95 protein-coding genes (1 of these 95 cut by a window edge) are annotated in these 115,343 nt (G+C 70.9%); 61 read left to right on the top strand and 34 right to left on the bottom strand.

Annotation, left to right across the window (positions count from 1 at the left end):
• From msrP to NR792_RS19595, 3 genes are all read right to left on the bottom strand, one after another.
• Positions 1-600: the 5' portion of a protein-methionine-sulfoxide reductase catalytic subunit MsrP gene (msrP, locus tag NR792_RS19585; protein WP_375761530.1), read on the bottom strand. The gene continues 390 nt to the left of window position 1, outside the view; only the first 600 of its 990 coding nucleotides appear in the window; its start codon is at positions 598-600; its stop codon lies beyond the left edge, outside the window.
• A gap of 34 nt (positions 601-634) precedes the next feature.
• Positions 635-1,360 (bottom strand): fatty acid desaturase, encoded by a 726-nt coding sequence (locus tag NR792_RS19590; protein ID WP_375761531.1) that lies wholly within the window; start codon positions 1,358-1,360, stop codon positions 635-637.
• Between the two features lie 76 nt (positions 1,361-1,436).
• A complete protein-coding gene (locus tag NR792_RS19595; protein WP_375761532.1) occupies positions 1,437-3,155 on the bottom strand; it encodes a hypothetical protein in 1,719 nt (572 codons plus the stop codon).
• A gap of 132 nt (positions 3,156-3,287) precedes the next feature.
• On the opposite strand from NR792_RS19595, the gene htpG reads away from it, so the two are divergent.
• On the top strand, positions 3,288-5,285 hold the full coding sequence (htpG, locus tag NR792_RS19600; RefSeq protein ID WP_375761533.1) for a molecular chaperone HtpG: 1,998 nt from the start codon (positions 3,288-3,290) through the stop codon (positions 5,283-5,285).
• Positions 5,286-5,642: 357 nt separating this feature from the next.
• Here htpG and NR792_RS19605 read toward each other — a convergent pair whose 3' ends face one another.
• From NR792_RS19605 to NR792_RS19620, 4 genes are all read right to left on the bottom strand, one after another.
• Positions 5,643-6,665 (bottom strand): 2-dehydropantoate 2-reductase, encoded by a 1,023-nt coding sequence (locus NR792_RS19605; RefSeq protein WP_375761534.1) that lies wholly within the window; start codon positions 6,663-6,665, stop codon positions 5,643-5,645.
• Positions 6,666-6,689: 24 nt separating this feature from the next.
• Entirely contained in the window at positions 6,690-7,343 is a 654-nt protein-coding gene (locus NR792_RS19610; protein ID WP_375761535.1) for a lysostaphin resistance A-like protein, read from the bottom strand.
• 87 nt (positions 7,344-7,430) lie between these two features.
• The gene (locus NR792_RS19615; RefSeq protein WP_375761536.1) at positions 7,431-9,902 is read right to left on the bottom strand and encodes a S8 family serine peptidase; all 2,472 of its coding nucleotides are present in this window, start codon (positions 9,900-9,902) and stop codon (positions 7,431-7,433) included.
• 126 nt (positions 9,903-10,028) lie between these two features.
• A complete protein-coding gene (locus tag NR792_RS19620; protein ID WP_375761537.1) occupies positions 10,029-11,279 on the bottom strand; it encodes an NAD(P)/FAD-dependent oxidoreductase in 1,251 nt (416 codons plus the stop codon).
• 190 nt (positions 11,280-11,469) lie between these two features.
• Between NR792_RS19620 and aroF the strand changes: the two genes are divergently transcribed.
• The 8 genes from aroF to NR792_RS19660 are packed head-to-tail and all read left to right on the top strand — an operon-like array spanning position 11,470 to position 18,212.
• A complete protein-coding gene (aroF, locus tag NR792_RS19625) occupies positions 11,470-12,495 on the top strand; it encodes a 3-deoxy-7-phosphoheptulonate synthase (protein WP_375761538.1) in 1,026 nt (341 codons plus the stop codon).
• A gap of 3 nt (positions 12,496-12,498) precedes the next feature.
• Positions 12,499-13,515, top strand: coding sequence for an anthranilate phosphoribosyltransferase (gene trpD / locus NR792_RS19630; RefSeq protein ID WP_375761539.1), 1,017 nt, complete (start codon positions 12,499-12,501; stop codon positions 13,513-13,515).
• Positions 13,512-14,333 carry an indole-3-glycerol phosphate synthase TrpC gene (locus NR792_RS19635; RefSeq protein ID WP_375761540.1) on the top strand — a complete coding sequence of 274 codons (822 nt, stop codon included), beginning with the start codon at positions 13,512-13,514 and terminating at the stop codon, positions 14,331-14,333. The genes trpD and NR792_RS19635 overlap by 4 nt, the downstream gene beginning before the upstream one ends.
• Entirely contained in the window at positions 14,330-14,962 is a 633-nt protein-coding gene (locus NR792_RS19640) for a phosphoribosylanthranilate isomerase (RefSeq protein ID WP_375761541.1), read from the top strand. The genes NR792_RS19635 and NR792_RS19640 overlap by 4 nt, the downstream gene beginning before the upstream one ends.
• A gap of 11 nt (positions 14,963-14,973) precedes the next feature.
• A complete protein-coding gene (gene trpB, locus NR792_RS19645; RefSeq protein ID WP_375761542.1) occupies positions 14,974-16,179 on the top strand; it encodes a tryptophan synthase subunit beta in 1,206 nt (401 codons plus the stop codon).
• Positions 16,176-16,967, top strand: a complete 792-nt coding sequence (trpA, locus tag NR792_RS19650; protein WP_120528274.1) for a tryptophan synthase subunit alpha — start codon at positions 16,176-16,178, stop codon at positions 16,965-16,967. The genes trpB and trpA overlap by 4 nt, the downstream gene beginning before the upstream one ends.
• A gap of 45 nt (positions 16,968-17,012) precedes the next feature.
• Complete coding sequence (locus NR792_RS19655) at positions 17,013-17,564, top strand: GNAT family N-acetyltransferase (protein WP_375761543.1); 552 nt, start codon at positions 17,013-17,015, stop codon at positions 17,562-17,564.
• Positions 17,565-17,615: 51 nt separating this feature from the next.
• A complete protein-coding gene (locus NR792_RS19660; protein WP_375761544.1) occupies positions 17,616-18,212 on the top strand; it encodes a histidine phosphatase family protein in 597 nt (198 codons plus the stop codon).
• Positions 18,213-18,217: 5 nt separating this feature from the next.
• Here the strand turns inward: NR792_RS19660 and NR792_RS19665 are convergent, their stop codons facing one another.
• The 3 genes from NR792_RS19665 to NR792_RS19675 form a co-directional block, all read right to left on the bottom strand.
• Entirely contained in the window at positions 18,218-18,781 is a 564-nt protein-coding gene (locus tag NR792_RS19665) for an anthranilate synthase component II (protein ID WP_375761545.1), read from the bottom strand.
• Positions 18,778-20,274: an anthranilate synthase component I family protein gene (locus tag NR792_RS19670; RefSeq protein ID WP_375761546.1), complete on the bottom strand. Its 1,497-nt coding sequence runs from the start codon at positions 20,272-20,274 to the stop codon at positions 18,778-18,780. Before NR792_RS19670 ends, NR792_RS19665 begins: the two co-directional genes overlap by 4 nt.
• A gap of 71 nt (positions 20,275-20,345) precedes the next feature.
• The gene (locus NR792_RS19675; protein WP_375761650.1) at positions 20,346-21,257 is read right to left on the bottom strand and encodes an SH3 domain-containing protein; all 912 of its coding nucleotides are present in this window, start codon (positions 21,255-21,257) and stop codon (positions 20,346-20,348) included.
• 202 nt (positions 21,258-21,459) lie between these two features.
• Here NR792_RS19675 and NR792_RS19680 point away from each other — a divergent pair, with 202 nt between their 5' ends.
• From NR792_RS19680 to NR792_RS19760, 17 genes are all read left to right on the top strand, one after another.
• Entirely contained in the window at positions 21,460-22,485 is a 1,026-nt protein-coding gene (locus NR792_RS19680; RefSeq protein ID WP_375761547.1) for a ligase-associated DNA damage response exonuclease, read from the top strand.
• Positions 22,486-22,488: 3 nt separating this feature from the next.
• Positions 22,489-24,087 (top strand): ATP-dependent DNA ligase, encoded by a 1,599-nt coding sequence (locus tag NR792_RS19685; protein ID WP_375761548.1) that lies wholly within the window; start codon positions 22,489-22,491, stop codon positions 24,085-24,087.
• Positions 24,088-24,106: 19 nt separating this feature from the next.
• A complete protein-coding gene (locus NR792_RS19690; protein ID WP_375761651.1) occupies positions 24,107-26,632 on the top strand; it encodes a ligase-associated DNA damage response DEXH box helicase in 2,526 nt (841 codons plus the stop codon).
• Entirely contained in the window at positions 26,602-27,255 is a 654-nt protein-coding gene (gene pdeM, locus NR792_RS19695) for a ligase-associated DNA damage response endonuclease PdeM (protein WP_375761549.1), read from the top strand. The genes NR792_RS19690 and pdeM overlap by 31 nt, the downstream gene beginning before the upstream one ends.
• 6 nt (positions 27,256-27,261) lie before the next feature.
• Positions 27,262-27,627 carry an HNH endonuclease gene (locus NR792_RS19700; RefSeq protein ID WP_375761550.1) on the top strand — a complete coding sequence of 122 codons (366 nt, stop codon included), beginning with the start codon at positions 27,262-27,264 and terminating at the stop codon, positions 27,625-27,627.
• 448 nt (positions 27,628-28,075) lie between these two features.
• Positions 28,076-28,738, top strand: a complete 663-nt coding sequence (locus tag NR792_RS19705) for a cytochrome c3 family protein (protein WP_375761551.1) — start codon at positions 28,076-28,078, stop codon at positions 28,736-28,738.
• Positions 28,735-31,953, top strand: a complete 3,219-nt coding sequence (locus tag NR792_RS19710; RefSeq protein WP_375761652.1) for a TAT-variant-translocated molybdopterin oxidoreductase — start codon at positions 28,735-28,737, stop codon at positions 31,951-31,953. Before NR792_RS19705 ends, NR792_RS19710 begins: the two co-directional genes overlap by 4 nt.
• A 5-nt stretch (positions 31,954-31,958) precedes the next feature.
• Positions 31,959-33,398 carry an NrfD/PsrC family molybdoenzyme membrane anchor subunit gene (gene nrfD, locus NR792_RS19715; protein WP_223739104.1) on the top strand — a complete coding sequence of 480 codons (1,440 nt, stop codon included), beginning with the start codon at positions 31,959-31,961 and terminating at the stop codon, positions 33,396-33,398.
• A gap of 4 nt (positions 33,399-33,402) precedes the next feature.
• Positions 33,403-33,948, top strand: a complete 546-nt coding sequence (locus tag NR792_RS19720) for a DUF3341 domain-containing protein (RefSeq protein WP_375761552.1) — start codon at positions 33,403-33,405, stop codon at positions 33,946-33,948.
• Complete coding sequence (locus NR792_RS19725; RefSeq protein WP_120530384.1) at positions 33,945-34,505, top strand: cytochrome c; 561 nt, start codon at positions 33,945-33,947, stop codon at positions 34,503-34,505. The genes NR792_RS19720 and NR792_RS19725 overlap by 4 nt, the downstream gene beginning before the upstream one ends.
• Positions 34,502-35,701, top strand: coding sequence for a hypothetical protein (locus NR792_RS19730; RefSeq protein WP_375761553.1), 1,200 nt, complete (start codon positions 34,502-34,504; stop codon positions 35,699-35,701). The genes NR792_RS19725 and NR792_RS19730 overlap by 4 nt, the downstream gene beginning before the upstream one ends.
• On the top strand, positions 35,698-36,183 hold the full coding sequence (locus tag NR792_RS19735; RefSeq protein ID WP_375761554.1) for a hypothetical protein: 486 nt from the start codon (positions 35,698-35,700) through the stop codon (positions 36,181-36,183). The genes NR792_RS19730 and NR792_RS19735 overlap by 4 nt, the downstream gene beginning before the upstream one ends.
• A 40-nt stretch (positions 36,184-36,223) precedes the next feature.
• Positions 36,224-37,099 (top strand): SCO family protein, encoded by an 876-nt coding sequence (locus tag NR792_RS19740; RefSeq protein WP_375754206.1) that lies wholly within the window; start codon positions 36,224-36,226, stop codon positions 37,097-37,099.
• The gene (gene coxB / locus NR792_RS19745) at positions 37,096-38,142 is read left to right on the top strand and encodes a cytochrome c oxidase subunit II (protein ID WP_375754207.1); all 1,047 of its coding nucleotides are present in this window, start codon (positions 37,096-37,098) and stop codon (positions 38,140-38,142) included. Before NR792_RS19740 ends, coxB begins: the two co-directional genes overlap by 4 nt.
• Entirely contained in the window at positions 38,126-39,802 is a 1,677-nt protein-coding gene (locus NR792_RS19750; RefSeq protein ID WP_375754208.1) for a cytochrome c oxidase subunit I, read from the top strand. The genes coxB and NR792_RS19750 overlap by 17 nt, the downstream gene beginning before the upstream one ends.
• A complete protein-coding gene (locus tag NR792_RS19755) occupies positions 39,795-40,457 on the top strand; it encodes a cytochrome c oxidase subunit 3 family protein (RefSeq protein ID WP_375754209.1) in 663 nt (220 codons plus the stop codon). Before NR792_RS19750 ends, NR792_RS19755 begins: the two co-directional genes overlap by 8 nt.
• A 10-nt stretch (positions 40,458-40,467) precedes the next feature.
• Complete coding sequence (locus tag NR792_RS19760) at positions 40,468-40,908, top strand: cytochrome C oxidase subunit IV family protein (protein ID WP_375754210.1); 441 nt, start codon at positions 40,468-40,470, stop codon at positions 40,906-40,908.
• A 101-nt stretch (positions 40,909-41,009) separates the two neighbouring features.
• On the opposite strand, the gene NR792_RS19765 is transcribed toward NR792_RS19760, so the two are convergent.
• A complete protein-coding gene (locus NR792_RS19765) occupies positions 41,010-42,071 on the bottom strand; it encodes a DUF481 domain-containing protein (protein ID WP_375754211.1) in 1,062 nt (353 codons plus the stop codon).
• A gap of 168 nt (positions 42,072-42,239) precedes the next feature.
• Here NR792_RS19765 and NR792_RS19770 point away from each other — a divergent pair, with 168 nt between their 5' ends.
• From NR792_RS19770 to NR792_RS19790, 5 genes are all read left to right on the top strand, one after another.
• Entirely contained in the window at positions 42,240-42,911 is a 672-nt protein-coding gene (locus tag NR792_RS19770) for a hypothetical protein (protein ID WP_375754212.1), read from the top strand.
• Positions 42,912-42,954: 43 nt separating this feature from the next.
• The gene (locus tag NR792_RS19775) at positions 42,955-43,911 is read left to right on the top strand and encodes a GNAT family N-acetyltransferase (RefSeq protein WP_375754213.1); all 957 of its coding nucleotides are present in this window, start codon (positions 42,955-42,957) and stop codon (positions 43,909-43,911) included.
• A 155-nt stretch (positions 43,912-44,066) separates the two neighbouring features.
• Complete coding sequence (locus tag NR792_RS19780) at positions 44,067-45,206, top strand: hypothetical protein (RefSeq protein ID WP_375754214.1); 1,140 nt, start codon at positions 44,067-44,069, stop codon at positions 45,204-45,206.
• A gap of 21 nt (positions 45,207-45,227) precedes the next feature.
• The gene (locus NR792_RS19785; RefSeq protein WP_375754215.1) at positions 45,228-45,530 is read left to right on the top strand and encodes a YkgJ family cysteine cluster protein; all 303 of its coding nucleotides are present in this window, start codon (positions 45,228-45,230) and stop codon (positions 45,528-45,530) included.
• Positions 45,527-46,501, top strand: coding sequence for a hydrolase (locus NR792_RS19790; RefSeq protein ID WP_375754216.1), 975 nt, complete (start codon positions 45,527-45,529; stop codon positions 46,499-46,501). The genes NR792_RS19785 and NR792_RS19790 overlap by 4 nt, the downstream gene beginning before the upstream one ends.
• Here NR792_RS19790 and NR792_RS19795 read toward each other — a convergent pair whose 3' ends face one another.
• Positions 46,502-47,149 (bottom strand): hypothetical protein, encoded by a 648-nt coding sequence (locus NR792_RS19795; RefSeq protein ID WP_375754217.1) that lies wholly within the window; start codon positions 47,147-47,149, stop codon positions 46,502-46,504.
• 1,327 nt (positions 47,150-48,476) lie between these two features.
• On the opposite strand from NR792_RS19795, the gene NR792_RS19800 reads away from it, so the two are divergent.
• The gene (locus NR792_RS19800) at positions 48,477-49,553 is read left to right on the top strand and encodes a hypothetical protein (RefSeq protein WP_375754218.1); all 1,077 of its coding nucleotides are present in this window, start codon (positions 48,477-48,479) and stop codon (positions 49,551-49,553) included.
• Complete coding sequence (locus NR792_RS19805; protein WP_375754219.1) at positions 49,550-50,155, top strand: outer membrane beta-barrel protein; 606 nt, start codon at positions 49,550-49,552, stop codon at positions 50,153-50,155. Before NR792_RS19800 ends, NR792_RS19805 begins: the two co-directional genes overlap by 4 nt.
• Before the next feature lie 21 nt (positions 50,156-50,176).
• Here NR792_RS19805 and NR792_RS19810 read toward each other — a convergent pair whose 3' ends face one another.
• Positions 50,177-50,587, bottom strand: a complete 411-nt coding sequence (locus NR792_RS19810) for a response regulator (RefSeq protein WP_120552676.1) — start codon at positions 50,585-50,587, stop codon at positions 50,177-50,179.
• 292 nt (positions 50,588-50,879) lie between these two features.
• On the opposite strand from NR792_RS19810, the gene NR792_RS19815 reads away from it, so the two are divergent.
• On the top strand, positions 50,880-52,283 hold the full coding sequence (locus NR792_RS19815; protein WP_375761653.1) for a DEAD/DEAH box helicase family protein: 1,404 nt from the start codon (positions 50,880-50,882) through the stop codon (positions 52,281-52,283).
• A 24-nt stretch (positions 52,284-52,307) separates the two neighbouring features.
• Positions 52,308-53,522: a DUF790 family protein gene (locus NR792_RS19820; protein WP_375754220.1), complete on the top strand. Its 1,215-nt coding sequence runs from the start codon at positions 52,308-52,310 to the stop codon at positions 53,520-53,522.
• A gap of 14 nt (positions 53,523-53,536) precedes the next feature.
• Here the strand turns inward: NR792_RS19820 and NR792_RS19825 are convergent, their stop codons facing one another.
• Positions 53,537-53,902 (bottom strand): helix-turn-helix transcriptional regulator, encoded by a 366-nt coding sequence (locus NR792_RS19825; RefSeq protein ID WP_120528580.1) that lies wholly within the window; start codon positions 53,900-53,902, stop codon positions 53,537-53,539.
• A 129-nt stretch (positions 53,903-54,031) separates the two neighbouring features.
• Here NR792_RS19825 and NR792_RS19830 point away from each other — a divergent pair, with 129 nt between their 5' ends.
• The 4 genes from NR792_RS19830 to NR792_RS19845 all read left to right on the top strand — a co-directional run bounded on the left by NR792_RS19830 (position 54,032) and on the right by NR792_RS19845 (position 58,055).
• A complete protein-coding gene (locus NR792_RS19830) occupies positions 54,032-54,391 on the top strand; it encodes a response regulator (RefSeq protein WP_375754221.1) in 360 nt (119 codons plus the stop codon).
• Between the two features lie 78 nt (positions 54,392-54,469).
• Positions 54,470-55,309, top strand: a complete 840-nt coding sequence (locus tag NR792_RS19835) for a metallophosphoesterase (RefSeq protein WP_171415425.1) — start codon at positions 54,470-54,472, stop codon at positions 55,307-55,309.
• An 85-nt stretch (positions 55,310-55,394) separates the two neighbouring features.
• Positions 55,395-56,699: a DUF418 domain-containing protein gene (locus NR792_RS19840; RefSeq protein WP_375754222.1), complete on the top strand. Its 1,305-nt coding sequence runs from the start codon at positions 55,395-55,397 to the stop codon at positions 56,697-56,699.
• A gap of 66 nt (positions 56,700-56,765) precedes the next feature.
• Complete coding sequence (locus NR792_RS19845) at positions 56,766-58,055, top strand: DUF418 domain-containing protein (protein ID WP_375754223.1); 1,290 nt, start codon at positions 56,766-56,768, stop codon at positions 58,053-58,055.
• 136 nt (positions 58,056-58,191) lie between these two features.
• Here NR792_RS19845 and NR792_RS19850 read toward each other — a convergent pair whose 3' ends face one another.
• A complete protein-coding gene (locus NR792_RS19850; RefSeq protein WP_375754224.1) occupies positions 58,192-60,447 on the bottom strand; it encodes a M4 family metallopeptidase in 2,256 nt (751 codons plus the stop codon).
• Between the two features lie 364 nt (positions 60,448-60,811).
• Between NR792_RS19850 and NR792_RS19855 the strand changes: the two genes are divergently transcribed.
• Positions 60,812-61,786: an NADPH:quinone oxidoreductase family protein gene (locus tag NR792_RS19855; protein WP_375754225.1), complete on the top strand. Its 975-nt coding sequence runs from the start codon at positions 60,812-60,814 to the stop codon at positions 61,784-61,786.
• A 15-nt stretch (positions 61,787-61,801) separates the two neighbouring features.
• Here the strand turns inward: NR792_RS19855 and NR792_RS19860 are convergent, their stop codons facing one another.
• Positions 61,802-62,218 carry a hypothetical protein gene (locus NR792_RS19860; RefSeq protein WP_375754226.1) on the bottom strand — a complete coding sequence of 139 codons (417 nt, stop codon included), beginning with the start codon at positions 62,216-62,218 and terminating at the stop codon, positions 61,802-61,804.
• 392 nt (positions 62,219-62,610) lie between these two features.
• On the opposite strand from NR792_RS19860, the gene NR792_RS19865 reads away from it, so the two are divergent.
• Positions 62,611-65,628, top strand: coding sequence for an amino acid adenylation domain-containing protein (locus NR792_RS19865; RefSeq protein ID WP_375754227.1), 3,018 nt, complete (start codon positions 62,611-62,613; stop codon positions 65,626-65,628).
• 18 nt (positions 65,629-65,646) lie between these two features.
• Here the strand turns inward: NR792_RS19865 and NR792_RS19870 are convergent, their stop codons facing one another.
• The gene (locus NR792_RS19870) at positions 65,647-66,918 is read right to left on the bottom strand and encodes an endonuclease/exonuclease/phosphatase family protein (protein ID WP_375754228.1); all 1,272 of its coding nucleotides are present in this window, start codon (positions 66,916-66,918) and stop codon (positions 65,647-65,649) included.
• Positions 66,919-67,207: 289 nt separating this feature from the next.
• Here NR792_RS19870 and NR792_RS19875 point away from each other — a divergent pair, with 289 nt between their 5' ends.
• Together NR792_RS19875 and NR792_RS19880 are read left to right on the top strand one after the other, a co-directional pair.
• Entirely contained in the window at positions 67,208-68,320 is a 1,113-nt protein-coding gene (locus tag NR792_RS19875; protein ID WP_375754229.1) for an XdhC family protein, read from the top strand.
• A 46-nt stretch (positions 68,321-68,366) separates the two neighbouring features.
• Positions 68,367-68,954, top strand: coding sequence for an NTP transferase domain-containing protein (locus NR792_RS19880; RefSeq protein WP_375754230.1), 588 nt, complete (start codon positions 68,367-68,369; stop codon positions 68,952-68,954).
• Here NR792_RS19880 and rpiA read toward each other — a convergent pair.
• From rpiA to NR792_RS19900, 4 genes are all read right to left on the bottom strand, one after another.
• Entirely contained in the window at positions 68,929-69,636 is a 708-nt protein-coding gene (gene rpiA / locus NR792_RS19885) for a ribose-5-phosphate isomerase RpiA (RefSeq protein WP_375754231.1), read from the bottom strand. The genes NR792_RS19880 and rpiA overlap by 26 nt on opposite strands.
• 31 nt (positions 69,637-69,667) lie before the next feature.
• Entirely contained in the window at positions 69,668-70,855 is a 1,188-nt protein-coding gene (locus NR792_RS19890) for an AI-2E family transporter (RefSeq protein ID WP_375754232.1), read from the bottom strand.
• Positions 70,856-70,974: 119 nt separating this feature from the next.
• The gene (locus NR792_RS19895) at positions 70,975-72,111 is read right to left on the bottom strand and encodes a TPM domain-containing protein (protein WP_375754233.1); all 1,137 of its coding nucleotides are present in this window, start codon (positions 72,109-72,111) and stop codon (positions 70,975-70,977) included.
• Positions 72,105-72,731 (bottom strand): hypothetical protein, encoded by a 627-nt coding sequence (locus tag NR792_RS19900; protein ID WP_375754234.1) that lies wholly within the window; start codon positions 72,729-72,731, stop codon positions 72,105-72,107. The genes NR792_RS19895 and NR792_RS19900 overlap by 7 nt, the downstream gene beginning before the upstream one ends.
• Before the next feature lie 153 nt (positions 72,732-72,884).
• Between NR792_RS19900 and NR792_RS19905 the strand changes: the two genes are divergently transcribed.
• From NR792_RS19905 to NR792_RS19930, 6 genes are all read left to right on the top strand, one after another.
• A complete protein-coding gene (locus NR792_RS19905; protein ID WP_375754235.1) occupies positions 72,885-73,238 on the top strand; it encodes a VOC family protein in 354 nt (117 codons plus the stop codon).
• Between the two features lie 124 nt (positions 73,239-73,362).
• Complete coding sequence (locus NR792_RS19910) at positions 73,363-74,718, top strand: hypothetical protein (RefSeq protein ID WP_375754236.1); 1,356 nt, start codon at positions 73,363-73,365, stop codon at positions 74,716-74,718.
• A gap of 65 nt (positions 74,719-74,783) precedes the next feature.
• Positions 74,784-75,725, top strand: a complete 942-nt coding sequence (locus NR792_RS19915; protein ID WP_375754237.1) for a vWA domain-containing protein — start codon at positions 74,784-74,786, stop codon at positions 75,723-75,725.
• Positions 75,725-76,705, top strand: coding sequence for a VWA domain-containing protein (locus NR792_RS19920; RefSeq protein WP_375754238.1), 981 nt, complete (start codon positions 75,725-75,727; stop codon positions 76,703-76,705). The genes NR792_RS19915 and NR792_RS19920 overlap by 1 nt, the downstream gene beginning before the upstream one ends.
• Positions 76,706-76,724: 19 nt before the next feature.
• Positions 76,725-79,433, top strand: coding sequence for a heavy metal translocating P-type ATPase (locus tag NR792_RS19925; RefSeq protein WP_375754239.1), 2,709 nt, complete (start codon positions 76,725-76,727; stop codon positions 79,431-79,433).
• Between the two features lie 165 nt (positions 79,434-79,598).
• Entirely contained in the window at positions 79,599-81,011 is a 1,413-nt protein-coding gene (locus NR792_RS19930) for an L-serine ammonia-lyase (protein ID WP_375754240.1), read from the top strand.
• Between the two features lie 25 nt (positions 81,012-81,036).
• Here NR792_RS19930 and NR792_RS19935 read toward each other — a convergent pair whose 3' ends face one another.
• Positions 81,037-83,853 (bottom strand): tetratricopeptide repeat protein, encoded by a 2,817-nt coding sequence (locus NR792_RS19935; protein WP_375754241.1) that lies wholly within the window; start codon positions 83,851-83,853, stop codon positions 81,037-81,039.
• Between the two features lie 170 nt (positions 83,854-84,023).
• Here NR792_RS19935 and NR792_RS19940 point away from each other — a divergent pair, with 170 nt between their 5' ends.
• Positions 84,024-85,028 (top strand): hypothetical protein, encoded by a 1,005-nt coding sequence (locus tag NR792_RS19940; RefSeq protein WP_375754242.1) that lies wholly within the window; start codon positions 84,024-84,026, stop codon positions 85,026-85,028.
• A 382-nt stretch (positions 85,029-85,410) separates the two neighbouring features.
• Positions 85,411-86,580 (top strand): FadR/GntR family transcriptional regulator, encoded by a 1,170-nt coding sequence (locus tag NR792_RS19945; protein ID WP_375761654.1) that lies wholly within the window; start codon positions 85,411-85,413, stop codon positions 86,578-86,580.
• Between the two features lie 128 nt (positions 86,581-86,708).
• On the opposite strand, the gene NR792_RS19950 is transcribed toward NR792_RS19945, so the two are convergent.
• The 3 genes from NR792_RS19950 to NR792_RS19960 form a co-directional block, all read right to left on the bottom strand.
• Positions 86,709-88,070 carry an alginate lyase family protein gene (locus NR792_RS19950; protein WP_375754243.1) on the bottom strand — a complete coding sequence of 454 codons (1,362 nt, stop codon included), beginning with the start codon at positions 88,068-88,070 and terminating at the stop codon, positions 86,709-86,711.
• Positions 88,071-88,107: 37 nt separating this feature from the next.
• Positions 88,108-89,556 (bottom strand): glycoside hydrolase family 6 protein, encoded by a 1,449-nt coding sequence (locus NR792_RS19955; RefSeq protein ID WP_375754244.1) that lies wholly within the window; start codon positions 89,554-89,556, stop codon positions 88,108-88,110.
• 157 nt (positions 89,557-89,713) lie between these two features.
• The gene (locus NR792_RS19960) at positions 89,714-90,685 is read right to left on the bottom strand and encodes a YybH family protein (protein ID WP_375754245.1); all 972 of its coding nucleotides are present in this window, start codon (positions 90,683-90,685) and stop codon (positions 89,714-89,716) included.
• A gap of 180 nt (positions 90,686-90,865) precedes the next feature.
• Here NR792_RS19960 and NR792_RS19965 point away from each other — a divergent pair, with 180 nt between their 5' ends.
• Positions 90,866-93,316 carry an acylase gene (locus NR792_RS19965; protein WP_375754246.1) on the top strand — a complete coding sequence of 817 codons (2,451 nt, stop codon included), beginning with the start codon at positions 90,866-90,868 and terminating at the stop codon, positions 93,314-93,316.
• A 78-nt stretch (positions 93,317-93,394) separates the two neighbouring features.
• Here NR792_RS19965 and NR792_RS19970 read toward each other — a convergent pair whose 3' ends face one another.
• Together NR792_RS19970 and NR792_RS19975 are read right to left on the bottom strand one after the other, a co-directional pair.
• A complete protein-coding gene (locus NR792_RS19970; RefSeq protein ID WP_375754247.1) occupies positions 93,395-93,982 on the bottom strand; it encodes a regulatory protein RecX in 588 nt (195 codons plus the stop codon).
• 110 nt (positions 93,983-94,092) lie between these two features.
• Positions 94,093-94,998 (bottom strand): cupin domain-containing protein, encoded by a 906-nt coding sequence (locus NR792_RS19975; protein WP_375754248.1) that lies wholly within the window; start codon positions 94,996-94,998, stop codon positions 94,093-94,095.
• A 97-nt stretch (positions 94,999-95,095) separates the two neighbouring features.
• On the opposite strand from NR792_RS19975, the gene NR792_RS19980 reads away from it, so the two are divergent.
• From NR792_RS19980 to NR792_RS20000, 5 genes are all read left to right on the top strand, one after another.
• Positions 95,096-95,854, top strand: coding sequence for an SDR family oxidoreductase (locus NR792_RS19980; RefSeq protein ID WP_375754249.1), 759 nt, complete (start codon positions 95,096-95,098; stop codon positions 95,852-95,854).
• Between the two features lie 43 nt (positions 95,855-95,897).
• A complete protein-coding gene (locus tag NR792_RS19985) occupies positions 95,898-96,818 on the top strand; it encodes an SMI1/KNR4 family protein (RefSeq protein ID WP_375754251.1) in 921 nt (306 codons plus the stop codon).
• Positions 96,819-96,897: 79 nt separating this feature from the next.
• Positions 96,898-97,326: a YciI family protein gene (locus NR792_RS19990; RefSeq protein WP_375754252.1), complete on the top strand. Its 429-nt coding sequence runs from the start codon at positions 96,898-96,900 to the stop codon at positions 97,324-97,326.
• 103 nt (positions 97,327-97,429) lie between these two features.
• Positions 97,430-98,608 (top strand): hypothetical protein, encoded by a 1,179-nt coding sequence (locus NR792_RS19995; RefSeq protein ID WP_375754253.1) that lies wholly within the window; start codon positions 97,430-97,432, stop codon positions 98,606-98,608.
• Between the two features lie 81 nt (positions 98,609-98,689).
• Positions 98,690-100,276, top strand: a complete 1,587-nt coding sequence (locus NR792_RS20000; RefSeq protein ID WP_375754254.1) for an SDR family NAD(P)-dependent oxidoreductase — start codon at positions 98,690-98,692, stop codon at positions 100,274-100,276.
• A gap of 10 nt (positions 100,277-100,286) precedes the next feature.
• Here the strand turns inward: NR792_RS20000 and NR792_RS20005 are convergent, their stop codons facing one another.
• The gene (locus tag NR792_RS20005; RefSeq protein WP_375754255.1) at positions 100,287-101,459 is read right to left on the bottom strand and encodes a glycoside hydrolase family 26 protein; all 1,173 of its coding nucleotides are present in this window, start codon (positions 101,457-101,459) and stop codon (positions 100,287-100,289) included.
• Positions 101,460-101,626: 167 nt separating this feature from the next.
• On the opposite strand from NR792_RS20005, the gene ileS reads away from it, so the two are divergent.
• On the top strand, positions 101,627-105,370 hold the full coding sequence (gene ileS / locus NR792_RS20010; protein WP_375754256.1) for an isoleucine--tRNA ligase: 3,744 nt from the start codon (positions 101,627-101,629) through the stop codon (positions 105,368-105,370).
• Positions 105,371-105,564: 194 nt separating this feature from the next.
• The gene (locus tag NR792_RS20015; RefSeq protein ID WP_375754257.1) at positions 105,565-107,787 is read left to right on the top strand and encodes a TonB-dependent siderophore receptor; all 2,223 of its coding nucleotides are present in this window, start codon (positions 105,565-105,567) and stop codon (positions 107,785-107,787) included.
• Between the two features lie 740 nt (positions 107,788-108,527).
• Here NR792_RS20015 and NR792_RS20020 read toward each other — a convergent pair.
• The 3 genes from NR792_RS20020 to NR792_RS20030 are packed head-to-tail and all read right to left on the bottom strand — an operon-like array spanning position 108,528 to position 110,664.
• Positions 108,528-110,084, bottom strand: coding sequence for a PepSY-associated TM helix domain-containing protein (locus NR792_RS20020; RefSeq protein ID WP_375754258.1), 1,557 nt, complete (start codon positions 110,082-110,084; stop codon positions 108,528-108,530).
• Positions 110,081-110,368, bottom strand: coding sequence for a hypothetical protein (locus NR792_RS20025; RefSeq protein WP_375754259.1), 288 nt, complete (start codon positions 110,366-110,368; stop codon positions 110,081-110,083). The genes NR792_RS20020 and NR792_RS20025 overlap by 4 nt, the downstream gene beginning before the upstream one ends.
• A complete protein-coding gene (locus NR792_RS20030; protein ID WP_375754260.1) occupies positions 110,365-110,664 on the bottom strand; it encodes a hypothetical protein in 300 nt (99 codons plus the stop codon). The genes NR792_RS20025 and NR792_RS20030 overlap by 4 nt, the downstream gene beginning before the upstream one ends.
• A gap of 170 nt (positions 110,665-110,834) precedes the next feature.
• Between NR792_RS20030 and NR792_RS20035 the strand changes: the two genes are divergently transcribed.
• Positions 110,835-111,209 (top strand): GFA family protein, encoded by a 375-nt coding sequence (locus NR792_RS20035; RefSeq protein WP_375754261.1) that lies wholly within the window; start codon positions 110,835-110,837, stop codon positions 111,207-111,209.
• A 3-nt stretch (positions 111,210-111,212) separates the two neighbouring features.
• Here the strand turns inward: NR792_RS20035 and NR792_RS20040 are convergent, their stop codons facing one another.
• On the bottom strand, positions 111,213-112,085 hold the full coding sequence (locus NR792_RS20040) for an oxidoreductase (RefSeq protein ID WP_375754262.1): 873 nt from the start codon (positions 112,083-112,085) through the stop codon (positions 111,213-111,215).
• Between the two features lie 96 nt (positions 112,086-112,181).
• On the opposite strand from NR792_RS20040, the gene NR792_RS20045 reads away from it, so the two are divergent.
• Positions 112,182-112,775: a TetR family transcriptional regulator gene (locus NR792_RS20045; protein ID WP_375754263.1), complete on the top strand. Its 594-nt coding sequence runs from the start codon at positions 112,182-112,184 to the stop codon at positions 112,773-112,775.
• Between the two features lie 101 nt (positions 112,776-112,876).
• On the opposite strand, the gene NR792_RS20050 is transcribed toward NR792_RS20045, so the two are convergent.
• Together NR792_RS20050 and NR792_RS20055 are read right to left on the bottom strand one after the other, a co-directional pair.
• Complete coding sequence (locus NR792_RS20050) at positions 112,877-114,244, bottom strand: glycoside hydrolase family 26 protein (RefSeq protein ID WP_375754264.1); 1,368 nt, start codon at positions 114,242-114,244, stop codon at positions 112,877-112,879.
• A gap of 57 nt (positions 114,245-114,301) precedes the next feature.
• On the bottom strand, positions 114,302-115,267 hold the full coding sequence (locus NR792_RS20055; protein WP_375754265.1) for a cupin domain-containing protein: 966 nt from the start codon (positions 115,265-115,267) through the stop codon (positions 114,302-114,304).
• Positions 115,268-115,343 lie beyond the last annotated feature (76 nt).

The following is a 115,343-nucleotide window of genomic DNA, read 5'->3' on the forward strand; positions in this document are numbered from 1 at the left end:
CAGCACCGGGCTCTTCTGGCCGGGCATCTGCTCCGGGTCCTCCAGCGTGGTGAAGGCCACGTAGCGGGCGAAGGACGTGGGCTGCACGCGGTCCAGCAGCTTGCCCAGGGGCAGGCCCAGCCACGGAATCACCATGGACCAGGCCTCCACGCAGCGCATCCGGTAGACGCGCTCCTCCAGCGGGAAGGCGGAGATGAGCTGATCCACGTCCACCGTCCACGGCTTGTGCACCTCCCCGTCGATGACGACGGTCCACGGCCGCGTCTTCAGCGTGTGGGCGCGGCGGGCCGGGTCGTTCTTGTCCAGGCCGAACTCGTAGAAGTTGTTGTAGGTGGTGATGTCCTCGTAGGGCGTGCGCGGCTCGTCCGTGACGAAGACGCCCTGGGCGGGGGCCACCGGCTGCTCCACCGTGCCCGCGTCCGGCACGAAGCCGTCCATGGGCCGGGTGCGCTTCATGCCCAGCAGGTACAGCCCGCCGCCCACCACGGCGGCGGTGCCCGCGAACAGGCCCGCGTTCTTGATGAACTCGCGGCGGCGCAGGTAGAGCTTCTCGGGCGTCACTTCGGAGCCGGGGGGCTCGGGAGGGAGCTTGTCGCGCATGACTCCCTCTATAACGCCCCAGGGCTTTTTCCGGTTACCGCCGGGCGTCCTTCACCCGCCACAGCCGCCACCAGGGCGTCCCGGGGGACTGATGGTGCTCCCAGTGGTAGCCGAAGAAGAAGCACGACAGCAGGGCCCACAGGTGGTTGCGCGGCAGGGTGCGCGCGTGGTGCGGCGCCATGGCTTCCGTGTCCGGACGCCGGTGCGGCAGGTACGTGCCGAAGTAGAACAGCTGCACGGTGGCCAGCACCGACGGCAGCACCCAGAAGGCCAGGATGCGCGCCTGGGACACGCCCAGCCAGAGCAGCAGGTTGAACTTCAGCGCCATCACGGCGATCTGGGGCCACGTCGTGTAGCGCGCCATGAAGGCCCCGAACCACGGCCAGAAGGACAGGCCCCGGGCCGCGAAGTCCGGGTCGTGCTCGCCGGTGGGGTCCGCGTGGTGCGCGCGGTGGTTCACCACCAGCCGGCGGTAGGACAGCCCCGCGAAGAGGAAGCAGGCCAGCGTGCCCACCGCCCCGTTCACCCGGCGGTGCAGGGACACGGTGCCGTGCATGGCGTCATGGCCGGTGATGAAGAGGCCGGTGGACAGCCACATCTGCAAGAGGACGTGCAGCCAGGGGAGCGGTGAGGCCCACGGCAGGTCCGGGCCCGCAAGCATCCACGCCAGGTGCCCGCCCCACGCGCCCACCACCGCGAGCGCGAGCACGACGCCCCACGGGTCGGGGGGCACGGGACGGGCTGGGGACTCGGACGCCATGGCTCCCTTACTGGCCATGCCCCGTCCCCCGCGCACGAAGAAAAGCGCGCGGGCGGGACGGGGCGTGGCCGGGACGCTACTTCGTCGCGGGCGCGGCGGCCGGGGCGCCGAAGTCCTTCACCAGCGAGTCGGCGGTGACGTAGCGCGGCTCGATGTCCACCGGCACGTTCTTCAGCCGCTCCAGCACCTTCTGCACGGGAGGGCGCACCACGCCCTGCTTCGCGAGCAGCGCCTCCGCGGCGGTGCGGTCGCCCTTGGCCTGGAGGGTCATGAGCTGGTTCGTCAGCGACGTGATGGACGCCTGCATCTTGTCCGGCACCACTTCGAAGGTGCCGTCCGAGTTCACCTTCACCGCGCCGGTGTCCAGGAAGTGGTTGAGCTGCAGCGCGATGCCCTTGCCGTGCGCCTCGTCGATGCCGAAGCGGATGGAGCGGAACGCGGACGCGAGGAACGTCGTGTACATGGTCCGCTGCAGGTCCTTGTCCAGCGTGCCCTTGTCCACCAGCCGCTGGAGCGCCCACAGGCCGGAGATGTCCGCCTTGGCCTCCTCAATGGCGCTGGAGGACGCCTGCAGCGCCTGCCGCACCGTCGTCTGCTTCCCGGCCACGGTGACGTTGTGGGGCCCCAGGCCGTGCATCAGCTCGTGCATGAGGATGTGCGTGAAGAAGGCGTCGAAGGACACGTCCTTGCGGTCCTTCGCGGGCAGCGCCACCTTCGCGATGGGCAGGAGCACGCGCTGGAACTTCGCCTCCTGGATGTTCTTCAGCATCACGCGCTTGGTGCCCTTCTCCGCCGCCACGCGCTCGTCGTTGGGCAGGTTGAAGGCCGCCGTCTGCACGCCCCGGTTGCCGTCACCGGACGAGTACAGGCTGTTGATGACGCGGATGGGAGCGAGCGCGCCCAGCTTCGGGTTGCGTAGGCCGGGCTCGATGGGGAGGTTGTTCTCCAGTTCCTGGAGCTCCGCGCTGAACTTCGCCAGCTTCTGCGTCTCCGCGTCGTCGCGCACGCCGATGAAGGCCTCGAAGGCGGCCTTGTAGTTGAACCAGCCGTCCTCGTAGACCTCGTAGGGCCCGATGGTGGGCTCCACGCTCGCGTCCAGCTCCATCCACGCGACCTCGCTGGCGTAGTAGTCATTGGACAGGAACGCCGCCGCGCGCGTCTCCAGGAAGCGCTTCAGCGTGGGCTGCTGGGTGAGCGCCGCCGCCTCACGCAAGAGCTGCGCGGCCTGGCCCAGCTCGCCCTGGTACTCCACGCTGTAGGGCACGCTCACGAACTTGCCGTCCGGGCCCTTGCGCAGCGTGGTGAAGAAGCCCGTGGCCGCGTGCTGCTGCGCCTCCGGCAGGCCCTTCACCCACGTCTCCACCTCCGCCTTGGTGGCGCCGGCGGGATAGAAGTTGCCCTCGTCCGGCTTGGCCGGCACGCCGGGGAGGAACGGCTTCGCCTCGTCCAGGCGGGACCAGGGGCCCTTGTTGAGGAGGAACGCGTGCAGCCGCTCCTTGCCCAGGGGCGAGGTGTCCTTCACCAGGTCCAGGAGCAGGGTCTCGTTGCCCGCCCAGGCCTGGCGCAGGAAGAGGGGGTCCATGATTTTCGCGGCCTGGAGCACCTTGGCCAGGGCGCGCTTCTCCGCGTCCGGCAGCTTGGACACGTCCACCTTGACGTCCACGGGGGCGAAGCGCGCGGTCATCCGCTTCAGCTCCGGGGCGTCGGGCAGGCGGGCGGGGGCCTCCTGGGCGGGCGCGGCGCCCGACAGGAGCAGCGCCCCGAGCAGGGGCAGGAGGGTTCTGGACTTGGGCATGCCCCCTTCCCTACCCCAACCCGCCCCGGCCTCCCAGCAACGGGTGGGGGTGGATTCTCTCTTCTCGACAAGCCGGCGGGCATGGTTATGGGGAAGGGCATTGGCGCGCTCCGTCAGCGCCCGGAGGCCTTCATGTCCACAGAGACCCACCCCCAGCGGGAAACCCATTCATTCCAGGCGGAGATCCAGCAGCTGCTGAGCCTGGTCATCAACTCGCTCTACAGCCACCAGGAGATCTTCCTCCGCGAGCTGGTGTCCAACGCCTCTGACGCGCTGGACAAGCTGCGCTTCCGGTCCATCACGGAGCCGGAGCTGCTCAAGGACGAGCCCGCGCTGGAGCTGCGCATCGTCCCCGACGCCGACAAGGGCACCCTCACCATCGAGGACACCGGCATCGGCATGACGCACGACGAGCTGGTGAAGAACCTGGGCACCATCGCGCACTCGGGTTCGCGCGAGTTCCTCCAGGCGCTGGCGCAGAAGGGCCAGAAGGACATGCAGCTCATCGGCCAGTTCGGCGTGGGCTTCTACAGCGCGTACCTGGTGGCGGACCGGGTGGAGGTGGTGAGCCGCGCCGCGGGTGAGACGTCCGCGTGGAAGTGGGCGTCGGAGGCGCACGGCACCTTCACGGTGGAGCCGGCGGAGAGAGCCGCGCGCGGCACCGCCATCACGCTGCACCTGAAGGCGGACCAGAAGGAGTTCCTGGACGAGTGGAAGCTGAAGCAGCTCATCACCCAGTACTCGGACTACGTGGGCCACCCCATCAAGCTCCAGGTGACGAAGCACGTGGGCAGCGGGGACACGCAGGCCACGGAGACCGCGCTGGAGGTGGTGAACAAGGCGAGCGCCCTCTGGCAGCGCGCGAAGAGCGAAATCACGGACGAGCAGTACCAGGAGTTCTACAAGCACCTGACGCACGACTTCGACAAGCCGCTGGCGTGGACGCACTTCAAGGCGGACGGCACGCAGCAGTTCACCGGCCTGCTCTTCGTGCCCAAGCACCCGCCGTTCGACTTGAACTCGCAGCAGCAGCGCGGCGTGCGGCTGTTCGTCAAGCGCGTGTTCATCATGGACCGCTGCGAGGACCTGGTGCCGCAGTGGCTGCGCTTCGTGCGCGGCGTCATCGACTCGGACGACCTGCCGCTCAACGTGTCGCGTGAGATGTTGCAGGACTCGGCGGTGGTGCGCGCCATCCGCAAGCACGTGGTGAAGAAGTCGCTGGACCTGCTGGAGAAGCTGGCCAAGGACAAGCCGGACGACTACCGCACGTTCTGGGAGTCCTTCGGCACGGTGGTGAAGGAAGGCCTGACGCTGGAGACGGAGTACCGCGAGAAGCTGGGCGCGCTGGTGCGCTACGAGTCCTCGCGTGAAGAGGGGCTCACGTCCCTGGCGGACTACGTGGGCCGGATGAAGGAGGGCCAGGAGGCCATCTATTACGTCTACGGCGAGAGCCGGAAGGCGGTGGCGGACAGCCCGCACCTGGAGGCGCTGAAGCAGCGCGGCTACGAGGTGCTCTTCATGACGGACCCGGTGGACGAGTGGGCCGCGCAGGGCCTGCGCGAGTTCCAGGGCAAGCCGCTGGTCTCCGCGCTCAACGCGGACCTGAAGCTCCAGTCCACGGAGGAGGAGAAGAAGGCGAAGGAGCAGCAGTCCGAAGGGCTCAAGGGCCTGACGGACAAGATGAAGGACGTGCTGAAGGAGGACGTGCGCGAGGTGCGCGTGTCGGACCGGCTCACGGACTCGCCGGTGTGCCTGGTGGTGTCGGAGGGCGGCACGCCGGCCTACCTGGAGCGCCTGCTCAAGGAGCGCGGCAAGGGGATGCCGCGCATCAAGCGCATCCTGGAGGTCAACCCCAAGCACCCCGTCATCGAGCACCTGCGCGGCCTCATCGCGCGCGACCCGGCCGCGCCGCAGGTGGGCGAGTGGATCGAGCTGCTCCACGACCAGGCCCTGCTCACGGAAGGCAGCCCGCTGAGCGACCCGAACCGCTTCGCCCGCCGCATGACGGCGCTGCTCACGCAGGTGGCCGCGAACGCGGGGACGTCCACGGGCAATGGCGCTCCGGTCGCCGCCCAGGTGCCGCCGGCCGCTGCCAGCACGACGGCGCAGACGCAGACGCAGTCCAGCTGAGTGAAGGACCCCTGCGTGGCGGGAGCAAGGAACCCGCCACGCCAGGCCATCGGGCCTGAACTTCGTCCACGGGATTCAAACGAGCGCGCCCCCGGGGGCTCCTCCCGTCCGGGGCCCGCCTCACGAACCTGTCCGACTGTCGGACAGGTTGGGAGCGCCGCGGCGGCCCGGTGCGCTGACGCCCCGCGTCGGACGTTCCCAATCGGACCGGCCTCGTCACCCGCCGTGGATGAAGGGCTCCCGCGCCATTCGAGCCGTGGAAACCTGTCCGACAGTCGGACAGGTTGGGACTCCCTCGGGCGGGAGGTGGACCGCATGGGCGCCATGGGCCTCGAGCCCCCACCCCGTACGCGCTTGCTACCCCTTCGCGTTTTCCAGGTCCGCGAGCAACGCCTCGCCGGTCCACGCGCGGCGGTTCCCCTCTTCCGCCTCGCGGATGAGCTCCACGAGCCGTGAGTTCACCGGCGTGGACACGCCGTGTTGCTGTCCCAGACGGATGACCTCGCCGTTGAGGTAGTCCACCTCCGTCTTGCGGCCCGCACGCAGGTCGTCCCACATGGACGAACGCGCCTTGGGGTCGATGGCCAGCATCTTCTTCGCCAGCACGCCGAACACCGCGTCCGGTGCCCCCAGCAGCAAGGGAATCCATCCCGGCGGCAGCGGCGTCAGCTTCGCGGGCTTCACCCCGGCACGTCCCAGCACCGCCAGCGCCTCACCTTGCGCGAGCGCCAGGCACCGCCGCCACGCGCGCTGCGACAGCTCCTCCTTCAGCGGCAGGTCCGCCAGCGCGTTGAGCGAGTTGTTCAGGTTGAACAGGAGCTTCGCCCACTGCACCGCGACGATGTCCGCGTGCTGCTTCAGCGGCAGCCCCGCGCGACTGAAGGCCTCCACGAACGGCGCGAGCACCGCGTGCCGCTCCACCTCCAGCGTGCCCTCCGAACCCGCGTGGAAGTGCCCCTGCCCCTGCGCCGCGACGTTGAAGGGCACCATCCCCGTGAGCACCGTGCGGCCGGGCAGCAGTCCGCGCAGCACCTGCGCGTTGTGCAGCCCGTTCTGGAAGCTGATGACCACGGCTCCGGGCTTGAGCCGCGACGCGAGCGTCCGTCCCGCGTCCTCCGTCGCCGCGGACTTCACCGTCACGAGCACCAGGTCCGCCGTGGCCAGCGCCTCCGGCTCCGTGTCGATGCGCACGTCCGCCACCGGCACCTTCAAGTCCGCGCCCTGCCAGTCCGTCAGGTGCAGGCCATGCGCGCGCACCTCCGACACCACCCGCTCGCGGCCGATGAAGCGCACCGCCGTGCCCGTCGCGGCGAGCCGCCCACCCACGTAACAGCCGATGCTGCCCGCGCCGAAGACGCAGATCTCAGGAGACGAAGCCATGGGCGCGCATTGTGGCACGCACGCTCACGTCGCGGGCCACACCACGACGATGAGCACGTCCCACAATGCATGGCTCACCCAGGACGCCAGGGGCGTCCGGCGCCACTCGGCCAGCGCGCCCCAGGCGAGCGACGTGGGCAGCGCGGCCAGCGCCAGCAACGGCTCACCGAAGCCCAGCAGCACCAGGCTCGACAGCACCGCCGACCCGGCGACCGCGCCCCACCGCCCCAGCCGGGGACGCAGCGCGCCCTGCACCCACCCGCGCCAGAACAGCTCCTCCGCGGGAGTGAGCAGCAGCACCAGGGCCAGCGCCGTCCCCAGGGACCCCGTGCCGAACGTCGCGTAGATGGAGTGCAGCGGCTCGCAGAGCGCGTCCGTGAAGCCGCCACAGAAGGCCCACAGGAAGGCCCGCGCGCCCGCGTACAACACCACCGCCTGGGCCCCGGCCCATGCGGCATCCGGAAGCGACAGAGAGGGAGGCGGCCTCCGCCAGGGGCCCATCGCCCGCCACGTCACCGCGAGCCAGACGGCGCAGAAGACGGAGGCGACGGCGAAGAAGCGCGGCGGATGCACGTGCACCAGCGCCGTCCAGGCCAGCACGCCGCCAGCAGCCGCGGCTCGCCAGACAGGCAGGGCCGCGTCACCAGCCAATGGCGGTCCCACGGGAGAAGCGTTCATCGCGCGCGGCAGCGTACCCCGGCGCGATGGACGCCGGCGGGCACGTTCACGCGTGCACCGCCGGCGGGAAGACAGACCGTCACGTCACTACGGGAGGCACGCGCCGCTGCCCGCGCCGTCGCTGACGCACCGGTAGCCCGTGCGGCACGTCCCCTGGCTGCTGCTCCCGGACGGCGTGCAGGACACGAAGCAGTAGGCGGTGGCGCCCTGGTCGTTGCTGTAGCAGGCCGAACCCGACGGGCAGCTGTCGGTCACGCACTCCTGGGTGCAGTAGCCGCCCGGGAAGCTGGAGCCGGTGAGGCACAGGCCGTCGGTGCCGCACGCGCTGCTGGTCGTGCAGGCCCCGCCGATGGTCGTCGTCGGCGTGTGGTCGTCGTCCGACTGGTAGGGCACCAGCGTGAAGCTGATGCCACTGGTCGTCTTGCCCCTGGAGACCGTCACCGTCTCCACCTGGGTGGTGTCACGCCAGAAGCCCACGCGGTCGCCGTCGTCGAAGTAGTTGCCCTCGCCGGTGTCGTCGATGGACGCCAGCACCAGGTAGTCCCGGGGGGTCATCTTCAAGCTGTAGTCGTACCCGCCGGACGCGCTCACCGGGGCGATGCCGTCGTCGTCGATCTGCACCTCGCCCGCGGCGTCCAGGTACGCGAACGCGATGTACGCGTCCTTCTCATCCGTGGCGCCCACGCGGAACTTCACCAGCACCTGCGCGTTGCCCGCGCCGGACGCGCCGGTGAGGTCCAGCTGCGCCACGTAGCTGCCCACCGGCAGCGAGCCCGGGGTGACGCTCACGTTCAGCGACCCGGACTTGTACGCGGGGATGGACAGCGACGTGCTGGAGACGGACACCGCGGAGGCGTTGGCGCCGGAGACGGCCACGCTCACCTGCAGCGTGCCACCGCCGTTGTTGCGCACCGTCAGCGCCTGCGACGCCGTGCCGCTGAAGGACAGCTGCGTGGTGCTGATGGCCAGCTTCGGGGGCAGCGTCGGGTCCCCACCGCCCTTGGCGCGCAGCACCGCGGCGTACGCGTCCACCAGGCCCGCGCCGCAGCCCTCGGAGCACTGGCTGGTCGTGTCCGCGGTGTCCTTCAGGATGCCCTCCACGTCCGCCGCCGTCAGGTCAGGGTCCTGCGCCAGCATCAGCGCGACGATGCCCGCCACGTGCGGGGTGGCCATGCTGGTGCCCTGGTACCACTCATAGGCGGACTGGTTGCTGCTGTTGGGCAGCGTGGACAGCACGCCGTCCGGGAGACCGTCGCCGTTGCGGTCCTCGCTCGTCTGGCCACCGGCGGCCATGACGTCCACCTGCGCGCCGTAGTTGGAGTAGCCGGCGCGCTTGCCGTTGAAGCGCACCGCGCCCACGCAGATGACGTTCTGCTGGTTGCAGGGGAAGGTTCCGGACGTGTTTTCGTTCTCGTTGCCCGCGGCCACCACCAGGATGGCCCTGCGCTCCACTGCCGCGTTGATGGCGGCCTGCACCTCCTGCGACGGAGAGCTATTGCCGCCCAGGCTCATGTTGATGACCCGCGCGGGCGTGGTGTTCGTCCGCACGCCCGGGACGTTGCCGCCGCTGGCCCAGGTGATGCCCGCGATGATGTCCGCCACTGAGCCGCCCTGCGCGCCCAGCACGCGCACCGGCAGGATGTTCCGCCCGGCCCAGGTGACGCCCGCTCCGCCCAGGCCGTTGTCAGAGGACGCGCCAATGGTGCCGGCCACGTGCGTGCCGTGGTACGACGAGCCGCCGTTGGGCAGGTCCTGGTTGTTGTCCGTCGGGTCGTTGTCCACGCCGTCGCCGTCGCCCGCGTTGCTGACGCTGGAGATGAGGTCCATGCCGGTCAGCACGCGCGAGTTCAGGTCCGGATGCGACGCGATGCCGGTGTCCACCACCGCCACGACGATGGACGCACTGCCCGTGCCCAGGTCCCAGGCCGCCGGCAGGTTCATGTTCTTGTAGTGCCACTGCCGCGAGTAGAGCGGATCATTGGGCACCGTTAGCGCGCGCACCCGCAGGTTGCTCTCCGCGTTCTGGACGCCCTGCACGGCCTGCACCTGATGGAGCACGCGCACGTGCTCGGCCTGGGTGAGGGCGCGCACCCTGGGCGTGCCGCCGGACATCGCCTGGGGCTGGCTGACCTCGTAGCGCAGCAGGTGCTGCGTGTCGCTCAGGAAGGCCTGGTGCACGACGTGATAGCCCGCGATGCGCGCCTGCGCGACGGCCTCCTCCGCGGACAGGCCCGGCGTGTCGAAGCGGAGGATGATCTCCCCGGGCAGCAGCGACGCCTCGCGCGTCAGCGGCTTGGACGGGATGCCCGTGCGCCACACGCCCCGCGCCGCCAGGGCGCTGGAGACCTTCTGGGACAGGTTCTTCGCGCCCGGCAGGGAGAAGAACGCATCCAGCGACGACCCGGCGTTCGCGGCGGCGGAGCCGGCCTGGAACGGCTGCAGGGTGCCCGAGACGGTCCCCTTGGTGGAGGTGATGTCGTCGTCGTCATCGTCGTTGCTGTTGTCGCCGGGACAGGCCACGAGACCGAGCAACCCCAGGAGGGCAAGGCGGCGGAGCATGAACGGATTCCTTGGAGAACGAGTGTGCGCGTCCGACCCTAGGTCCGCTGCGGGCAATGCGTCCAGCCGCCAATCGCCTGTCTGGCTGCCCTTCCTGAAAGGCAATCCTCCCGGGGCACGGACGCCTCAACGCCCCAGGTCGCGCAGCACCGCTTCCGCCGCGCGGCGCCCCGACGCGAGCGCCCCGTCGATGGACGCGTTCTCGCGGTGGTCTCCGCACACGTAGAGCCCCGCGGCCAGCCGCACGGGCCGGTGCGGCTCCACCAGCGCGGACGGAGGCTGCGCGGGCAGGGCCTCCGGGATGACGTACGTGCGCAGGTGCCGCCACGCGGACACCGCCGCGCCGAACCACTCCGTGAGCTGCGCGCGCACGCGCGCCTCCAATGAATCCGCGCCGCCCGCGTCGTCCACCACCGACACGGACACCAGCGCCTGGCCCTGGGGCGCGTACGCGGCGGACACCTCGCTCATCACCGCCACGTTGTTCACCGGCCCGCGCCCCTCGCCGTTGAGCGTGAGCCAGGGCCCCTCCACCGGCGGCTCCGGCGCGGCGAAGTACAGGCACGTCACGCGGTTCATCCGCGGCGCCGGCATCCCCACGAGCAGCGACGCCGCGGTGGTGGGGTCCGTCGCCACCACGACGGCGTCCGCGTGCAGCATCTCCCCGCCCGGCAGGCGCACGCGGTGGCCCCACACCTCCTCCACGCGCACGCGCATCCGCAGCGCGGCCGACGGCAGCCTCGCCGCCAGCTGTCCGGGGATGGCCCCCATCCCGTTCGCCGGAACGGCCGCGTGGCCCTTCGCGAACATCCGGAACACGAACTCCAGCATCCGGCTGGACGTGGTCAGCCCGCGCTCCAGGAAGATGCCGCCGAAGAAGGGCGTGAAGAACGCCTCGAGCATCTCCTCGGAGAAGCCCAGGTCACCCAGCAGGTGCCGCGACTCCTGCTGGGGCCGCTGCCACAGGTCCCCCAGCTCGCCGGACGTGGCGAGCTGCCGCAGCTCCAGCACGCGCAGCTTGTCCGCCAGGCCTCCTGGCGCGTCGAACAGGTGTGACACCGCCGTGACGGGCTGCCGCAACGGGTCTACCAGCGTGTGCAGCCGCCCACCCCGCCACACCTTCGCGCCCGGGATGAAGCGCTGGAGCGACAGGGCCTTGAGGTCCAGCACGCGCTGCCCCTCGGGGTAGGCCGTGAGGTACACCTGGAAGCCCCGGTCCAGCAGGAACCCTTCGTGCGAGTCGGTGCGCACCCTTCCGCCTGGTGAGTCCCCTGCTTCCAGCACGTGTGCGTCCACCCGGGCTTCAAGGAGCGCGGTGGCGCACGCCAGGCCCGCGAGCCCTCCTCCCACGACGATGACCCCGGGCCGCTTCGCCATGGTCCGCCTCCCGTCCAGCGAGCGTGCGGACCCTGGCTTGATAACGCCAAGACGTGCAAGCAAGACTCTGGTTCGGTTGCGGGCATCCGACAGTTACGGCAAACGTTTCCCGTGTGCCAGATGCCCCAGGCACAACACGTTGGCATCCGCCGGCGTGTCCTTTGGAGAAAAGAAAGAACAGGAGTCCCCCATGTTGATCGTGATGCGCCCAGACGCGACGGCCCAGGACATCGAGCGAGTGAACGATGAGATCCGCCGCCGTGGCTGGCATCCGCACGCGATTCCAGGGGGCTCCCGCACCGCCATCGGCATCACGGGCAACCCGGGCGCGGTGGAGCCGGAGCCCTTCCGCGTGCTCCCGGGCGTCGCGGACGCCATCCCCATCTCCCAGCCGTTCAAGCTGGTCAGCCGCGAGGTGAAGCAGGAGGACAGCCAGGTGCGCGTGGGAGACCTCACGCTCGGTGGCGCGGCCATCCACGTCATCGCGGGCCCCTGCTCCGTGGAGTCGCGCGAGCAGATCATCTCCACCGCCCAGGCGGTGAAGAACGCGGGCGCCACCATGCTGCGCGGCGGCGCGTTCAAGCCGCGCACCAGCCCCTATGAGTTCCAGGGCCTCAAGGGCGACGGCCTGGCGCTGCTGGCGGAGGCGCGCAAGGAGACGGGCCTCCTGGTGACGACGGAGGTGAAGGACACGGCGACGCTGGCCGCCGTCGTGGAGCACACCGACATCCTCCAGGTGGGCGCGCGCAACATGCAGAACTTCAGCCTGCTGGAGGCGGTGGGCGAGACGCGCAAGCCCGTGCTGCTCAAGCGCGGCATCAGCGCCACCATCAAGGAGCTGCTGATGGCGGCCGAGTACATCGTCGCGCGCGGCAACACCCAGGTCATCCTCTGCGAGCGCGGTATCCGCACGTTCGAGAACATGACGCGCAACACGCTGGACCTGAACGCGGTGCCCATGCTCAAGGCGCTGACGCACCTGCCCGTGTTCGTGGACCCCTCGCACGGCATCGGCGTGCGCAAGGCCGTCCCCGCGATGATGCGGGCCGCGGTCGCCGCGGGCGCGGACGGCCTCATCGTGGAGGTCCACCCGGATCCGCCGCGCGCGAAGTCGGACGGCTTCCAGTCGCTGGACTTCTCCGAGTTCGAGAAGGCCATGGGCGAGGTGCGGGCCATCGCCGCCGCGATGGGACGCGAAATGGTCCGGTTGGGATAGGCCATGACCCTCAAGGAAGCGCTGGGCAGGGTGGTGGGCCGGCGCGACCTCTCCCGCGAGGAGATGGCCTCTGTCATGGGCCAGATGCTCGCGGGCGAGGCCTCCGCCGCGCAGGTCGGTGCGCTGGCGGCGGCGCTGCGCATGAAGGGGGAGACCGAGGATGAAATCCTCGGCGCGGCGGAGGCCATGCGGGCCTGCGCGGCGAAGATTGCTCCCCAGGCGGAGGTGGTGCTCGACACCTGCGGTACGGGGGGTGATGGAGCGCACACCTTCAACATCTCCACCGCGGTGGCCTTCGTGGCCGCCGGGGCGGGGGCGACGGTGGCCAAGCACGGCAACCGCGCGGTCTCCAGCCGCTGCGGCAGCGCGGACGTGCTGGCGGCGCTGGGCGTGTCCATGGAGCGGGCGCACGCGCAGGTGGCGCGCGACATCGACGAGCACGGGGTGGGCTTCCTCTTCGCGCCCTCGCACCACAGTGCCTTGAGGCACGTGGCGCAGGCGCGCAGGGACCTGGGCTTCCACAGCGTGTTCAACCTGCTGGGGCCGCTGACGAACCCGGCGGGGGCGCGCTACCAGTTGCTGGGCACGTTCGACCGGCAGCGCGTGGAGCAGACCGCGCGCGTGCTGGGGCGGCTGGGCAGCCGGCGCGCCTGGGTGGTGCACGGGCACGACGGGCTGGATGAGATTTCGCCGTGCGCCCCCACGGAGGTCGCGGAGCTGTGCGCGGACGGCACCGTGCGCCGCTTCACGGTGACGCCGGAGGACGCGGGCCTGACCATGGTGCCGCGCGAGTCCATCGCGGGAGGCGACGCGGAGGAGAACGCGAAGCGCCTGCGCGGGTTGCTCGCCGGAGAGCGTGACGGCGTGCGCACGGCGGTGCTGCTCAACGCGGCCGCCGCGCTGCTCATCGTGGGGCTGGTGGACACCCTGAAGGAGGGCGTGAAGCGGGCCGAGCACGCCATCGACTCCGGGGCCGCCGAACGCAAGCTCGCGGCGCTCATCCAGAAGGCCGCGGCATGACGACCTCCTCCTCTTCGGCCGCGAAGACCGCGGAAGCCCCCGGCACGCTGGACGTCATCATGGCGCGCAAGCGCCGGGAGCTGGGGACCCGGCCCCCGCCCACGCACGGCGCGCATCCCCCCACGCGGGACTTCGCCCAGGCGCTGGTGCGGCGGGTGCTCGGACATCCGGTCAACGTCATCGCGGAGGTGAAGCGCAAGAGCCCCTCGGGCGGCGCCTTCCCCCACGCGGACGTCGTCGCGGTGGCCCGCTCCTACGAAGCCGCCGGGGCCTGCGCCATCAGCGTGCTCACCGACGGGCCGGACTTCGGCGGCAGCCTGGAGGACCTGGTCGCGGTCCGGGCCGCCGTCTCCATCCCCGTCCTGCGCAAGGACTTCCTCGTCGCCGCCAGCGAGGTGGAGGAGAGCGCGGCCTGGGGCGCGGACGCGGTGCTGCTCATCGCGGACGCGCTCGGGGACGCGGAGCTCCGGGAGATGATCGCCGCCGCGAAGCAGGTGCGCGTGGCCGCGCTCGTGGAAGCCCACACGGAGGCGCACGCCGAACGCGCGCTCGCCGCGGGCGCGAGCATCATCGGCCTCAACAACCGCGACCTCGCCACGCTGAAGACGGACACCGGCACGGCGCTCCGGGTGATGCCCGCGCTGCGCTCCCGGTCCACCGCGCTGGTGGCGGAGAGCGGCCTCAAGCACCTGGCGGACCTCACCGCCGCGCGCGACGCGGGCGCCAACGCCGTGCTCGTGGGCGAGTCCCTCCTGCGCGACGCCGACCCGGGCCGCGCCCTGCGCCGGCTGCTCGGCCTGGAAGGCGGCGGGACATGAGCGTCCTCGTGAAGGTCTGCGGCGTGACGCGCGTCGCGGACGCGAAGGGCGTGTGGGAAGCGGGCGCGGACGCGATGGGGCTCAACTTCCATCCGGGCTCGCCCCGCTTCGTGGACCTGTCCACGGCGGCGGCGCTCGCGCGCACGCGGCCTCCGCTGGCCGCCATGGTGGGCGTGTTCGTCAACGCGAAGCCGGAGGACATCCGCGTGCGCGTGCGCGAGTGCGGCCTCACCGCCGTGCAGCTCCACGGCGACGAGCCCCCCGAGGCCTGCTCCGGCTACGGCGTGCCCGTCATCAAGGCGCTGCGCGTGCGCGGGCCCGACGACGTGGCCAGGGCCCGGAGCTACGTGGGCGTGGGCGACGTGGCGGGGCTGCTCCTGGACGGCGCGGCCCCGGGCTACGGCGGCGGCGGCGTCACCTTCGACTGGTCGCTGGTGAAGCAGCTGGCGGACTGCGGCCTGCCGGTGCTGGTGGCGGGCGGCCTCAAGCCTTCGAACGTGGCCGAGGCCGTGAGGGCCACCCGGCCCTACGGTGTGGACGTGGCCAGCGGCGTGGAGTCCGCCCCTGGCATCAAGGACCTGGACGCGGTGCGCGCCTTCGTGCGCACGGTCCGGTCCCTCAACCCCTGAGGAGTCGAGCCATGACGACGGACACTGCCGTGGGCCGCTTCGGCCGTTACGGCGGACGCTATGTGCCGGAGACCCTGGTCCCGGCGCTGCTGGAGCTGGAAGAGGCCTACGCGAAGGCGCAGGCGGACGCGTCCTTCAACGAAGAAGTCACCCGCGTGCTGCGCGAGTACGTGGGCCGCCCCACCACGCTCACGCCCGCGCACCGCCTCACGGAGGCCTGGGGCGGCGCGCAGGTGTGGCTCAAGCGCGAGGACCTGGCGCACACGGGCGCGCACAAAATCAACAACACCGTGGGCCAGGTGCTGCTCGCCCGGCGCATGGGCAAGAAGCGCATCATCGCGGAGACGGGCGCGGGCCAGCACGGCGTGGCCACCGCCACCGCGTGCGCCCTCTTCGGCCTGCCCTGCGAGGTGTTCATGGGCGCGCTGGACGTGGAGCGCCAGGCGCTCAACGTCTTCCGCATGCGCGCGCTGGGCGCGGTGGTGCGGCCGGTGGAGTCGGGCTCGCGCACGCTCAAGGACGCGATGAACGAGGCCATGCGCGTCTGGGTGTCGCAGGTGCAGGACACCTACTACGTCATCGGCAGCGCGGCGGGTCCGCACCCCTACCCCACCATCGTGCGCGACTTCCAATCCGTCATCGGCCGGGAGATTCGCGCCCAGGCGCTGGCCACCCTCGGCCGGCTGCCGGACGCCATCATCGCGTGCGTGGGCGGCGGCTCGAACGCCATCGGCGCGCTGCACCCCTTCATCGAGGACACGGCGGTGCGGCTCGTGGGCGTGGAGGCCGCGGGCCACGGCCTGGACTCCGGCCAGCACGGCGCGTCGCTGACGCTGGGCACGGAGGGCGTGCTGCACGGCTCGCGCTCGCTGGTGCTCCAGGATGAGAACGGCCAGATTCAAGAGGCGCACAGCATCTCCGCCGGCCTGGACTACCCGGGCGTGGGGCCGGAGCTCGCGCACCTGGCGAAGACGGGCCGCATGGAGGTGCGCACCGCGACGGACGACGACGCGCTCACCGCCTTCTACGAGGTGGCGCGCACGGAGGGCATCCTCCCCGCGCTGGAGACGTCGCACGCGTTCGCGGCGGCGCGCGCGCTGGCCCGCGACCTGGGCAAGGGCAAGCAGCTGGTCATCAACTGCTCGGGCCGGGGCGACAAGGACGTGGCGACCATCTCGGCGCGCGGCGTGCCGCCGGCGACGGGGGTGAAGTCATGAGCGCGGAGCTGGGCAAGGCGTTCGCCCGGGCGAAGGCCCGGGGAGAGGGCGCGCTGGTGGCGTACGCGATGGCGGGCGACCCGGACCTGCCCAGGTCCGTGGACGTGTTCGCCGCGATGGTGGAGGGCGGCGCGGACGTGCTGGAGATTGGCGTGGCGTTCAGCGACCCCATCGCGGACGGCCCCGTCATCCAGGCCGCGTCGGAGCGCGCGCTGAAGGCCGGCGCCACGCTGCGCCGCGTGCTGGACGAAGTGGTGCCGGAGGTGCGCCGCCGCTGCCCGGAGACGCCGCTGGTCATCATGACGTACGTCAACGTGGTGATGGCCATGGGCGAGGAGCGCTACGCGAAGCTCGCGCGCGAGCGGGGCATCGCGGGCACCATCCTCCCGGACCTGCCGCCCGAGGAGAGCGCGGGCATCCGCGCCGCGTTCGACAAGGAGGGCGTGGACCTGGTGCCCCTGTGCGCGCCCACGACGCCGCCCGCGCGCGCGGAGGCCATCGCGAAGGACGCGCGGGGCTTCGTGTATTGCGTGTCCGTGGCGGGCGTCACCGGCATGCGCGCGGAGCTGCCGCCGGACCTGTCGCAGCGGCTGGACCTGGTGAAGCGCGCCGCGTCCGTGCCGGTGGTGGCGGGCTTCGGCATCTCCAACGCGGAGACGGCCCGGCCGCTGGTGGCCCACGCGGACGGCGTCGTGGTGGGCAGCGCCCTGGTGAAGGCCGCCCACTCGGACGGCCCGGCCGCGGCGAAGCAGCTTTGTGCCGACATCAAGCGCGGCCTGAAGCGCTAAGGTCCGCTCCACGCGCCGGCACGTGCCGGCGCCTGGAGACCGGACATGCAGACCCCGCCCATCCTGGGACCCACCCTCGAAACGCCGCGCCTCATCCTCAAGCCGCCCACGCTCCAGGAGCTGGAGGGCTTCGTGGCGATGATGGCGGACGAGCAGACCGCGCGCTTCATCGGCGGCGTCCAGCCCCGCTCCAACGTGTGGCGCGCCGTCTGCTCCATGGCCGGCTCCTGGGCCCTCCAGGGCTTCGCCATGTTCTCCATGTTCGAGAAGTCCACGGGCAAGTGGGTGGGGCGGCTCGGGCCCTGGATGCCCGCGGACTGGCCGGGCCCGGAAGTCGGCTGGGGCCTGTCCCGCGATGCATGGGGCAAGGGCTACGCGACGGAAGGCGCCGCGGCCACCATCGACTGGGTGTTCGACCACCTCGGGTGGACGGAGGTCATCCACTCCATCTCCCCGCCGAACGAGCCGTCGAAGCAGGTGGCCCGCCGGCTGGGCTCGCGCTTCCTGCGCATGGGCATGCTGCCGGCGCCCTACAACGACCACGAGGTCGAAATCTGGGGCCAGAGCCGTGAGGAGTGGCGAACACGGAAGCGGTAGCCCCGGCACTTTTCCCTCCCGTCCCGCCACGGGCTGACACAGATTGGCGCCATGAACTCACGCGCGCCCCAGCTGGTCCTCGTCCGTCATGGTGAGACGGAGTGGAGCCGCAGCAGCCAGCACACCGGCCGCACGGACCTGCCCCTCCTGGAGGAGGGCCGCCAGATGGCGGAGCAGCTCCGCGCGCCCCTGAGCGCCTGGCGCTTCGCCGCCGTGTGGAGCAGCCCGCTGACGCGCGCCCTGGAGACGTGCGTGCTCGCGGGCTACGGCGACGCGGCCCAGAAGAAGAGCGACCTGCTGGAGTTCAACTACGGCGACTACGAGGGCCGCACCGGCGCGGACATCCGCACCACGCGCCCGGACTGGACGCTGTGGAAGGACGGCGTGCCCAACGGGGAGACGCTGGAGGAGGTGGGCGCCCGCGTGGACCGCGTCATCGCGGAGGCACGCGCCCTCAACGACGACGTGCTCCTCTTCTCCCACGGGCACCTCTTGCGCATCCTCGCCGCGCGCTGGCTGGGCCTGCCTCCGGAGGGCGGCAGGCTGTTCCACCTGGGCACGGCGTCCATCAGCGTGCTGGGCTCCGAGGCCGGCGGCAAGCAGCCGGTCCTCGTGAGCTGGAACGACACCACGCACCTGAAGGGCTGAGAGCGCTACAGCTTCCCCTCCAGGAAGTTGCGCACCAGCGACGGGCCCTCCGGCGTCAGCACGCTCTCCGGATGGAACTGCAGGCCCACCACCGGCCGCGTGCGGTGACGCAGCGCCATCACCAGGCCGTCCTGGCTCCACGCCGTGGCCTCCAGCTCCGCGGGCATGGACTCCGCGGCCACCACCAGCGAGTGGTACCGCGCCGCCTGGAAGCCCTGCCGCACGCCGGTGAAGACGCCGGTGCCTTCGTGCCGGATGAGCGCCGCCTTGCCGTGCACGGGCTCCGGCGCGCGCACCACCTGTCCGCCGAACGCCGCGCCAATGGACTGGTGTCCCAGGCACACGCCCAGCACCGGCACGCGCGCCTGGGAGATGGCCGCCACGCTCACCCCGGCCTCGTGCGGCGTGCACGGTCCCGGGGACACCACCAGGTGTGACGCGCCCGACGCCGCGACGCCCGCGACGTCCAGCGCGTCGTTGCGCACGACCTTCACCTCCGCGCCCAGCGTGTAGAGCAACTGCACCAGGTTGAAGGTGAACGAGTCGTAGTTGTCGATGACGAGGATCACCGCCCACCTCCTTCACGCGCCAGGCGCAGCGCGGCGGCCATGGCGCCCGCCTTCGCTTCCGTCTCGTCCGCTTCCTTCATGGGGTCCGAGTCCGCCACCAGCCCCGCGCCGGCGGTCCACATGGTGCGGTCGCCGTCCACGAAGAAGGTGCGCAGCGCGATGGCCACGTCCAGCGTGCCGCAGAAGGACAGGTAGCCCACCGCGCCGGCATAGGGCCCGCGCCGCATGGGCTCCAGCTCGTCGATGATCTGCATCGCGCGAATCTTGGGCGCACCCGACACGGTGCCCGCGGGGAAGGTGCTCGCCAGCGCGTCCAGCGCGTCGAAGCGCGTGGTGTCCAGCTTGCCGCGCACCTGGGAGACGATGTGCATGACGTGGCTGTAGCGCTCGATGATCATCAAATCCTCGATGCGCACCGTGCCCGGAGCGGCCACGCGGCCCACGTCGTTGCGCCCCAGGTCCACCAGCATGATGTGCTCGGCGCGCTCCTTCTCGTCCGCGAGCAGCTCCTTCTCCAGCCGCTGGTCCTCCGCCTCGGAGCCGCCCCGGCGGCGCGTGCCCGCGATGGGCCGCACCACCACGTCCCCATCGCGCACCTGCACCAGCAGCTCCGGCGACGCGCCCACCAGCGCCCGTGCCTCGCCCAGGTCCACCAGGAACAGGTACGGCGACGGGTTCACCCGCCTGAGCGCCCGGTAGAGCGACAGCGGCGGGATGGCGCCCTTCGCCTCGAACCTGCGCGCGAGCACCGCCTGGAAGCAGTCCCCCGCGCGCACGTACTCCTGCACCTTCTCCACCGCCCGCGCGTAGCCCTCGCGGTCCCAGCACGCGACGGGGGCCGGCGCGTTCTTCTGCGCGGGGGCGGCCGCGTAGGCCTCCGGTGGCAGCGGCCGGCGCAGCCTCTCCGCCATTCCTTCCGCGCGCGCCTCCGCGTCCTTCAGCGCCGCCGCGACGCTGCCGTGCAGCGCGGGCCGGGCAATCGCGATGGCCTTGAGCGTCTGGGTGCGCGTGTCGTGGGTGACGAAGTCCTCCGCGATGAGCCACTCGGAGTCCGGGAAGCCCGTGTCGCGCGGGTGGCGGTCCGGCACGCTCGGCTCGAACCAGGACGTGGCGTTGTAGCCCAGGTAGCCCACGAGCCCGCCCAGGAAGGGCGCCTCGCCCGGCAGCGTCGCCACGGACAGCTCGCGCCACAGCGTGCGCAGCACGTCCAGCGGCCGGCCCTCGCGGCGCTCCTCGTGCGAGCCCCGCCACAACGTGAGCCCGTCCCGGTCCAGCCGCACGCGGCCCGCCGGGTTCACGCCCACGTGGCTGTAGCGCCCGAAGCGCTCGCCGCCGTAGCACGACTCGAGGATGAAGCCGCGGCTTCCACCGCCCAGCTTCAGGTATGCCGACAGCGGCGTATCCAGGTCCGCCGGCAACTCCACCGACACCGGCACCGCCTGGCCTGCTTCCGCGCGCTGCCGGTAGGCTGCCTTCCGCTCCTGCGCATCCATGGTCGATTGCCCTGACCCCTCTGCCACTTCCCGGAGGGGCGCCCGGGTGCCCGGCCTTCCGGGCCCTGCGACTACGGTTTCGCGACGGGCTTCGCCTGAGCGAACACGCCGTCCTGCCACTGATAGACCTCGCGCTCCGTAACCTTCCGCGGCTTGCCTTCTTCCTCCTCTTCCACGCTCGTGCGGACCACCAGGGCCCGCTTCGCGGCCGGCTGGAAGGAGACCGTGAAGGTGCTCTCGTTGGGCGGATCCATCAGCCCGCTCAGCTCCAGCGCCAGCTTCGCCTTGCCGAGCACCCCCGCCTTCCCATTCGCCCCGGTGTAGCTCACATAGGACGTGACGAAGTCGCCACAGCGCTCCGGCGCGGACTCCAGCTTCAGCAGCATCACGCCCGCCTCCTTCGCGGGGACCAGCTTCACCGTCACCGGGCCGCCCTGACCGCCGCCGTAGTCCGTGGACGCCACCGCCACGTCCACGCTGCTCACCCGGCGGGGCGGCTTCACGCCCGGCTCCAGCACGCGCACGCGCGCCTTGAACTCGTTGCTCATCACCACCGTGGCCACTTCCATTTCGCCGTCCCCGTCCAGGTCGGCCTCGAAGCGGAACGGCGTGAGCGTGTTGCCAAAGATCCAGCCCGTGACAGGCGTCGCGCCCGGAGCCGCCTTCGCGTCCATGACGGCCACCTGGTACCAGGCGTTGATGTACTCGCCGACCTTCGTGCGAGCCCCCTCCTTCAGCACGCGCACGGGCGTGCCCAGCATCAGCGTCTTCACCACGCCCGCGTCCGCCGCCGCGCTCGCGCGCAGGTTCGCTTCGTCCACGCCCAGGTAGAGCGTCTGTCCCGCCGTGAAGGCGGTGAACGTGAAGCCCTCGGGATCCGGCGCGCTCTCCTCCGTGAACGGCGAGCTGTATTCGAGCACCGCGTCCGCGGCGGGGGTGGACTGCGCCAGGGTGAGGGACAGGAGGAGCGCGGGCGTCAGCATCACGAAAGGGTCCGGAAGTGGGAGGTTCCCGGGTTTATCCCCCGTCCAAGCCCACCATCCAAGGGGCCCTCCGGTCCCTGGCTTCGTCGTTTGGAGCGCAAGCAGCGCCTGGACGCACGCCCGCCCCCTTGTCAGCGGAGCACTCCGGGAGGTGGGGCCGTGGGTGGCCCCTGTTCCAAGGCCTCGTTACCTCTAGAGGACCGTGGCCACCGCGACGACCCATCAGGACCGACCGCCGTTGGTTTCCGTGACGCCGCAGGGGCTGTACTGCCAGGCGGGGAACTTCCACATCGACCCCTGGCGTCCGGTGGAACGGGCGCTCGTCACGCACGCGCACGGCGACCACGCCCGGAGCGGCAGCAAGCGGTACCTGGGCGCACGCGCGGGGCTGGGGCTGCTGCAGCGCCGGCTGGGCGCGGACTCGGTCATCGACACGCTGGAGTACGGCGAGACGCTGAAGGTGGGCGACACCACCGTGAGCTTCCACCCGGCGGGCCACGTGCTGGGCAGCGCGCAGATCCGCGTCGAACACCAGGGCGAGGTCTGGGTCATCTCCGGCGACTACAAGCGCACGCCGGACCCCACGTGCGCGCCCTTCGAAGTGGTGCGCTGCCACACCTTCATCACCGAGGCCACGTTCGGCCTGCCCATCTTCCGCTGGGATGATCCGCGCCTCGTGGCCCAGGACATCCTGCGCTGGTGGGACGCGAACCGCGAGGCGGGGCGCTCGGCGGTGCTGTTCTGCTACGCGCTGGGCAAGGCGCAGCGGCTCCTCGCGGAGCTCGGAAGGCTGACGGACCGGCCCGCCTACGTGCACGGCGCGGTGAACGGGCTCGTCACGGCGTACCGCGAGGCGGGCATCGCGATGCTGCCCACGCAGCTGGTGTCGGAGACGGAGAAGGGCACGTCCTTCGCGGGAGCGCTGGTGCTGGCGCCGCCGAGCGCGGCCGGCTCCACGTGGATGCGCCGCTTCGGGGAAGCGGAGACGGGCTTCGCGTCGGGGTGGATGCGCGTGCGCGGCAACCGGCGCCGGCGCGGCTACGACCGGGGCTTCGTGCTGTCGGACCACGCGGACTGGCCGGACCTCTTGCGCACGGTGGCGGACACGCGGGCGGAGAAGGTGCTCGTGACGCACGGCTACACCGACCCCTTGTCGCACTACCTGCGGGAGCGGGGCGTGGATGCCTCGCCGCTCGCCACGCCCTTCGAGGGCGAAGCGGAGGACTGACCCGTGCGAGCACTGGCCGACCTGTACGACACGCTCGACCAGACGACCTCCACCAACGCGAAGGTGGAGGCGATGGCGCGGTACTTCCGGACGGCGCCGCCGGAGGACGCGGCCTGGGGCCTGTTCTTCCTCACGGGCCAGAAGCTCAAGCGGCTGCTCACGTCGAAGCTGCTGGTGGGCTGGACGCAGGAGCTGACGGGCATCCCGGACTGGCTCTTCGATGAAGTCTACGCGTCGGTGGGGGACCTGGCGGAGGTGATTGCCCTGCTGCTCGACGGCGCGAACCTCCCGCCCGAGCACGCCGAGGAATTGCCCCTCTCGCGCTGGCTGGAAGAGCGCCTGTTGCCGCTGCGAGGACTGGAAGCGGCGGAGCAGCGCGAGCGCGTGGTGGGCTGGTGGAAGTCCATGCCCCGCCGCGAGCTGTTCCTGCTCAACAAGATGCTCACCGGCGAGCTGCGAGTGGGCGTGTCCAACACGCTGGTGGTGCGCGCCATCGCGCAGGTCACGGGCCTGCCACCGCCCAGCGTGGCGCACCGGCTGATGGGGACGTGGACGCCGACGAAGGCGTTCTTCGAACAGCTCATCGCGCCGGACGTGTCGGACGGCCACGTGTCGCGCCCGTATCCGTACTACCTCGCGTCGCCGCTGGAGCAGCCGGCGGAGTCGCTGGGCGACTTGAGCGACTGGCTCGTCGAGTGGAAGTGGGACGGCATCCGAGGCCAGCTCATCCGCCGCCAGGGCGACGTGTTCCTCTGGAGCCGAGGCGAGGAGCTGATCACCGAACGCTTCCCCGAAATCACCGAGGCCGCCCGGGCCCTGCCCGAGGGCACGGTGCTCGACGGAGAGGTGATGGCCTACGAGGACGGAACGCCCCTGCCCTTCGCCCGGCTCCAGCGCCGCATTGGCAGACAGAAGCTCACGCCCAAGGTGCTGGCGGAGGCCCCCGCCGCGTTCGTCGTCTACGACCTCCTGGAGCAGGACGGAAAGGACGTGCGCGAGCTGCCCCTGCGCGAGCGCCGCGCGAGGCTGGAGGCCCTGCTCAAGGACCACCCGCGCTTCCCCCTCTCTCCTTCGGTGACGGCGCCGTCGTGGGAGGCGCTGGCGGAGCTGCGCAAGGAGTCCCGCGAGCGCAACGTCGAAGGCCTGATGATCAAGCGCCTGGACTCGGTGTACCAGACGGGGCGCAAGCGCGGCGACTGGTGGAAGTGGAAGATCGACCCGTACACGGTGGACGCGGTGCTGCTCTACGCGCACCCGGGCCACGGCCGGCGCTCGTCGCTCTACACGGACTACACCTTCGCGGTGTGGAACGGCGAGGACCTGCTGCCGGTGACGAAGGCCTACTCGGGCCTCACCGACGAGGAGATCGGCCGGCTGGACCGGTGGATCCGCGCGCACACGCGGGAGAAGTTCGGTCCGGTGCGCTCGGTGGATCCAGAGCAGGTGTTCGAGCTGCACTTCGAAGCCATCGCCCCGTCCCCCCGGCACAAGTCGGGCATCGCCTTGCGCTTCCCCCGCATCGCGCGCTGGCGCGCGGACAAGACGGCGAGGGACGCGGACACGCTCGACTCACTGAAGGGGCTGCTCCATGCAGCCCACTAAGCCCCGCCGCCGCAATCGCATGCGCGGCAAGCACGCGCCGGAAAATCAGACCGAAGCACCGAAGCGCACCCGCTCGAAGCGTCCCCTACCCCGGGCCCCCTCTCCGTACCAGGGCGCACCGATGGATCAGCTCCGCCAGTGGTTCGCGTCCAAGGGCTGGAAGCCCTACGCCTTCCAGGAGGAGGCCTGGGCCGCCTACGCGCGAGGAGACAGCGGCCTCATCCACGTGCCCACCGGCGCGGGCAAGACCTACGCGGCCTATATCGGCCCGCTGGCGGACGCGGCGGAGCGCAACGAGAAGGGCCTTCAGATCCTCTACCTCACGCCGCTGCGAGCGGTGTCGCGTGACGTGGAGCAGGCCCTGCGCGAACCGCTCCTGGCCCTGGACGCGGACCTGGAGGTGGAGAGCCGCACGGGCGACACGTCCGCCTCCGTCCGCCAGCGTCAGCGCGAGCGCCTGCCCCAGGTCCTCATCACCACGCCAGAATCCCTCTCACTGCTGCTGACCCAGGAGCAGGCGGCGGAGAACTTCGCCTCGCTGCGCGCCGTCATCGTGGACGAGTGGCACGAACTGCTCGCCTCCAAGCGCGGCACGCAGGTGGAGCTGGCCCTGGCCCGCTTGCGCTACTTCGCCCCGGGCCTGCGCATCTGGGCGCTGTCCGCCACGCTCGCCAACCTGGAGGAGGCCGCGCGCACCGTCGTCGGCACGGACCGCGAGCCCACGCTGGTGAGCGCGGATCTCCAGCGGCCAGTCGACGTGGAGACGCTGCTCCCCGCGGAGGTGGACACCTTCCCGTGGTCGGGACACCTGGGCTTCTCCATGCTCCCGCGCGTGGCGGAGTGGCTGGACCCGACGCAGTCCACGCTCCTCTTCACCAACACCCGCTCACAGGCGGAGCGCTGGTTCGAGGGCCTGCGCTTCCTGCGACCCGAATGGGAGCACCTGCTCGCGCTGCACCACGGCTCCATCGACCGCGAGGAGCGCGAGCGCGTGGAGGGCGGCCTCAAGGACGGCAGCCTGCGCCTCGTCGTGTGCACGTCCTCGCTGGACCTGGGCGTGGACTTCGGCCCGGTGGAGCGCGTCATCCAGATTGGCAGTCCCAAGGGCATCGGCCGCACCCTCCAGCGCGCGGGCCGCAGCGCGCACCGCCCCGGCGCCACCTGCCGCATCCTCTTCGTCCCCACGCACGCGCTCGAGCTGGTGGAGATGGCCGCCGCCCGGGACGCCATCGCGAGCCGCGAGGTGGAGCCGCGCACGCCGCTGTCCAAGCCACTCGACGTGCTGGCCCAGCACCTCGTCACATGCGCGCTGGGAGGAGGCTTCACCCGCGAGGCCCTGCGCGACGAGGTCCGCACCGCCACGAGCTACGCGTCCCTCACGGACGAGGAGTTCGACTGGGCCCTCACCCTGGTGCGCGAGGGCGGCCCCACGCTGCGCGCCTACCCGGAGTTCCGCCGCGTGGTGGAGGTGGACGGCCGCTTCCGCGTCCCCGACGTGCGCCTCGCGAGGCTGCACCGGCTGAACATTGGAACCATCACCTCGGACGCATCCGTGCAGCTGCGCTACTGGAGCGGCGGCAACCTGGGCACGGTGGAGGAGTCCTACGTCAGCCGCCTGAAGCCCGGGGACACCTTCCTCTTCGCGGGCCGCCGGCTGGAGTTCAGCCGCTTCAAGGACATGACGGCGTACGTGAAGCCCGCGAAGGCCAAGGCCACGCAGACGCCGCGCTGGGGCGGCAGCCGCCTGCCCCTCTCCACGTCGCTCGCCTCCGCGATGCGCCGCACCCTGGAAGCCGCGCGCCAGGGCGACGTCACCCGGGATGAGATTTCCGCCGCGTGGCCCATCCTCGACGCGCAGGCCCGCCTGTCGCGCATCCCCGGCGACGGCCGCTGTCTGGCGGAGACCTGCCGCACGCGCGACGGCCACCACCTCTTCCTCTATCCCTTTGAAGGAAGGCTCGTGCACGAGGGCCTGGCGGCGCTGCTCGCCCTGCGCCTCACGCGCCTCCAGAAGGCCACCTTCAGCCTGTCGGTGAACGACTACGGCCTGGAGCTGCTCACCCCCACGCCCTTCCCCTTCGACGAGGCCCTGCGCCCGGCCCTCTTCACCCGCGAGCACCTGGTGGAGGACATCCTGGAGAGCGTGAACCTGAGCGAGCTCGCGCGCCGGCAGTTCCGCGACATCGCCCGCGTGGCCGGGCTGGTGATGCCGGGCCTGCCCGGAGCGCGCAAGTCCACCCGCCAGGTCCAGGCCAGCTCGGCGCTCCTCTATGACGTCTTCGTGAAGTACGACCCGGACAACCTCCTCCTGCGCCAGGCGCGCCGCGAGGTGCTGGAGCACCAGTTCGAACAGGGCCGGCTCGCGCGCACCCTGGAGCGCCTGGAGGCGCATCCCGTCGAGGTCGTCCACGTCCACCGGCCCTCGCCGCTGGCCTTCCCGCTCGTCGTCGAGCGCATCAGCGCGAGCGTGTCCAACGAATCCCTGCTGGACCGCGTGGAGCGCCTCAAGGAGCGATGGTCCCAGGCCGATGCCAGACCCGCGTAGCGGACGCGGACGTGGAGCTGCTCCCGGAGCGGGCCCTGCACTGGCCCCAGGCCGGCGTGCTCGCCGTGGCCGACCTGCACTGGGGCAAGACGGAGTCCTTCCAGCAGCACGGCATCCCCCTGCCCCTGGGCGTCCTGGAGGATGACCTGGCCCGCCTGTCCTCCGCCCTCACCGCCACCGGCGCCCGGCGCCTGCTCCTGGTGGGGGACCTCGTCCACTCGCGCCAGGGGCTCACCGCCGACGTCATCAGCCGCGTGAATGCCTGGCGCGAAAACCATGCTTCATTAGAAGTCGTGCTGATACGCGGCAACCACGACCGCCACGTCCGGACCCTCCCCCCCACCTGGCGGATGGAGGACCGCGAGGACGTATTAGATGAAGGCCCGTTCCGCTTCGCCCACCACCCGGAGCCCGCCGCCGGCCGCTACGTGTGGGCAGGTCATCTCCACCCCATGGTGCGCCTGACGGGTGGGGCGGACCGGCTGCGGCTGCCGTGCTTCCACCTGCGTCCCGGGGTGGGCGTCCTGCCGGCGTTCAGCGCCTTCACGGGGGGGCTGGACGTGCGGCGGGGCAAGAAGGACCGCGTCTACGCCGTCGCCGGCACCGCGGTGGTGGAGGTCTAGCGCGCCATGAGCCAGGCCAAGCGCCGCCGCGTCCTGGGGATCATCGCCACCGACGCCACCTTCGAGCGCGTCCCCCACCGGGGCGCCGAGGTGTGGATGGGCAAGTGCCTGCACTGCAACGCCCACCTCACCGTGGGCCTGGACGGCGAGCCCATCAGCCGCGCCACCATCGAGCACATCGTGCCCCGGACCGCCGGCGGCACCGACGCGCTGGAGAACCTGGGCCTCGCCTGCGCCCGCTGCAATCAGGGCAAGGGCAGCCGCCACGACGCCCGCTTCCACCGCGACGCCCGCGTGCGCGAGCTGGTGGACCGCCTGCTCCAGAAGCGCCGCGATCGCTGGCGCGACCCTGGCGACCCGGACTCCGAGTAGCCCCGCTTCAGACGTGGCGCGGACCGTCGCACCCTGTAGCGCGTCCCCTGAAAGGGATTGCTCCCAGAGGGCAGCGCCCCCTCGCGCAAAGCTCCCTTCCGATCGCCAGAAGCCGGATTCATCCCCGCGCGCGGGCAACTTGTCGCAACCGCCCCAGAAGGTGCTAAGCGCTCCTTATTCCCACTCCCCACAGAATGGTTGACACTGCCGTGCTCATGAATGATGGTCCCGCGCCGCATTGGGTCGGGAAGTTCATGAGGGACCCGCGCCCACGGCACCATCCTAGAGGTTCGTTGGACGTGACTGCCTTGCCGTCTGAGCGCCAGGAGCCACCGCCCGCCCGGTCCACCGGGACCGGGACGGCCCCCCTGACTTCCGCGCCGAACGGTTTCCCCGCGTCCACCCCTGCTTTCATGTCGCCTTCAGTCCCCTTGCCCCTGGTCCTGGTATGAGCGGCCCTCTCTTCCCACGCTGGACGAATACGGTGTCGCGCCTGTCGGCCGCGATGCTCCTCGCCGTGCCCGCCATCGCCATCGGCGGCCTCTTGGCCTACGTGCGCAGCCCGCTCGTGACCAATCAGGCTCGCCCGGTGGAACAGCCCATCGAGTTCGACCACCGGCACCACGCCGGTGACGAGCAGATTGACTGTCGCTACTGCCACTGGACGGTGGAGAAGTCCCCGTCGGCGGGCATCCCCTCCACCACCGTGTGCATGTCCTGCCACGCGCAGGTGTGGAACAAGAGCCCGTACCTCACCGAGGTCCGCAAGGCTTTCTTCGCCGACCAGCCCATCCCCTGGGTCCGCGTCCACAACCTCCCGGACTTCGTCTACTTCAACCACGCCATCCACGTGGGCAAGGGCGTCGGTTGCGCCACCTGCCACGGCCGCGTGGACCAGATGGGCGCCATCGAGCAGGCCGCCCCGCTGACGATGAGCTGGTGCCTGGACTGCCACCGCGACCCCGGCCCCAACCTCCGGCCCCAGGAGTTCATCACCAGCATGACCTGGGCGCCCCCCACGGAGAAGGCGGAGGCCACGGCCCTCGCTGAGAAGCTCTCCAAGGAATACGACGTTCACTCGCGCACGAGCTGCTCCACATGCCACCGATGAACACCAAGCCTGACAGCGCGCCCGCGCAGGACACCCCCTCGTCGTTCGCGCTCCCGGTCGTCTCGGGCCGCAACGAGGCCGCCCCCCACGCGCACGCCCACGACGACGTCGTGACGGAAGCCCTCGAGCACGCCTCCACCCGCGCCGTCCCGGCGGAGGGCGCGTACGGTAAGACGTACTGGCTCGGCCTGGAGGAGAAGCTCGCCACGCCGGAGTTCCTGGAGGAGACCCGCCCGGAGTTCCCCGTCGGCGCGGACCTGCCCCCCACCGGCTTCGCCCGCCGCGAGTTCATGCAGCTCTTGGGCGCGTCGCTCGCCCTGGCCGGCGCCACCGCGTGCAGCACCCGTCCCCAGGACGAGCGGCTGGTCGCGTACACGAAGACGCCGCCGGAAGTCGCCCCGGGCAACCCGCTGCACTACGCGTCCGGCATGACGCTCGCGGGCCACACCTCCGGCCTGCTCATCACCGCGCGTGAAGGCCGTCCGGTCAAGGTCGAGGGCAACCCCCAGCACCCCATCAACAAGGGGTCCGCGGGCATCTTCGAGCAGGCGTTCCTGCTCTCCCTCTATGACCCGCAGCGCGCCCGCGTGCTGCGCCAGGGCAACAACCCCCGCTCGCTGCGCGTGCTGGCCGAGGAGATCTCCACCCTCGTCAGCCAGCGGGCCGCGGCCGACGGCGGCAGCCGCCTGCGCTTCCTCACCGAGCCCATCAGCTCCCCGCTGCTGCGCGACGTGAAGGGCCGCATCCAGAAGAAGCTGCCCAACGCGCGCTTCCACACGTTCGCGTCCACGGCCCACGAGTCCGCCGCGCAGGCGCACAGCGCCCTGTTCGGCCAGCCCGTGCAGGCCGTCTACGACCTGACCCGCGCGGACATCGTCGTCTCCCTGGACGCGGACTTCCTGGAGAGCCGCCCGGAGAACCTGGCCCTCAACCGCCAGTTCGCGGACCGCCGCGACCCGAAGAACGGCGAGCTCAACCGCCTCTACGTGGCGGAAGCCCGCATGTCCATCACCGGCGGCATGGCGGACCACCGCCTGCGCGTGAAGTCCGCCGAGGTCCTCGGCGTCGCCGCCGCGCTGGCGCAGGCCGTGGGTGGCCCCGCCGCCAGCCTGGGCGCCGCCGCGTCCGGCAAGGCCGGCACGGTGCGCCCGGAGGTCTCCTCGTGGGTGCAGGCCGTGGCCCAGGACCTCAAGTCCAAGGCCGGCCGGTCCGTGGTGCTCGCCGGTGAGCGCCAGCCCGCCGCCGTGCACGCGCTGGCGCAGGCCATCAACGTCGCGCTGGGCAACGTGGGCACGACGGTGCAGGTCGTCCCGGCCGCCGCTCCGGAGGCCATTGGCCTCGCGGAAGTGCGCGCCCTGGTGGAGGACATCAAGGCCGGCCGCGTGGACACGCTGGTCATCACCGCCACCAACCCCGTCTATGCCCTGCCGGTGGACGCGGGCCTGGCGGAGGTGCTGGACCCCAAGCAGAACGCCAACCGCAAGGCGCTGTCCGTCCTGTACGCGGGCCACTACGAGGACGAGACCTCCCGGTTCGCTGACTGGTTCGTGCCCCTGGCGCACCAGCTGGAGACCTGGAGCGACGGCCGCTCGGTGGACGGCACCGTCAGCATCGCCCAGCCCCTCATCCAGCCGCTCTTCAACGGCGTGCCGGAGGCGGAGCTGTACGCGCTGTTCCTCGACGAGCCGTTCCGCCCCGCCTACCAGATGCTGCGCGACTACTGGACCGCGCAGGGTGGCGAGGCCGGCCGCGCCGACTTCGAGACCCGCTGGGAGACCTGGGTCTCCGAGGGCGTCGTCCCCGGCAGCATCGCCGCCGCGCTGACGGCCACGCCGGACCTGGGCGCCGCCTCCTCGCTGGTGGCCGCCTACCAGCCGCCGGCCTCCGGTGAGCTGGAGATCAACTTCGTCCACGACTACAAGCTGCTGGACGGCCGCTTCGCCAACAACGCGTGGCTCCAGGAGCTGCCGGACCCCATCACGAAGATCGTCTGGGACAACGCCGCCATCCTCAGCCCCGCCACCGCCAAGCGGCTGGGCCTGGAGAACGGCCACGTCGCGGAGCTGGAGTACGGCGGGCGCAAGCTGCAGGTCCCCGTCACCGTCCTCCCCGGCAACGCGGACGACACCGTCACCGTGGCCCTGGGCTACGGCCGCACCGGCCTCCACGAGGTCGTCGCCAAGGGCGTGGGCTTCAACGCCAACCAGCTGCGCACCACGAGCGCCCCCTGGTTCGACGGCGGCGCCAAGCTGACCAAGGTCCGCGGCAGCCACACCTTCGCCCGCACCCAGTACCACTGGCGCATGGAGGGCCGCCCGCTGGCGCTCGACATGTCCGTCAGCGAGCTGGCGCACCCGTCGAAGGAGACGGAGCACGTGCTGGAGCGCGTCCAGGGCGAGCACAAGCTGGGCAAGCAGAACAACCTGCCCGACTTCCAGTACGCCACGAAGCCGGACGAGGGCTACAAGTGGGGCATGTCCATCGACCTGTCGCGCTGCACGGGCTGCAACGCGTGCGTCGTGGCCTGCCAGGCGGAGAACAACATCCCCGTCGTCGGCAAGGAGCAGGTGGGCCGCGGCCGTGAGATGCACTGGCTGCGCATCGACCGCTACTTCCAGGGCGATGAGAACAACCCCGCCATGGTCATGCAGCCCGTCGCGTGCGTGCACTGCGAGAAGGCCCCCTGCGAGTACGTCTGCCCGGTGAACGCCACCGTGCACTCGGACGAGGGCCTCAACGACATGGTGTACAACCGCTGCATCGGCACGCGGTACTGCTCCAACAACTGCCCCTACAAGGTCCGCCGCTTCAACTACCTGCACTACACGCAGGGCAAGACGCCGACCGAGAAGATGCTGATGAACCCGGACGTCACGGTGCGCAACCGCGGCGTCATGGAGAAGTGCACGTACTGCGTCCAGCGCATCGAGCGCGTGCGCATCAACGCCCGCGTCGAGAAGCGCCTCATCCAGGAGACGGAGCTCCAGACGGCGTGCCAGCAGACGTGCCCCACGCACGCCATCGCCTTCGGCTCGCTCGCGGACCCCGCCCAGCGCGTCACCCAGCTCCACGAGGACGAGCGTGCCTACCGGCTGCTGCACGAGCTGGGCACCCGCCCCCGCACCGCCCACCTCATCCGCCTGCGCAACCCCAACCCCGCCCTCGTGCCCGCCGCCCCTGCTGATGCCGCGCCGGCGCACGAAGGAGGTCACTGACCGTCATGGCCGAGACCGCACACGCACTCCCGCTCGACCCCCTCGAGCCCCGGGACCTCGTCGCGCCGCACCACGACGACAAGTCCCTCAATGAAACCCTGCTCGACCATGTCTGGCGCAAGCCCGGCAAGGGCTGGTTCATGCTGCTGGGCATCACGTCCGCGGCGCTGGGCCTGCTGGTCGTCGGTGTCACGTACACCCTCGCGCGCGGCATCGGCGTGTGGGGCAACAACCAGCCCGTCGGCTGGGCGTTCGACATCATCAACTTCGTCTGGTGGGTCGGTATCGGCCACGCCGGTACGCTCATCTCCGCCATCCTCCTGCTCTTCCAGCAGAAGTGGCGCACGAGCATCAACCGCTTCGCGGAAGCCATGACGCTGTTCGCGGTCATGTGCGCGGGTCTGTTCCCGCTGCTCCACACGGGCCGTCCCTGGTTCGCGTTCTGGCTGTTCCCCTACCCCAGCACCCTGGGCGCCTGGGCGCAGTTCCGCTCGCCGCTCGTGTGGGACGTGTTCGCCATCTCCACGTACCTCACGGTGTCCGCCCTCTTCTGGTTCGTGGGCCTCATCCCGGACCTGGCCGCCCTGCGTGACTCGTCCAAGACGAAGCTGCAGCGCACCATCTACGGCCTGTTCGCCCTCGGCTGGCGCGGCTCCGGCCGTCACTGGCACAACTACAAGATCGCCTACCTGCTGCTGGCCGGCCTCTCGACGCCGCTCGTGGTGTCCGTGCACACCATCGTGTCGTTCGACTTCGCCGTCTCCCAGATTCCGGGCTGGCACGCGACCATCTTCCCGCCCTACTTCGTGGCCGGCGCCGTGTTCAGCGGCTTCGCGATGGTCATCACCCTCATCGTGCCCGCCCGCAAGTACCTGGGCCTCCGGGACGTCATCACCGACCGCCACCTGGAGAACATGAACAAGGTCATCCTGGCGACGGGCCTGCTCGTGTCCTACGGGTACCTGATGGAGCACTTCATCGCCTGGTACTCCATGAACCAGTACGAGTTCTGGACCTTCTACGTGAACCGCGCCACGGGCCCCTACGCCGGCGTGTACTGGCTGATGATCGCCTGCAACGTCATCACCCCGAACATCTTCTGGTTCAAGAAGGCGCGCACCAGCATCCCCATCATGTGGGTGGCGTCCATCGCGGTGAACATCGGCATGTGGTGCGAGCGTTTCATCATCATCGTGACGTCGCTCTCCCAGGACTTCCTCCCCTCGTCGTGGGACATCTACACGCCGACCTGGGTGGACTGGTGCATCTACATCGGCACGCTGGGCCTGTTCGGCACCCTGTTCCTCCTGTTCCTCAAGTTCGTTCCCGCCGTCGCGGTGAGCGAGGTGAAGGAGCTCCAGCTGGAGCTCAAGCACGCCGCCCACGCCGCCCATGGCAACGGACACCACGGCTCGGACGCCGCGGCCACCCACGGAGCGCACTAGCATCATGGAAGCCAAGGTCCTTGATTCCTGGGTGATGGCCGAGTTCGCCACCCCGGAAGCCCTCGTCTCCGCGACGCAGCAGATGCGCGAGAAGGGCTTCCAGGGGATGGACACCTACTCCCCGTACCCGCTGCACGGCGGGTCGGAGGCCCTCGGTCTGCCCCCCTCCCGCGTGCCCTTCATCGCCCTGGGCGGCGGCCTCACCGGCATGGTGACCGCCCTCGCGATGCAGACGTGGATGAACACCGTCGACTACCCGCTCAACGTGGGTGGCCGTCCGCTCCTGAGCCTCCCGGCCTGGGTGCCCATCACGTTCGAGCTGAGCGTGCTGTTCGCCGCGTTCGGCATCTTCTTCGGCCTGCTCGGCCTGAGCCGGCTGCCGCAGCCCTACCACCCGGCCTTCGAGTCGGAAGAGTTCCGCAGCGCGTCCACGCACGGCTTCTGGCTGAGCATCCCGCACCCCACGGGAACGGACGCCGCGGACGTCAAGAACCAGCTGACGGCCCTGGGCGCGACCCACGTGACCGTCGTGTCGGGAGAGAACGAATGAGGTGGCTCATCCCCGCCGCCGGGCTCGCCGCGCTCACGGGCTGCAACGTCAGCTCGGAGTTCCTCCAGCGCATGGAGACCCAGGCCAAGTACGAGTACTACGAGACGTCCGAGTTCTGGCCGGACGGCCGCGCCATGCGCGTGCCCCCCGCCGGCACCGTCCCGCGCGAGCGGCCGGTGGGCAACCCGGGCATCTCCACGGGCCGCGCCAACGGCGTCGCCGTGAACGCCATCCCGCTGCCGGTGGACAAGCAGCTGCTGGCGCTGGGCCAGAAGAAGTACAACATCGTCTGCTCGCAGTGCCATGGCGTGCTCGGCGACGGCAACAGCGTCGTGGCGGAGAACATGGCGCTGCGCCTGCCGCCGTCCCTGCTGGAGCTCGCGGACAAGCCTGCCGGCCACTTCTACACCGCCATCAACGAGGGCTACGGCATCATGCCGTCCTTCTCGGGTGAGCTCGACACGCGTGAGCGCTGGGCCGTCGTCGCCTACGTGCGCGCGCTGCAGGCCGCCCGCAGCACCGCCGGGACGCAGCCCGTTCCGCAGGAGAACCGATGACTGCCATGGAGCGCTACACCGGCACGCCCAAGCTGATGGTGCCCGCGTTCGGCCTGGGCGTGGTGGGCCTCGTGCTCACCGCCGTGGGCTTCTTCATGAACCCCGAGGCGACCAGCTTCAGCTACCTCTTGGGCTTCACCTACTGGGTCGGCATCAGCGTGGCCGCCCTCATCATGCTGGCCATCTTCCACACGGCCAAGGCGAAGTGGCCCATCGTCCTGCGCCGCGCCATGGAGACCATCTCCATCGCGGTGCCTGTCTTCGCGGTGCTCATCCTCGCCCTCATCCCGATGATGAAGTACCTCTACCCCTGGGTGGACGGCTCCCCGCTGGCCGCGAACATCCACGGCATCGAGGTGGAGCACCTGGCCCACAAGAAGCACGGCTACCTGAACCTGGGCTTCTTCGCCGCCCGCCAGGTCATCTACTTCGTGGTGTGGATCTTCGTCTCGCACCGGCTGTACGGCTGGAGCACCCAGCAGGACGAGGTGGGCGGGCTGGAGCTCACCGTCAAGCAGCGCAAGTTCTCCCCGGGCGCCCTGCCCTTCCTGGCGCTGACCATCACCTTCGCCGCCTTTGACTGGCTGATGAGCCTCACCCCGCTGTGGCAGTCCACCATCTTCGGCGCCTACTACTTCGCCGGCAGCTTCCTGGCCGCCTTCTGCGTCCTCACGCTGGCCACGGTGCGGGCCCAGGGCAAGGACCTCTACGGCAGCCTGGTGAAGACGTCGCACTACCACAACCTGGGCAAGCTCATCTTCGCCTTCACGGCGTTCTGGGCCTACATCGGCTTCTCCCAGTTCCTGCTGGTGTGGATCGCCAACATCCCGGAAGAGGCCCCCTGGTACGGCCTGCGCATGTACGGCCCGTGGCGCGGCGTCTCCTACGTCATCTTCTTCGGCCACTTCGTGCTGCCGTTCTTCACGCTGCTGTCACGCAAGCTGAAGGAGAAGCCCGGGACCCTGGCGGTGGCCGCCACCTACATGCTTCTCATGCACGCCGTGGACCTGTATTGGCTCATCTGGCCGGCGTTCTCCGGTGAGGCGGGCCCGACCTTCCACTGGACGATTCTCACGGCCTTCGTGGGCGTGGGCGGAGTCGCGGTGGGCTACGCCCTGTTCCGGGCGCGCGGTCGGTACACCTTCCCGGTGAAGGACCCCTACATCGCGGAGTCCCTGAGGTACGTGCAGCCATGAAGAAGACCCAGTCCGAAGTCGAATCGCGGGTCATCGTCGGCGCGCATGGCGTGGCGGCCGAGGAAGACCACCTCGTCATGGGGAAGATCATCGGCGTCGGTGTGGGCGCCATGGTCCTCTTCCTCGTGGGCGCGGTGTGGGCCTGGCGCATCCAGGTCGTCACCATGCAGGAGGCCCAGCCGGAGGGGCCGCCCCCCCGCCCCGCCGCGGTGGGCCAGTACGAGGTCGGCATCGTGAACCAGCGCCTGTTCGAACAGGACTGGCGCGCGACGGAGAAGCTGGGCGGCCAGCAGGAGGCGCTGAAGAACGGCTGGGGTGACCAGCCGGGCGTCGCCGCCCACAAGCCGCTGGCGGACGCCATGGACCAGGTCATCACGACCGAGGCCCAGAAGGCCCGCGAGCCGGCCCCGGCTCCGGCTCCCCCCCAGGCCCCGGCGCCCGCGCCCAACGCGGCGCCCCCGGCCCCGGCCCCGAAGAAGTAGGCTCCCACCCGCTCCTCCTGCCCCCGAGCCGTCCCTCGCCATGCCGTCCCTCTTCCCCCACTCCTCCGCCCGTGCCGCCGGGCTCCTCGCGGCGCTCGTGCTGGTGCTCACCAGCGTCACGCCCGCGTCCGCCCTGCCGGGTGGAGGCAAGACGCCCCGCGCCATCGTGGAGGCGGACTCCGACCTGCCCCCGCCGGTGACGGGGGTGGACGTGGAGGAGCACCTGGGGGAACCGCTCCCCCTGGAGACGCGCTTCGTGGACTCCAGTGGGGAGGAAGTGCGGCTGGGCACGCTGCTGTCCAAGACGCGCCCCACCCTGCTCACGCTCGTCTATTACGAGTGCCCCATGCTCTGTAACCTCGTCATCAACGAGCAGGTCCGCGTGATGCGCGAGCTGGGCCTGGAGCTGGGCAAGGACTACGAGGCCGTCACCGTCAGCATCGACCCCAAGGACACCCCGGCGCAGAGCGCCGAGCGGCGGCGCAAGTATCTGCAGTCCATGGGCAAGCCGGAGACGGCTCCGTGGCACTTCCTGACCGGCACCGACGAGAACATCCACAAGCTCGCCGATGCCGTGGGCTTCAAGTACACGTATGAACCGAGCACGAAGCAGTACGCCCACCCTGCGGTGGTCACCGTGCTCACGCCGGAGGGGAGCATCTCCCGCTACCTCTACGGCACGTCGTTCGACCGCAAGGACGTGAAGCTTTCGCTGCTGGAAGCAGCGGGCGGTCGGGTCGGGACGAGCGTCGATCGCATCGTCATGTCCTGTTTCAAGTATGACACCGCCACGCGGCGGTACGGTTTCTACATCTTCGGGTTCATCCGCCTGGGCTCCCTGGCTGTCTTCGGCGCCCTGGCCACGATGCTGATCTATTTCTGGAGGCGCGAGCTGAAGAAAGGCGCGACTACATGAGCGACCTGGCCAACCAATTCCTGTTCCTCCCGGAGCGCGCGTCCACGTTCGCGGAACGGGTCGACTTCCTGCACTACTTCGTCGTCGGTACGACGATGGTGATGTCCGCGGGCGTCGGCCTCGCGGCGCTCTTCATGTTCTTCCGCTACCGTCGGCGGGAGGCCCACCAGCACACCGAATACGTGGTGCCGGACCTGAAGACGGAGTTCCTCTTCGTGTCCGTCCCGCTGGTGTTCTTCCTGGCGTGGTTCGCCATCGGGTTCCGGGACTTCACCTGGTACACCACCCCGCCCAAGGACTCGATGGATGTCTACGTCATGGGCAAGCAGTGGATGTGGAAGTTCTCCTATCCGGAGGGCCCCAACGGCGTGAACGTGCTGCACGTGCCGGCGCATCGCCCGGTGCGCCTGCTCATCACGTCCCGCGACGTCATCCACTCCTTCTTCGTCCCGTCCTTCCGCATCAAGATGGACGCGCTGCCGGGCCGCTACACGCAGGCCTGGTTCGAGGCGACGAAGCCCGGCACGTACCAGGTGCTCTGCACCGAGTACTGCGGCCTGTCGCACTCGAAGATGCTGGCGGAGGTCGTCGTGCTCGCGCCGGAGGACTACGAGAACTGGCTGAAGGAGCAGCAGCGCGGCCGCCTACAGGACCGGCAGGACGCGCTGGCGGACACGTCGCTCGTGCCGCCCGTCGCCCGCATGGCCGAGCAGGGCCAGAAGCTGGTGGGCACGCAGGGCTGCCTCAAGTGCCACTCGGTGGACGGCTCCAAGCACATCGGCCCCACCTTCCTGGGCCTCTACGAGCGCAACGAGAAGCTCGCGGACGGCCAGGACATCCGCGTGGATGAAGCCTACATCACCCAGTCGATGATGGACCCGGGCGCGCACATCGTCGCCGGCTACCAGAACGTGATGCCGACCTACCAGGGCAAGCTGCAGGGCCCCGAGTCGGCCGCCATCGTCGAGTACATCAAGACGCTGCGCACCGCGAACGTGCGCGAGACCGCTTCCGAGGGCCCCGCCTATGACCCCATCCAGTAGCATCGCCGCGCCGGGGGCCGTCCCCGGCCATGAGGCGACCGACGACCACGGCCACCACCCGAGCTACCTGACGGACGGCACCACGGTGAAGTCGTGGCTGCTGACGGTGGACCACAAGCGCATCGGCATCATGTACATGGCGTGGATCCTGCTCTTCTTCCTGGTGGGCGGCATCTTCGCGCTGCTCATCCGGATCGAGCTGCTCACGCCGGGCCCGACCATCATGGACGCGATGACGTACAATCGCGTCTTCACGCTGCATGGCATCGTCATGATCTTCTTGTTCATGATCCCTGCCATCCCGGCCATCTTCGGCAACTTCCTGCTGCCGCTGATGCTGGGCGCCAAGGACGTGGCGTTCCCCCGCCTGAACCTGCTGTCGCTCTACGTGTACCTGGCCGGCGCGGGCTTCGCGCTCTGGGGCATGCTCAACGGCGGCCTGGACACCGGCTGGACCTTCTACACGCCGTACAGCGCGCACACGACGACCACGGTGGCGCCGGTGCTCTTCGGCGCGTTCATCATCGGGTTCAGCTCCATCCTCACGGGCATGAACTTCATCGTCACCACGCACACCATGCGCGCGCCGGGCATCACCTGGTTCAAGATGCCGCTGATGGTGTGGGCGCTCTACGCCACCAGCTGCATCCAGGTGCTGGCGACGCCGGTGATTGGCCTGCTGCTGCTGCTGGTGACGGCGGAGAACCTGTTCAGCCTGGGCATGTTCGACGTGGCCCGCGGCGGTGACCCGGTGCTCTTCCAGCACCTGTTCTGGTTCTACAGCCACCCGGCCGTGTACATCATGGTGCTGCCGGCGTTCGGCGTGATGAGCGAGATCGTCTCCGCCTTCAGCCGCAAGAACATCTTCGGCTACCGCGCGGTGGCGTACTCCAGCGTGGGCATCGCGTTCGTGGGCTTCTTCGCCTGGGGACACCACATGTTCGTGTCCGGCCAGTCCACCTTCAACGCCGGCGTGTTCGGCGTGCTGTCGATGCTGGTGGGCGTGTTCACCGCCATCAAGGTCTTCAACTGGGTGGGCACCGTCTACAAGGGCGCGGTGGAGTTCACGACCCCGTTCGCCTACTTCTGCGGCTTCCTGTTCTTCACCGTGTTCGGTGGCATGACGGGCATCGCGGTGGCGACGGTGTCGCTGGACGTGCCCTGGCACGACACCTACTTCGTCGTGGCGCACTTCCACTTCATCATGGTGGGCGCGACGATCATGGCCTTCCTGGCCGCGCTCCACTACTGGTTCCCGAAGATGTTCGGGAAGATGTACCACGAGGGGTGGGGCCTGGTGTCCGCGGCGCTCATCATCCTGGGCTTCAACGCGACGTTCATCCCCCAGTTCCTCGTGGGCAACGCGGGCATGCCGCGCCGCTACTACGAGTACCCGGAGCGCTTCCAGGCGCTGAACGTGGCGTCCACGGCGGGCGCTTCGCTGCTCGCGTTCGGGTTCATCATCATCGCGGTGTACCTGACGTACGCGCTCATCTACGGCGAGCGCGTGGACAACCCGTGGAACAGCAAGGGCTACGAGTGGCTGACCATGTCCCCGCCGCCCACGCACAACTTCATTGGCCCGCAGCCGACGTATCCCGAGGAGCCGCACTTCTACGTGGATCCGAAGAAGGCCCAGGGCGAGGTGTCGGATGTCTAGCGCGCACGTGACGCCGGGCTCGGTGCCCGGTCCCAAGCTGGCCGCCCACTTCGCGTCGCTGGAGGTCCAGAAGCACGCGGCGCGGTTGGGCATGTGGCTGTTCCTCGCCACGGAAATCCTGCTCTTCGCGGGTCTGTTCGCGTGCTACGCGGCCTACCGCTTCCTGTTCCCGGAAGCGTGGGCGGCCTCCAGCCGCAGCCTGGACCTGACGATGGGCACCATCAACACGGTGGTGCTCATCACCTCCTCGTTCACCGCCGCCATGGCGGTGCACTACGCCAAGGAGGGGAAGAACAAGATGGTGGGGCACATGAACGTGCTCACCCTCCTGATGGCGCTGGGCTTCCTCGTCATCAAGTTCTTCGAGTACAAGCACAAGTTCCACATCGGGACGCTGCCGGGCCGCTACTACTTCTACGAAGGCATCCAGCTGCCGGGCGCGCCGATGTACTTCTCCGTGTACTTCGCCTCCACGGCGCTGCACGCCCTGCACGTCGTCATCGGCATGACGGTGCTGGCGTTCGCCACGGTGCGCGCGTACCGCGTCGGGGACTTCAACGCGAACAACTACACGCAGGTCGAGCTGGGCTCCATGTACTGGCACCTCGTCGACCTGGTGTGGATCTTCCTCTTCCCGATGCTGTACCTGGTCTGAGGGTTACGACATGGCCATCGCCAACGAATCGCATCAGGAAGAGCACAACATGCAGGAGCACCACGGCGCCGGGCGCTACGTGGTCATCTGGATTGCCCTGCTGGTGCTCACGCTCGTCACCGTCTTCACCGGCCGCATGCACCTGCCTGACTTCGGCCTGGTGCTGGCGCTCATCATCGCCAGCGTGAAGGGCACGCTGGTGGCGCTGTACTTCATGCACCTGTCGGAGCACCAGGGCGCCAACCGCCTGGTGTTCGGCGTGTCCATCATCTTCGTGGTCCTGCTCATCGGCTTCTCGCTGATGGACCTGGGCACCCGCTTCCGGCTGGCCAACCCCCCGGGGTCGCAGTACAGCGACCTCCAGGCGGTGGACATCGGCGCGAACCCGGCGGAAGGCCGCCAGGGCGGGCACCAGCAGGTGGAGAAGCAGGGACACGAAACGCACGAGTAGTCCCCGCGCCCTCGAAGTCCCCTGAAGCACGAACGCGGCGCCCGGGTTTCTTCCCTGGCGCCGCGTCGCTTTTGCGGGCTGCGACTCCCTGAGGCCGCGGACTACAGGGCGACGGTCAGGTTGAAGGAGAGCGCCGTGTCGGTGGACACCTTGCCCGGGGGCGGAGCGCTGTCGGACTTCACGAGGAAGCCCACGCCCAGGGCCAGCGCGTCGGTGAGGTTCGCCATCACCTGCGTCTGGCTGCTGAAGAGGACGCGCGAGTCGGAGATGACGCTGACCAGGATCTCCGCCTCTTCCTGGAAGGTGATGTCCTTGGAGACGCCGTAGCGGAACAGGACGCCGAAGCGCGGACCGCCCAGGTCCACGTCCGGCAGGTCCACGCGCTCCGGGTAGTACTGGAAGCGCGTCTCGCGTGCGTAGCGGAAGGCGAAGTCGGTGCGCAGGACGGCTTCGCGCACGCTGGCCTTCTCATCCCGCTTGGTGTCGAACCAGAAGATGCTGGCGCCGGCTTCACCGTAGGGCCGCGCCTCCACGCTCTTGATGTGGTCCGTGTCCACGCCGGCCAGCAGGTAGCCGCTGATCTCCTGCGTGAAGCGGCGGTCCCCGCGCAGTTCCACGCCCGCGTTGAGGGCCACCACCTGGGACAGCGACTCCACCTCCCCCTCCACCTGGGGCGGGCGGCTGCGGCCGTACGCGCCGAAGGCCTTCACGGAGTAGATCCAGTTCTCCGTCTTGCGCAGCGCGCTGGCCAGGCCACTCACCGTCAGCGTGGACGCGTTGCCCGTGAGGGAGATGAGGCTCAGGCCCACGCTGACGTCCCAGACGCTGGGCTTCACGGGGGCCGCGGCGGCGGCGGCCTCGGCAGCGGGCGCGGCGGGCGGCGGCGGCGGGGCGATGGGCGCGCGCGCGGTCACTTCGGCCAGGCGCTCGATGGCCTCCGCGAGCCGGGCGCTGGCCTCGGCGGCGCGCTCGGCGGCGATGGCGGCGCGCTCGGCGGCGGCGGCGGCACGCTCGGCGGCGGGGGCGTCCGCGGGGAGGGAGGGCGGCGCGGGCGGCGCGGGAGCGCGGACGGCGGCCGGAGGCGGTGGGGCGGCGGGACGCGGGGCGGGCGCCGGCGTCTGGGATTGCAGTGACGAGGCGAGCAGCAGCGCAACGGGGAGCATCGGAGTTCCTTGGGGTGAGGCAGGTGCGGCAGCGGACCTGCAAGGGAGCGTGAAGGGCCGGCTCCCTTTCCGGCGCGAACTTCTTAGCGCATGCGGGACAGGGAGCGTCCTGACCTTCTAGGCTTGAAGTGTGGGTCCTCCCTGGACCCGGTACATGAGGACCCGCCCTTGAGGCCCACCCTGCTCCCGCTGCTGTTCGCGCTGTCGTTGTGGCCCGCCGTCGTCCCGGCGGCCCAGAGGGTGACCGTGCCGGTGGACGTGGGCGTGGGGCCGGCGGTGTTCGTCTTCTCCGGCCCCATCGCGGACGACCAGTTCCTGCACACGGGGCTGAAGCTGTCGGTGGACGCGGTGCTGGACAAGGAGTGGCTGCGCAAGAACCAGCGCGCGATTCCCGCGCGCTACCGCAAGCAGGCGAAGCAGATGGAGGAGATCCGCATCTCGCCGTCCATCTTCATCCCGGACTCGTTCATCATCTCGCCGAAGTATCGCGACACGGGGATGTACGGCGTGACGTTCAAGCCGCTGGGCGTGGGGCTGCCGCTGTCGTCCAGCCCGGTGCGCTTCAAGCTGGGCGTGGGGCTGGTGTTGACGTACGCGTACATCTTCTCCGACACGCTGCCGGACACGCACTTCCTGCGGCCCGGCGCGAGCCTGGGCGCGGACCTGGAGTTCCAGCTGGCGAAGAGCTTCCTCGTCAGCGTGGGCTGGGAGTCCACCTTCTACGTGCCGCAGGAGCTGGGCGGGCTGGGGCTGCCGGACTCGCTGGGCGACGGCATCTTCCACGTGGGGCAGGCGTACCTGCAGCTGCATTTCCGGTTCCCGTACACCACGACGCTGTAGCGCTCGCGCTCGGGCGGGGCGCGCGTCTAGCGTGCCCCGCACCATGTCCCTCGTCCTCGCCACCGACGCGCAGAAGGCGCAGCGCGACGCCGTCACCCATGCCGCGTGGGGTTCGCCCCTGAGCGTGCCGCAGTACCAGGAGCGCGAAGCCCGGCTGCGCGCGCACCCGTGGAGCCGCGAGGGCATGAACACCTGGCTGTGGCTGGCGGACGACGGCCGGGTGCTGGCGTCGTGCGAGACCTTCCACACGGACAGCTTCCTCAGGGGCGCGGACGGACAGCTCACGCAAGGGGACAGCTACGCCATCGCGAGCGTCTTCACCGAGGAGCCCCTGCGCGGCCGGGGACACGCCACGCGGTTGATGGACGCCGTGGCCGCGGCGCTGGAGCAGGTGGCGCCGCGTCCGCACGCGGTGGTCCTCTTCTCCGACGTGGGAGCGCCGCTGTACCGCCGGTCAGGCTACGTGGAGGTGCCCGCGTGGGACTGGCGGCTGGACGCGGTGGATGCGCCGGGGGGACGGCCGGTGGACGGCGGGCTCCAGGAGACGGACGTGGCGGCGGCGCTCGCGCGGATGCGCCGGCCGGACGCGCCCTTCTTCCTGTGGCCCAGCGCCACGCAGGTGGACTGGCACCTGGAGCGGGAGCGCATCTACGCGGAGCTGCTGGCACGGCCCCGGCCCCGGACGTGCGGCGCGGTGGTGGGCGGGTCCACCGCGCTGTGGGTGATGAACGCGCGCTACGGCGAGCTGGTGGTGTTGATGCTGGACGCGCGGGACGCCTCCGCGGCGGAGGCGCTGCTCACGGAGGCGCGCCGCGTGGCGCATCACGCGGGGCTCAAGCGCGTGGTGTGGTGGGAGGAGCCCTCGACGGCGCCCCTCCTCACGGGGGTGCCCGGCGCGGTGCGAGTGCAGCGGGACGGGTCGCTGCCCATGCTGCGCCCGCTGCGCGCGGGCCTGCCTCCCGCGCCGGAGGTCCCCTTCCCTCGCGCCCTCTGGGTGTGAGCCGCGCGGGCAGGCCCTGTTGCCTCGGGGCCGCGCTTCGGAGCCTCCGCGCCTCCATGCCTGGATGCCGCTCTGGCGGCCCGACCTCCAGCCCGCTGGGACGGCGGCTTCAACCCGGATGTGTCAGGCGGCGACAGGTCCCCTAGGATGCGCCCATGGCCGAGCGAAGGCGCATCATCGAGGGCTCCTGGAACTGCACGTCCTGCGGCGCCAGGAACATCCCCGCCCGTCACAAGAACTGCCCCTCCTGCAACAACCCGCGGGAGCTCAGCGGCAAGGAGTCCGAGTTCGACTTCGGGGACGTGGACGCGGCCTCCGGCAAGTCCACCCGCGAAGGCGTCAGCGACGAGCAGGCCCTGGACATGGCCGGCGCTGGCGAGGACTGGTTCTGCGCCTACTGCGGCGCGGCCAACCGGGGCGACGGCAAGCGCTGCCGGCAGTGCTCCGCGGAGAGGGGCTCGGATGCGAAGGCCGCGCCCATCGCGGACCTGGGCCCCAAGCCCCCACCGAAGCCCGCGCCCAAGCCCCGCCGCTTCGGGAAGGTGGCGCTCATCGTGGTGGGCATCCTCAGTTCCTGCTGCCTGGGCACCTGCGCGGTGGGCCTCTGGGGAAACATGAAGCATGAGCTCAAGGGTGAGGTGGTGGCGACGAACTGGCGCCGCGCGCTGGTCCAGGAGCGCTTCGTGCCGGAGACGCGCACGGGCTGGCGGGACGAGCTGAACACGACCGCGCCGCGCATGCCGGTGAATGGCACGGGCGAGGTCGCGGGCGTGACGAACATCCGCGACTGCGTGTCCCGGCAGCGGGGCACCCGCCGGGTGGCGGACGGCACCCAGCGCGTGTGCCGGACGAAGTCGCGCAAGGTGGCCTGCGGCACCGAGGAGAAGTGCACCCGCCGCGACAAGGGCAACGGCTTCGCCGAGGAGGTCTGCCACGACGTGACGAAGTACTGCAACGAGTCCTACGAGGACTGCGACACGGAGACGCGCTACCGCAACGAGCCCGTCTACTCGCAGCAGTGCTCCTATGACACGTACGTGTGGAAGCCGGTGGACACGCGCGAGCTCAAGGGCACGGACGGGCCGCCGCGCTGGCCGGAGCTCACCGCCGGGACGAACGAGCGGTTGCGGCGCGAGGAGGACTACAGCGTGCTCGTGCGCTACGACGACGACGGCGTGAAGCAGCACGAGGTGAAGCCCACGCGCGAGGAGGAGTTCGTCGCGTGGAAGAAGGGCCAGGGCGTCACGCTCACCGTGACGAACCTGGGCAAGGTGGAGCAGGCCGTCCGCCGCTGAGGCGAACCGCCAAGGAGCTGCATGGAGTGCACCTGCTGTGGCGCCTGCTGCGTGGCGCCGGACATCGCCGCGCTGGACAAGCCCCTGGGGCTGCGCTGCCCGCACCTGGGCGCGGACAACCTGTGCACCGTCTATGACCGGCGGCCCCAGGTGTGCCGGGACTACGCGGCGGACGAGGTGTGCCGCCGCATCGAGGCGCCCACCCTGGAGGAGCGCGTGCACAACTACCTGGCGCTGTTCCAGCTCACCGAGGAGGCGGAGGCCGTGCGGAAGTCCGGCTGCGCCTCCATGCGGATGGCTCGCGCCATCCGGGAGCGCAAGTGACGTTCCAGCCCACCGAGCCGTTCGTGCCCGCACCGGGCCTTCGTGGCGCGCATGCGCAGACCATCTACGCGTCGGTCGTGCGGCCCACCCGCGTGCCGCCCCTGCGCCGGGAGCGGCGCGATCTGCCCGACGGAGACTTCGTCGACCTGGACACCTTCGACGGCCCCCGGGGCGCGCCGCACGTGGTGGTGCTGCACGGCCTGGAGGGGTCCTCTCAAGCGGGCTACGTCACGGAGGTGCTGCGGGGCGCGGCGAAGCGCGGCTGGGGCGCCACGGCGATCAACTTCCGCTCGTGCAGCGGAGAGCCGAACCGGCTGGCCCGGGCGTACCACTCCGGGGACACGGCGGACACGCTGCTGGTGATGGCGGACGTGCGCGAGCGCATCACCGGGCCGATGCTCGCGGTGGGCTTCTCGCTGGGCGCCAACGTGCTGTGCCGGCTGCTGGAGGAGACCGGGGACCAGGCGCCCGTGGCCGCCGCCGCGTCCATCAGCGCGCCGTACGACCTGGACGCGTGCTGCCGGAAGCTCGATGGCGGCAGCGGCTACCACTGGCTCTACCGCGAGCGGTTCCTGCGCACGCTCAAGAGCAAGGCCCGCGCGAAGCTGCAGCGATTCCCGGGCGCGTTCGACGGGGCGCGCATGGAGGCGGCGCGCACCATCCGCGGCTATGACGACGTGGTCACCGCGCCCCTGCATGGCTTCCGGGACGCGACGCACTACTACCGGGAGGCGTCGTCGGGGCCCAGGCTCGCGGACATCCGCCGGCCCACGCTGCTCCTGAGCTCCGCGGATGATCCGATGCTGGAGGCGCCGGTGATTCCGCCCTCGGCGCGGGACAACCCGTTCCTCAGCGTGGTGCTGACCGAACGGGGCGGCCACGTGGGCTTCGTCGCGGGCCGCGCGTACCGCCCGTACTTCTGGGCGGAGGCGCAGGCGCTCACGTTCTTCGAGCGGGTGCTCGGCCGCTGATCAACCGAAGAAGAACGCGAAGCCGAGCTTCCCGGACGGCTGGATGGTGCGCATCATCCACGACCGCGTCTCCACGGGAGACAGCGAGTCGCGGAAGGGCTCATCCAGCTTCTGGAGGCTGGGGACCTCCATCTCCATGAAGCTCGCGCCGCCGCGCACGAAGAAGCTGAGGCGCCGGGTGGCGTTGAACTCCAGGCCCAGGTGCGTGCTGAAGTACGAGTAGCCCACGCGCTCCATGGAGGAGGTGGGCAGCTGCGTGCGATCCGCGAGCCGCCGGTTCAGCGTCTTCGTGCTCGCGGCCTGCGCGTGTCCGAACTCCCATGAGAACGAGGGCGAGAGCTTGCCCTTCAGCGGAAGCAGCGTGAGGCCCGCGCGCAAGGCGCCTCGCAGCCCGTTGTGCGCGCCACCGATGTGCAGCCGCAGGTACGGCGAGGGCCGGATGACGCCGGAGAGCCCCGCCCCTTCGGGCATGCCCGCGTCGAGCATCAGACCGAAGGGCGCCAGCCGCTCCGGATCATTCATGCGGCGACGGCCTTCGCCCGGCTGTGCCTGAACCTGAGGCAACTGCACCTGCGGTGCGGTCTGGGCCACGGCCGTATGCGCCGCCAGGACCGCTACCGCCGCGGTGACGATGGACACCGCTCCCATGAGGCTTCTCCCCGTTCCAGACATCGCGCCCCTGCACGATGAGATTTGCGAGGTACGCCGGATCCCGGGAGCACTCCCTCCACGAGACCCGGCTGCGTGTTGCTCCCCCCGACCCGCCACTCCACACCCGCCACACGTCCGGTACTGACTGTCGCGTCGCCTCAATGCCGTCGGCTGGATCGCGAAGCTCTCGCACCGCCACGTCCTGATTGACTGTCCTTCACGTCTCCTGTCCGGCGACCACGACCTCTTTGCCGGACTCCCCCAAACTGCGCACTGCCCCATCCCGCCGCCCAGCCCCGTCCCGCGACCTGCTTGCTGCCTTGCTCGACCGCGCGGCCTGCTGCCCCGTGCCGCGCGTTGCCATGTGCTGCCCTGCTGATCCGTGCTGCGTGCTGCCCCGTCCCGCCCGTCCTGCCCCGTACAGCGTGCTGCCCTGCTGATCCGTGCCGCGTGTTGCGTCCCCCTCCCCCGTCCCGCCCGTCCTGCCCTGTGTTGCTTTTGCTGCCCCGACCCGCCCGACCCCGTCCTGCGTGCTGCCCCGTTCAACCGTGCTGCCCCAACCCCGTCCCGCCCGTCCTGCCCCGTGTTGCCTTTGCTGCCCCGTTCAACCCTTGCTGCCCCGTCCCGCCCTGCCCCGTCCTGCTTACTGCCCCGTCCCGCCCGTCCCGCCCCGTCCGACCCTTGCTGCCCCGTCCTGCGTGCTGCCCCGTCCCGCCCGTCCTGCCCCGTGTTGCCTTTGCTGCCCCGTCCCGCCCTTGCTGCCCCGACCCGCCCGTCCTGCCCCGTCCTGCGTGCTGCCCCGTCCCGCCCGTCCTGCCCCGTGTTGCCTTTGCTGCCCCGACCCGCCCAACCCCGTCCTGCCTTTACTGCCCCGTCCCGCCCGTCCTGCCCCGTGTTGCCTTTACTGCCCCGTCCCGCCCAACCCCGTCCTGCCTTGCTGCCCCGTCCCGCCCGTCCTGCCCCGACCCGCCCGACCCCGTCCTGCTTTGCTCCCCCAACCCCGTCCCGCCCTTGCTGCCCCGTCCCGCCCTGCCCCGTCCTGCTTTGCTGCCCCGTCCCGCCCTGTTCCCCCTGAAGCAGTGCGGCTTCCCCCCCACCGACTCCATCCCCCCCGCCGTGCTGCCCGTCCCTGCTGCCGGGGTGCCTAAGCATTCGCCGTGCCGACGCTTCTCACCGATATATTCCCCTGCAATCTCAGGCACTTGAGCCATCCGACCTGGCGGAACGGGCAGGGCTGTGGGCGCGGAGCCGGAAAAAACTCCTGACCCTTCCGGGCCCCGGCCTAACGTGTGACAGCCTTGTTGACGGGATGATGGAGGAACCCGTGCGCCTTCCAGTCGCCGCCGCACTGCTCAGCCTGGTCGCCTGCTCTGAATCGACCGAAGGCACCACCCCGAAGCTCGAGGGCCTCATCAATCCGCTGCAGCGGCTCGTCACCCCCGCGCGCGTCTGCAACGCCGGTGGCGGCGCGGCCGGATGGCGCCTGGAGCTCATCGGCAGCCGCTTCACCCCCGTGCCCCGCGACGCGCTCACCGACACGCCCTCGGTGGAGCTGCCCCTGGTCTCGCTGAGCGGCCCGAGCGACTACACGCTCCCCGCCGACCACCTCTTCTTCGCGCGCACCGAGCTCATGCGGATGGACCTGCCCACCCGCGACAGCACACCGTCGAACGTGCTGCCACCCGGCGCCTATACCGTCGCCGTGACGAACCCCCTGGGCGGCACCTCCGAGTTCGCGGACGCCCTGCACGTCGTACCGCCGCCGGTCATCACGAACATCACCGCGCCCCAGGGCTTCCACTACAGCGCCGGCAGCCCCCTCGTCATCGAAGGCAGCGGCTTCCGCCCGGACGCGCTGCCGCTCATCGTCCTTCAGCGCGAAGGCGAAGAGGACCAGCCCCTCTTCACCCTCACCGTCGTCTCCGACACGCGCATCGAAACCGAGCTGCCTCCCGCGACGCCGGAAGGCACCTACGCGCTCACCCTCACCAACCCCGAGGGCTGCGCCACCACCCGGCCCCAGGCGCTCACCGTCGACTACGCGCAGCTGGGGGCCCTCACCGTGGCGCCTCGCGGCGGGCCCGCCACCCGCGACACGGCCATCACCCTGATCAGCGCCGCGGGGGCCTTCACCTCCGGCGCCCACGACGTGTACCTCGTCGCGCCCGTGAAGACGGACCCCGGCCAGACGGTGAACATCCCGCTGTACGACGTGACGTACGTCTCCCCGACGCAGCTCAAGGCCACCGTGCCCACGTGCTCCGGCTTCGACCCGCCGCCCGTCACGGATCCCGCGTGTCCCGGCGGCATCGTGCCCGGCACCTACGGGCTCATCGTCGCGGACCCCAGCGGCGCCTTCGGAACCATCCCCGCGTCGTCCGGCTTCACCGTCTCCCCATGAACGCCCTCGCCCTGCTCGCGGTCGCGGCGCTGGCCGCCGCCCCCTCCCCCAAGAAGGACAACGGAGGCCCCTTCTTCATCGCGCCCAAGGTGGGCTTCATCAAGCCCGTCACGTCGCTCGGCGGCGACCTCTTCCTGGGCGGCGAGGTGGGCTACGTCACGCCCCTGCTCCAGCGGCGCCTCGCGCTGGTGCTGGAGGTGAACTACCACCGGCCCTCCACGTCGGGGACGCTGCGCGGGCCCCAGTTGGACAACCTGGGCCAGCCCATCGAGTCCCCGTACACGCTCGCCGAGCGCGAAGTGGCCATCCAGCTGTCCGCCGTGTTCCGCTTCCCCCACGCGCTGGGGCCGCTCACCCCCTACGTGGGCGCGGGCCCCGGCCTGTACCTGCACCGCGCGACGGTGGAGTCGTTCGACGGCACCGCGTCGGAGAGCGGCGGCGGGCTGGGCTTCCAGGCGCTCGCGGGCGCGGAGCTGCCGCTGGGGCCGGGCGGCGCCTTCCTGGAGGCGAAGTACCACTTCGCTCCGGTGGACTTCCTCACCACCGGCGACGTGAACGCGGGCGCGGTGCTCGCGGCCGTGGGCTACCGGCTGCGCCTGTAGCCGCGCGCGAGCCTCAGGGCTTCAGGCCCGGCCCACCGGCGGGCGCAGCATCCGCAAGAGGTGCTGGGCCAAGAGGTCGCGCGTGGCCTGGAGTACGGAGCCCATCAGGTGGTGCAGCGCCTCCGCGGTGTCGCCGTGGGCTTCGCGCACGCGCTCGGAGCGGCCGTCGAAGATGCGCAGCCGGCCGGGCACCAGCGAGATGACTGGCAGCGACGGGTGCCGCTTGCGCAAGAGGCCCAGGAACAGCGGGTGGTCCTCGTCCGGGCGGCGCAGGTCCACCACCACCAGCGCGGGCTTGTTCTCCTTGATGGAGGCGAAGGCGTCATCGGGCTCGCCGGTGGCGGACACCTCCACGTCCGGCTCCGCGTCCAGGAAGCGGCTGAGCAGCGCGCGGGACGCAGGGTGCGGGCTGACGACGAGGACCCGCATCAGCGCGATGCCCGGAAGGACACGGGCCTCCAGCCGGCGGGCGGAGCACGGCGAGCAGCGGCGGGGCGGGTCCAGGCCATGGGGTGAGCAGGTAACGCCCGGCCCCCCCACAAAGCAACCCGCCCCGCGCCCAGAAGGCACGCAGTGCCTCCAGGCAGCCAATCGCCCGCGCCCGTGGTTTCTTCCAGCCTCGCGGACCACAGTGGCGGAGCGCCTTCCAACCCGCTACTTCCCTTCCCGCGCGAGTCTCCTCCCACGTCGGCTCCCCGAGCCCCGAGCGTCCGCCATCGAGCCCCTGCCCTCCCCCCTCACCGAGCTGCACTACGACAGCGGCACGCTGGTGGCCCCGACGCTGCCCGACGACGCGCGCCTGCACGCGCTCTTCCAGAAGGACGGGCGCACGGGCGTCTTCCGCGCGCCCGCGCTGCACTACCGCGACGTCGTCCTGCGCCTGCGCGAATGCGGGCTGCCCTACGAAGACCGGGCGAAGCGCTTCGAGCCGGTGGAGCTGCCCCTCACCGTCCCCATCGAGCCGTTCCCGCATCAGCGCGCGGCGCTGGACGCCTGGACGCGCGCGGGAGGCCGGGGGCTGGTGGAGCTGCCCACGGGCGCGGGCAAGACGCTGCTGGCGGTGCTGGCCATCGCGTGGGTGAAGCGGCCCACGCTGGTGGTGGTGCCCACGCTGGATTTGATGGCGCAGTGGCAGGGCGTGCTGGCGAAGCACTTCTCCGGCCCGGTGGGCATGGTGGGCGGCGGCGTCAACGACCGCCAGACGCTCACGGTGACGACGTACGACTCCGCGGCGATGCAGATGGAGTTCACGGGCAACCGCTTCGGCCTGCTCATCTGCGACGAGTGCCACCACCTGCCCGCGCCCAGCTACCGCTTCATCGCGGAGGGGACGCTCGCGCCCTACCGGCTGGGGCTCACCGCGACGCTGGAGCGCGCGGACGGCGGCGAGCGCGTGTGCGAGGAACTGCTGGGCCCGCTGGTGCACCGCACCGGCATCGACGAGCTCCAGGGCCAGTACCTGGCGCCCTACGAGGTCCGCCGCATCGAGGTGCCACTGACGCCCGACGAGAAGACGCGCTACGACGAGGCGCGCGGCCGCTACCTCACCTTCGTGAGGAGGCTGGGTGTGCCGCTCGCGTCGCCGGAGGGCTGGGCGCGCTTTCTTGCCCAGAGCCAGCGCAGCGACGAAGGGCGCGCGGCGTACCGGGGCTACCGGGAGCAGCGCCGCATCGCGCTCACCTCCAGCGGCAAGCTGGACGCGCTCTGGAAGATCCTGCTGGAGCACCGCGAGGACCGCGTCATCGTCTTCACGGACGACAACGAGACGGTCTACACGCTCGCGCGGAAGCTGCTGCTGCCCGCGCTCACGCACCACACGCCGCTGCCGGAGCGCAAGGCACTGCTGGCCGCGTTCGCCAGCGCGGAGCTGCCCGTGCTGCTCACCTCCCGGGTGCTCAACGAGGGCGTGGACGTGCCCGAGGCGCGCGTGGGCGTGGTGCTCAGCGGCAGCGGCAGCGTGCGCGAACACGTCCAGCGCCTGGGCCGCATCCTGCGAAAGCGCCCCGGCAAGCGCGCCCTCTTGTACGAGGTGTGCTCCGCGCAGACGGCGGAGAGCGGCATCAGCGAGAGGCGCCGGCAGCACCGCGCCTACCAGGAACCGGAGGGCCCACCCGATGCCGGCGCATGACAGTCCCTCGCGGGAGACCTCCGCATGCTGACGCGTGAGCTGCTCGCCTCGCGCGTGCGCGAAGGCATCCTGCGGCCTTCCTTCGTGAAGACGCACGACCCGTCCCTCCAGGCGCTCGCGAAGGAGCTGCTCGCGGACGCGGAGGCCTTCCGGGGCCAGAGCCGCGACGACGTGGAGGAGGCCTTCAGCCTCAAGGCCGGCGCGTTCAGCCGCCCCAAGGTCGCGCGCGGGCTGGTGAAGCTGCTCCTCGACCGGCTCCTCTTCGACGAGGCCGGTGAAGGCGCCACGGACGCGCGCTGGCGCACGCTGCTCGTGGGCGCCCGGGTGCTGCGGACCCTCTCTCCGGACACCACGCTGGAGGCCTACGAAGCGCGCCTCACCGAGGCCCTGGGCGCATCGCTGCCCGACACCCGCGAGGCGCTGTACTCGGACCTGCCCGGCAACCGGAAGCTGCTCGGCTGGGACGGGGAGGCGCTCACGCCGCAGGGGCTGCTGGACCGCTACAACCTGGCGCTCGCGCAGGGGCCGCTCTTCAACGCCCGGCGCCTCACCCTGCGCGCGCGGTCGCCGGAGCTCTTGCGCGTGCGCAAGCTCCTGCGCTGGCTGAAGTTCTGCCGGCTGGTGGCGGAGGTCCGGCGCGACGGCGAGGACTGGTCCCTGGAGGTCGAAGGCCCCGGCGCGATGCTGTCGCTGCAGAAGAAGTACGGCCTGCAGCTGGCGAGCTTCCTCTCCGTGGTCCCCATCCTGGAGCGCTGGGAGCTCTCCGCGGTGCTGGAGGACGCGCGCAAGCGCTCCACGCTCCAGCTCTCCCACGAGGATCCGCTGGTGTCCCCGCTGCCCGCCGCGCTGGGGCACGTGCCACCGGAGGTGGCCGCGCTGGCGCAAGGGTTCGAGGATGACGCCTGGGCGCTGGACCTGACGCCCCTGCCCCGCCACACCGGCGCCGCCGGCCTGTGCGTGCCCGACCTCACCTTCCGCCACCGGAAGACGGGCCAGGAGGTCGCGCTGGAGCTGTTCCACCCGTGGCACGCGGCGCCGCTGTCACGCCGGCTGGCGGAGCTGCGCGCGCGCCCCGACGCGGGGCTGCTCCTGGGCGTGGACCGCGCGCTGGCGAAGGAGGCGGCGGAGCGGCAGGCCCTGGAGGATCACCCGCAGGTGGTGCTCTTCAACGGCTTTCCCTCCGTCCGGAAGCTGCGGGAGCGGCTGGCGCGCTGGGACGGCGCGGCGGAGGCCGGATGAGCACCGCGGCGCCTTCAGCTGCGCGGTTTGAACTGCGAGGCCAGCACGCTGAGGATGCGGATGGAGCCCCGGTCCAGCTGCTTCGCGCGGCGCAACAGCCGGCGCAGCTCCGCGGACTCGCCATAGTCGGACGGAGGCTCCGCGGCCCACTTCACGTCCTGCGACGGCTTCAGACCCAACGCCTCGTCCGCGGAGATGGACAGCACCACGCACAACCGACGGAAGGTCTGGATGCTGGGCAGCATGTGCCCGCGCTCCAGACGCCCGTAGACTTCACTCGCGATGCCGATGCGCTCCGCCACGTCCGCCTGGGTCAGGTTCAGGCGGGTGCGGGCGACGCGGGCCGCACCTCCGAGCCGGGATGCGAGGGTCTTTTCCATGGGGTCGTTAACCTACCGGGTTCGCCCATGTCGATATGACTTGAGAGGTTGGCTTCCAAGAACTTCCGGGGTAGGCTTTTCGCGACACAACCTCTTGCGTCAAGCCCGTCCGCACCACCCAGTGCCTTCATGCAAGAGCCCTCCTCCCCTCCCAGCTTCCTGTTCGTGGACGCGGATCCACGCGCGCTCGCGGCGCTCCGGCGGCTGTCCAGGCACCTGCCCGGCGACAAGCGCTTCGCCCAGGGCGTGCGCGAAGCGGAGCGGCTGATGGGGGAAGCGCCGCCGTCCGTGGTGGTGAGCGGCCAGGGCCTGCCGGATGGCGACGGGCTGTGCCTGCTCACGTGCGTGCGCGCCCGGCATCCGCGCGTCGCCTGCGCGCTGCACACCTCGCTTCCGCCGTCGCGCGGGCTGCGGGAGAAGGGCATCACCTGGATGGACCGCGCCGCGCCGCCGCAGCAGGTGCTGGCGCTCCTGGCGTCGCTGGGCTGACGGCCGGGGCTGACGGCCCGCCGTTCCCATGGCGCGCGCGGCCGTGCGCGTTAAGGTAGGGCCTTCCCCACGCACGCCATGAAGCTCTACGCCATCAGCGACCTGCACCTGCGGCACAAGGAGAACCACGAGGCGCTGGCGGCACTCGCGCCGCGCCCGGACGACTGGCTCATCGTCGGCGGAGACGTGGGCGAGACGCTCGCGGACATGGAGCTGATGCTGCGCACGCTCACCGCGCGCTTCCGCCAGGTCGTCTGGGTGCCGGGCAACCACGAGCTGTGGACCATGCCCTCGGAACAGCCGCCGCTGAAGGGCGAGGCGCGCTACCTGCGCATGGTGGACCTGTGCCACCGCTACGGCGCGCTCACGCCGGAGGACCCGTATCCGCGCTGGCCGGGCGAGGGCCCGCACCGCGTCGTGGTCCCCATGTTCCTGGGCTACGACTACACCTTCCGCCCGGACACCGTGCCCGCGGACAAGGCGCTGGAGTGGGCCTGGGAGGACGACCTGATGTGCACGGACGAGGTGCTGCTCCACCCGGAGCCGTACCCCACCCGTCAGGCCTGGTGCCACGCGCGCGTGGAGCGCACGCGCGCGCGGCTGGAGCGGCTGCCGCCCGGGTGCTCCACCATCCTCATCAACCACTACCCGCTGAGATACGAGCACGTGCGGCTGCCGCGCATCCCGCGCTTCTCCATCTGGTGCGGCACGCGCCTCACCGAGGACTGGCACACGCGCTACCGCGCGGAGGTGGTGGTGACGGGGCACCTGCACATGCCCTCCACGCTGTGGCGCGACGGCGTGCGCTTCGAGGAGGTGTCGCTGGGCTACCCCATGCAGTGGCGCCACCGGGGCGGCCTGGAGCGCTGCCTGCGCGAGGTTCTGCCCGGTCCGGAGAAATCCATCCCGCCGCTGTGACGTCGTGAGTCACCGCGCGACAGGGGCCGCGTCACACCCCGGTGCGTTTGACGATGTGGAGCGCGCGGGCGTGTAGTGGCGCCCCATGTCCGAGCCCTCCTCCGTCGGCCCCGTCGAAGCCTCCGAGCGCGTGCACCTGCTGGACGCCCTGCGCGGCTTCGCGCTGCTGGGTGTCTTCGTCTCCAACAGCCTGAGCTGGTTCAGCGGCCGCTCCCTGCTGCCGCGCGAACAGGCGCAGGCGCTGACGGCGTCCACCCTGGAGACGGTGGTCAACTCGCTCTACGCCTTCTTCGTGGACCAGAAGTTCATCACCCTCTTCTCCCTCCTCTTCGGCATGGGCTTCGCGCTGCAGCTGACGCGCGCGGAAGCGAAGGGGGCGTCCATCGTGCCGGTGTACCGGCGCCGGCTGCTCGTGCTGTTGGGCATCGGCCTGGTGCACATGTTCGGGGTGTGGGTGGGGGACATCCTCAGCACGTACGCGCTGGTGGGCTTCGTGCTGCTCCTGTTCCGCAAGCGCTCCGACAGGACGGTGCTCACCTGGGTGGCGGTGCTCTTCGTCGTGCTGCCGCTCACGCTGTCCATCGCGCAGCGCTACGTCCCGGAGCTGTTGCACGGCAAGGAGGCCGCGGAAGCAGCCGCCAAGGCCACGCGCGAGGAGGAGGCCGCGCACCGCACGGCGTTCTTCACCGGCCTGTCCAGCCACTCGGTGGTGGCGTCGCAGCAGGCCAACGCCGTCTATGCCTGGCAGAACCTGCCCAACCCGGGCCGCCCCATCTGGCTGTGCATCATCCTGGGCCGCTTCCTCTTGGGCCTGTGGGCCGGACGCCACCGGGTGCTGGAGGAGGTGGAGCGACACCGCAAGCTGCTCGTCCGGGTGATGGCGTGGGGGCTGGCCGTGGGCAGCGCCCTCGCCACCCTGGCCCTGGTGATCAGCCTGAGGAACCGGGGCGCGCCCGGTGGCGGCCCCCTGGGGCAGATGAGCCCTCCGGCGTGGATGCTGGGCCTGCGCACCCTGCGGGAGGTGGGCTTCCTCTTCATGGGCACGGGCTACGCGGCGGCCTTCGCGCTGCTCTTCCAGAAGGAGCGCTGGCGCAAGGTGCTGGGCGTGCTCACGCCCGCGGGGCGCATGGCGCTGACGCTCTACCTCATGCAGTCCGTGGTGAGCGTGTGGCTCTATGACGGCTGGGGGCTGGGGCTCGTGGGGCACACGCCGCCGTCGCGCACGGTGCTGCTGTGCCTGGGCGTGTTCGCGGCGCAGCTCGCCTTCTGCCACTGGTGGCTGGCGCGCTTCCGCTTCGGCCCGGTGGAGTGGCTGTGGCGCTCGCTCACCTACGGCCGTGCCCAGCCCATGCGCCTGGCCCCTGCCCGCGAGGCGCGCGCCGCGCACTGAAAGCCCGCTGTCCGGGCAGGGGGGCTTCATTGACGCTGCCGAGGACGACAGCGTGTAGTCCCCCGCATGTCCGAAACACCCTCCGCAGGTCCCACCGAGCACTCCGAGCGCGTCCACGCCCTGGACGCCTTGCGCGGCTTCGCGCTGGTGGGCGTCTTCCTCTCCAACAGCCTGAGCTCGTTCAACGGCCGGCTGCTCATGCCTCGCGAGCAGGCCCTGGCGCTGGCGGCCGCCCCGCTGGATGTCGCGGTCAACTCGCTCTTCGGCCTCCTCATCGACCAGAAGTTCGTCACCCTCTTCACCTTCCTCTTCGGGCTGGGGTTCGCGCTGCAGCTGACGCGCGCGGAAGCGAAGGGGGCGTCCATCGTGCCGATGTACCGGCGCCGGCTGGCCGTGCTGTTTGGCATCGGCCTGGTCCACATGTTCGGGGTGTGGGTGGGGGACATCCTCGCCACGTACGCGGTGGTGGGCTTCATGCTGCTGCCGTTCCGCAAGCTCTCCGACAAGGCGGTGCTCATCTGGGCGGCGGTGCTCCTGTTCGCGTTCCCCATCACCTTCACCGTCGGGCAGCGGGTGCTCCCCGGGATGCTCCACGGCGCGGCGGAGGCGGAGCGCGCCCAGAAGGCCACGCGGGACGAGGAGGCGGCCCACCGCGCGGAGTACCTCGCCGGCCTGTCCAGCGACTCGGTGGTGACCAGCCAGCTGGCCAACGTGCGCTTCGGCTGGGCGGGGATGAACAACCCCAGCCGCCCGCTGCTGCTGTCCATCGTCCTGGGCCGCTTCCTCTTGGGCCTGTGGGCCGGACGCCGCGGGCTCATCCAGGACGTGGAGCGCCACCGCAAGCTGCTGCGGCGGCTGGCGGCCTGGGGCCTGGGGGTGGGCAGCGTCATCGGGCTGCTGGTGATGGTGCTCAACCTCGTCTACCGGGGCGTGGCCAGTCCGCCGGGGTGGCTGGCCTGGCTGCGCACGCCGCGCGACGTGGGCTACCTCTTCATGGGCACGGGCTACGCGGCGGCCTTCGCGCTGCTCTTCCAGAAGGAGCGCTGGCGCAAGGTGCTGGGCGTGTTCACGCCCGCGGGGCGCATGGCGCTGACGTGCTACCTCATGCAGTCCGTGATGGGCCTCTGCGTGTATGCCGGCTGGGGGCTGGGGCTCATCGCCCGCACGCCGCCGTCGCGCACGGTGCTCTACTGCGCGGTCCTCTTCGCGGCGCAGCTCGCCTTCTGCCACTGGTGGCTGGCGCGCTTCCGCTTCGGTCCGGTGGAGTGGCTGTGGCGCTCGCTCACCTACGGCCGCGCCCAGTCCATGCGCCTGGCTCCCGCCCGCGAGGCGAGCGCGGCGGGCGTGGCGGGCTGAAGCGCCTTCGCGAAGAGCTCCTTCGCGGGCTCCAGGCCGGACAAAAAAAGAACCCCGGGTCCCGCGAGGAAGCGGGAGCCCGGGGTCTTTCAGGAGCGGAGCGCGGCACCTTCGCCGCGCCCCACGCCTTCAGGTACTACGGGACCTTGTAGGAGGCCGCGAGCACGGTCTTGATGTAGCCGTCGACCGTGGTGTCCACCAGGCTCGGCACGCCGACCACGCTGATGTAGTACTTGCCCGCCGGGATGTTGCGCAGGATGCAGCTCTCCGTCGCGCTCTCCTTCACGCCACGGCAGTTGTACTCGAACTGCGTCGGGGCGGCGGCGGCGCGGACGTAGAGGTCCGCGTTGCCCTCACCCTCGCCCAGGGCGACGGACAGGGTGTTGATGCCGGAGTCCTTCTTGAACTCGGGCACGTCGATGATGAAGGTCTGCGTGGAACCCGGCACGCCCGAGAGGTTCTCGATGCGGGTCTCGTTGCCGATGTCCACGAAGCCACCCTTCCAGGTCACGGACAGGCTGGTGTTCGTGTAGGACGTGAAGCCCTTGATCATCACGTACCAGATGCCCTTCGGGCCGGACGTGGGGAACGTGCAGACCTCGCTGTTGCCGGACTTGTACGGACGGCAGTCGTACAGGGAGTCCGTCGGGGCGTTGTTCTTGCGGACGTAGAGGTCCGCGTCACCCGTGCCACCGGACAGCGTGAAGGTCACGTCCGTGGCGCCCTCGGGGATGGTCACCGAGTAGTACACCTTGCTGCCGGAGGTGCCGGAGATGCCCGTCACGGGCACGCCCTTCTCGATCGGCGTGGTCACCGGAGGAGGCACGGGCACGCCCACGCCCACGGCCTTCCAGGCGTTGCCCACCGAGGCGATCTCCGCCGCGGTGAAGCCCAGCTGCGCGGCGGCCTGCTCCGAAGCGGTCTTCGCCGCCTCGAAGTTGGAGGACGCGGTCAGCAGGTCGACGTTGATCTTGTAGAAGACCTTGGCGGCCTTCTCGAAGCCAATGCCCTCGACGACCTGGGTCGTCTTGGCGCGCGGGTGCGTGCCACCCTGGGACATCAGGTAGAACGCCAGGTTGGAGATACCCGAGCTGTAGTGCACGTCCACGCCCGAGCCGTAGTCCGGGTAGTAGTCGAGCGAGTCCCCGTCCTGCGTGGGGTTCTTCATGTAGCGCAGGCCGTCACCCGGGATGCCCGGGGTCCAGACGTCGTCGCCGACGATCCAGGTGCCCTCGTCGATGACCTTGCCCTTGCCGTACCACTCGCAGACCGCGCCGAAGATGTCGGAGAGGGACTCGTTGAGGCCGCCGGACTCACCGGAGTAGGTGAGGTCGGACTCGTACTCCGTCACCGCGTGCGTCAGCTCGTGCGCCGTCACGTCCAGCGAGTTCGCCAGGTTGGAGGCGTTCACGCCGTCGCCATCGCCGTACACCATCTGGGTGCCGTCCCAGTAGGCGTTGACGTAGTTGTTGCTGTAGTGGACGTAGCTCTTCAGCAGCTTGCCGGCGTTGTCGTACGAGTCACGACCGAACAGGTTGCTGTAGCAGTCGTAGACGGTGCCGAGGTGGTCGTAGTTGTTGTTGATGACCGGGTCGGCGACCGCGGCCTCACCCTCGAAGCGGCCCTTGACGGCCGTGGAGAGCGTGGTGCGGTGCTGCAGGTCCCACACCTGGCGGTTCTTCGCGGAGTGGATGTGCGGAACGCGCTCGAAGACGTCGCCCGTCTTGGCGTTCACGTACACGGAGTCATCCACCGGGGTGGTGTCCGCCAGCTCGCCCTGGACGCGAACCTCGTAGGCCAGGACCAGCTCGTTGCCCGAGCGGCGGTAGACCAGCTGGGGCTCCGCGTTGGAGGACGCGCGCTCCGGGGAGCCGCGGTCACCGATGGCCGCCGCGATGGCCGCGTCGGACGCGATGGCGGCCTTCAGCTCGCCCTTCAGGTCGCCGCGGGCGTTCGTGTTCACCGCGAACACGGAGCCGTTGCGCGCGTGCAGGCGGACCTCGGCGCCCTGAACCAGGATGCCGTTCTGGGTCACGCCGTAGCGGTAGTGGGTGTCACCGTCGAAGCCGACGTAGGCGCGCTTCAGGAACAGGTCGTTCGGGTTCAGGCGGAACAGCGGCGCCACGTTCGCGAGCACCGGCGCCAGCTGCTGCTGGGCCGCGATGCCCTGGATGGCCGAGGGCGCGGGGACGGAACCGAAGGAACCGGTGAGGAAGGTGGGGACCGCGTCGGAGTCCGCCGCGATGACCTTCTGGCCCGCCGACAGGTTGGCGGAAGCCTTCTGGACGTTCGCGTCCTCCGTGTTCGCAGCAGGAGCGCCGTCGGTGCAAGCGCCAACCATCAGGGACAGGGCTGCGGCACCCAGGGCGCCGCGTACTCGCTTCTCGTACATGCAATCCTCCTAAGGGGAAAGATTAGGAAAACACTGTGCCACAAGAGACGCGCGTATTTCAAGTACAGGCGAGAATTCTACTTTTGCGTCGTTTCTCAGACTTCGAGATTATCTCGCAACTGCTTGAAATGACGGAGGGACTCACGCAGCCCGGCGGAAACGGGGTGGATGCTTCAAACCGGTAAGGCAGCTACTTCATGGTTGAAGCACCTGTCGGCGGATGCGTGCAATGAGTGAACGACGGGGAGAAATTGCCGTCTCATTTATTCCCGACCCGGGTGGGTCCCGTGTCACCGCTGACACAGGGGGGCCCCTCCGGGCGGGGCGGGCGGGCTAGCGTCCCGGCCGAAGGGAGGCGACGCACATGCGCGCATTGCGACTTCAGCGGCTGACGGGACCGGAGGGCCTGGAGATGGTGGACGTCCCGGAACCGGAAGCCGGGGACGGGGTGCTCATTGATGTGGTGGCGGCCGGGGTGAGCTTCCCGGATCTGCTGCTCACCCACGGCCAGTACCAGATGAAGCCGGAGGTGCCCTTCGTGCCGGGGGTGGAGGTGGCGGGCGTGGTGCGCGCCGCGCCGGCCGGGGCGCGGGTGAAGCCCGGCGACCGGGTGATGGGCTTCTCCTTCACGCTGGGCGGCTTCGCGGAAGCCTGCGTGGTGGCGCCGGAGCTGGCCTTCCCCATCCCGGAGGCGTGGAGCTTCGAGCAGGCGGCGGGCGTGGTGATGAACTACCACACGGCGCACTTCGCGCTGCACCGGCGCGGGCAGGTGCGCGCGGGAGAGACGGTGCTCGTGCACGGCGCGGCGGGCGGCGTGGGCACCGCGGCCGTGCAGGTGGCGAAGGGCGCCGGGGCGCGCGTGCTGGCGGTGGTGGGCGACGAGCGCAAGGCGGACGTGGCGAAGCGCGCGGGCGCGGACGGCGTGCTCCTCCTGAAGGACTTCCAGGCCGGCGTGCGCGAGGCCACGGACGGCCGGGGCGCGGACGTGGTGCTGGACCCCGTGGGCGGCGACGTCTTCGACAAGAGCCTCAAGGTGCTGGCGCCGGAGGGGCGGCTGCTGGTGGTGGGCTTCGCCAGCGGCCAGATTCCGTCCGTGGCCGTGAACCGGCTGCTGTTGCGCAACGTCTCCGTGGTGGGCGTGGCGTGGGGCGCCTTCCTGATGCAGGCGCCGGAGCTGACGGGCGCCATCGCGAAGGACCTGGAGGCGCTCGCGGCGCGCGGCATCGTCAACCCGGTGGTGGGCCGCGTCTTCCCCTTCGAGGAGGGGGCGCAGGCGCTGCGCGAGCTGGAGTCGCGCCAGGCCGTGGGCAAGGTCGTCCTGAAGGTGAAGGCCGGCTGAAGCGGGAGGGGCGCGTCACTCCCCCGCTGGCGGCAGGGGTGACGGCGTGCCGGCCTCGCGCTCCAGGACGTCCGCGGCGCGGGCGTCCCGGGGCAGGCCGAAGCGGGCGCGCGAGCACATCAGGAGCTGGCCCGCGTAGACGCTGTCCGCCAGCGCGTCCGCGTACCGGCCATGCTCCTCGCACAGGCGGGCCCGCTCATCCACCAGCCGGGCGAGGATGCGCGCCTGCTCCGGGTGGGCGAAGAGGCTGACGACGGAGCGCGCGTCGAAGCGGGTGAGCGTGTCGTACTCCATGCCCAGCGTCGTGGTGCACGCCTCGCGGATCCGCTCCAGGCACGCATCCCAGGAGGCCCGCGTCCGGGCGATGTCGTGCACCGAGCGGCCAAGCTCGCGCACGGCGTTGAGCAGGAAGGCGTGTCGTAGCGAAGGCATCCGGTCCTCCACTACAGCCCAGCCTGCCTGAATCATCCAGCGTGTCAGGGGGTGCGACGCCACCCCGACGAATCAGGTTGCACCCACCCGCGGGGAGTCCACGCGCGCCAGCGGCACACCCCCACGGGAAAAAGACAGACATCGTCACACCGGCGTGGCGACACACGCCCGCGTCGCTCCAAAGATATATCCAGACAGGAATGACAGCCAGCGGGCGCGGACGTCCCCTGGGAGAGACGGGGGCTCGGATGACCCGAGCCTGTGTGTCGCAATCAAGACCCGGTGTGTATCACCGCGTGGTTCCTACGTATTGCGCGGGCGCTGCCAGTCTTTAGACTTTTCACGCGCGGACTCCCCCCACCGCGCGAGTCACTACATCCAAGGAATGCACCATGGCCCCCCCGTCCACGCTGCGTCTTCCCCCGACCGCGGAGGTCGCCTTCGGAGCCACGGTGCTGAAGCAGCCGGAGCTGCTGCGCCGGGCCTCCCGGGTGGCCCGGAGGCTGCGCGCCGAGTGGAACGTGCGGCCCGGGGACCGCGTGGGGTTGATGGTGGTGCCCGGGCCGGAGGTCATCCCGGCCATCCTGGGCATCTGGATGGCGGGCGCGGCCTACGTGCCGTTGGATCCATTCCTCCCCGACGAGCGGCTGCTGCGCATCCTGCGTGACGCGGGCCTGCGCGGCGTCGTCACCCAGCGCATGCACCGCGTCTCCGTGGGGCTGCTGGAGACCTGGCTGGGCTCGCCGCTGCCCTTCCTGGAGGCGGACGCGGCGGCGGTGGACGGCGCGGAGGACATCGACGGCTCGGACGTCATCGACGCGCCGCCGGACCGGCCCGCCTACCTCATCTACACCTCGGGCAGCACGGGTGAGCCCAAGGGCGTGGTGTGCACCTTCCGGGGGCTTTCGAACCTGGTGCACGGCGTGGCGCCGCTCCTGGGCCTGGGGCCGGACACGCGGCACCTCCAGTTCGCCAGCATCAACTTCGACGCGTCGGTGTGGGAGGTGTTCCCCACGCTGTTCGCGGGCGGCGCGGTGGTGCAGGGCACGCGCGAGGACCTGCTGCCCGGCCGGCGCATGGCGGAGTACCTGCGCCAGCAGCGCGTGACGCACCTGTGCCTGCCGCCGTCGGTGCTGGGCCAGCTGGGCCCGCACGTGGACACGCTGCCGGACGTGGCGTGCGTGGTGATGGCGGGCGAGCGCTGCCCGGCGCCGCTCGCGGAGCGGTGGCATGCGTCCGGCCGCCGCGTCTTCAACGCCTACGGCCCCACGGAGGGGACGGTCTGCGCGACGGCGTACCGGGTGAAGGGCGGCGAGTCGCCCGTGCCCATCGGCCAGGCGCTGCCGGGCGTGCGCCTGCGCGTGGTGGGGCCGGACGGCCAGGACGTGGCGGAGGGCGCGACGGGCGAGGTGTGGATTGGCGGCGAGGGCGTGGCGGAGGGCTACCGCAACCAGCCCGAGCGCACGCGGGAGCGCTTCCCCACGGACGCGGACGGCGCCCGGTGGTACCGCACCGGCGATGAAGCCATGCGCCGCGCGGACGGGGCGCTCGTGTTCCTGGGCCGGATGGATCAACAGGTGAAGCTGCGCGGCTTCCGCATCGAGCTGGAGGCCATCGAGCAGGCGCTGTACGCGTACCCCGGCGTCGCGCAGGCGGCGGTGACGGTCTTCGAGCACACGGACGCGCAGGGCCAGACGACGGGCCTGCTGGTGGCCTACCACAGCGCGCAGGAGGGCCACACGGTGGACCTGGACGCGCTGCGCGCGCACCTGGGCGTCGTGCTGCCGGACTACATGGTGCCGCACCGCTTCGTGGCGCTGCCGCGCCTGCCGCTCATGCCCCACCTGGGCAAGGTGGACCGGCAGGCCCTGCCGCCCCCCGCGGACTGGGTGGGCGCCACCGCGTCCGAGCCCCGCGCCGCGACGTCCGAGCCCCATGCCGCGCCCGCCACTCCCCTCGACCGGCTGTGCCGCGCCTTCGAGCGGGGCCTGCGCGCGGCCCCGGGCACCGTCACGCCCACCACGCACTTCTTCCAGGCGGGCGGCGACTCGCTGGGCGTGGCGCACGTGCTGGCGCGGGTGGAGGAGGACTTCGGCGTGTCGCTGCCGTCGCGCCGCGTGTACTCGCACCCCACGCCCCAGCTGCTCCTGCCCTTCTGCGAGGCGGGCGCGGCCCCGGCGGAAGCGGGCCCCCGGGGCGTGCGCGCCACGCTGCTCACCGACGCGCGCTCCACGGCCCTGCCCCTGCTCGCGGTGCCCGCCCTGGTGAAGCAGCCGCCGCGCACGCTGCTGCTCACGGGGGCGACGGGGTTCCTGGGCATCCACCTGCTGGCGGCGCTGGCGCCCCGCGTGGAGCGCATCCACTGCCTCGTGCGGGCCCGCGACGACGCGGAGGCCGGCGCGCGGCTTCGCGCCACCGCGCGCAAGTACGGCGTGCACCTGCCCTGGCGCGACGGGCGCATCCAGGCGGTGGCGGGCGACATCACCCGGACGCGGCTGGGCCTGGAGGCGTCCGTGCATGACGCCCTGGCGCTCCAGTGCGACGCGGTGGTGCACTCGGCCGCGAGCATCAGCTACATCCTGCCGTACGCGGACGCGGGCCGGCCCAACGTCGCCGGCACGCAGCAGGTGCTGGCCTTCTGCGCGCACGGCCGAGCGAAGCCGCTGCACCACGTGTCCTCGCTCAGCGTCCACGGCGCGGTGGGCACGCTGCTGGGCCTGGAGGAGGTGGCGGAGGACTTCGCGCTGGAGCGCTCGCTGGACCTGATGGCCTACGAGAACGGCTACACGCGGGCCAAGTGGGTCGCGGAGCGCATCGCCGTGGACGCGCGCGCAAGCGGCCTGCCCGTCAGCATCTACCGGCCGGGCTTCATCCAGGGACACAGCCGCACGGGCATCGGCAACGCGGACGACATGCTGTGCCGGCTGCTGGTGGGCAACGCGCAGCTGGGCATGTCGCCGGACCTGCCGGACAAGTACTGGCTGCCGGTGCCGGTGGACTACGTGGCCAGCGCCACCGCGCACCTGGTGCTCACCCAGGCCCCGGGCGGCACGTACAACGTGGCGCCGGAGCGCGAGCAGGAGCCGAGCCACAACGCCCTCTTCGACATGCTGGGCGAGCACGGGCACCCGGTGCGCCGGGTGGCCCCGGCGGTGTGGCTGCGGGAGCTGGGTCGGGTGGGGCCGGACAACGCCCTCTTCCCGCTGGTCGCGTTCCTGCGGGAGAAGGTCTACCACGGCACCCGCACGGTGCTGGAGCTGCACCACCGCACGCCGCGCGTGCGCACGGACCACACCCGCGCCGCGCTGGCGGGCACGGACATCCAGTGCCCGGACATCGACGCGGCCCTGCTGGGCCGCTACGTGAAGGACCTGTTCGCGCGCCACCGCTGCGCGGCCATCGCCGCCTAGCGGTGGCCGCGCGGGACGTCAGTGGTGCGGCGGGGCCTTGGGGTACCCGTCGCCGAAGCGGTAGTGGGCCACCACCGGCTGGTGGTCCGAGGACTCGGTGGAGCGGTCCACCTCGAAGAGGACGGGGACCAGCGAGCGCGTCGCGTAGAAGTTGTCGAAGCGCTTGCCCGTGGCGTGCACCACGCCGTGGCTGTCCGGGTGCGAGGTGAGCGTGGCGCAGTCCGCGATGTCCTGCAGGCGCCACCACGCGGGGCTGTGCTTGGGAATCTGGCCGGAGCTCAGCTCCTGGCGGGCGTGGTGCGGCGTCGTCAGCGAGTGGTCCGCCAGCCGCACGCGCACCGTCGCCGCGTGGCACACCGTCTCCGGCAGCTCCTGCTCCATCACGTGCAGCTCGTGGCGCAGGCGCGGGTCCGCGATGTTGCCCACGCCGCGGTCCCCCACGGTGACGTTGTGCATGTCGTCGCCGTAGCGGAGCCGGAACTCCTCGATGGTGTCCGTGTCGTTGTCCTGCTTCGGGTGCAGCAGGTGCGCCACCAGCCACGAGCCTCCGCGCTTGATGGCGGTGTTGGCGTTGAAGTCGCCCAGCACGACGGCGGGGACGCCCTCGCGCCGGCGCAGCAGCGCGTTGAGCTGGCGCAGGTTGAGGGCGTTGATGGCCGGGTCTCCCAGCGCGTGGTGCAGGTTGTAGAGGTAGAGCGGGTGGCCCTCCACGTCCAGCTTCAGCCAGAGCACGCCGCGGTCCTCCACCAGCTCTCCCGCGTAGCCCTGGCGCGCGATGGCGTCGTTGCGCTCGGCGTCGGTGAGGACGTAGGTGAAGTGCGCGGCGTCCAGGATGGGATGGCGGCTGAGCCACGCCTTGCCGTTCACCAGCCGCGTGCCGTCATCGCCGTCGTTGCCCTGGTAGGCCAGGTGGAAGCCGAAGCGGGACGCGAGCAGCACCGCCATGGGGACGCCCGCCTCCTGCAGGCCGATGACGTCCGGCATGCGGTCCTGGGCCTCCAGCTGGGTGAAGTACTCCAGCAGCGCCTCCTGACGCTCGCCGCCCATGAGGATGTTGTAGCTCATCACCGTGAGGCCCGGTCCCCGGGGCGCGCGCGGCGAGGGGTGGTGCACGATGAAGGTGCGGCCGTCCCCCAGCCGGCGCTCGCTGGCGGGCAGCGGCACGGCGTGGAAGTCCGGCAGGGTGAGGGTGGGGTCACGTCTGGGCAAAACGTCCTCCTGCCCGCCCGGCTTGCGGCCGAGCAGGTGTCCCACGGCGGGCAGGTGCTCCAGCACTTCGGGCATCTTCATGACGCCCTCCCCTTGCTGGGGCGCCAGGTCCGCGGGGTGACATGAGCGAAGGGGAAGCGATGTCGGGCGTCATGCCGTCGCGCTGTGGATTCCACCGAGCCTCCATCAGAAGTCCTCCGCTCAAGTTCGTGGCGACAGGCCACGTCCGCCAGCGTCATGCAGGGGACGGGCGGCCGGCTGGATGGCTGCCCTGCGTGCGCCGGGCATGAAAGGGGGCGTCGGACGGTGCACATCCCTCCCGCGTGGAATCGCCCCGGCGGCGAGGCGCGGGTGGTTAGATGGAAGGGCGATGAAGGAACTCGATGACCTCCTGCGGGCCTGCGGGCGTGCCTCCGGTCCGGTGGTGCTGGCGACGGTGGTGGCGGTGTCCGGTTCGTCCTACCGGCGCCCGGGCGCCCGCATGCTGATGGGCGCGGACGGCTGGCTCGCGGGCGGGGTGAGCGGCGGGTGTCTGGAGGGTGACCTCGTGCGCAAGGCCTTCTTCTGGACGTCCGGGGGGCCGCGCGTGCTGCGCTACGACACCACCGGCGACAACGCGGAGGACGAGGGCGGCCTGTCGTTCGCGCTCGGCTGCAACGGCGTGGTGGACATCCTGCTGGAGCGCTGGGAGCCGGGCCCCGGAGACGCGCTCACCTTCGCGGCCGAGGCACGCAAGCAATCGCTGCGCGCGGTGGTGGCCACCGTGTACCGGGGGCCCGCGGACGCGGTGGGCCTGCGGCTGATGCTGCGCGAGGACGGCGTGTCGGCGGGGAGCCTCACCGGCGCGCTGCTCGAACCGGTGCGCGCGGCGGCGACGGAAGCGCTGGTGCGCGGCGTGCCCTGGAGCGGCGCGTGCGGGGGCGCGGAGGTGCTGGTGGAGGTGGTGGAGCCGGCACCGCAGGTGGTGGTGTTCGGCAGCGGCTTCGACGTCGCGCCCGTGGTGGCGCGCGCGCAGGGACTGGGGTGGCACCTCACGGTGGTGGCGGACCGGCCCGTGGAGCTCTTGCGCCGCAGGTTCCCGCAGGCCCAGGCGCACGTCGCGTCCCGGGCCACCGAGGTGCTGGAGAAGGTGCCGCTGTCCGCGCGCAGCGTGGTGCTGGTGATGACGCACAGCCTGCCGCAGGACCGGGAGCTGCTGGAGCGGCTGGTGCCGCTGCCGGTGCGCTACCTGGGGGTGCTCGGGCCCCGCGCGAGGACGGAGCGCATCTTGCGGGAGCTGGCGCGCACGCCCACGGCGGCGCAGCTGGAGAAGCTGCACGCGCCCATGGGGTTGGACCTGGGCGCGGAGGGCGCGGATGAGATTGCGCTGTCCATCATCGCGGAGGTGCAGGCGGTGCTCGCCGGACGCGACGGCGGACGGCTGCGCGAGCGGCAGGCCCCCATCCACACGGATGCCGCGGCGCCGGAGCGCAGGTCGGCGTGACGGCATGCGCGGCTGACGCGGCGCCGGTTCGCATGCGGAGGCGCGCATGACCGTGGCCGTGGTGGTGCTCGCCGCTGGCGGTTCGTCACGGCTGGGGCAGCCCAAGCAGCTGCTTCGCCATGAGGGCACGTCGCTGGTGCGGCGCGCGGCGCTGCATGCCCTGGCCGCGAGCCCGGTGGTGGTCGTCGTGCTCGGTGCGCGCCGTGAGGACGTCGCCGCGGAGCTGGCCGGGCTCGCCGTGCGGTGCGTGGACAATCCGGACTGGGCGCTGGGTCAGGGCTCCTCGCTGCACGCGGGCCTGCGCGCCCTTCCCCCGGACGTGGACGGCGCCGTCCTGATGCTCTGCGACCAGCTCCGCGTGGACGCGGGCCACCTGCGCTCGCTCCTCTCCACGTTCGAGCACACGCACGCGCCCATCGTCGCTTCCGCCTACGCGGGCACCCGGGGCGTCCCTGCCCTCTTCTCCCGCACCCTCTTCCCCGAGCTGGAGGCCCTTCCTCCCTCGGACGGCGCGCGCAAGCTCATCGCCCGGGACCCTTCGCGCGTCGTGGAGGTTCCGCTGCCCGGCGGCGAAGAGGACGTGGACACCGCCGAGGACGCCCTGCGCCTCACGCGCCCCGGACGCGGTGGGTGATGCCTTCGGGCCCGGCCACCACCAGGTCGGTGGTCAGGTTCAGGAACAGGCCGTGCGCCATCACCCCGGCGCGGGACTCCAGCTTCGCGGCCAGCGCCGCCGGGTCGCCAATGGGACCGAAGTCACAGTCCAGCACCACGTTGCCCTGATCCGTATGGAACGGCGCCCCGTCCAGCGCGAGCCGCACCACCACGCGCGCGCCCAGCGACTCCAGGAACAGCGCCTGCGAACGCCAGCCGAAGGGCAGCACCTCCACCGGCACCGGCCACTTCGTGCCCAGCCGGGGCGACAGCTTGGGCGCGTCCACGATGATGATCTCCCGGCGGCTGGCCTGCGCCACCACCTTCTCGCGAAGGAGCGCCCCACCGCCGCCCTTGATGAGCGACAGGTCCGGCGCCACCTCGTCCGCGCCGTCGATGGTGAGGTCCACCACCGGGTGCACGTCCAGCGTGGTGAGCGGCACGCCCAGCGACGTGGCCAGGGCCTCGGTCGCGCGCGACGTGGGGACGCCCACCACGTCCTTCAGCGTCCCGGCGGAGAGCAGCGCGCCCAGCCGCCGCACCGCGTGCGCGGCCGTGCTGCCCGTGCCCAGCCCCACCACCATGCCCGACTGGATGAAGTCCACCGCGCGCTCCGCCGCCGCGCGCTTGAAGGAAGCCGAAACACTCTCGTCGGAAGTCATGCGGTGCCCATGCCCAAGGAAGGGGTCTGGCTCAGTGCGGCGCCCCAGGATGCCCGGAGTCGGACGGGGGCGTACGCCGCGCTTCCTTCCCCGGCGTCGCGAGTGGACCCGCCAACAGTGCCTCGTCCACGTTCCCCAGTCCGGAAGGCAGGGCCCTCGCGAGGCGCTGCTCGCGCCGCCACGTCTTGCGACGCTCGCGCTGCACCTCCGTGAGCAACACCTGCCCCGCCGCCGCCGCCGGCACCGCGAGGATGACCCCCAGGAGCCCCGCGACCGAGCCGCCCACCAGGGCCACCAGGGAGATGAGCAGCGGGTTCATCTTGATGGCGCGCCGCTGCACCAGCGGGCTCAGCAGGTGGGACTCGATCTGCTGGTAGACCATGAACACCGCCAGCGCGATGAGCGCGCGCTTCGAGCCCACCGACGCCAGCGTCGTGACGGTCACCAGCAGCGCGGTGATGACGCTGCCGATGTACGGGATGAGCCCCAGCACCATCGCCACCAGGCCCAGCGGCAGGAAGAACGGCACGCCCAGCACCAGGGCCATGCCGGCCGTGAAGGCACCGCCCACGCTGACGATGAGCAGCGTGCCGACGAGGTAGTTGCCCACCGCCTCGCGCATCCGGCCCACCACGCGGCGCACGCGGGGACGGCTGCGGGGACGCACCCAGCCCAGGATGCTCGCGTAGAGGTCGTGTCCGAACAGCAGGCCGAACACCGCCAGCGCCAGCACGGTGATGCCCGCGCCCATCAACTCCACCGTGGACGACAGCACGGTGATGAGCGGCTTGGCCAGCACGCCGGGCTCCATGTCGAACGCGTCCTGCGGCCGCGACAGCACGCCGAAGTGCTCATCCAGCTTCCGCATCCACGGCGCCTGGGTGAGCTCCGCCAGGAAGCCCGGCGCCGCGTGCACCAGGTTCTCCAGCTGCTCCACCAGCAGCGGCACCAGCGTGAGGATGAGCAGGCCGGTGACCCCCAGCAGCGCCAGCGCGATGAGCGCCACGCCCAGCCCCCGGCGCAGGCCCCATGACTGCAAGCGCCGCACGACGGGCTCCGCCGCGAGCCCCAGGAGCAACGCCACCGCCAGCAGGGTGAGCACGGGCCCCAGCCGCTGGAGGGCCGTGCCCAGCAGCACGAGCAACACCACCTGGACCCCGACCGACCACACCGTCCGGGGTGGCACGTAGACGGGAAGCCCCTTGCGCGAAGCCTTCATGCTCCCAAGGTAGGGAGTGCACCCCAGGCAAGCGATGGGCCCCCGGAGGCGGTCCCCGGGATGTCAGGTGCGGAACGCCGCCCGCGCGGAGGGCAGGCGGCCAGGCAGGCGTCGGGCGGCTACCAGGAGTCGCTGCCGCCACCGCCGCCGGACGACCCGCCGCCACCGCTCCAGTCCGAAGAAGACGAACTGGAGGAATCACTGCTGGAGGACGACGACCAGTCGGAACCCGACGACGAGCCGACGCTCCAGCCCCACGAGGAGCTCTCGCTCGAGCTGGAGGTGGACGCCCAATCCCCCAGGGGCCGTTCCTTCCGGAGCCACCGGTAGAGCATCAACCCGATGAACAGGAATGGGAGGGCGGCGGGGAACGTGAAGAGAGGGACCACCACGATCGACCAGAAGAAATCCGACAGGTCGAGAAGGGGCGTGTGTGACCAGAACTGGCCGACCAGGGCGCTCCACACGGGGAGGATGAGCAGCAGCAGGCCCCAGATGGTCTGCTTCCGCTGGAGCAGGCTCCACCCCCAGAAGAACAGGCCCACCAGCACGCCATACGCGACGAGGATGAACACCGGGGACCGGGGGCCGGACCAGCCGATGGCGACGAACATGGCGACCGGCAGCAGCAGCACCATCGCCGCCAGCACGGAGTTCTTCGCGTCCCGGAGGCCCGAGCCCTGGAGCTGGAGCAGCAGCCGCGCCACCACCCACGCCGTCACGAACAGGGCCATGACGAACCTGCGCGACTCGACCGGTGTCCAGGTCGTTGGCGCGGCGCTGGGGCTCGGGAGGTCCTCCGGGGACACCTGTTCGTGCACGCCCGCGATGATGGCGAGCAGCGCGGGTCCGAACCGGCCCTCGCGCAGCAGCGGGCCCTGCGCGTGCAGCAGGTCGGTGGCCTCGCCATCCGTCAGCGACGACTCCAGCCCGTAGCCCACCTCCAGCCGCGAGCGCCGGTCCCCGCGCGCGATGACGAGCAGCAGGCCATTGTCCCGGCCCGCCTCCCCGCCCTTCCATTCACGGAAGACCTCCTCCGCGTAGTCCTCGATGGACTGGCCGTCGGTGGTGTCCACGAGCAGCACCGCCATCTGCACCTGCTTCTGGGCGCGCAGGTCCACCAGGGCCCGGGAGACGACTTCCGTCTCTTGCGGCGTCAACATGCCCCGCGGATCCGTCACCGGACGGGTGATGGACGGCACGGCGGCCAGGGCCAGCGCGGGCAGCAGCAGCGTCAGGAGGACTGTCTTCACCATGAGGCAACCTCCGGGGACAACGGCAGCGCTGGAGGCAGGCCGGTCAGGCGCACCACCCAGCTCGTGGGGAAGGAGGCCGCCGAGGCGTTGTACGCCGCGGCCCGTTCGTCGTAGCGGCGCTGCTCCACCGTCACGCGGTTGTCCGCGCCCGCCACCTCCGCGTCGCGGTTCAGACCGGGCGTCAGTTGATCCCATCGCGCACGCAGGGCCTCACGGCGCTCCATCACGTTGCGCACCTGCGCCCGCTTCTGGGCCACCTCCGCCAGCGTGGTGGCGAGGCCGTTGCGCACGACGAGCCCGGACACGGCCAGCACGCCCGCGAGCACCGCGCCCGCCCACGCTCCCTGCCGCAGCCTCGCGCGGCGCTGACGCGACAGCCGCTCCCGGGCCTGGGCCTCGCGGGCCTGCTCCTCGCGGCGGCGGGCCAGCGCCTCCAGCGCCTGGTCCACGTAGCGCGCGGGGATGTCCAGCTCCTCGCCGATTCTCCGCAGGTCGTCCGGCGTGAGCGTGTCCGGCGCGGCGTCCTTCTGCATCAGCCGCGTGGCGGTGGCGATGAGCTCGTTGACGTCATCGTAGGCCACCGTGCCAGGGGCCTGTCGCGTGCGTGTCACGTCACCCATGAGCCCAGCCCCCTCGCGCTTCGGCCCGGTCCCACCCGGATCCGGGCCCGACGATAGGTCATTCCGTCCCGGGTCCGATAATGGCCTCCCGCGAGCGTGGCGCCCCTCCAGCGCTCCGGGCAGACTGCCGCGCCCATGGACAAGCCCCAGACAATGCGGTCGTTCGTGAAGCTGCTGGTGACGGATGCAGAGGCCTCCGTGCGCTTCTATGAGGGCCTCGGCTTCGAACGCATCGCGTCGGAACCTCCCATCCTCCGCCTCCAGTGGGGTGGCGAGTCGGACGTGTACCTCGTGAGCCACCCTTCAAGCCTGAAGCTGGAGGGGCGAAAAGGCATGGGCGTGCTCGTGGGCTTCCGCGCGGGGTCGGACGGCGTGGACGCGGTGGCCGCGAAGGCGGCGGCGCTGGGCGCGACGGTGGAAGGGCCGGCCACGCAGCCCTGGTACACCCGCGAAATCGTCGTCACGGACCCGGACGGCTACCGGCTCAACTTCATCGAGCCCGCCTGAGTGAGGCCCGGCGGCCTCTTTCGCTCCGCGCCCCGGTCCCTTAAGGGGCGTGGAACGAACGATGGACTCGACGCCGCTGCGCGGACCCGGGGACGCCGCCCCGCCACTTGATTGCCCCAGCGGCTTGCGCCAGCCTGTCGCGGCCTCCGTGAGCACGCCCCGCTACTTCGTTCCCCACGCCGCCAGCCCGGTCGAGTCCGTGCCGTGCGATGCCTCGGAGGTCGTCCACGTCCTGGACGCGTTCCGGCTGGAGCCCGCGTACCTCGGCGAGCCCGAGTGGTTCGTCTGCACCGACGTCGTGGGCCAGCTCCAGCTCATCCCCGGCAGCGAGCGCGCGCGGCTGCCCGCGTCCGTGCAGGCGCAGCTGACGCACCACGAGGTCGCCTCCGGCCGGCCTCCGCGCCGCCTGGCCGCGACGGAGCTGTTCTTCTTCTCCCCGGAGCTGGTGGAGCACCCCGCGGACGCGGACGGCTTCAACGACCCCGTCTACCTCTACGGCACGCTCACGGGCCCGTGGCCGGGCAACGCCGTCACGCGCGTGAACGGGCAGCTCACGGTGACCCGCGGCGATGTGCTCGCGGGCTTCGCGCACGGCGCGCAGGACGCCTTCCACTACGTGAAGGACGCGGAGAGCCGCGACGTGCCCCGCGCGTACCACGCGCTGCTGCCGGGCGACCGCGCGGATCAGCTCGCGCAGGGACGCGGGCTCGTCCTCACGTACCCGGCGGTACCCGCGGAATTGCAGGCCCACCACGCGGCCAACGGCGCGCAGGTCGCCAGCGTGCTGCACGCGGTGCTCACCCAGCTGCAGGCGGATGCCCGCGCGCACCAGGGCCCGAAGGAGCTGGCCGTGCTGGACCTGCCCGCCGCGAGCCGCGCCATGGCCATTGCCGACCTGGAGCTGCGCGGCTACGAGGTGAAGGGCGACATCGCCACGCCGCGCCCCACGAAGGGCGGGCTGGTGGGGAAGCTCACCGGCTGGCTCCAGGACGAAGCCGTGCGCGTGCCCCGTGAGGCGCCGCCGCCGGAGTTCCTGGAGCTCGCGCGCCGCGTCCTGCCGCTCTTGCCCGGCTGGCCCACGGAGACGGAGCGCGCGCTGCGAGCCCACGTGCTCGCGGGCACGCTGTCCCCGGGCACGCCGGTGACGCGCAACACGGTGCCCCGCGCGCCCACGCCGCCCGCGGCCATCCCGCCGCGCCTGCCCACGCCGCCCGTGCGCTCCAGCGACTGGATGCAGGACTTCATCGGCGCGCACGGCAAGCCGGGCGGCGCGAAGCCGCGCCTCACGAATCTGCAACCGAAGCCCGCGCCCAGGCCGGCCCCTAAGCCCCCTGCGTCGAAGGCGGCATCCAACGCTTCATGGCAGGCGGACTTCGGCCCGGCGTCGGCCGCGCCCGCCCGTCCGGCCACCAGGCAGCAGGAGAAGGCGCCCGCCCCGCCCGGCAAGAAGCCGGACTGGATGAGCGACTTCGAGGACTGACCCCGCCCTATTTGCGGTGCTCGCACTCCGGGCGATAGCGTTTTCACCCTCCAGAAAGGCAGACCATGGGACACGAGAAGCCGATCGAGCCGTTTTCGGACCTGCACCGCGAAGGGGACCGCGTGCGCGCGGTGCTGCTGCACGACCCCACGGTGGAAGGCCTGGACATGGCCATCTACATGGACGCGTCCGGCAGCATGAAGGAGGAGTACGCCTACAAGGCGCAGCAGCGCTCGTTCCTGGAGTGGCTGCGCGGCGCGCCGATGAAGGAGGCCTCCAACGACGTGGAGCCGCAGGTGCGGTGGATGCTGGAGTACCTGGCCACCAAGGACCGCAACGGCCTGTTGCGCGTGGCCTACTGGGCCTGTGGCACCAACGGCCGCCAGGTGGAGGTCGTGGGTGAGCTCAAGGGCACCGACGTGAAGCAGTACAAGTTCCCCGGCGCGAAGCAGCTGGGCGGCTTCACGTACCTGGAGCCCGCGCTGCGCGACTACGTGAAGTACCTGGAGGAGCAGGTGAAGGTGGGCGCCAGGCGCGGCTGCGCCATCATCGTCACCGACGGCCGCCTCCACGACGCGGAAGCGGTGGAGAAGTTCTCCGAGGAGGTGGCGAAGAAGATCGCCGCCGGGCGCCTGCCGCGCCTCAACTTCGTGCTGGTGGGCGTGGGCGACGACATCGACGAGGAGCAGCTGGAGCACATCGCCCACGCGGAGTTCCCGGGCGTGGGGCACCTGTGGTGCCACCGCATCGCGAAGGAGATCACCCAGGTCGCGGAGCTGGTCGCCGTGCTGGTGGACGAGAACATGACCGTCGCCGCCGGCGGCACCATCTACGACGACAAGGGCAAGGTGCTGAAGACGTACGAGGGCCGCCTGCCCGCGGTGCTGGAGTTCGACGTGCCGGAAGAGGCCAAGAGCTTCACGCTGGAGGTCAACGGCCAGCGCTACACCCAGCCGCTCCCCGACGAAGAGCACCACGACGAGGACGAAGACGAGGACCACCACTGATGGCCGGCCACGAAGTCATCAACCGCCCCTTCTCCGACGTCCACCGGATGGGCAACAAGGTCGTCGCGACGCTCTTGCACGACCCCACCGTGGAGGGCCTGGACGTGGCCCTCTACATGGACGGCTCCGCGAGCATGGAGAACGCGTACGGGCCTCGCGGCATCCTGGCGAAGCTCGCCCCGGTGAAGAACCAGGTCGAGCCGCAGATGCAGTGGATGCTGGAGTACCTGGCCAACAAGGACCGGGACGGCAAGGTGCGCGTCACCTACTGGGCCTGCGGTGACGGCACCCAGCTGGAGATGGTGGGCGACCTCACCGGCCCGCAGGCCAAGGGCTACCGCTTCCCCGGGCCGCGCTCCTACGGCAAGGCCACGGTGATGCTGCCGGTGCTGCGCGACTTCGTGGCGCACATCAAGCAGCAGGTGGGCGAAGGCGCCAAGCGGGGCCTGGCCGTCATCATCACGGACTCGCAGATCAACGACGCCCACGACGTGACGGCCTACGCCACGCAGGTGGCCAAGGAGATCGCCTCCGGACGGCTGCCGCGCATCAACTTCGTCTTCATGGGCGTGGGTGAGCACGTGGACGAGGAGCAGATGGAGGAGATCTCCCACACCACCTATCCGGGCGTGGGCCACCTCTGGTGCCACCGCCACGCGGACCGCATGGAGGAGATGGCGGAGCTCGTCGCCGTGCTGGTGGACGAGACCATGACCGTCGCCGCCGGCGGCACCGTCTACGACGAGAAGGGCACGGTGCTGAAGGTCTACGAGGGCCGCCTGCCCGCGGTGCTGGAGTTCGACATCCCCCCGGAGTGCAAGCGCTTCACGCTGGAGGTCGCCGGCCAGCGCTTCGACCAGCCCGTCCCGGAAGAGCACGAGGACGAGGACCACCACGACGAGGACGAGGACGAGAAGCCCCAGGCCGCGCCGCCTCCGGCCGCCGCGTCCTCGCATTCACGCCGCGGACACCGCCACTAGGGCGACAGGAAGAACAGCCATGTCGGAGCAGAAGAAGAGCGGGTCGCGGTTCGGTTCGTTGAACATCAAGGGCCTCAAGGAGGCGCAGCCCGCCGGCAACGCCGTGCAGCGCCACGTCCACGGCCCGGGGTGCAACCACGACCACGGGCATGACCACCACGGCCACGACCATCACGGCCATGACCACGGGCACGCGCATGCGCACGGCGAGCCCCACGTGCACGGCCCCTCCTGCTCCCATGGCCATGACCACGGGCATGACCACCATGGGCATGCCCACTCCCAGCGCGTCATCCGTCCGCCGGCGCACCGTCCGGCGGAAGGGGGCGGCGTCGCGCTCCAGCTGGATTTGGAGGGCACGCTGCCGGGAGAGACGGACGACCAGGGCCGCTTCGCGCGGCTGGAGGCGGCCCTGGAGTCACAGCACGGCATCACCGACGTGCACCTGCGCCGTGACGCGGGCCACGCGGAGGTGTGCATCCACTACCAGCCGTCGCTGGTGAGCGTCTCCCAGTTGCTGACGCTCGCCCGGAAGACGGGGGCGCAGGTGGCCGCGCGATACCTGCACCACACCTGGTTCGTGCGCGGGATGGACTCCGCGGACGCGGCCCAGGTCATCGAGCACGCCGTCTCCCGGATGAAGGGCGTGCTCACCGCCAGCGTCGCCTACGCGAGCGAGCGCCTGGTCATCGAATACGACAAGGAGGCCCTGAAGCTCCCGGACGTGGAGGCCCGGGTGAAGGCGCTCGGGTACGGGCTGGAAGTGCCCATGGCGGGGCACGCCTGTTCGCACCACGCGCACGGCGGCGGCCTGGCGCCGCTGCTGGAGCTGCCCCTGGTGGTCGCCTCCGGCGTGCTGCTGGCGGCGGGCTTCGTGGTGGAGCACTTCGCGCTGGCGCCGCCGCTGGTGGCCACGGTGCTCTGGGCGCTGTCCATGGCGAGCGGCGGCTTCTTCGCCATCCGGGGCTCGGTGCAGTCCATCGCCCAGCTGCGCATCGACATCGAGACGATGATGGTCGTCGCGGCGGTGGGCGCGGCGGTGCTGGGCGCGTGGTTCGAGGGCGCGTTCCTGCTCTTCCTCTTCAGCGCGGGCCATGCGCTGGAGCACCGGGCCATGGACAAGGCGCGCCGCTCCATCGAAGCGCTGAGCCAGCTGCGCCCGGAGGTGGCGCGCGTGCGCCGGGGCTCGGAGGTGGTGGAGGTGCCGGTGGCGGACGTGGCGCGCGGCGAGCGCATCGTCGTGCGCCCGGGTGACCGCGTCCCGCTGGACGGCATCATCCGCGAGGGCAAGAGCTCCCTGGACCAGGCGGCCATCACCGGCGAGTCCATGCCGGTGGCGCGCAAGCCGGGCGACGAGGTGTTCTCCGGCACCATCAACTGCGAGGCGGCGCTGGAGGTGGAGGTCACCCGCCTGTCGTCGGAGTCCGTGCTGGCGCGCGTGGTGGACATGGTGGCGCAGGCGGAGGCGCAGAAGGGCAAGCGGCAGCGCTTCGCCCAGCGCCTGGAGCGCACCGTGGCGCCGCTCGTCATGGCGGCGGCGCTGGTGTTCCCGGTGGTGCTGGTGCTGACGGGCACGCCGCTGAAGGAAGCGGTGCTGCGCGCGGTGGGGCTGCTCGTGGCCGCGTCGCCGTGCGCGCTCGCCATCTCCACGCCGTCCGCCGTGCTCTCCGCGGTGGCGTCGGCCGCGCGCGGCGGCGTGCTCATCAAGGGCGGCATCTACCTGGAGCTCTTGAGCGGCATCCGCGCCATCGCCTTCGACAAGACGGGCACGCTCACCGTGGGCCGCCCCCGGCTGCTCACGACGTGGGCCGCGCCGGGCGTGACGCGCGAGGAGCTGCTGGGCACCGCGGCGGGCGTGGAGGCGCTGTCCGCGCACCCGCTGGCCAAGGCAGTGGTGGACGGCGCCGCCGAGGCGCGCGTCACCGTCCCCGTGGGCCGCGACCTGGAGGCCATCCACGGCCAGGGCATCCGCGCGAAGGTGGGCGACGACGCGGTGGAGGTGGGCAGCACGGCCCTCTTCGCGGGCGAGCCCCTTCCCCCGGAGGTCACCGCCGAGGTGACGCGGCTGGAGGAGGCGGGCCAGACGACGATGGTGGTGCGCCGCGCGGGCCGCTACCTGGGCGTGCTGGGCGTGGCGGACACGCTGCGCGGCGGCGCGCGGCAGGTGGTGCAGGCACTCAAGGCGGGCGGCATCGAGCGCACGGTGATGCTGTCCGGCGACAACGCGCTCGTGGCCCGCTCCATCGCGCAGCAGGTGGGCCTGGACGAGGCGAAGGCGCCGCTGATGCCCGCGGACAAGGTGACGGCGGTGAAGGACCTGGGCCGCACGCACCCGGTGGCCATGGTGGGCGACGGCGTCAACGACGCGCCCGCGCTGGCCGCCGCCGCGGTGGGCGTGGCCATGGGCGGCGCCGGCAGCGACGCGGCGCTGGAGACGGCGGACGTGGTGCTGATGAGCGACGACCTGGCGAAGCTGCCCTTCGCGCTGGAGCTGTCCCGGCGCGCCACCGCCGTGATGAAGCAGAACCTGGTCATCGCCCTGGGCGTGAGCGCGGTGCTCGTCGTCGCCGCCGTGCTGGGCCTCACGCGCATCAGCCAGGCGGTGGTGCTCCACGAGGGCAGCACGCTGCTCGTCGTGTTCAACGGCCTGCGGCTGCTCGCCTTCCGGCCGAAGGCGCCCGCCTCGCCGCCCCAGCCCGCCACGGGCCCGCAGCCCGCCGCCGGTTAGGCCGTACGCGTCATGCTTGGGATGGCAACTTCCCCCACGCCCGGAGGGGGAAGCGCACGCGCGATGTCTCGCCTTGCGGCCTGCATGACTTGAACTGGATGCATGCAGCGCGTCGTGAGCAGGGTGTCACGGGCGGCGCGGGTTGGACATGGCATGGTGGCCACCATGCCTGTCAGCGTCTTCGACCTCTTCAAGATTGGGATTGGACCCTCCAGCTCGCACACGGTGGGGCCCATGCGGGCGGCCCGCACGTTCGTGGTGGGGCTGTCGGACGCGGGGCTCCTGGAGCGCGTGACGCGGCTCAAGGTGGAGCTGTTCGGTTCGCTGGGCGCGACGGGCAAGGGGCACGGCAGCGACAAGGCGGTGCTGCTGGGCCTGCGCGGCGACACGCCCGAGGACGTGGACGTGGAGCTGGTGCCGTCCATCGTCGCGCACTGGCGCGCGGAGGGGCGCGTGTCGCTGCTCCAGCGGCTGGTGCTCCCCTTCCGGGACGGCGAGCACCTGGTGATGCACAAGCGCAAGGTGCTGCCCTACCACCCCAACGGCATGCGCTTCAGCGCCTTCGACGAGGGCGGGGAATCGCTCGCCTGCCGCATCTACTATTCGGTGGGTGGCGGCTTCGTGGTGGACGAGCAGGCGACGGCGGGCGCGGATCCGCTGCGCGCGGAGAGCGCGTCCGTGCCCCTGCCCTTCAAGTCCGCGGCGGAGCTGCTGGAGCATTGTGAGCGGGAGCGGCTGCCCATCAGCTCGGTGATGCTGCGCAACGAGCTGGCGACGCGCAGCGAGGAGGAGATCCGCGCGGGGCTCCTGCGAATCTGGACGGTGATGCAGGCGTGCGTGACGCGCGGCTGCACCACGAGCGGCATCCTGCCCGGCGGCCTGAAGGTGGAGCGGCGCGCGGCGGCGATGTACCAGCGGCTCCTCAGCCGGCCGGAAGCCGGGCTCACCAACCCGCTGACGGTGCTGGACTGGGTGAACCTGTACGCGCTCGCGGTGAACGAGGAGAACGCGGCGGGCGGGCGCGTCGTCACCGCGCCCACCAACGGCGCGGCGGGCATCATCCCGGCGGTGCTGCACTACTACTGGCGCTTCGTGCCGGGGGCGAACGCGGACGGCGTGGTGCGCTTCCTCCTCACGGCGGGCGCCATTGGGGCGCTCTACAAGGAGAACGCGTCCATCAGCGGCGCGGAGGTGGGCTGCCAGGGCGAGGTGGGCAGCGCGTGCTCGATGGCGGCGGGGGGGCTCGCGGAGGTGCTGGGCGGCACGCCGTTGCAGGTGGAGAACGCGGCGGAGATCGCCATGGAGCACAACCTGGGGCTCACCTGCGACCCGATTGGCGGGCTGGTGCAGGTGCCCTGCATCGAGCGCAACGCGATGGCGTCCGTGAAGGCCATCAACGCCGTGCGCATGGCGCTGTCCGGCGACGGGCGGCACTTCGTGAGCCTGGACAAGGTCATCAAGACGATGCGCGACACCGGCCGCGACATGAAGGACAAGTACAAGGAGACCGCGCGCGGCGGCCTCGCGGTCAACGTCCTGGAGGTCGCGAACCTCAGCGTCGGCCTGCCGGAGTGCTGAGACCTCCGGCGGCCCAGGAGCGCTGCTACCGCCGCCGCTTGCCGCCGCGCGTGGCGGACACCGGCACGGCCCTCACCGGAGGCGCGGGCCGGGCGGAGAGCCAGGCCTCCACCTCCTTCGACTGCGTCGTGCGGCCCGCGGACGTGAAGCGCGCGAGCGCCTGCGACGCCACGTCTCGCGCCTCCGCCTCCTCGCCTTCCTTCCACAGCGCCTGCGCCAGCGCGAAGCCGGACTCGCCCAGCGAGTCCTCCTGCGCGTCCTTGAACGACAGCGCCTGCTTCAGCGGAGCAATCGCGTCGCGCGTGCGGCCCAGGCCCAGCAGCGCCTGCCCCACGCCGTCCAGCGAGTAGTAGACCAGCTCGTCGTCCGGCCCCAGCTTCTCCTGCTTCACCTTCAGCGCCTCTTCGTAGTCCCGCAGCGCCTCCGGGTAGCGCTTGAGCGCGAGCAGGCTCATGCCCTCCTCGTCCAGCGCTTCCGCCAGCTTCACGCTCTGCGCACCCAGCAGCGTGCGGTGCAGGGACACCGACACCCGCGCGTGCTCCAGCGCCCCGGTGAAGTCCTTCTGCTCGCGCAGCGCCATGGACAGCGCCTGATGCCGGCGAGCCGTGTCCAGGTGCACGGGGCCCATCGCCTTCTCCGTCTGGGCGAGCGCGTCCTTCAGCACCGTCACCGCCTGCGCGCTCTTGCCCGTCTCCAGCAGCGTGCGCCCCAGCGTGAACGCCACCCGCGCCCGCTTGGGGTGCCCTTCCGGCAGCGCCTTCGACAGGAGCCCCGACGCCTGCTCCAGCAGCTTCAGCGCCTCGTCCGGGCGGTCCTGCATCAGCGCGAGGTTGGCCCCGTTCACCTTGAGGTCGCTCTCCAGCACCGCGTCGCCGCCCACGCGCTTCAGCGTCGCCTCACCCAGCCGGCCCCAGCGCTGCGCGAGCGCGAACTGCTCCTGCTCGCCGTCCACGTAGAGCAGCTTGTTCATCACCGACACCGCCAGCCGGTCCGCCCGGCCGGCCTCCGCGTCGTAGACGGCCTGCTCCAGCACCGCGCCGCCCGCGGCCTTGTCGCCCAGCACCGCCTGCGCCCAGCCCAGGTGGAACCGCAGCTCCGCCACCAATGGCAGGTAGCCCGTGGCCAGGACGCGCGCCTCCGCCCCCTTCGCCAGCTCCAGCGCCTTGGGCATCCGGCTCAGGTCCACGCGCGCCTTCACCTCCGCCAGCTGTCCCTCCAGCGCCTCCAGCTCCGCGCGCTTCGCGGGGTCCGCCGGCCGGGGCTGCAGCTCCGTCAGCGCCTCCACGTCCGCGCAGTCACCCGGCGCGGGCAGCGCGTAGGCCGCGTCCAGCGACTTGTCCACCAGCGCCACGTCCGCCGTCTGGAGCGTGGCCACCAGCGCGCCCAGGTCCTTGCGCCGCCGCTCCAGGCACACGAAGCGCTGGGACAACAGCGCCTCCGTCTGCACCTCGCGCACGCGCGTGTCCTCGCACGCCACGGTGTGCTGCTTCGCCCACTCCACGCCGTAGCCGTCCAGCACGTCGCCCACCCGGCGCGCCATGTCCTGCGCCACCGGGCTCTTCGTCGCGAGGAACGCCTGCGTCACCTTCTCGCGCGCGTCCGGCCCCCAGCGCTCCGCCACCAGGTCCGCCGCGCCCGCGCATACCTCCGAGCGGGACCACGCCACCCCGCCCGCCACGCCCAGCACCACCGTGGCCGCCACCGCGGCGCCCGCGCGGCGCTGGAGCAGGGCCCGCCGCTCCCGCTGCCCCAGCACCGTCAGCAGCTCCTCCATGGAGCGGAAGCGGTCGCGCGGCTCCAGCGACAGCCCCTTCATCAGCGCGCGGCGCACCCAGGCCGGCACCTTCGAGTCGCGCGGCGGCTCCAGGATGGGCGACGGCGGCAGCACCTGTACCGCCGCGGCCTCCGTCACGCCCGGCTCGTCATCCGCTCCGCCCCGGGCCCGCAGCTGGGACGCCACCCGCGACAGCTCGTCCGGGTCGAACGGGCGGATGCCGTACAGCGCGCGGTACAGCGCCGCGCAGAAGCTGAACTGGTCCGACCGCGAGTCCAGCAGCTCGCCCCGGAACTGCTCCGGCGACATATAGGCGGGCGTGCCCATCACCAGCCCCGCCTGCGTGAGCTGCGAGTTCAGCGGCGAGTCGTCCCCCACCGGCCGCGTGCGCTCGCCGTCGTCCTCGTCGTCCTCCACCTCGCCCATGGGCCGCGCCAGCCCGAAGTCCGTGACGTAGACGCGCCCGTCCTTGCCCACCAGCACGTTGGCCGGCTTGAAGTCGCGGTGCACCAGCCCCGCCACGTGCGCCGCCTCCAGGCCCCGGCCCGCCGCCAGGTACTTGTCCAGGAGCTCCTGCCACGTCCGGGGCTTCGCCTTCGTCCAGTCGCGCAGCGTGCCACCGTCCACCAGTGCCATCGCCACGTAGATCTGCTGCTCCCACTGCCCCACCTCGAAGACGGGGATGACGTTGGGATGGGAGATGCGCGCCATGGCCTGCGCCTCGCGCAACAGCCGCGCCCGCCCCTGCTCCAGGTCCTCGTGGCCGCCCTTCACCCGCAGGAGCTTCAGCGCCACCTTGCGGTCCAGGTCCGGATCATAGGCGGCGTACACCACCCCCATGCCGCCCTGCCCCAGCACCTTCAGCGGAACGAACCGGCCCACCTGCCGCGAGGCCAGGCGCTGCGACTCGCCCCCCACCCCGCGCGACGGCGCCGAGGACTCCGCTCCACCCCGACCCGTCGCGGGCGCGTTGCCTCTACCCGTACCGTAGGATTCCCGCGACGTCGAAACGCGCGGTGCGGAGCCAGGCGCCGAAGGCCCGTCGTCCCTGTCATGCCGGTTCGCCATGGGTCCAGTGTACCCCTTAGTTCAGGATTTCATGGTCTTCGGCCCGGACGCCTGCCCGGTTGCGTCGGAAATCGCGCGTTCCTGTCAGATCGCGGAATCCGGAAGCAACCTCTGAAGTCTCCCGCGGATAATGCGGGAGGAAAAAGACCCAGAAGCGACAGGAGATGCCCGTGGCCCTCAACATTGGCTCCAAGCTCGATTCGGTCATGGCCCGTATCCGCCAGGCCGCGGAGCAGGCCCGCGCGGAGATGGCGGCGGCCGCCCAGTCCGTGAAGGAACCCCTTCCGGACTCGCCGGACGCCAAGGCGCTCAACCCCGCCGAAGGCCGCTACCTGGACTCCTTCGAGGAGGAGCGCGCCAAGAAGATGGGCCTGCCCTCCCTGGCCGCGCCCCCGCCTCCGGGCACGGACCCCGCCGCCAGCGCGGTCCCCGCCAACGAGGCGACGCAGGCCCAGAAGGAGGAGGGCTGGAACGCGCCCCAGACGACCGTCGCGCAGACGAGCAAGAAGGGCTGCGCGGAGGCCACCCTCACCTACCTGGAGCAGTCCAGCGCGGAGGAGGCGGCCCCGCTGACGCAGCAGGAGGCCCGGGAGAAGGTGCGCAACAAGGCGGACACGCTGGCCACGTCGGAGACGGCGGGCGTGAAGGACCGCGTGCAGGTGAACCTGGATGACGGCGCGACCCCGGATGAGATGGGCGCCATGCTGGGCTCCATGGGCATCAAGGTCACCAACGGCTTCGACGAGTGCAACACGGACGCGCTGAGCGGGGCCCTGAAGAAGGGGCAGATGGCGCTGGCGCTGGTGGACTCCAACGCGCTGCTCAACACGACCCTGGCGGAAGGCGAGAAGGGCCCGGACAGCGGCGAGCTGCACTGGCTCACCATCGACGGCGTGAACCCGGGCAAGACGAAGAGCACGGACGACGACCTCTACCGCGTGCGCGACCCCGTCAACGGCGCCTACTGGGTGAAGGCGAGCGACCTGAAGAAGAGCATCGCCCAGGCCCAGGAGAAGCACGACAGCGGCGGCGTGATGACCGTGAAGAAGGACCGCTCCGCGAACACGAAGGAGGAGCGCGAGGCCCTGGCGCGCACGAACCTGGAGCACACCCAGCAGCTGGGCAAGGGCAACGGCGGCGCCAGCCGGCGCCTCAGCGTGAGCGAGTCCAGCTAGGCCTCCACGCGCAGCCCCTGCTCCACCCCAACGCCTTCCCCGGCCATCGCGCCAGGGAAGGCGTTTTCACGTCCGAGGCCTGCCAGGCAGGGCGCCAGAAGCGCGTTGCCCCTTCCGCGCCTGCGTTGCCGGCAAGGACGCGCGCCTCGCGGGACGCATTGATGGTCCGCGACGGTGTGCCTGAGCGGAGACCCGGGTGGGGCCACGGGCAGGGGCGCCCGCCGGGAGCGCTTTCGCCAAACCTGTCCGACAGTCGGACAGGTTCGCGCCGCATGGCCCCGGGCCGCGCCGCCCCGGCAGCCGCCGAGGACGGTGGGCCTTCACATCCATGTCAGACCCCTCTGGTTGGATGCGCGAGGCTGGGACGAGGAGGCGGACGGTGATGGTGAGGGTGGGGCTCGTGGCGTACGTGGAGGAGCAACTCGAGCGAGAGATTTCGCTCGGGAGACTGCCGAGGAACGGGCAGATTGGCTCGGAGCAGGTGCTGGCGCGTCGCTATGGGGTGAGCCGGGGCACGGTGCGCGAAGCGCTGCGGCGGCTGGCGGCGCGAGGCCTGGTGGTGCAGCGTCCCGGCCGTGTGACGCGTGCGGTGGCGTTGGATGAGTCGCTGACGCTGGAGAACCTGGGCCTGGCGCTGCATGACAAGCGCTCCGAGGAATGCCGGCGGCTGCTGGAGGGCTTCTTCAGCCTCAAGCGGCAGGTGCTGGTGGAGCTCCTGGCGGACTGCTGCGCGAGTGCCTCCGAGCGGGACGTGAGCCTGCTGGAGGACACCTGCTACAGGCTCTCGGACGCGGCGCACTGGACCCCCGGGGCACGGTGCGCGCAGCTGGAATTCGAGTTGCTGCGGCTGGCGGCCCAGGCGGCGTCACGTCCAGGGCACGTGCTCCTCATCCAGTCCCTGCAACGGGCCCTGAGAGGCAACGCGGCCCGGCTGCTGTCCTTCATGGGCGGCGAATCCCTGCGCCAGTGGGCCCTGTGCGCGATGCACGCCCTGAGCGAGCGCGACGCGCAGGCACTTCAGCACCAGCTGCCGGCGTTACTGAAGGCTTGCGATGAGCGCGTGCTGGACGCCTTCGCCCCCGTCCCCCAGGAGCATGCGTCTCCTGCGGAGCACCGCGCCCAGGAGGGCCTCCTCGAAGCCCCAACGTCAGCCCCTGAGCAGGACGAGGCGATTGAGGTGCGGCCCTGCGTCGAGGAGCGTGGCCCCGACCGCATCGCACCAGCCAACGAGGCGCTCGGGATTGCACCCGGTTCCCATGAGCAGCTCCACCCCATGGAGTCCGACAGCAGGGCGCCGCTGTTTCCAGCCGCCCCGGAGCGCATTCCCTGCGAGTCCGGCGGGGAATGCACTCGGGACGTAACCCATGGGCACGCTTCCTCCGCGGCGGGTGATCTCCAACCCGAGGATCCATCCACCCGTCTCTACTGCCCGCCCCACGGGGCGATACACGAAGGTGGCGGACCGCTCCACGACACCGAAGCCCCCAGGCCAGCGAGCTGCGCGCAACAGATTCCTCCATGGCCTGGCGCCCCAGCCCCCTCTGATTCGTGAGCGGCGACAGACCTTCGCACCTTCTGCCGCCATGAAGCCGCGGCTCTTCCCTGATGGATAGCGCCTGGATACCTCCGCCTGAGCCGCGATTTCGCGTCGGATAAGCCACCGAACGCCTGGCGGCCTGTTCAGAGCGTCTCGCCCACCACCAGCGTGACGGGGCCGATGCTCTGGAGGATGTACTGGTTGCGCGTGCCCACCTGGATGACGCTCTTCAGCCGCGCCTCCCGCCACTTCGTGAAGCCCAGCTCGTACAGCCATCGGTAGTCCTTCGGCGGGCCTTCCGAGGCCTGGGGCGAGGCGCGCTCGCCCAGGATGAAGGCCGCGTAGCGCGTGTACGCCTTGTGGATGCTGCCCCCGCCCGCGCCCGCGTAGTCCCAGAAACCCGGCCGCGCGTAGTTCACCTCCGCGCTGCGCGCGATGAGCGACATGGCCCACAGGTGGAAGAGTGAGTAGCCAATGGGCGGCTCCCGGAGGATCTTCTCCTCGTAGACGCGGCCCTCGTTGGCGGTGCCCGTGCCGGACTCGATGGCACGGTTGATGACTTCCTTGATGTAGGACGGGTTCGCGTACGCGCCGTTGCGGCGGTCCGTCCACGCCGTGCCATCCATCACGTAGCCCGCGAGCGCATTGTCCTGCAGCGCCACGGACGCGGCCATCAGGCCCGCCAGCCCCCAGCTGAGGTGGTTGTCGGAGCGGTAGCGGGTGAAGGCGCTGGAGGTGGGGTGCGCGTCCGCCCAGCGCGTCCAGGCCTGGAAGCTGGAGTTGACCGCCTCCGCCGTCTTGCGCAGCCACTCGCGCACGGCCGTGTCGTCCGCGGCGGGGAGCGCGTAGCCGTTGCGCTTGAGCAGCACGTACGCGTCGCTGGCATTGATGAGGCCGTACGCCTGGAACACGCCGTCCAGCGCGAAGTTCCACGGTCGGTTGGAGCAGTAGTCCTGCGTCTGGCCGTCCAGCTTCGCCGCCGCGTAGTCCACGTGCAGGTCGTGCATGTTGACCGGCGTGTGCTGCGACGCCCACGTCTTCAGGAACAACGCCGCGCGCGCCGCGTACTTCGTGTCCCCGCCGACGGCGTACTGGAGCGCCAGCGTGCGCATCCGGTCCGCGTCATCCGTGAACCTGCCCGTCGCGTCCGCCAGCGAGTTGTCGATGCCGTCCGTGTCCGGCGAGCACCAGTGGTAGGTGATGGTGGAGACGTCCGTCATCCGGAACGGCCTGGGCGTCGCCGTCAGCGCCGCGTCCGCGCGGCCCTTCAGGATGCGGGCGTTCTCCGCGTAGGGCTCCGTCGTGGCGGTGGCCCGCGTCCTCGCGCGCGTCAACTCCGCGGCCGTGATGAAGATGCCGCCGCCCGCCGTGGGCAGCGCCGTGGCCTCCGCCTCCACCTGGGCCAGCGCCTCATCCGTCGCGCCTTCCGGCCCGCAGGCCGCGCCGCCCACCACCACCACAACACCCAGCACCAGGGTGCGCAGCCATCGTTGCTCGAGGCTCATGTCGTCGGTTCCTTTTGGAAACGGGGGCGTGCGGCCATCAGGTCCCGTCGATGAGGCGGGTGGCCAGGTCCGGATTGAACTGTCCGGCGGGCGTGCCCGGGGCGATGCCGCACTGGCCATCCGAGTCTCCCGGCGTCTTCACCCACAGGAGCAGCTCCGCGCCGCCGCCCGTCTGCGAGGGGACACCCAGCTTGCGGCCCCCGGGGTTGCACCACTCGCCGTTGGAGCCGTTGCCGTTTCGGCTGGTGTCCACGACGTACTGCCGCGTGTAGCCGTAGCGGCTGTTCAGCGCGGCGTTCACCGCGTTGCCGTACGTGGTGGACTGCGCGGTGGGGTAGAAGTTGGAGACGTTGAGGGAGAAGCCGCGCACGTTGCGCACGCCCGCGGACTCCAGGCGCTGCGCCATGGTGTCGGCGGCGATCCAGCTCGCGTTGCCGCCGTCCAGGTACGTCCAGGTGTTGGGCGCGCGGTCGCGCAGCTGCTCGGAGGCGTAGCGCAGCAGGCTCAGGCGCGTGGCGCGCTCCGTGTCGTTGGGGAGGCAGTCGAGCTGCGCGACGCCATCCGGCTCCACGATGACCACCGCGGGCCGGTTGCCGATGGCCGCCGCGAAGGCGGAAATCCACGTGCGGTACGCGTCCGCGCTGCCGGCCCCACCGCCGGAGTGGCTGCCGCAGTCACGGCCGGGGATGTTGTAGGCCACCAGCACCGGCAGCTTGTCCGCCGCGTCCGCCGCGGCCACGAAGCTGGACACATCCTGGGAGATGTTGCTGTTCCAGTTGCCAAACCAGCGGGCCATCGGCTTCGTGGCGATGGACGCGTTGATGCGCGAAGCGCGGCCGTCGCCGCCGTTGTTGCGAACCCACACCGCGGGGTTGGAGTTGGGGTCCACGTAGAAGCCGCTCGTCATCGCCACCGGGCCGGAGCCCGTGCCGCTCTCCGTGGTGAGCGAGACGTCATCCAGCCGCACGGTGACGGCGTTGGCGCGGCCACCCAGCTGGAACGTCACCTGTCCCTGGCCCGACGAGAACGCCGACGTGAAGGGGAAGGAGAACCGGCGCGACGTGCCGTCCAGCGTGAAGGACTGCGTGAGCGTGGACGCGTACGGCGCCACCTCCTGCTGCACGGTGGCGCGCGCGGTGATGGTGGCCGTGGCGGTGGCGGTGAACGCCAGCGTGTACGTCTTCCCCGCGGTGAGCGTCAGGCCGCTCTGCCCGACGATGGCGTCCCACGGGTTGGCCGTGTTCGCCGCCACGTCCACGCGCCACCTTCCGCTCTCCACGGACGACTGCGTGCTGGCGTTGTTCCACCACGGCGCCGTCGTGCCGGAGCTGAACGTCCCATTGGTGAGCAGCTCGGTGAGCGCGGCCTCCTGCGCGGTGAGCGCGAGAGGCTCCGAGGTGACGGGCTCGGAGGGACCGCAGGCCGCGAGCACGAGCAGCGGCACGACCGGAAGCGACAGCCGACGCAGGAAGCGGAGGGAACGCATGAAGGGGGAGCTCCTCATCACGGGGGAGCTTCCTTCATGCGGCGCACCAATCCGGAATACAAGACTAAACAGCTATTTCAGCTATTGACGGAATATTGCTGAGACATTCCCGGCGAGGGGCCAGCCACGGCCGGACAGGCCCCTCGTGAGACATGTGTCACGGCCCCTGGGGACCGGGGCTGGAGTTGCCGCCGTCGGTGACGTAGCGCCACTGGCCGTCGGCCTGCCGGCGCCAGATGGTGAGGTACTTCACGTGGTCCACCTCCGGCTGGCCCTGCTCGTTCCTGCCGGTGGCGATGGCGCGGCCCACCGTGAACGCGAGGTCGCCGGAGCCCGCCGCGTCCCCCAGCACCGGCTCCCAGCGCAGGTCGATTTTGTCGAGCGTGAACGGCGCGTACGCCTTCGCGACGGCGTCATGGCCGAAGAGGCCGGCGGACCCGAGCGGCATCACCGCGTCCTCCGCGGCGTAGGCGGTGAAGGCCTTGCCCATGCCTTCGGACGCGGACTGCGCGGCGAACGCGCGGTCGGCGGCCTTCGCCTCCTCCAGCACCTGCTCGGGCGCCATCGCGCGCGGCGCCGGGGCCGGCAGCGTGGATGAAGGCGTGAAGCCCGCGGGCGGCGTCATCGCCGTCTTGGAGGCGTTGTGCACCGCCGCCACCACGCGCCACTGCCCGTCCGGCTGACGCTTCCACGCGGTGATGTAGCGCCCGGACGGCCGCACCGACGTGCCGCCCGACTCCACGGACGTGTTGCCCACCGAGTACCCCAGCGTCCCGTCCGCGCTGACGTCCCAGCGCACGGGCGTCCAGCGCACCTTGCCCTCCGCCTCCAGCGGGTGCGCGGCGAGCCACGCGCGGATGGCCTCCCGGCCCTTCTGCGCATACGCGCCGTCCACCAGCAGCACCGCGTCGTCCGCGACGAAGTCCGCGAACGCCTGCGCCGAGCCGGACTTCTCCGCCGCGTCCGACAGGGACTGGTCCGCCGCCCGCAGTCCCGCGCGCAGGTCCTCCACCGACCGCCGCGCCGTGCCTGCACCCGCCTCCGCGCCCGGCCCGGAGGCCTTCGCCCCACCGCACCCCAGGGTCCCCAACGCCGCGACGACGAGCGCGCCCGCGAACATCCGTTTCATGTGCTGGTTTCCTTTCGTGAATCACCGGGCCCGCGCGCCATGGCCGGCACCCCGGGCTCCCGGCCCCAAGCCATACACGTAAACACGGAATTCCGCGCGGCCCGCGATGGGGCGATCCAGGAATCATGCGTTTCTACAATTAGAAGGGAATTTCTCCCCACCGTGAAAGGAACCCCTCGAATGGATGGACGTAACGGAAGGACTGGCGGCGCCCGGCTGCTGCCGCTGGTGGCGCTGCTGTGCGCCTCGGCGTGTGAGCCGCGCGCGGCGACGCCCCCGGCGCCGGAGGGCCCCAAGGCGTCGGTGAAGCTGGCGGCGGGCAGCCTCTCCGCCACCGTGCGCAGGACGGCGCACGGCATCCCCCACGTGCTGGCGGATGACTTCGCGGGCGTGGGCTATGGCTACGGCTACGCGTTCGCGCAGGACAACTTCTGCGCGCTGATGGACGCGCTGGTGACCGTGAACGCGCAGCGCGCGCGCTACTTCGGGCCGGACGGCACGTACCTGGCGGCCCTGGGCAGCCAGTACAACAACCTCAAGAGCGACTTCTTCTACCAGGCCATCATCGACGACGGCACGGTGGACGCGCTGCTGGCGAAGCCGCCGCCCCTGGGCCCCTCCCAGGACGCGCGCGAGCTGGTGCGCGGCTACGCGGCGGGCATCAACCGCTACCTGACGGAGACCGGCGTGGACGGGCTGCCGGACCCGCGCTGCCGGGGCGCCGCCTGGGTGCGCCCCATCACCGAGCGCGACCTGTACCTGCGCTACTACCAGCTCAGCCTCTTCGCCAGCTCGCTGTACTTCCTGGACGCGCTGGTGGACGCGAAGCCGCCGTCCCTCCTGCCGGACGGCACGCTGCCGCTGCCGCTGCCCGTGCCCGCGTCGCTGGACCGCAACGTCTTCCCGAGCTCCGAGTCGCTGGGCCTGGGCAGCAACGCCTTCGGCCTGGGTGCCCAGGCCACGCGCAACGGCAAGGGCATGCTGCTGGCCAACCCGCACTTCCCCTGGGAGGGCTCGGAGCGCTTCTACGAGGCGCACCTCACCGTGCCGGGCAAGCTCAACGTCAGCGGCGTGAGCCTGGTGGGCGTGCCCGCCATCCTGATTGGCCACAACGAGACGCTGGCCTGGAGCCACACCGTCTCCACCGCGTACCGCTTCACCCCGTTCGAGCTGAAGCTCATCCCGGGCGCGCCCACGAAGTACCTGTACGACGGGCAGATCCGCGAGATGACCACCCGCACCGTGACGGTGCAGGCGAAGGAGGCGGACGGGACGCTCACGCCGCGCCAGCACACCTTCTACCGCTCGCACCTGGGCCCCATGCTGGAGTACCCCGCCGGCCTGATGACGTGGAACGGCCTCACCGGCTACGCGTTCCACGACGCCAACGCCAGCAACCTGCGCCTGCTGGACGCCTTCTTCGCCATGGACCGCGCGGCGAACGTGGACGAGCTGCGCACGGCGCAGGACACCTGGCAGGGCATCCCGTGGGTGAACACCCTCGCCGCGGACGCGCAGGGCCGCGCGTACTACGCGGACATGAGCGTGGTGCCGCACGTCACCGACGCGAAGCTCTTGCGCTGCGTGCTGTCCCCCATCCCGCTGCTGGTGCTCCAGTCCGCGGGGCTGCCGGTGCTGGACGGCTCGCGCTCCGACTGCGCCCTGGGCACCGACGCGGACGCGGTGGAGCCGGGCATCTTCGGCCCCGGGAGCCTGCCGCGCCTGCAGCGCGCCGACTACGTCACCAACTCCAACGACAGCTACTGGCTGCCCAACCCCGCCCAGCCGCTCACCGGCTTCCCGCGCATCCTGGGCGGTGAGAAGAACCAGCGCAGCCTGCGCACGCGCCTGGGCCTGAAGATGGTGCAGGGCCGCCTGGCGGGCACGGACGGCCTGGAGGGCCAGGGCTTCACGCTGGAGCAGCTCCAGACGGTGATGTTCAACAACCGCAACTACTCCGGAGAGCTGCTGCGCGACGCCGCGGTGGCGCTGTGCCGCCGCACGCCCTACGTGCTGATGCCGGACCTCACCTTCGAGGACCTGCGCCCCGCCTGCCCCGTGCTGGCCGCGTGGGACCTCAAGGGCGACGTGGACAGCCGGGGCGAGCTGCTCTGGCGCGTGTTCATCTTCAACGCGGTGGCCATCACGGGCGGGCCGTACCTGGTGCCCTTCAACGCGAACGACCCCGTCAACACGCCGCGCACGCTCAACACGCTGAACCCGCAGGTGGCCCAGGCGCTGGGCACCGCCCTCCGCACGCTGCGCGAGCGCAACATCCCGCTGGATGCGGCGACGGGCTCCGTGCAGGGCAAGCGCAAGAACGGCGTCTTCTACCCGGTGCACGGCTGCAGCCACGACGAGGGCTGCTTCAACCAGATCGCCAACCAGATTGCTCCGGACGGCACCTATGAGCCCATCCTGGGCTCCAGCTTCGTCATGGCCGTGTCCTTCACGGACGCGGGGCCCGTGGCGAAGTCCGTGCTCACCTACTCCCAGTCCTCGAACCCGGCCTCGCCCTGGTTCGCGGACCAGACGGCGATGTTCTCCCAGAAGCAGTGGGTGGACCGGCGCTACACGGAGGCGGAGATCGCCGCCGACCCGGCGCTGACCGTCACGCACCTCCAGGAGTAGTCAAAGCCAGACAGCAGGCCTTCGCGGCCCGGTGCCTTCGGGGAAGGTGCCGGGCCGTTGTGTTTCTTCCGGGGCGCTTCAGTCGCGGGGCGGCAGGTCTTCCGCCGACCCGTCGATGACGCGCTTCGCGATGGCGAAGGAGAAGCCCGCGCGAGCCAGCGCCGCCAGGTCCTTCTGGCGGTGCTCCGCGCGCGTGCTGAGGTCGCGCCGGAAGGGGCCCAGCCGCTTCTTGCGCGCCCAGATGCGGGCGGCGGCGTCCTCGGAGACGTCCTGCGTGGCCTCCGCCAGCTTCTCCTGCACCAGCTCCGGCGCCACGCCCTTCATGCGCAGCTTCTGGGTGATGACGCGCGCGCTGCGGCCGGACGCGCGCAGCGAGTGCACGCGCGTCTCCGCGTAGGTCCGGTCGTTGATGAGGCCGTTGCGGATGAGCTTCTCCGCCAGCGCGTCCACCCAGCCCACGGCCTCCGCGCGGTCGCCGCCGTGGAACTTCACGGAGCGGTCCACCCGGCGCATCAGCACGCGCTTGAGCTGGCTCACCGTGGCCGCGTAGCGCTTGAGGTAGTGCAGCGCCGCGTTCTCCAGGTAGCGCGGCGACACCTTCCGGGGCGGCTTCGGCTTGCGAGGCTCCCGGCGGCGCTCCGTGTCCCTGTCGGTTGGATCATCCATGGCGGGACAGCTCTACCACCCGGGTCCGACCCATGGGGCCGCGTCCGGCGTCCCTCCAGGGTGTCCGCCCGGGGCCCGGCCGCCCGGTTGCCCGCCATGTCGGTCGGGTATCACGGCGCCACCTGCGCCCGCGCGTAATGCGTGGGCGGCCGTCCGACGTGGCGGGTGAAGGCCACGCTGAAGGTGCTCGCGGAGCTGTAGCCGACCTGCTCCGCGACCTCGGCGACGGTGATCTCCGTCTTGCGCCGCAGCAGGTCCTTCGCCAGGGCCATGCGCCAGCCGAGCAGGTACTCCATCGGGGCGACGCCCACCGCGCGGCTGAAGCGCTCGAAGAACGTCGAACGGGACAGCGCGGCCTCCTTCGCCAGCTGCGCCACGGTCCACGCCCGGGTCGGGTGCTCGTGCATCCGGCGGATGGCGACGGCCAGGCGCTCATCGGCGAGCCCACGCAGCAGGCCCGGCGACGCGGCGGTGCCCGCCGTGGAGCGGAGCGCTTCGATGAGGAGCACCTCCATGAGGCGGGCGAGGATGACCTCGCGCGCGGGCCGCCGTTCGCGCGACTCCTCCCGCAGGAGCTCCACGAGGGTGGAGAGCCGCTGCTCGCCGCGGATGTGCACGAACTGGGGCAGGAGCGACACGAGCAGGCTCGCGTCCGGAGAGGCGAAGACGCAGTACCCCACCATCAGCCGGACGTCCGGCGGGCCATGGTGATCGCCGTTCCTGATTTCACCATCGGGCAAGACGATGCGAGGCGTCTCGTGCTTCCCCTTCGGCGGCTCGACGCTCGTCGTCGTGAAGTCGAACGCCGCGGGGATCAGGACGAAGTCCCCCTTCTCGAGGATGACCGGCTCGCGTCCGTCGATGGCCAGGCGCATCCGTCCCATGAGGACCGCGCAGTAGAAGGGCCGCCCCGCTTCCGCGCGCCGCACCCTCCAGCGGCCCGCCGCGCTGACGAGCTTCGAGAACGGCGCGCCCGGCTGGAGCAGCGTGACCACTTGCGCGAGGGGATCCACCATGGCCGGACTCCTGCGAATGAAATCTGGACTCCCTGTTGTAGCAGGTCCGGATCCCGCTCCGTATATCCGTCACCGAAGTCACCTCCCAGGAGACACCATGAAGACGATCCTGATCACCGGCTGCTCATCCGGCTTCGGCCTCGACACCGCCCGCTCCTTCCTCGAGCGTGGCTGGAAGGTCATCGCCACGATGCGCACGCCGCGCGAGGACGTGCTGCCCCGCTCCGAGCACCTGCGCGTGCTCCCGCTCGACGTCACCCAGCCACACAGCATCCGCGAGCTGGTGGAGTCCGCCGGCCCCATCGACGTGCTGGTCAACAACGCGGGCGTCGGCCTGATGGGCGTCTTCGAAGGCACCTCGATGGAGACGGTTCGCGGCATCTTCGAGACGAACACCTTCGGCGTGATGGCGGTGACGCAGGCGTTCCTGCCCGGATTCCGGCAGCGGAAGGCGGGGGTCATCGTGAACGTCTCGTCGGGCACGACGTTCAAGCCGCTCCCGCTGCTCGCCGTCTACACCGCGAGCAAGGCGGCGCTCAACGCATTCACGGAATCGCTCGCGCTGGAGCTCCAGCCCTTCAATGTGCGGGTGAGCCTGGTGATTCCGGGACGGTCCCCGGAGACGCCCTTCGGGCAGAACGCACAGGCCCGGATGCAGGACCAGGGCGTCACCGTCCCGGAGGCGTACGCCGGCTTCGTGCGGGGCATCTTCGAGCAGAGGACGGCGCATGCCTCGGGACCGGTCACCCGGTCGCAGGACGTGGCGGAGGTCATCTGGCGCGCGGTGAACGACCCGTCGGCTCCACTCCGCCTACCCGCGGGCGCGGATGCCGTGGCCATGGCCAACCAGCGCTGAGCCCGGAGGGTATGCTTCAGGAGTCCCGCCTCCTGAGGTCCCCATGCCCATGACGGTCCTGAGCCCACGCTCCCTGCTTCTTGTAACCACGCTGCTGCTCTCGCTGAGCGCCGTGGGCCGCGTCCAGGCCCAGCCCGCGCCGGAGTCCACCCGGACGACCGTCGCGCAAGGCAAGCAGGTCCCCGCGGTCCTCCAGGAGTGGCGGAAGTACAAGGCCTGGCTGCGGCGCAACGTTCCGGCGTACCACGCGCAGCTCAACGGCCCCGCCACCCTCGCGCAAATCCAGGCACTGGAGGCCGAGCTGGGCGTCAAGCTGCCCGAGGACTTCAAGCAGCTCTACCTGGAGAACAACGGTGAGCAGGACCCCTTCGGCGACGAAGGAAGCATGCTGGGACACTCCTTCCTCTCCCTCCAGCAGATCTCCTTCTTCTGGAAGCAGGACGTGCTCCCCGGAATCGAGGGGCTCGCGGACGCGGACTGGCAGACCCGTTCCTTCAAACCGGGAACGGTCCAGGACCACTTCCTCGTCCGCCAGTGGATTCCCCTCTTCACCGACACCCAGGGGGACTTCCTCGGCTACGACTTCGCGCCCGGGCCGAAGGGACAAAAGGGGCAGATCATCAACTTCGGCACCCGCGAATACGTGCACCATGTCATCGCCAGGGACCTGACGGACTTCCTCCGGCGCATCAACGCGCAGCTCGCGAAGACGGACGTCAAGAAGGCCGTCTTCACGAACGAGAAGGGCACCCGGAACATCTTTGGCTTCAGCCGTGAAGGACACCTGACGGATGACCTGGTGGCGTTGAAGACACGGGGCGTCACCCGCGACGTGATCGACGGACCGACCAAGGTCATCATCCGGCCCGCGGAGGAACCCAGCGCCCCGGTCAGGACAGGGAAACCGACCCCAGTCCCAATCCCGGCGCCCGAGGACCTCCGCGCCCCGGTCCTGAAGAAGTGACCCGTCCCTGAAGTCCCGTGTCGATCCGCCGCGCGGCCGTTCGTCGTGCGGATGGAGCCACACCTTCCCCAGGAGTCCCATGCGCTTCATGCTCATCCCCCGCCCGTCCACCATCGAGCCCACGCACTCGGACGCCCCGTTCGACGAGGCCGTCTTCATCGCGCAGATGAAGTTCAACGAGGAGATGCACAAGGCCGGCGTGCTCATCGCCTCCGAGGGCCTCAGTCCCTCCCCGGGCGCGCACGTCGTCTTCAAGGACGGGAAGTCCACCGTGAAGGACGGCCCCTACGCGGAGACGAAGGAGCTCATCGGCGGCTTCTACGTGCTGGAGGTGGCGTCGAAGGAGGAAGCCATCGCGTGGGCCCGCCGCTATCCGGGCGGGATGGGCAACGACGACGTGATGGAGGTCCGCCCCCTCACGGGCACCGGCGACATCCCGCCGGAGCTGGTGGCGCTCATCGAGAAGGTGGCCCCCACCTGGAGCCAGACCTTCAAGAAGTCGTCGTGACCCCTCCGTGACGTGGGAGCGCCCTGAGCCTCCCCGCCCGCTGGCCATGGAAGGAGGCCCGCTGGAGCCTCCCCGTCCCGCCCGCGTCTATACTGCCGCGCGCATGTCCACCCTGCCCGCCCCCGCGCTTGAAGCCTCCGGAGCCCCGGCGTCCCTGCGCTTCCAGGGGCTGTGGCTCTTCTCGCCCCGGGCGGACCTGAGCATCCTGCTGCTGCCCACGCTGCTGCTCCTCGCCTCCGTCTGGCTCGCGAGCCTCACCGGCGAGGGCTCGCAGGGGTTCGCCCAGGTCATCGGCCGGTGGACGTCGCAGTACGTCTTCCTCAACGGCACGCACGTCATCCTCACCTTCCTGCTGGTGGGCACCCGGCGCGAATTGCTGCACACCACGCCCTCCCAGTCCCGGCTGCTCGTGGGCGGCTCGTCGGCGGTGTTCCTCCTCACCTTCGGGCTGCTCTGGTACGCGGACGCGCACGCCCCGCTCCTCGCGCTGCTCCTGGGCGCGGGCATCCACGTCCTGGCCGCGCACCACACGCTGTCGCAGGTGAAGGGCCTGTGGGCGCTGCACGGCTTGAAGGCCCGCGCCGCGGGCGCCCCGCCGCTGTCCGAGTCCGAGCGCACGCTCCAGCGCCACTTCGTGCCCGTCGCGCTGGCGCTGATGATGCTCCGCTCGCTGGCCCTGCCCGTCACCGACGCCCTGGGCTCGCGGCCGATGATCAACATCGGCCAGGCGGAGGGCGGCTCCCTGCCGCATGGCCTCACCTGGGTGCTGCTCGCCGTCTGGGGCGTCTTCGCGGCGAAGCTGGTGCTCGCGCTGCGCGGGCCTCCGGGCCAGCCCCCAGGCCAGAGTGGCCCCCGGCGCGTCTACGTCCTGGCGCACGTGGCGGTGGTGGCGGTGTACCTCGTGTGGCCGCTGTGGGGCGCCATCCTGAGCGCGGGCATCCACGGCCTGGAGTACTTCTTCCTCACCGGCCGGATGCTCCAGCCCACGCCCTCGGAAGCCACGGCTCGCCTGCGCGGCCCGCGCGTGTGGGCGGCGATGCTGGCCCTGATGGCCCCCATCATCCTGGTGGGCGTGGCCAACAGCCCCTTCGTCACGCTGGTGGACGGGGCGACGCAGGGCGCGGCCACCGCGTTCCTGCTGAAGCAGCAGCCGCTGTGGTCGCTGGGCGTCCTCGCCACCAACGGCGTGGTGCTGGCGCACTACTTCGCGGACGCGTTCCTCTACCGCTTCCGCATCCCCCGCGTGCGCGAGGTGACGCTCCCCCGCCTGGGCCTGGGCTGACACGAGGCCCGGCCGCCCGCCCTCCAAGCCCGCGTGAGCCGCGCCTTTCCCTGGAGCGCCCGGGAGGGTAAGCACCAGGGCGTGAAGAACCCGGCCGTCGAGAACCTCCCGCCCGCGTCCGCCACCGACCCGGCCCTGCCCCCCGACGTCTCCGTGGAGGACGTGCGCCGCGCCACGGCGCTGCTCGGCACGCTCGCCGAGCACCGCGCGCTCCTGCACCACCTCCCCCAGGAGGACCACCACGCGCTGATGGCCGCCGCGGGCCGGCTCATCCACCCGGACAAGGCCACGAAGTCGCGGATGGTCAACGCGCTCCGCAAGGAGAAGAAGGACGTGCTGCGCGCCAACGACCGCGCCGTGCGCTCCAGCACGGAGATCCGCGTGCTGCGCAAGGCGCCGGTGCTGACGCTGCCCGTGCTGCCCGCGCCGCCGCCGGAAGCGACGCCGGAGCGCCTGCTCGAAGTGCCGCGCAAGTGCTACGTGTGCAAGGTGGAGTTCCGCAAGGTCCACTTCTTCTACGACGCCATGTGCATCCCGTGCGGGGACCTCAACTACGCCCGGCGCACGCAGCGCGCGGACCTGAATGGCCAGGTGGCGCTCATCACCGGCGCGCGGGTGAAGATTGGCTTCCAGGCGTCGCTGATGCTGCTGCGCTCGGGCGCCACGGTCATCGCCACCACGCGCTTCCCCCAGGACGCGGTGCACCGCTACGCGCGCGAGCCGGACTTCGCGGACTGGGCCCACCGGCTCCAGGTGCACGGCCTGGACCTGCGGCACGCGCCCAGCGTGGAGCTGTTCGCGCGCCACATTGAACAGACGCATGAGCGGCTGGACATCCTCATCAACAACGCGGCGCAGACCGTGCGCCGGCCGCCGGGCTTCTACCAGCACCTGCTGGACGGCGAGCTGCGCGACGTGAGCACGCTGTCCCCCCAGCTGCGCCCGCTGCTCGCGGGCCACGAGGCCTGCGTCGCCGCGCTCCGGCCCGTGCTGGGTTCGGGCGACACGGGCCACACGTCGCTGCCCGCCGCCACCTGGCGCAGCAGCGACCCCGCGCTGGGCATCCACTCCTCCGCGGCGCTATCGCTGCTGCCCTACGCCATGGAGCAGGAGGGCGACACGCGCGCCCTCTTCCCGCAGGGAAGGCTGGACGCGGACCTCCAGCAGGTGGACCTCCGGGCCACGAACTCCTGGCGCCTCAAGCTGTCGGAGGTGCGCACCGCGGAGATGCTGGAGGTGCACCTGGTGAACGCGGTGGCGCCCTTCATCCTGTGCGGGAAGCTCAAGCCGCTGATGCTCAAGGACCGCTCGCGGCCGGGCCACATCGTCAACGTGTCCGCGATGGAGGGCAGCTTCTCCCGCTGGACGAAGACGGACCGGCACCCGCACACCAACATGGCCAAGGCCGCGCTGAACATGATGACGCTGACGTCCGCGCCGGACTACGCGCGCGACAACATCTTCATGAACGCGGCGGACACCGGCTGGGTGACGGACGAGGACCCCGCCCGCTTCGCCGACCGCAAGACGCTGGAGCTGGACTTCCAGCCCCCGCTGGACATCGTGGACGGGGCCGCGCGCGTGGTGGACCCCATCATGACCGCAGTGAACACCGGCGAATGCGTCTGGGGCAACTTCTTCAAGGACTACCGCCCCACGGACTGGTGACGCGCGGCCCTCAGCGCAGCGCGCCCCAGTTGTAGGTCGCGTTGCTCCCGCCGGTCAGCACGCGCCAGTACGTGCTGTAATACCCATACGTGTCCTTGATGGCCTTGTAGCCGCTGGACACGTTCCAGTCGTTGGGGCTCGTCGTGCCCAGGTTGTAGACGAGCGAGTCACCCCAGATGGAGTAGATGGCCCACGGGCGCGCGTCCAACTCGGACACCGTGCCGTAGCGGCTGTCGCCCCAGCGCACCGGCAGCTTGTCCGTCTCCGCCACCATGCGCGGTTTGTTGTAGCCCGCGAGCCCCGTGTAGAACTGCGCCGGGAAGTAGGGATTGCCGTGGTAGATGTCCACGGCCACCACGTCCACGCGGTCGTTGCCCGGGTAGTAGTTCCACGGGTCGCCGCCGTAGGTGCCGTCCCACTCGTACGGCGACCAGACGAAGACGAGGTTCTTCAAGCCGCGCGTCTTGACCAGGTAGTCATGCGCGATGTTCCAGAGCTGCTTGTACTGGGCCGGGTCCTGGTTCGCCCACCAGAACGGCGACGCGCTCCCCTTCTTGTTCATCTCGTGGAAGGGACGGAACAGCACCGGCACGCCCTGCTGCTGGAGGTACGCGAGCTTGTCCGCCGCGAAGGACAAGTCCCTCAGCAGCGCCTGGTACTCCGCCGTGTTCGCCTGCCAGTTGATGACCCGGCCGAACCAGTTGTAGTCCATCCAGGACTGCCGGAAGTTGTTCGGCCAGCTCTTCACCGGCGCGCCCGGATAGGACATGTGGAAGCTGAACCCCACGATGCCCTCGCCATAGATGAAGCGGTCGCGCGCGAAGCCCACCGCGTAGTCCACGTACGCTTCCGCGTAGGTGTTGCGGTTGTTGCCCGGCCCGAAGTCGAACTCCACGAAGCCCGGGCGGCGGCCGGAGAGGTCCCCCACCTTCACCCAGTACTCACCCGCGTAGGCCTCCTTCTGGGCCTCGCAGTGCTGCCCCAGGATGGTCTGCTTCGTCCCACCGTTGCGGCTGTGGTTCTCCAGGTCCGTCAGCAGGTTGTAGACCTTCTGCGCCTGCGCCGTGGGGCCCGGCGTGCTCAGCGTCCGGGACACCTGCGCGCTGGCGGTGCCCGCGCCCAGGCACAGCACCAGCGCCGCCAGGAGGAAGGAGAGGGATGGCTTCGGGGGGACGTGCGTCACGTGGAGGTCCTCCAATGGCTGCCCGGGGAGCGGCCAGGGTGCCACCCCGCGAGCCGGAATTACACGGATTTCAGGCTAGGCGAATCTGTCCACCGGCGTGCGGGCGGGTTCGCAAGGGCCTGGATTCACTGCCAAAGGGCCGGGCCGGTGGTATCAAGCACGCCACCATGCCTGAAACGCCTTCGCCCCTGTTCAACGCGGTCCCCGTGGAGATGGACTTCCCGGCCGAGGAGCGCCGCATCCTGGCCTTCTGGAAGGAGCGCGGCATCTTCGAGAAATCGCTCAAGGCGAACGAAGGCAAGCCCTCCTTCGTCTTCTACGAAGGCCCGCCCACCGCGAACGGCCTGCCCCACAACGGCCACGTCCTCACGCGCGTCATCAAGGACCTGTTCCCGCGCTACCAGACCATGCGGGGCCACTACGTGCCGCGCAAGGCGGGCTGGGACACGCACGGCCTGCCGGTGGAGGTGGAGGTGGAGAAGGAGCTCCGCATCCACGGCAAGGCGGAGATTGAGAAGTACGGCGTGGAGCCCTTCACGGAGCGCTGCATCGAGTCCGTGTTCCGCTACACCTCCGAGTGGGAGCGGCTGACCCAGCGCATCGGCTTCTGGGTGGACCTCAACGAGGCCTACGTCACCTACCACCGGGGCTTCGTGCAGAGCGTGTGGTGGGCGCTCTCCGAGCTCTACAAGAAGGGCCTGCTGTACCAGGGCCACAAGGTGGTGTGGTGGTGGCCGCGCGGCGGCACCGCGCTGTCCGCCGCGGAGGTGGGCCTGGGCTACAAGACGGTGGACGACCCCAGCGTCTACGTGGCCTTCCCGCTGCGCGATGCTCCGGACACGTCGCTGCTCATCTGGACGACGACGCCCTGGACGCTGCCGTCCAACATGTACGCGGCGGTGAACCCGTCCGTGGACTACGTCACGGTGGACGCGGGCGACCGCAAGCTCATCCTCGCGGCCGCGCTGCGCGAGGAGCTGGCCAAGAAGCTGAAGAAGGACCTGCCCGTGCTGGCCACGCAGAAGGGCAGCGACCTCGTGGGCAAGCGCTACACGCCGCCCTTCGACACGTACTTCGCGAAGGAGGCGGACGCCACGCTGCCCCTGAAGGACGGCGGCCAGGACACGGTGGGCTGGCGCGTGATTCCGGCGGACTTCGTCACGCTGGACAGCGGCACGGGCATCGTCCACACGGCCCCCGCCTTTGGCGAGGACGACTACCGGGCCTACCGCAAGGACGCCACGCGCTTCCAGGACCCGGAAGCGCTGGGCATGCGCTGCGCGGTGAAGCCGGACGGCACGTTCTCCGAAGAGGTGCCCCTGGTCGCCGGCCGCTTCGTGAAGGACGCGGACAAGGACCTGCAGCGCAACCTGAAGGAGCGCGGGCTGCTCATCCACACGGAGCAGTACCGCCACGAGTACCCCTTCTGCTGGCGCGCGGATGAAGACCCCCTCATCCAGTACGCCCGCCCCGCCTGGTACATCCGCACCACCTCCGTCATCGAGCAGGCCAAGGCGAACAACCAGCAGGTCAACTGGGTGCCGGAGAACATCAAGGACGGCCGCTTCGGCGACTTCCTCGCCAACAACGTGGACTGGGCCCTGTCGCGCGAGCGCTACTGGGGCACGCCGCTGCCCCTGTGGATCCACTCGGAAACGGGTGAGACGGAGGCCGTGGCCTCCATCGCGGAGCTGCGCCAGAAGCCGGGCAACAACGTGGCCGCGGTCGAAGCGGAGCTGAAGGCGTTCCTCGCCGGCAAGCCGCACGAGTCCAACGCGGAGCACCTCTTGGTCCACAAGCCGTGGATCGACAAGGTCACGTACGAGAAGGCCGGCGCCAGCGGGAAGTTCCAGCGCGTCCCCGAAGTGGTGGACGTGTGGTTCGACTCCGGCTGCATGCCCTTCGCGCAGTGGGGCTTCCCGCACGCGCAGGGCTCGCAGGAGATCTTCAACCGGGCCTTTCCGGCGGACTTCATCTCCGAGGCCATCGACCAGACGCGCGGCTGGTTCTACTCGCTGCTGATGGTCAGCACGCTGCTCTTCGACGAGGAGACGCAGAAGCGCATGGGCCTGAGCCCCAAGCGCGAGTGGCCCATGCCGTACAAGAGCTGCATCGTGCTGGGCCACGTCTCCGACAAGGAGGGCAAGAAGGAGTCCAAGTCCAAGGGCAACTACACCCCGCCGGAGATCATCCTGGACGAGGTGCGCATGGACTTCGCGGTGCTCACCGCCACGGAGGCCGGCGTCCCGGCGGAAGCCGGCGTGGCGCTCATCGCGCGCGAGGACCTGGAGGGCCTGGACACGCAGGAGGGCGCGAAGGTGCAGCTCTTCCGCCCGGACCGGCCGGACGCGCCCGTCACCGTGACGGTGAAGGTGCACAAGAAGCTCAAGCGCCGCGTGGTGCTGCTGGCGCCGCAGGAGCTGCAGCAGCTGGACGTGAAGCCCTCCGCGCGCGGCGCGGACGTGATGCCGGTGGAGGTGCCCCGGCTGGCGCCCACGGAGCGCGTGGTGCTCAAGGACCCCGCCACCAAGGCGCCGGGCGCGGACGCGTTCCGGTGGTTCTTCTACGCGGCCAGCCCCACCTGGTCCAACACGCGCCACTCGCTGGCGAACGTGCGGCTGTTGCAGAAGGACTTCCAGGTCAAGCTGCGCAACGTCTACTCGTTCTTCACCATCTACGCGAACATCGACGGGTTCCACCCGGCGAAGGGCAACGCGGGCTCCACGGAGGCCCCGTGGCTGGCCATCCGCAAGAGCCAGGGCTGGCGCGAGGTGAAGGCCCGGCCGGTGCTGGACCGGTGGATCCTCTCCGAGGTGCAGCTCACCCTGCGCGACGTGGCCAGGGCGCTGGACACGTACCAGGTCTACGACGCGGCCCAGCGGATGGTGGCGCTGGTGGACGCGCTGTCCAACTGGTACCTGCGCCGCAGCCGCGAGCGCTTCTGGGCGCCGGGCTTCGAGCAGGACAAGCAGGACGCGTACTTCACGCTCTACGAGGCGCTGACGACCATCACCGCGCTGTCCGCGCCCTTCATCCCGTTCTTCGCGGACGAGATGTGGGGCAACCTGGTGGGCAAGCCGTGGGGCGCGTCGCAGCCGGAGAGCGTGCACCTGGCGCGCTTCCCGGACGTGGACGCGAGCCTCATCGACGAGGGGCTGGCCGCGGAGATGGGCGCGGTGCGCGAGCTGGTGTCGCTGGGCCTCAAGGTCCGCACGGACAACCGGCTCAAGGTGCGCCAGCCGCTGTCGCGCGCGGACGTCATCCTGTCGCGCCGCGAGCTGACGGAGCGCGTGGCGGTGTACCAGGCGCTCATCTCCGACGAGCTGAACGTGCACACCGTGAAGCTGGTGGAGCCGGGCAGCCCGGAGGCGGACGTGGTGCGCTACCGCGTGCGCCCCAACCTGCGCGCCATGGGGAGCCGGCTGGGCCCCAAGCTCGCGCCGGTGCGCAAGGCGTTCGACTCCGGTGATGGCCGCGCGCTGCACCAGGAACTGCTCCAGACGGGCAAGGTGGCCCTGAACGTGGGCGGCGAGGACATGGTCTTCCCCGCCGAGGAGCTGGAGACGCTGGTGGAGGCGCAGCCGGGCTACGCCGCCGCGGGCGGGAACGTGGGCGTGGTCGTGATGCACACGCAGCTCACCGAGGCCCTGGTGGACGAAGGCCTGGTGCGCGAGCTGCTGGCGCGCGTGCAGGGCAGCCGCAAGGACATGAACCTGGGCTACACCGACCGCATCCGCCTGTGGGTGGACGGCGATGACCGCGTGAAGCGCGTCGTCGACGCGGCCCGCGAGGAGATTGCCCGCGAGACGCTGGCCGCCGAAATCCACGTGGGCCCCCAGGGCCTCACCGGCACCGAGGAAGAGGCCAGCCTCAACGGCCTGCCCGCGAAGCTCCGCGTCGAGCGCGCCTGAGCCCCGGACCTCCGGAGCACAGGGAAGGACAGCTCCGGGGAGTCACCTCCCCGGGGCTTTGAATGCAGACATCCGGTGTGGAGCCGGGAGGACCGGGAGGGCGTGGGCGCCTCCCGGGTGACTCCCGGCTTGCCGCGTCAGGGGGCGCGTGTTACGCGATGGGCGCCCCTCTGACTTCGCAAATCATTCTCAACATGCCCATCCAGAATCGAAGCCGTCCGCGCCGCCTCGTCCCGGGGGTGCTGCTTGGCGCCTCGTTCGCCGTCCTCGCCTCCCCTGCCCTGGCGCAGGAGCCCGCGGCGCCCCAGGAGTCCCCGGCTCCGGAGTCCCCCGCGCCCGCGCAGCCTGCCGCTCCCGCGCAGGACCCGAGGGATGACGAGCTCTACGTCCTGCCGACGGTGACGGTGGACAGCGAGCGCGCCCGGGGCCCGGTGAAGGGCTACACCGCGCGCCGCAGCGCCAGCGGCACGAAGACGGACGCGGCGCTGCTCGACACGCCGCAGTCGGTGTCCGTGGTGGGCCGGGCGCAGATGGACGCGCAGCAGGCGCAGTCCGTGACGGAGGCCACGCGCTACACGCCGGGCGTGCGCTCGGACACGTTCGGCGCGGATCCGCGCAACGACTGGTTCCTGATTCGCGGCTTCACGTCGCAGGAGGGCGGCTACTTCCTGGACGGGCTCCAGCTCTACTCCAGCAGCTTCGCCACCTGGCGCCTGGAGACCTTCGGCCTGGAGCGCGTGGAGGCCGTACGCGGCCCCTCCTCCGTGCTGTACGGCGGCACGTCTCCGGGCGGACTGCTCAACATGACGGGCAAGCGCCCGCCCGTGGAGAGCCCCGTGCGGCACGTGGAGGTGGGTGGCAACACGTTCGCCAACGGCTACGTGGGCGTGGACCTGGGCGGCGCCATCGACTCGGGGAACCACTGGCGCTACCGGGTGACGGCGCTGGCGCGCGGCGGCGGCACGCAGGTGGAGGACACGGACAACAACCGGCTGTTCATCGCGCCGGCCCTCACCTGGGCGCCGTCGGAGCGCACGTCGCTGACGCTGCACGGCAGCTTCCTGGCGGACCGCACGCAGGGACAGAACTTCCTGCCCTACGTGGGCACCGTGGTGGACGCACCCTATGGCCGCATCCCCACGGACCTCTTCACCAGCGACAAGAGCCTGGACCACTTCCAGCGCAACCAGTCCTGGGCGGGCTACGAGTTCTCCCACCGCTTCAACGACACCTTCACGCTGCGGCAGAACCTGCGCTTCGCGCACCTGGACCTGGACTTCCAGACGCTCTACGGCGTGGGCTACGCGGGCGAGCCGGCGGACGCGCAGCTCTCCCGAGGCAACTTCGTCACCCGGCCGCGCGCGAACCTCTTCACGGTGGACACCCAGGGCGAGGCGCGCTTCAGCACCGGCCCCGTGCGCCACACGGTGCTGGCGGGCGTGGACTTCAAGAACTACCGCCTGGACGACGAGCAGGGCTACGAGGCAGGAGCGCCGCTGGACCTGCTGAACCCCGTGCGCGGCGACTACTCGCCCACGGAGTCGCGCTACACGCTGAACCGCTCCACGCAGGACCAGCTGGGCGTCTACCTCCAGGACCAGCTGCGCTTCGCGGACCGGCTGAGCCTGACGCTGAGCGGGCGCCATGACTGGGTGGGCATGGACGTGGACAACGAGCTTGCGCCCACGTCCAGCTACGACGGCAGCGAGAGCGCCTTCAGTGGCCGTGCGGGCCTGCTCTACCGGTTCGACTTCGGCCTCGCGCCGTACGTCAGCTTCTCGAAGTCGTTCAACCCGGTGGCCGGGACGAAGTCGGACGGCTCGGTGTTCGAGCCGGAGAAGGGCCAGCAGGTGGAGGCGGGTGTGAAGTACCAGCCGGACGCGCTCCCGGTGCTGGTGGGCCTGTCGCTGTTCGAGCTGAAGCGCCAGAACTTCGTGACGACGGATGGTGCCTTCAACCAGCTGCAGATTGGCGAGGTCCGCTCGCGCGGCTTCGAGGTGGAGGCCAACGCCACGCTGATTCACGGGCTGAGCCTGATTGGCTCCGCGTCGCTGTACTCGCTGGAGATCACGGAAGGCGCGGACCTGGAGCTGGGCAAGCGTCCGGTGGGAGTGCCGGAGGTGCTGGCGTCGCTGTGGCTGGACTACACGTTCCAGGACGGTGCGCTGCGAGGCTTCGGAGCGGCAGCGGGAGTGCGCGGCGTGGGCAGTTCCTACGCGGACCGGGAGAACACGCTGGAGGTCCCGGGCTTCACGCTGGTGGACGCGAGCGTGCACTACGAGCGCGGCCCGTGGCGCGCGGCCATCAACGCCTCCAACCTGGGGGACAAGACCTACGTGTCCTCATGCAGCTCCGCGGCGGCCTGCTTCTACGGCGAGCGCCGCCGCGCGTCCGCCACCGTCGGCTACACCTGGTAGCCGTCACACGGAGTTGAAGGGCCCTTCCGGAGCATCACCACTGGAAGGGCCAGTCACACGCTGTCTCATGGATGGGGCCCTCGCCTGGCACGTCTCCGCCAGGAAGGGCCCCATGTCGTTCCCGGATGCCGCGCCCCGGGCCGCGCAGGCCCACGGTCACGTGCCGACGGCGGCTCCTTCCGGCACATCAAGCCCCGGACACGAAGCCCGCCCCCTTGGATGAGAAGGTGAGAATCCCGCGAGGACTCCCCGTCGGCGGCGCACCGCACGAACCTGTCCGACTGTCCGACAGGTTTGGGAACCCGGTGCCGCCCGGAGAGCCGCCCGGCGGCCCGTTCAGCACGAACCTGTCCGACTGTCGGACAGGTTTGGGTGACCGCATCCCCCGGGGCGGCTGAGTGCATCCGCCACATCCGAACCGCGGAAACCTGTCCGACTGTCCGACAGGTTTGGAGGTCCGCAGCTGGGACTCCTCCCACTCCATCCGCGCCACGGAAACCTGTCCGACTGTCGGACCAGTTGGGAGGACCGCTGCCCGGAGTGCTCCCGCCACATCCGGGCTGCGAACCTGTCCGACTGTCGGACCAGTTGAGCAGGCCGTGGTCAGGACGGGCTCCGCAGCAGCCGGGCCAGTAAAACCTGTCCGACTGTCGGACAGGTTTGGAGGACCGCGTCGGCCAGGAGGGGTACAGCATGGGGCCGAGGCCCGGCGCGTCTCGCGCGCATGTCAGCCCCCACGGTTACGCTTTGACGAAGGGCCCTTCGGAGGCTGCGCCACTGCGTACGGGCTCCGCTGTCTTCCGCCTGCGCAGTCCCCATGCGAGCCCACCGCAGCCCAGCGCCATCGCAGCCAGGAACGCCTCCGCCACGAACACCGGAGGCAGCCCCCGCGACAGCGCCGTGAACAGGTTCACGTCCTGTGTCACGACGTCGCCTGCTACCACCGCGCCGAACAGCACCGCGGCCACCGCGCACAGCACGCTGCCCACGCGCCGTGATGAACCGCTCGGCACGAGCGCGATGACGACCGCGAGCGCCCACGCTCCCAGGAACAGGCCGAACTCCCAGTCCCCACGCCGCGCCAGCGTCCACGGCAACAGGCGGTTCGCGGCGCAGTACACCGCCGTGCCGAACGCGAGCCCGGCGGACACGCCCACCGTCAGCCGCTCCAGCACGCGGTTGCCCCGGCGCGTCCGCAGCGGGTCCCGGCGCTCCAACCAGATGAGGTTGCCCGTGATGATCACCGCGCACATCGCCAACCCCAGCAGCGCGTAGAGCGGCTTCATCAGCGCCTCCGCGAACCGGCCTGCGTGCAGGTCGAAGAGGAGCCGCTCGAAGCTGAAGTTCGGCGTGCGGGACTCCACGCTCGTCCCGAACGTCTCCCCCTTCACCGTGTCCACGTGCGCGAAGTGGTCCGGCCCCAGCGGAGCCAGCTGGAAGTACACGCCCGCCCAGCCGTTCGCATCGCCGTAGTCGTGGAGCTCCACGTACCGGGGCGTTCCCTCCGCGCCCGGCACCGACGCTCGAGCGCCGTCCACCACCGCATCCAGCGACAGCATCGGCGCGTCCTTCCCCGACGCCGCCCGCACCGGCACGCTGTAGCCGCGCAGCTGCGTCACCCGGTCCGCCTGCCCCCGGTACACCGCGCTCCCGAAGCCCTGCGCGGCCAGCCCCGCCAGACACAGCACCGCCCCCGTCCACGCCAGCATCGCGGTGAATGGCAATCCAAAGACGCCCAGCACCTTGTGCGCGTCCGACGCGGAGAAGCGCGGCTTCACCGTGGGCCGGAAGCGCCACCACTGCGCCCGCAGGTCCTTCAGGTGGATCCACAGACCACTGACCAGCGCCACCAGCAGCGCCACCGATACCAGGCCGGAGAACTCCATCCCCCATGGCACCCGGTAGAAGAAGTGCATCCAGTACAGCTCGCTGGCCAGGCGGCTGCGCTCCGGCAGCGCGGTGCCGGTGAGCGGATCCAGCCACACCACGCGCATGCCGGTGGGCTCGAAGAGGTACGCGGTGATGAAGCGCGTCTCCTCGTGCGTGAGCAGCCCCACGTGCGCGCCGCGCGGCAGCGCCCCCTGCTCCTTCACCCGCGCGAGCATCGCGTCGAACGACGGCGGCGACTCCGAGGGCGGCGCGACGTGGAGCGCGGGCTCCTGCCACACCTCCAGCTCCTCGCGGAACATCGCGAAGACGCCGCAGAAGAAGATGACGAACAGGAACAGGCTGGCGACGACGCCCGCCCACGCATGCAGGTCGAACTGGATGCGGAACGTCCGGGGCGACAGCTTCATCGCGGGCCTCGCAGGACCAGCGCGACCGCGACAGGCACCACCACCGCCAGGCACACGCTCCACGCCACCCGGCCATCCCTCGCCAGCGGCAGCGCGCACGCGAGCCCCACCCACACCGGCAGCACCACGTGGAAGCCCAACGCGAAGGCCCATGGCCCCGACACCGGCAGGAAGGCCATCACCGCCGCGCCCACCGCGAACGCGACCAGCGGCGCACCCACCACCACCGCCAGCGTCCGCGCGACGGAGTGGTTCGCCGCCTTGTCCCCTCGCCCCGCGCTCATCGCCCCACGCCCATCAGCACCACCGGCACCAGTCCCGCCACGCCACTCCCCCACGCGAAGGCCCGCGCACGCGAAGGCCGGGGAGCGAGCACCAGCACCAACACCGAGGCCGCCGTCATCGCCAGCACCAGCAATACCAGCAGCCCCGCCACCGCCCCAAAGCCGGCCACGCAGCACCCCAGCGACGCGAGCCCCGGCACCAGCGCGGCCCACCGCGCGCGGCCACCACCGCCCAGCCACGACACCGCCGACACGCAGAAGCACAGCGCGGCCAGGCTCAGCATCGCGGCCACCACGGGGCCCCGTCTCTTGGTTCCATGTTGATAATGATTTGCACTTTCACGAATGCCCCCCAGGCCTGTCAAGGCAGGCGGAGGCCACCCGTGCTCCCGGTGCGAGCGTCAACGCACGGACACCGTGCGCGTCCCCGGCTTCCAGGAAACGTGGCGCTCCGGATGATGGCGGCATGAGCGAAGCCACGCCCCTGAAGGGAAGCTGTCACTGCGGCGCGACGCGGTTCGAGGTGACCGCGCCGCCCGGGGACCTCACCCGCTGCAACTGCACCTTCTGCTCCAAGCGCGGCGTGCTCTGGGCCTACTACCCGCCGGAGCAGGTGAAGTTCACGAGCCGCGAACAGGCGGGCGCGTACGACCGCAACGCGCCCGTCGTGCACCACCACTGCCAGAAGTGTGGCTGCGGCACATGGTCGGACATCCCCGTCTGGGAGAACAACGCGCCCGTGCCCGGCCAGTTCAAGGTGGGCCTCAACGCGCGCCTGTTCGACGACCTCGACCTGGACGCGGTGCCCGTGAAGTTCGTGGACGGCCGCAACCTCTGGTAGCCGTCAGAGGCGCGGGGCCGGCCCTCGGGCCTCCGGGAAGTCGGTGGACCGCGACAGGTCCTTCCACTTCTGGTCCTCCGCCTTGAGCGCGTCCAGCTTCTCCTGCGACAGCTCGAACGCGTCGCTGCCCAGCACCAGGTGCAGCGGCGGAGACGCCATCGCGGCCACCTGGAGCAGCACCTGCGCCGCGCGGTCCGGGTCTCCCGGCTCCTTGCCCGTGCGCGAGCGCATGTGCCGCGCGACCACGCCCACCGTGGGCGCGTACTCCGGCCGGAAGTCCGGGATGGTCATGGACGCCCCCGCCCAGTCCGTGCGGAAGCCGCCCGGCTCCAGCACCGTCACCTTCACGCCGAAGGGCGCCGTCTCCTTGGCCAGCACCTCGGAGAAGCCCCCCACCGCCCACTTCGCGGCCTGGTACGCGCCCAGCCCCGGCGTCGACAGGCGGCCTCCAATGGAGGACACCTGGATGACGTGCCCGGAGCGCTGCTCACGGAGCACGGGCAGCGCCGCGCGCGTCACGTTCATCACCCCGAACAGGTTGGTGTCCAGCTGCGCGCGGAAGTCCTCGTCCGTCACCTGCTCGATGGGCGCGAGGCTGCCGTAGCCCGCGTTGTTCACCACCACGTCCAGGCGGCCGAACGCCTCCACCGCCGCGCGCACCGCCGCCCTCGCCTGCTCCGGGTTCGTCACGTCCAGGGCCACCGCGCGGACCCGGTCCCCGTAGCGCTCCACCAGCGAGGACAGCTGCTCCGGCTTGCGCGCCGTGGCCACCAGCCGGTGCCCGGCCGCCAGCACGGCCTCCGCGAAGCTGCGTCCCAGGCCTCGGGAGGAGCCGGTGATGAGCCAGACACGGGACGATTCAGGGGAAGCACTCATGGCGGGAATCCCTTCAACCAACCAGTTGGTTACATGGATATAAAGGGCCTCCGGACCGGGTGCAACCCGGAGTGGGCTGGGGCATGGTGGGGCGGCATGGCTGGCGACGCGCAGAAGACCCGGCAGCGCTTGTTGGAGGCGGCCGCGGCGGAGTTCTCGGAGCGAGGCATCGCGGGCGCGCGCGTGGACCGCATCGCGGCGGCGGCCGGCTGCAACAAGGCGCTCATCTATTCGTACTTCGGCAGCAAGGAGCAGCTGTTCGACGCCGTGTTCGAAGCGCACGTGGCGGAGGTGGCGCGCGAGACGCCCATCGACGCGGCGGACCTGCCCGCCTACGCGGGGCGGCTGTTCGACGGCTTCCAGGCCCGGCCGCAGGTGCTGCGCCTGGCCACCTGGTACGAGTTGGAGCACGGCCCCACCGTGGACATCCCGGAGCCCGTCGCGCGCAACAACCAGCACAAGGCGGCCGCCATCGCGAAGGCGCAGAAGGAAGGGCTCGTCTCCAAGCACTTCGCGGCGGACGAGCTGCTGGCGCTGGTGCTGGCGCTGTCCAAGACGTGGGCCTTCCCGCTGTCCTACTGCGCCACCGCCACCGCCACCCCGCCCACGCCCGCGGAGATCCGCCGGCGGCGCCGCTCCGTCGTGGAGGCGGTCCGGCTCCTGGTCACGCCCGTCAGCTCCACGCCGTGAGGCCCGTCAGGGCGCGGACCCGAGCATGAACTTCCGCCTTCCCTCGAACGCCGGCTACGACCCCCTGGAGGGCGTCATCCCCCAAGTGGTCCCGGCCCCCGTCAGTTCGCGGTGAACGTCGTGTCGTTGCGGTACAGCAGCGTCTGGGACCAGTCCGCCGTGTAGACGAGCGTGTCCACGCGGTAGGTGCCCGCGCCCAGCGACGTGGGGATGGTGAACGCGGACGTGTAGCTTCGCGTCTGGCCCGCCGTGAAGGCCTGGTTCGTGTACTGCGCGGACGTCACCAGCGCCGAGTTGGCCGCGTTGCGGATCTCATACTTCATCACCAGCGTGCGCGCCGTGGAGGACGTCACGGTGCCCGTCACGTTGAAGGACTGGCCGCGCGTCACCGTCGCAGGGCTCACCGTGGCCTTCGTGGTGGACAGCTGCGCGGGCTGCGGGTTCAGGCCCGCGTAGAAGTTCTTGAACGCCGCCGCGGCGTTGGGGAACTCGGTGACGAAGGTGTTGCCGCCGTTGGCGTCCGCGCTGGACAGCTGGTGGTGGCCGTCCGGCGCCTGGATGTCGAAGTACGAGTGGTAGCCCACGTTGTTCGCCGGGTTGAAGATGAACGCCAGCATCTGCTGCACGTAGTACGTGTCATCCCCGCCGCCGTGGGTGGCCGCGTCGTTGACGCCCCACTCGGGCACGGACAGCCGCTTGTTGTGGGACTGGGCGAAGCTCTTGAACTTCGTCAGCGCCGGAGCGAACTGCGCGTTCCACACCGACTGCCACCGCGTGAGCGCGCACGAGCCCGTGCAGCCCGCCGGAATGGGATAGGCGCCGTTCCAGCCCTGGTCGTACATGTCCAGGCCGATGTAGTCGACGTACGCGTCGCCCGGGTACGTGGCGCTCAGGTCCGCGGCGGAGATGTCGTAGTTCGGGTTCCAGTCGAACTCGAAGCCCGCGTTCGGCTGCTGCGTGCGCATGGCCGTCACGATGCGGCGGAAGCACGCGGCGAAGTTCGCCTGCTGGCCGTTGCCGGAGTACCAGGGCATCCAATTGCCGCTGAACTCCCAGCCCAGGCGGATGATGGTGCCCTGGAGCTCATAGGCCACCAGGTTGGTCGCCAGGTTCTTGAAGCGCTGGTCGTACGCACCCGCCGCGCACGACGCGAGCGTGCCCTGCCCCGAGGGGAACATCGCCACCGAGTAGTTGAAGCGCCGCCCTGGCTTCGCCTTCACCCAGGTGCGCCACGCGCCCAGCTGCCAGCCCGGGTTCTCGATGTTGCCCCAGGAGTCCTTCGCCTGGTGCCCCTGGCCCATCTTCACGTCGAAGCCCAGCCAGGTGGAGTACGCGTTCACCGCGTTCGGCTGCGAGTACACCTCGCCCCGGTACACCCCCGTCAGCGGATCCGCCGAAGCAGTCAGCCCGGCACACAGCGTGGACACCACGGAGACAGAGACGAACCAGCGCTTGAGGCGCGAATGCATGGGGAAGACTCCTGGAGGGGGGAAAGAAGCTCTTTCTGACTCTCCAGGATTTACAGCTTACGTGTCAACGAGGGTCAGGTCGGCTTCACTCCCGGTGGGAGCCCGGCGATAGGCGCCGGGGCCCACGCCCCAGCGGCGCTTGAAGGCCTTGCTGAAGGCGGGCGCGCTCTCATAGCCGGCGCGCTCGGCGATGGTGTCCAGGCTGTCGGTGGATTCCCGCAGCCAGCGCGCGGCGCGGATCATCCGCCAGTTTGCCAGGTAGTGCAGGGGCGTCTCGCCCACCAGCGCGTGGAAGCGCGCGGCGAACCCGGAGCGTGACACGCCCACGGCCTGCGCCAGCCGCTCGACCGTCCAGGGCGTGCCGGGCTGTTCGTGCATCAGCGAGAGCGCGTTCCCGATGGCCGGGTCCGCCAGCGCCTTCCACCCCGCCTGCCGCGCTCCCGCCAGCGCCGTCTGGGCCCGCAGCGCATGGACGAGCAGCACGTCCGCCAGCCGGCCCAGCACCAGCGCGCTTCCCGGCCCCGGCATGGCGGTCTCCGCGGTGATGAGCTGCACGGTGGCGGCGAGCGACGGCGTCCCCTGCCCCTCCTGCGTGGACAGGCGGATGATGGAGGGGAAGGCCCGCAGCAGCGGATGCGCGGGGTCCACGCCGAACTGGAAGCAGCCGGTGACCAGCGTGGTGAGCGGCCCCGTCCCACCCAGCCGCGTGGTGGGCGGGCGGAGCTGCTGCGACGGAACGAAGTCGCTCGCGGCGGGGGCGCGGCGGCCGCCGTCATCCAGCACGTGCGCGGGCGCGCGGGGCAGCAGCACCACGTCTCCGGCGGACAGGAACACCGGCTTCGCGGTGCCCTCCACCTGGAGGCGCAGGCTTCCGCGCGCCACCACGTAGAAGGACGCGTTGGCCTTGCGGGGCATGCGCACCGCCCAGGGGGCGCCCAGCTCGAAGCGGCCGAAGAGCAGCGTCTTGAACCGCAGCGTCTCCAGCACGTCGGAGACCACGTCGGTCTTTTCGTCCGGGGGCATTGGACGCAAAGACAGTTCTTTTGGACGCAGTGACATGGAGCGTCCATAACGGACGCCCTATTCCTGGTCCATCACC

Origin of the sequence: Corallococcus exercitus (assembly GCF_042231735.1) — a bacterium.
GTDB classification, from domain to species: Bacteria; Myxococcota; Myxococcia; order Myxococcales; family Myxococcaceae; genus Corallococcus; species Corallococcus exercitus_B.

Bases quoted from the DNA above. Each gene is read 5' to 3' on its own strand.
- NR792_RS19830 (WP_375754221.1), top strand. From the start codon at position 54,032: ATGCAAGAGCCCTCCTCCCCTCCCAGCTTCCTGTTCGTGGACGCGGAT.
- NR792_RS19900 (WP_375754234.1), bottom strand. From the start codon at position 72,731: ATGGGTGACGTGACACGCACGCGACAGGCCCCTGGCACGGTGGCCTAC.
- NR792_RS19890 (WP_375754232.1), bottom strand. From the start codon at position 70,855: ATGAAGGCTTCGCGCAAGGGGCTTCCCGTCTACGTGCCACCCCGGACG.
- NR792_RS19805 (WP_375754219.1), top strand. From the start codon at position 49,550: ATGAACGCCCTCGCCCTGCTCGCGGTCGCGGCGCTGGCCGCCGCCCCC.
- NR792_RS19605 (WP_375761534.1), bottom strand. From the start codon at position 6,665: ATGGCTTCGTCTCCTGAGATCTGCGTCTTCGGCGCGGGCAGCATCGGC.
- NR792_RS19740 (WP_375754206.1), top strand. From the start codon at position 36,224: ATGCCGTCCCTCTTCCCCCACTCCTCCGCCCGTGCCGCCGGGCTCCTC.
- NR792_RS20050 (WP_375754264.1), bottom strand. From the start codon at position 114,244: ATGCATTCGCGCCTCAAGCGCTGGTTCGTCTCTGTCTCCGTGGTGTCC.
- NR792_RS19975 (WP_375754248.1), bottom strand. From the start codon at position 94,998: ATGGTGGATCCCCTCGCGCAAGTGGTCACGCTGCTCCAGCCGGGCGCG.
- trpD (WP_375761539.1), top strand. From the start codon at position 12,499: ATGACCCTCAAGGAAGCGCTGGGCAGGGTGGTGGGCCGGCGCGACCTC.
- NR792_RS19620 (WP_375761537.1), bottom strand. From the start codon at position 11,279: ATGGCGAAGCGGCCCGGGGTCATCGTCGTGGGAGGAGGGCTCGCGGGC.
- NR792_RS19870 (WP_375754228.1), bottom strand. From the start codon at position 66,918: ATGAAGATGCCCGAAGTGCTGGAGCACCTGCCCGCCGTGGGACACCTG.
- nrfD (WP_223739104.1), top strand. From the start codon at position 31,959: ATGGCCGAGACCGCACACGCACTCCCGCTCGACCCCCTCGAGCCCCGG.
- NR792_RS19840 (WP_375754222.1), top strand. From the start codon at position 55,395: ATGTCCGAGCCCTCCTCCGTCGGCCCCGTCGAAGCCTCCGAGCGCGTG.
- NR792_RS19640 (WP_375761541.1), top strand. From the start codon at position 14,330: ATGAGCGTCCTCGTGAAGGTCTGCGGCGTGACGCGCGTCGCGGACGCG.
- NR792_RS19780 (WP_375754214.1), top strand. From the start codon at position 44,067: ATGGCCGAGCGAAGGCGCATCATCGAGGGCTCCTGGAACTGCACGTCC.
- NR792_RS19880 (WP_375754230.1), top strand. From the start codon at position 68,367: ATGACCGTGGCCGTGGTGGTGCTCGCCGCTGGCGGTTCGTCACGGCTG.
- NR792_RS19655 (WP_375761543.1), top strand. From the start codon at position 17,013: ATGCAGACCCCGCCCATCCTGGGACCCACCCTCGAAACGCCGCGCCTC.
- NR792_RS19775 (WP_375754213.1), top strand. From the start codon at position 42,955: ATGTCCCTCGTCCTCGCCACCGACGCGCAGAAGGCGCAGCGCGACGCC.
- NR792_RS19930 (WP_375754240.1), top strand. From the start codon at position 79,599: ATGCCTGTCAGCGTCTTCGACCTCTTCAAGATTGGGATTGGACCCTCC.
- NR792_RS19985 (WP_375754251.1), top strand. From the start codon at position 95,898: ATGCCCATGACGGTCCTGAGCCCACGCTCCCTGCTTCTTGTAACCACG.
- NR792_RS19915 (WP_375754237.1), top strand. From the start codon at position 74,784: ATGGGACACGAGAAGCCGATCGAGCCGTTTTCGGACCTGCACCGCGAA.
- NR792_RS19960 (WP_375754245.1), bottom strand. From the start codon at position 90,685: ATGAAACGGATGTTCGCGGGCGCGCTCGTCGTCGCGGCGTTGGGGACC.
- NR792_RS19595 (WP_375761532.1), bottom strand. From the start codon at position 3,155: ATGCCCAAGTCCAGAACCCTCCTGCCCCTGCTCGGGGCGCTGCTCCTG.
- NR792_RS19750 (WP_375754208.1), top strand. From the start codon at position 38,126: ATGACCCCATCCAGTAGCATCGCCGCGCCGGGGGCCGTCCCCGGCCAT.
- NR792_RS19955 (WP_375754244.1), bottom strand. From the start codon at position 89,556: ATGCGTTCCCTCCGCTTCCTGCGTCGGCTGTCGCTTCCGGTCGTGCCG.
- trpB (WP_375761542.1), top strand. From the start codon at position 14,974: ATGACGACGGACACTGCCGTGGGCCGCTTCGGCCGTTACGGCGGACGC.
- NR792_RS19865 (WP_375754227.1), top strand. From the start codon at position 62,611: ATGGCCCCCCCGTCCACGCTGCGTCTTCCCCCGACCGCGGAGGTCGCC.
- NR792_RS19925 (WP_375754239.1), top strand. From the start codon at position 76,725: ATGTCGGAGCAGAAGAAGAGCGGGTCGCGGTTCGGTTCGTTGAACATC.
- NR792_RS19705 (WP_375761551.1), top strand. From the start codon at position 28,076: ATGAGCGGCCCTCTCTTCCCACGCTGGACGAATACGGTGTCGCGCCTG.
- NR792_RS19905 (WP_375754235.1), top strand. From the start codon at position 72,885: ATGCGGTCGTTCGTGAAGCTGCTGGTGACGGATGCAGAGGCCTCCGTG.
- NR792_RS19850 (WP_375754224.1), bottom strand. From the start codon at position 60,447: ATGTACGAGAAGCGAGTACGCGGCGCCCTGGGTGCCGCAGCCCTGTCC.
- NR792_RS19980 (WP_375754249.1), top strand. From the start codon at position 95,096: ATGAAGACGATCCTGATCACCGGCTGCTCATCCGGCTTCGGCCTCGAC.
- NR792_RS19895 (WP_375754233.1), bottom strand. From the start codon at position 72,111: ATGGTGAAGACAGTCCTCCTGACGCTGCTGCTGCCCGCGCTGGCCCTG.
- NR792_RS19935 (WP_375754241.1), bottom strand. From the start codon at position 83,853: ATGGCGAACCGGCATGACAGGGACGACGGGCCTTCGGCGCCTGGCTCC.
- NR792_RS19845 (WP_375754223.1), top strand. From the start codon at position 56,766: ATGTCCGAAACACCCTCCGCAGGTCCCACCGAGCACTCCGAGCGCGTC.
- ileS (WP_375754256.1), top strand. From the start codon at position 101,627: ATGCCTGAAACGCCTTCGCCCCTGTTCAACGCGGTCCCCGTGGAGATG.
- NR792_RS19730 (WP_375761553.1), top strand. From the start codon at position 34,502: ATGACTGCCATGGAGCGCTACACCGGCACGCCCAAGCTGATGGTGCCC.
- NR792_RS19835 (WP_171415425.1), top strand. From the start codon at position 54,470: ATGAAGCTCTACGCCATCAGCGACCTGCACCTGCGGCACAAGGAGAAC.
- NR792_RS19875 (WP_375754229.1), top strand. From the start codon at position 67,208: ATGAAGGAACTCGATGACCTCCTGCGGGCCTGCGGGCGTGCCTCCGGT.
- htpG (WP_375761533.1), top strand. From the start codon at position 3,288: ATGTCCACAGAGACCCACCCCCAGCGGGAAACCCATTCATTCCAGGCG.
- NR792_RS19970 (WP_375754247.1), bottom strand. From the start codon at position 93,982: ATGGATGATCCAACCGACAGGGACACGGAGCGCCGCCGGGAGCCTCGC.
- NR792_RS19615 (WP_375761536.1), bottom strand. From the start codon at position 9,902: ATGCTCCGCCGCCTTGCCCTCCTGGGGTTGCTCGGTCTCGTGGCCTGT.
- NR792_RS19755 (WP_375754209.1), top strand. From the start codon at position 39,795: ATGTCTAGCGCGCACGTGACGCCGGGCTCGGTGCCCGGTCCCAAGCTG.
- NR792_RS19820 (WP_375754220.1), top strand. From the start codon at position 52,308: ATGCTGACGCGTGAGCTGCTCGCCTCGCGCGTGCGCGAAGGCATCCTG.
- NR792_RS19720 (WP_375761552.1), top strand. From the start codon at position 33,403: ATGGAAGCCAAGGTCCTTGATTCCTGGGTGATGGCCGAGTTCGCCACC.
- NR792_RS20055 (WP_375754265.1), bottom strand. From the start codon at position 115,267: ATGCCCCCGGACGAAAAGACCGACGTGGTCTCCGACGTGCTGGAGACG.
- NR792_RS19995 (WP_375754253.1), top strand. From the start codon at position 97,430: ATGTCCACCCTGCCCGCCCCCGCGCTTGAAGCCTCCGGAGCCCCGGCG.
- NR792_RS19965 (WP_375754246.1), top strand. From the start codon at position 90,866: ATGGATGGACGTAACGGAAGGACTGGCGGCGCCCGGCTGCTGCCGCTG.
- pdeM (WP_375761549.1), top strand. From the start codon at position 26,602: ATGGTCCCAGGCCGATGCCAGACCCGCGTAGCGGACGCGGACGTGGAG.
- NR792_RS19945 (WP_375761654.1), top strand. From the start codon at position 85,411: ATGGTGAGGGTGGGGCTCGTGGCGTACGTGGAGGAGCAACTCGAGCGA.
- NR792_RS20020 (WP_375754258.1), bottom strand. From the start codon at position 110,084: ATGAAGCTGTCGCCCCGGACGTTCCGCATCCAGTTCGACCTGCATGCG.
- NR792_RS19610 (WP_375761535.1), bottom strand. From the start codon at position 7,343: ATGAACGCTTCTCCCGTGGGACCGCCATTGGCTGGTGACGCGGCCCTG.
- NR792_RS19725 (WP_120530384.1), top strand. From the start codon at position 33,945: ATGAGGTGGCTCATCCCCGCCGCCGGGCTCGCCGCGCTCACGGGCTGC.
- NR792_RS19795 (WP_375754217.1), bottom strand. From the start codon at position 47,149: ATGGGAGCGGTGTCCATCGTCACCGCGGCGGTAGCGGTCCTGGCGGCG.
- coxB (WP_375754207.1), top strand. From the start codon at position 37,096: ATGAGCGACCTGGCCAACCAATTCCTGTTCCTCCCGGAGCGCGCGTCC.
- NR792_RS19760 (WP_375754210.1), top strand. From the start codon at position 40,468: ATGGCCATCGCCAACGAATCGCATCAGGAAGAGCACAACATGCAGGAG.
- NR792_RS19670 (WP_375761546.1), bottom strand. From the start codon at position 20,274: ATGGATGCGCAGGAGCGGAAGGCAGCCTACCGGCAGCGCGCGGAAGCA.
- NR792_RS19690 (WP_375761651.1), top strand. From the start codon at position 24,107: ATGCGCGGCAAGCACGCGCCGGAAAATCAGACCGAAGCACCGAAGCGC.
- NR792_RS19785 (WP_375754215.1), top strand. From the start codon at position 45,228: ATGGAGTGCACCTGCTGTGGCGCCTGCTGCGTGGCGCCGGACATCGCC.
- NR792_RS19700 (WP_375761550.1), top strand. From the start codon at position 27,262: ATGAGCCAGGCCAAGCGCCGCCGCGTCCTGGGGATCATCGCCACCGAC.
- NR792_RS19710 (WP_375761652.1), top strand. From the start codon at position 28,735: ATGAACACCAAGCCTGACAGCGCGCCCGCGCAGGACACCCCCTCGTCG.
- NR792_RS19590 (WP_375761531.1), bottom strand. From the start codon at position 1,360: ATGGCGTCCGAGTCCCCAGCCCGTCCCGTGCCCCCCGACCCGTGGGGC.
- NR792_RS19855 (WP_375754225.1), top strand. From the start codon at position 60,812: ATGCGCGCATTGCGACTTCAGCGGCTGACGGGACCGGAGGGCCTGGAG.
- NR792_RS20045 (WP_375754263.1), top strand. From the start codon at position 112,182: ATGGCTGGCGACGCGCAGAAGACCCGGCAGCGCTTGTTGGAGGCGGCC.
- trpA (WP_120528274.1), top strand. From the start codon at position 16,176: ATGAGCGCGGAGCTGGGCAAGGCGTTCGCCCGGGCGAAGGCCCGGGGA.
- NR792_RS19635 (WP_375761540.1), top strand. From the start codon at position 13,512: ATGACGACCTCCTCCTCTTCGGCCGCGAAGACCGCGGAAGCCCCCGGC.
- NR792_RS20035 (WP_375754261.1), top strand. From the start codon at position 110,835: ATGAGCGAAGCCACGCCCCTGAAGGGAAGCTGTCACTGCGGCGCGACG.
- NR792_RS19860 (WP_375754226.1), bottom strand. From the start codon at position 62,218: ATGCCTTCGCTACGACACGCCTTCCTGCTCAACGCCGTGCGCGAGCTT.
- NR792_RS19660 (WP_375761544.1), top strand. From the start codon at position 17,616: ATGAACTCACGCGCGCCCCAGCTGGTCCTCGTCCGTCATGGTGAGACG.
- NR792_RS19675 (WP_375761650.1), bottom strand. From the start codon at position 21,257: ATGCTGACGCCCGCGCTCCTCCTGTCCCTCACCCTGGCGCAGTCCACC.
- NR792_RS19765 (WP_375754211.1), bottom strand. From the start codon at position 42,071: ATGCTCCCCGTTGCGCTGCTGCTCGCCTCGTCACTGCAATCCCAGACG.
- NR792_RS19950 (WP_375754243.1), bottom strand. From the start codon at position 88,070: ATGAGCCTCGAGCAACGATGGCTGCGCACCCTGGTGCTGGGTGTTGTG.
- NR792_RS20025 (WP_375754259.1), bottom strand. From the start codon at position 110,368: ATGAGCGCGGGGCGAGGGGACAAGGCGGCGAACCACTCCGTCGCGCGG.
- NR792_RS19990 (WP_375754252.1), top strand. From the start codon at position 96,898: ATGCGCTTCATGCTCATCCCCCGCCCGTCCACCATCGAGCCCACGCAC.
- rpiA (WP_375754231.1), bottom strand. From the start codon at position 69,636: ATGACTTCCGACGAGAGTGTTTCGGCTTCCTTCAAGCGCGCGGCGGCG.
- NR792_RS19920 (WP_375754238.1), top strand. From the start codon at position 75,725: ATGGCCGGCCACGAAGTCATCAACCGCCCCTTCTCCGACGTCCACCGG.
- NR792_RS20015 (WP_375754257.1), top strand. From the start codon at position 105,565: ATGCCCATCCAGAATCGAAGCCGTCCGCGCCGCCTCGTCCCGGGGGTG.
- NR792_RS20040 (WP_375754262.1), bottom strand. From the start codon at position 112,085: ATGAGTGCTTCCCCTGAATCGTCCCGTGTCTGGCTCATCACCGGCTCC.
- aroF (WP_375761538.1), top strand. From the start codon at position 11,470: ATGTTGATCGTGATGCGCCCAGACGCGACGGCCCAGGACATCGAGCGA.
- NR792_RS19825 (WP_120528580.1), bottom strand. From the start codon at position 53,902: ATGGAAAAGACCCTCGCATCCCGGCTCGGAGGTGCGGCCCGCGTCGCC.
- NR792_RS19735 (WP_375761554.1), top strand. From the start codon at position 35,698: ATGAAGAAGACCCAGTCCGAAGTCGAATCGCGGGTCATCGTCGGCGCG.